111 protein-coding genes and 1 pseudogene (1 of these 112 running past the window's edge) are annotated in these 110,737 nt (G+C 64.7%); 53 read left to right on the forward strand and 59 right to left on the reverse strand.

Features of this window, described 5'->3' with window-relative positions; genetic code table 11:
• A protein-coding gene (locus ACFDR6_RS10295) for a GrlR family regulatory protein (RefSeq protein ID WP_212085985.1) crosses the window boundary here: on the forward strand, positions 1–277 show its 3' portion. The gene continues 71 nt to the left of window position 1, outside the view; 277 of the gene's 348 nt are visible here — the last part of the coding sequence; its start codon lies off the left edge, out of view; the stop codon is at positions 275–277.
• Here ACFDR6_RS10295 and ACFDR6_RS10300 read toward each other — a convergent pair whose 3' ends face one another.
• The 3 genes from ACFDR6_RS10300 to ACFDR6_RS10310 form a co-directional block, all read right to left on the reverse strand.
• On the reverse strand, positions 278–958 hold the full coding sequence (locus ACFDR6_RS10300; protein ID WP_375858194.1) for an SDR family oxidoreductase: 681 nt from the start codon (positions 956–958) through the stop codon (positions 278–280).
• A gap of 23 nt (positions 959–981) precedes the next feature.
• A complete protein-coding gene (locus ACFDR6_RS10305; RefSeq protein ID WP_375858558.1) occupies positions 982–1,725 on the reverse strand; it encodes a tyrosine-protein phosphatase in 744 nt (247 codons plus the stop codon).
• 275 nt (positions 1,726–2,000) lie between these two features.
• The gene (locus ACFDR6_RS10310; RefSeq protein WP_212085978.1) at positions 2,001–2,204 is read right to left on the reverse strand and encodes a DUF2735 domain-containing protein; all 204 of its coding nucleotides are present in this window, start codon (positions 2,202–2,204) and stop codon (positions 2,001–2,003) included.
• A gap of 540 nt (positions 2,205–2,744) precedes the next feature.
• Here ACFDR6_RS10310 and ACFDR6_RS10315 point away from each other — a divergent pair.
• The 4 genes from ACFDR6_RS10315 to ACFDR6_RS10330 all read left to right on the forward strand — a co-directional run bounded on the left by ACFDR6_RS10315 (position 2,745) and on the right by ACFDR6_RS10330 (position 6,234).
• Entirely contained in the window at positions 2,745–3,779 is a 1,035-nt protein-coding gene (locus tag ACFDR6_RS10315) for a glutamine synthetase beta-grasp domain-containing protein (RefSeq protein ID WP_212085976.1), read from the forward strand.
• 197 nt (positions 3,780–3,976) lie between these two features.
• Positions 3,977–4,678, forward strand: a complete 702-nt coding sequence (locus tag ACFDR6_RS10320) for a GrlR family regulatory protein (RefSeq protein WP_375858195.1) — start codon at positions 3,977–3,979, stop codon at positions 4,676–4,678.
• An 18-nt stretch (positions 4,679–4,696) separates the two neighbouring features.
• Complete coding sequence (locus ACFDR6_RS10325) at positions 4,697–5,380, forward strand: substrate-binding domain-containing protein (RefSeq protein WP_375858196.1); 684 nt, start codon at positions 4,697–4,699, stop codon at positions 5,378–5,380.
• A gap of 32 nt (positions 5,381–5,412) precedes the next feature.
• Entirely contained in the window at positions 5,413–6,234 is an 822-nt protein-coding gene (locus ACFDR6_RS10330; RefSeq protein ID WP_375858559.1) for a tetratricopeptide repeat protein, read from the forward strand.
• Here ACFDR6_RS10330 and ACFDR6_RS10335 read toward each other — a convergent pair whose 3' ends face one another.
• The gene (locus ACFDR6_RS10335; RefSeq protein WP_375858197.1) at positions 6,235–6,693 is read right to left on the reverse strand and encodes a hypothetical protein; all 459 of its coding nucleotides are present in this window, start codon (positions 6,691–6,693) and stop codon (positions 6,235–6,237) included.
• Between the two features lie 340 nt (positions 6,694–7,033).
• Between ACFDR6_RS10335 and ACFDR6_RS10340 the strand changes: the two genes are divergently transcribed.
• Positions 7,034–7,738, forward strand: a complete 705-nt coding sequence (locus ACFDR6_RS10340; RefSeq protein WP_212085951.1) for a hypothetical protein — start codon at positions 7,034–7,036, stop codon at positions 7,736–7,738.
• A 217-nt stretch (positions 7,739–7,955) separates the two neighbouring features.
• Here the strand turns inward: ACFDR6_RS10340 and ACFDR6_RS10345 are convergent, their stop codons facing one another.
• From ACFDR6_RS10345 to ACFDR6_RS10365, 5 genes are all read right to left on the reverse strand, one after another.
• Positions 7,956–8,126 (reverse strand): hypothetical protein, encoded by a 171-nt coding sequence (locus tag ACFDR6_RS10345; RefSeq protein ID WP_212085949.1) that lies wholly within the window; start codon positions 8,124–8,126, stop codon positions 7,956–7,958.
• Positions 8,123–9,523: an amidase gene (locus tag ACFDR6_RS10350; protein WP_375858198.1), complete on the reverse strand. Its 1,401-nt coding sequence runs from the start codon at positions 9,521–9,523 to the stop codon at positions 8,123–8,125. Before ACFDR6_RS10350 ends, ACFDR6_RS10345 begins: the two co-directional genes overlap by 4 nt.
• A gap of 31 nt (positions 9,524–9,554) precedes the next feature.
• Entirely contained in the window at positions 9,555–10,904 is a 1,350-nt protein-coding gene (locus ACFDR6_RS10355; protein WP_212085945.1) for a TRAP transporter large permease, read from the reverse strand.
• On the reverse strand, positions 10,901–11,503 hold the full coding sequence (locus ACFDR6_RS10360) for a TRAP transporter small permease subunit (RefSeq protein WP_212085943.1): 603 nt from the start codon (positions 11,501–11,503) through the stop codon (positions 10,901–10,903). Before ACFDR6_RS10360 ends, ACFDR6_RS10355 begins: the two co-directional genes overlap by 4 nt.
• Before the next feature lie 111 nt (positions 11,504–11,614).
• Positions 11,615–12,742, reverse strand: a complete 1,128-nt coding sequence (locus ACFDR6_RS10365; protein WP_212085939.1) for a TRAP transporter substrate-binding protein — start codon at positions 12,740–12,742, stop codon at positions 11,615–11,617.
• A gap of 323 nt (positions 12,743–13,065) precedes the next feature.
• Between ACFDR6_RS10365 and ACFDR6_RS10370 the strand changes: the two genes are divergently transcribed.
• Positions 13,066–14,688, forward strand: coding sequence for an ABC-F family ATP-binding cassette domain-containing protein (locus tag ACFDR6_RS10370; protein ID WP_375858199.1), 1,623 nt, complete (start codon positions 13,066–13,068; stop codon positions 14,686–14,688).
• On the opposite strand, the gene ACFDR6_RS10375 is transcribed toward ACFDR6_RS10370, so the two are convergent.
• On the reverse strand, positions 14,685–15,668 hold the full coding sequence (locus ACFDR6_RS10375; RefSeq protein ID WP_375858200.1) for a glycerophosphodiester phosphodiesterase family protein: 984 nt from the start codon (positions 15,666–15,668) through the stop codon (positions 14,685–14,687). The genes ACFDR6_RS10370 and ACFDR6_RS10375 overlap by 4 nt on opposite strands.
• Before the next feature lie 140 nt (positions 15,669–15,808).
• Here ACFDR6_RS10375 and ACFDR6_RS10380 point away from each other — a divergent pair, with 140 nt between their 5' ends.
• Positions 15,809–16,684, forward strand: coding sequence for an MBL fold metallo-hydrolase (locus ACFDR6_RS10380; protein WP_317239725.1), 876 nt, complete (start codon positions 15,809–15,811; stop codon positions 16,682–16,684).
• 76 nt (positions 16,685–16,760) lie between these two features.
• Here ACFDR6_RS10380 and ACFDR6_RS10385 read toward each other — a convergent pair whose 3' ends face one another.
• Positions 16,761–17,009, reverse strand: coding sequence for a hypothetical protein (locus ACFDR6_RS10385; RefSeq protein WP_212085930.1), 249 nt, complete (start codon positions 17,007–17,009; stop codon positions 16,761–16,763).
• 198 nt (positions 17,010–17,207) lie between these two features.
• Between ACFDR6_RS10385 and ACFDR6_RS10390 the strand changes: the two genes are divergently transcribed.
• Complete coding sequence (locus ACFDR6_RS10390; protein ID WP_212087294.1) at positions 17,208–17,672, forward strand: cupin domain-containing protein; 465 nt, start codon at positions 17,208–17,210, stop codon at positions 17,670–17,672.
• 4 nt (positions 17,673–17,676) lie between these two features.
• On the opposite strand, the gene ACFDR6_RS10395 is transcribed toward ACFDR6_RS10390, so the two are convergent.
• The gene (locus ACFDR6_RS10395) at positions 17,677–18,639 is read right to left on the reverse strand and encodes an alpha/beta hydrolase (RefSeq protein ID WP_375858201.1); all 963 of its coding nucleotides are present in this window, start codon (positions 18,637–18,639) and stop codon (positions 17,677–17,679) included.
• A 711-nt stretch (positions 18,640–19,350) separates the two neighbouring features.
• On the opposite strand from ACFDR6_RS10395, the gene ACFDR6_RS10400 reads away from it, so the two are divergent.
• Positions 19,351–19,941: an NADPH-dependent FMN reductase gene (locus ACFDR6_RS10400; RefSeq protein WP_375858202.1), complete on the forward strand. Its 591-nt coding sequence runs from the start codon at positions 19,351–19,353 to the stop codon at positions 19,939–19,941.
• Between the two features lie 6 nt (positions 19,942–19,947).
• Here the strand turns inward: ACFDR6_RS10400 and ACFDR6_RS10405 are convergent, their stop codons facing one another.
• The 3 genes from ACFDR6_RS10405 to ACFDR6_RS10415 form a co-directional block, all read right to left on the reverse strand.
• Positions 19,948–22,029: a methyl-accepting chemotaxis protein gene (locus ACFDR6_RS10405; RefSeq protein ID WP_375858203.1), complete on the reverse strand. Its 2,082-nt coding sequence runs from the start codon at positions 22,027–22,029 to the stop codon at positions 19,948–19,950.
• 93 nt (positions 22,030–22,122) lie between these two features.
• Entirely contained in the window at positions 22,123–22,908 is a 786-nt protein-coding gene (locus ACFDR6_RS10410) for a 2-keto-4-pentenoate hydratase (protein ID WP_375858204.1), read from the reverse strand.
• A gap of 14 nt (positions 22,909–22,922) precedes the next feature.
• The gene (locus tag ACFDR6_RS10415; protein WP_375858205.1) at positions 22,923–23,510 is read right to left on the reverse strand and encodes a TetR/AcrR family transcriptional regulator; all 588 of its coding nucleotides are present in this window, start codon (positions 23,508–23,510) and stop codon (positions 22,923–22,925) included.
• 123 nt (positions 23,511–23,633) lie between these two features.
• Here ACFDR6_RS10415 and ACFDR6_RS10420 point away from each other — a divergent pair, with 123 nt between their 5' ends.
• Positions 23,634–24,116: a tautomerase family protein gene (locus tag ACFDR6_RS10420; RefSeq protein WP_212085919.1), complete on the forward strand. Its 483-nt coding sequence runs from the start codon at positions 23,634–23,636 to the stop codon at positions 24,114–24,116.
• Between the two features lie 40 nt (positions 24,117–24,156).
• Positions 24,157–24,933: a crotonase/enoyl-CoA hydratase family protein gene (locus ACFDR6_RS10425; RefSeq protein WP_212085917.1), complete on the forward strand. Its 777-nt coding sequence runs from the start codon at positions 24,157–24,159 to the stop codon at positions 24,931–24,933.
• Between the two features lie 9 nt (positions 24,934–24,942).
• Here ACFDR6_RS10425 and ACFDR6_RS10430 read toward each other — a convergent pair whose 3' ends face one another.
• Positions 24,943–25,380 carry a DUF1810 domain-containing protein gene (locus ACFDR6_RS10430; protein ID WP_212085914.1) on the reverse strand — a complete coding sequence of 146 codons (438 nt, stop codon included), beginning with the start codon at positions 25,378–25,380 and terminating at the stop codon, positions 24,943–24,945.
• A 201-nt stretch (positions 25,381–25,581) separates the two neighbouring features.
• On the opposite strand from ACFDR6_RS10430, the gene ACFDR6_RS10435 reads away from it, so the two are divergent.
• The 3 genes from ACFDR6_RS10435 to ACFDR6_RS10445 all read left to right on the forward strand — a co-directional run bounded on the left by ACFDR6_RS10435 (position 25,582) and on the right by ACFDR6_RS10445 (position 28,092).
• Entirely contained in the window at positions 25,582–26,547 is a 966-nt protein-coding gene (locus tag ACFDR6_RS10435; RefSeq protein WP_249153320.1) for a DUF2778 domain-containing protein, read from the forward strand.
• A 66-nt stretch (positions 26,548–26,613) separates the two neighbouring features.
• Positions 26,614–26,871, forward strand: coding sequence for a hypothetical protein (locus ACFDR6_RS10440; protein ID WP_212085905.1), 258 nt, complete (start codon positions 26,614–26,616; stop codon positions 26,869–26,871).
• A 129-nt stretch (positions 26,872–27,000) separates the two neighbouring features.
• Complete coding sequence (locus ACFDR6_RS10445; protein WP_212085903.1) at positions 27,001–28,092, forward strand: TRAP transporter substrate-binding protein; 1,092 nt, start codon at positions 27,001–27,003, stop codon at positions 28,090–28,092.
• Positions 28,093–28,283: 191 nt separating this feature from the next.
• On the opposite strand, the gene ACFDR6_RS10450 is transcribed toward ACFDR6_RS10445, so the two are convergent.
• From ACFDR6_RS10450 to ACFDR6_RS10475, 6 genes are all read right to left on the reverse strand, one after another.
• Positions 28,284–29,066 carry an ABC transporter ATP-binding protein gene (locus tag ACFDR6_RS10450; protein ID WP_212085901.1) on the reverse strand — a complete coding sequence of 261 codons (783 nt, stop codon included), beginning with the start codon at positions 29,064–29,066 and terminating at the stop codon, positions 28,284–28,286.
• Positions 29,054–30,109 (reverse strand): dihydrodipicolinate synthase family protein, encoded by a 1,056-nt coding sequence (locus tag ACFDR6_RS10455; protein WP_212085899.1) that lies wholly within the window; start codon positions 30,107–30,109, stop codon positions 29,054–29,056. The genes ACFDR6_RS10450 and ACFDR6_RS10455 overlap by 13 nt, the downstream gene beginning before the upstream one ends.
• A gap of 6 nt (positions 30,110–30,115) precedes the next feature.
• Entirely contained in the window at positions 30,116–30,937 is an 822-nt protein-coding gene (locus tag ACFDR6_RS10460; RefSeq protein ID WP_375858206.1) for a GNAT family N-acetyltransferase, read from the reverse strand.
• Positions 30,924–31,961 (reverse strand): NAD-dependent epimerase/dehydratase family protein, encoded by a 1,038-nt coding sequence (locus ACFDR6_RS10465; protein WP_212085889.1) that lies wholly within the window; start codon positions 31,959–31,961, stop codon positions 30,924–30,926. The genes ACFDR6_RS10460 and ACFDR6_RS10465 overlap by 14 nt, the downstream gene beginning before the upstream one ends.
• A 32-nt stretch (positions 31,962–31,993) precedes the next feature.
• Positions 31,994–32,764 carry an ABC transporter permease gene (locus tag ACFDR6_RS10470; RefSeq protein ID WP_375858207.1) on the reverse strand — a complete coding sequence of 257 codons (771 nt, stop codon included), beginning with the start codon at positions 32,762–32,764 and terminating at the stop codon, positions 31,994–31,996.
• 100 nt (positions 32,765–32,864) lie between these two features.
• Positions 32,865–33,512, reverse strand: coding sequence for a TetR/AcrR family transcriptional regulator (locus ACFDR6_RS10475; RefSeq protein ID WP_212085879.1), 648 nt, complete (start codon positions 33,510–33,512; stop codon positions 32,865–32,867).
• Between the two features lie 100 nt (positions 33,513–33,612).
• Here ACFDR6_RS10475 and ACFDR6_RS10480 point away from each other — a divergent pair, with 100 nt between their 5' ends.
• The 5 genes from ACFDR6_RS10480 (at position 33,613) to ACFDR6_RS10500 (ending at position 37,112) form a co-directional block, all read left to right on the forward strand.
• Positions 33,613–34,629: an ABC transporter substrate-binding protein gene (locus tag ACFDR6_RS10480; protein WP_375858208.1), complete on the forward strand. Its 1,017-nt coding sequence runs from the start codon at positions 33,613–33,615 to the stop codon at positions 34,627–34,629.
• Positions 34,630–34,906: 277 nt separating this feature from the next.
• Positions 34,907–35,605, forward strand: coding sequence for a septum site-determining protein MinC (minC, locus tag ACFDR6_RS10485; RefSeq protein ID WP_375858209.1), 699 nt, complete (start codon positions 34,907–34,909; stop codon positions 35,603–35,605).
• A 19-nt stretch (positions 35,606–35,624) separates the two neighbouring features.
• Positions 35,625–36,440, forward strand: coding sequence for a septum site-determining protein MinD (gene minD, locus ACFDR6_RS10490; RefSeq protein WP_212085873.1), 816 nt, complete (start codon positions 35,625–35,627; stop codon positions 36,438–36,440).
• Entirely contained in the window at positions 36,437–36,718 is a 282-nt protein-coding gene (minE, locus tag ACFDR6_RS10495; RefSeq protein ID WP_212085871.1) for a cell division topological specificity factor MinE, read from the forward strand. The genes minD and minE overlap by 4 nt, the downstream gene beginning before the upstream one ends.
• A 208-nt stretch (positions 36,719–36,926) precedes the next feature.
• Positions 36,927–37,112 (forward strand): hypothetical protein, encoded by a 186-nt coding sequence (locus ACFDR6_RS10500; RefSeq protein ID WP_212085869.1) that lies wholly within the window; start codon positions 36,927–36,929, stop codon positions 37,110–37,112.
• Between the two features lie 22 nt (positions 37,113–37,134).
• Here ACFDR6_RS10500 and ACFDR6_RS10505 read toward each other — a convergent pair whose 3' ends face one another.
• Both ACFDR6_RS10505 and ACFDR6_RS10510 read right to left on the reverse strand, forming a co-directional pair.
• Positions 37,135–37,380 carry a hypothetical protein gene (locus tag ACFDR6_RS10505; RefSeq protein WP_212085867.1) on the reverse strand — a complete coding sequence of 82 codons (246 nt, stop codon included), beginning with the start codon at positions 37,378–37,380 and terminating at the stop codon, positions 37,135–37,137.
• A 110-nt stretch (positions 37,381–37,490) separates the two neighbouring features.
• Positions 37,491–37,880 carry a hypothetical protein gene (locus ACFDR6_RS10510; protein ID WP_212085865.1) on the reverse strand — a complete coding sequence of 130 codons (390 nt, stop codon included), beginning with the start codon at positions 37,878–37,880 and terminating at the stop codon, positions 37,491–37,493.
• Between the two features lie 131 nt (positions 37,881–38,011).
• On the opposite strand from ACFDR6_RS10510, the gene ACFDR6_RS10515 reads away from it, so the two are divergent.
• On the forward strand, positions 38,012–38,797 hold the full coding sequence (locus tag ACFDR6_RS10515) for an SDR family NAD(P)-dependent oxidoreductase (RefSeq protein ID WP_375858210.1): 786 nt from the start codon (positions 38,012–38,014) through the stop codon (positions 38,795–38,797).
• On the opposite strand, the gene ACFDR6_RS10520 is transcribed toward ACFDR6_RS10515, so the two are convergent.
• Both ACFDR6_RS10520 and ACFDR6_RS10525 read right to left on the reverse strand, forming a co-directional pair.
• A complete protein-coding gene (locus ACFDR6_RS10520) occupies positions 38,798–39,028 on the reverse strand; it encodes a DUF6894 family protein (RefSeq protein ID WP_200454753.1) in 231 nt (76 codons plus the stop codon).
• 377 nt (positions 39,029–39,405) lie between these two features.
• The gene (locus ACFDR6_RS10525) at positions 39,406–40,455 is read right to left on the reverse strand and encodes a hypothetical protein (RefSeq protein WP_375858211.1); all 1,050 of its coding nucleotides are present in this window, start codon (positions 40,453–40,455) and stop codon (positions 39,406–39,408) included.
• A gap of 307 nt (positions 40,456–40,762) precedes the next feature.
• On the opposite strand from ACFDR6_RS10525, the gene ACFDR6_RS10530 reads away from it, so the two are divergent.
• Positions 40,763–41,416 (forward strand): L,D-transpeptidase, encoded by a 654-nt coding sequence (locus tag ACFDR6_RS10530; RefSeq protein WP_375858212.1) that lies wholly within the window; start codon positions 40,763–40,765, stop codon positions 41,414–41,416.
• Between the two features lie 128 nt (positions 41,417–41,544).
• Here the strand turns inward: ACFDR6_RS10530 and ACFDR6_RS10535 are convergent, their stop codons facing one another.
• Positions 41,545–41,976 (reverse strand): COG4315 family predicted lipoprotein, encoded by a 432-nt coding sequence (locus tag ACFDR6_RS10535; RefSeq protein ID WP_375858213.1) that lies wholly within the window; start codon positions 41,974–41,976, stop codon positions 41,545–41,547.
• Between the two features lie 116 nt (positions 41,977–42,092).
• Positions 42,093–42,557, reverse strand: coding sequence for a MarR family winged helix-turn-helix transcriptional regulator (locus tag ACFDR6_RS10540; RefSeq protein WP_375858214.1), 465 nt, complete (start codon positions 42,555–42,557; stop codon positions 42,093–42,095).
• A gap of 102 nt (positions 42,558–42,659) precedes the next feature.
• Here ACFDR6_RS10540 and ACFDR6_RS10545 point away from each other — a divergent pair, with 102 nt between their 5' ends.
• The 4 genes from ACFDR6_RS10545 (at position 42,660) to ACFDR6_RS10560 (ending at position 46,604) form a co-directional block, all read left to right on the forward strand.
• Complete coding sequence (locus ACFDR6_RS10545) at positions 42,660–44,582, forward strand: FAD-binding monooxygenase (protein WP_375858215.1); 1,923 nt, start codon at positions 42,660–42,662, stop codon at positions 44,580–44,582.
• A gap of 157 nt (positions 44,583–44,739) precedes the next feature.
• Entirely contained in the window at positions 44,740–45,714 is a 975-nt protein-coding gene (locus tag ACFDR6_RS10550) for an SH3 domain-containing protein (protein WP_375858216.1), read from the forward strand.
• 160 nt (positions 45,715–45,874) lie between these two features.
• Positions 45,875–46,153, forward strand: coding sequence for a hypothetical protein (locus tag ACFDR6_RS10555; RefSeq protein ID WP_212085841.1), 279 nt, complete (start codon positions 45,875–45,877; stop codon positions 46,151–46,153).
• Between the two features lie 244 nt (positions 46,154–46,397).
• Complete coding sequence (locus ACFDR6_RS10560) at positions 46,398–46,604, forward strand: hypothetical protein (protein ID WP_375858217.1); 207 nt, start codon at positions 46,398–46,400, stop codon at positions 46,602–46,604.
• A gap of 73 nt (positions 46,605–46,677) precedes the next feature.
• Here ACFDR6_RS10560 and ACFDR6_RS10565 read toward each other — a convergent pair whose 3' ends face one another.
• Both ACFDR6_RS10565 and ACFDR6_RS10570 read right to left on the reverse strand, forming a co-directional pair.
• Positions 46,678–47,265, reverse strand: a complete 588-nt coding sequence (locus tag ACFDR6_RS10565) for a TetR/AcrR family transcriptional regulator (RefSeq protein ID WP_375858218.1) — start codon at positions 47,263–47,265, stop codon at positions 46,678–46,680.
• Positions 47,265–47,609 (reverse strand): DMT family transporter, encoded by a 345-nt coding sequence (locus ACFDR6_RS10570; protein WP_212085831.1) that lies wholly within the window; start codon positions 47,607–47,609, stop codon positions 47,265–47,267. The genes ACFDR6_RS10565 and ACFDR6_RS10570 overlap by 1 nt, the downstream gene beginning before the upstream one ends.
• 215 nt (positions 47,610–47,824) lie before the next feature.
• Here ACFDR6_RS10570 and pdxY point away from each other — a divergent pair, with 215 nt between their 5' ends.
• Complete coding sequence (gene pdxY, locus ACFDR6_RS10575) at positions 47,825–48,643, forward strand: pyridoxal kinase (RefSeq protein WP_375858219.1); 819 nt, start codon at positions 47,825–47,827, stop codon at positions 48,641–48,643.
• A gap of 3 nt (positions 48,644–48,646) precedes the next feature.
• Here pdxY and ACFDR6_RS10580 read toward each other — a convergent pair whose 3' ends face one another.
• Entirely contained in the window at positions 48,647–49,948 is a 1,302-nt protein-coding gene (locus ACFDR6_RS10580) for a hypothetical protein (protein WP_212085821.1), read from the reverse strand.
• 292 nt (positions 49,949–50,240) lie between these two features.
• Between ACFDR6_RS10580 and ACFDR6_RS10585 the strand changes: the two genes are divergently transcribed.
• From ACFDR6_RS10585 to ACFDR6_RS10595, 3 genes are all read left to right on the forward strand, one after another.
• Positions 50,241–50,420, forward strand: coding sequence for a hypothetical protein (locus ACFDR6_RS10585; RefSeq protein WP_317239702.1), 180 nt, complete (start codon positions 50,241–50,243; stop codon positions 50,418–50,420).
• A gap of 172 nt (positions 50,421–50,592) precedes the next feature.
• On the forward strand, positions 50,593–50,844 hold the full coding sequence (locus tag ACFDR6_RS10590; protein WP_375858220.1) for a hypothetical protein: 252 nt from the start codon (positions 50,593–50,595) through the stop codon (positions 50,842–50,844).
• Between the two features lie 288 nt (positions 50,845–51,132).
• Positions 51,133–52,053 (forward strand): DMT family transporter, encoded by a 921-nt coding sequence (locus ACFDR6_RS10595; protein WP_317239701.1) that lies wholly within the window; start codon positions 51,133–51,135, stop codon positions 52,051–52,053.
• A gap of 6 nt (positions 52,054–52,059) precedes the next feature.
• Here ACFDR6_RS10595 and ACFDR6_RS10600 read toward each other — a convergent pair whose 3' ends face one another.
• Positions 52,060–52,410: a zinc ribbon domain-containing protein YjdM gene (locus tag ACFDR6_RS10600; RefSeq protein WP_375858221.1), complete on the reverse strand. Its 351-nt coding sequence runs from the start codon at positions 52,408–52,410 to the stop codon at positions 52,060–52,062.
• 252 nt (positions 52,411–52,662) lie between these two features.
• Here ACFDR6_RS10600 and ACFDR6_RS10605 point away from each other — a divergent pair, with 252 nt between their 5' ends.
• The 5 genes from ACFDR6_RS10605 to ACFDR6_RS10625 all read left to right on the forward strand — a co-directional run bounded on the left by ACFDR6_RS10605 (position 52,663) and on the right by ACFDR6_RS10625 (position 55,550).
• Positions 52,663–53,022, forward strand: a complete 360-nt coding sequence (locus tag ACFDR6_RS10605) for a c-type cytochrome (protein WP_375858222.1) — start codon at positions 52,663–52,665, stop codon at positions 53,020–53,022.
• Between the two features lie 207 nt (positions 53,023–53,229).
• On the forward strand, positions 53,230–53,634 hold the full coding sequence (locus ACFDR6_RS10610; protein ID WP_212085802.1) for a VOC family protein: 405 nt from the start codon (positions 53,230–53,232) through the stop codon (positions 53,632–53,634).
• 35 nt (positions 53,635–53,669) lie between these two features.
• Positions 53,670–54,305, forward strand: coding sequence for a cell envelope biogenesis protein TolA (locus tag ACFDR6_RS10615; protein ID WP_375858223.1), 636 nt, complete (start codon positions 53,670–53,672; stop codon positions 54,303–54,305).
• 178 nt (positions 54,306–54,483) lie between these two features.
• Positions 54,484–55,020: a helix-turn-helix domain-containing protein gene (locus ACFDR6_RS10620; protein ID WP_375858224.1), complete on the forward strand. Its 537-nt coding sequence runs from the start codon at positions 54,484–54,486 to the stop codon at positions 55,018–55,020.
• Between the two features lie 248 nt (positions 55,021–55,268).
• Positions 55,269–55,550 carry a hypothetical protein gene (locus ACFDR6_RS10625; RefSeq protein WP_212085796.1) on the forward strand — a complete coding sequence of 94 codons (282 nt, stop codon included), beginning with the start codon at positions 55,269–55,271 and terminating at the stop codon, positions 55,548–55,550.
• Positions 55,551–55,728: 178 nt separating this feature from the next.
• Here ACFDR6_RS10625 and ACFDR6_RS10630 read toward each other — a convergent pair whose 3' ends face one another.
• Positions 55,729–56,511, reverse strand: coding sequence for a class I SAM-dependent methyltransferase (locus tag ACFDR6_RS10630; protein WP_375858225.1), 783 nt, complete (start codon positions 56,509–56,511; stop codon positions 55,729–55,731).
• Between the two features lie 109 nt (positions 56,512–56,620).
• Here ACFDR6_RS10630 and ACFDR6_RS10635 point away from each other — a divergent pair, with 109 nt between their 5' ends.
• Positions 56,621–56,887 carry a DUF2312 domain-containing protein gene (locus tag ACFDR6_RS10635; RefSeq protein WP_061848285.1) on the forward strand — a complete coding sequence of 89 codons (267 nt, stop codon included), beginning with the start codon at positions 56,621–56,623 and terminating at the stop codon, positions 56,885–56,887.
• A gap of 163 nt (positions 56,888–57,050) precedes the next feature.
• On the opposite strand, the gene ACFDR6_RS10640 is transcribed toward ACFDR6_RS10635, so the two are convergent.
• Positions 57,051–57,755: a DUF1236 domain-containing protein gene (locus ACFDR6_RS10640; protein WP_317239693.1), complete on the reverse strand. Its 705-nt coding sequence runs from the start codon at positions 57,753–57,755 to the stop codon at positions 57,051–57,053.
• A gap of 539 nt (positions 57,756–58,294) precedes the next feature.
• Between ACFDR6_RS10640 and ACFDR6_RS10645 the strand changes: the two genes are divergently transcribed.
• The 3 genes and pseudogenes from ACFDR6_RS10645 to ACFDR6_RS10655 form a co-directional block, all read left to right on the forward strand.
• Positions 58,295–58,600 (forward strand): GlsB/YeaQ/YmgE family stress response membrane protein, encoded by a 306-nt coding sequence (locus ACFDR6_RS10645; RefSeq protein WP_375858226.1) that lies wholly within the window; start codon positions 58,295–58,297, stop codon positions 58,598–58,600.
• 70 nt (positions 58,601–58,670) lie between these two features.
• Positions 58,671–58,907, forward strand: coding sequence for a hypothetical protein (locus ACFDR6_RS10650; protein ID WP_375858227.1), 237 nt, complete (start codon positions 58,671–58,673; stop codon positions 58,905–58,907).
• A gap of 34 nt (positions 58,908–58,941) precedes the next feature.
• Positions 58,942–59,085, forward strand: a pseudogene (locus ACFDR6_RS10655) (GapR family DNA-binding domain-containing protein); the annotation flags it as partial.
• Here the strand turns inward: ACFDR6_RS10655 and ACFDR6_RS10660 are convergent.
• The 4 genes from ACFDR6_RS10660 to ACFDR6_RS10675 form a co-directional block, all read right to left on the reverse strand.
• On the reverse strand, positions 59,060–59,557 hold the full coding sequence (locus ACFDR6_RS10660) for a DUF421 domain-containing protein (protein ID WP_375858228.1): 498 nt from the start codon (positions 59,555–59,557) through the stop codon (positions 59,060–59,062). The pseudogene ACFDR6_RS10655 and the gene ACFDR6_RS10660 sit on opposite strands and share 26 nt — an antisense overlap.
• 340 nt (positions 59,558–59,897) lie before the next feature.
• A complete protein-coding gene (locus ACFDR6_RS10665; RefSeq protein ID WP_375858229.1) occupies positions 59,898–60,410 on the reverse strand; it encodes a ParB N-terminal domain-containing protein in 513 nt (170 codons plus the stop codon).
• Positions 60,411–60,669: 259 nt separating this feature from the next.
• Positions 60,670–62,130, reverse strand: a complete 1,461-nt coding sequence (locus tag ACFDR6_RS10670) for a hypothetical protein (protein WP_375858230.1) — start codon at positions 62,128–62,130, stop codon at positions 60,670–60,672.
• Between the two features lie 22 nt (positions 62,131–62,152).
• Positions 62,153–65,923, reverse strand: coding sequence for a vitamin B12-dependent ribonucleotide reductase (locus ACFDR6_RS10675; protein WP_375858231.1), 3,771 nt, complete (start codon positions 65,921–65,923; stop codon positions 62,153–62,155).
• Positions 65,924–66,686: 763 nt separating this feature from the next.
• On the opposite strand from ACFDR6_RS10675, the gene ACFDR6_RS10680 reads away from it, so the two are divergent.
• Positions 66,687–67,583 (forward strand): DMT family transporter, encoded by an 897-nt coding sequence (locus ACFDR6_RS10680; protein ID WP_212085763.1) that lies wholly within the window; start codon positions 66,687–66,689, stop codon positions 67,581–67,583.
• Here the strand turns inward: ACFDR6_RS10680 and ACFDR6_RS10685 are convergent, their stop codons facing one another.
• The 3 genes from ACFDR6_RS10685 to ACFDR6_RS10695 form a co-directional block, all read right to left on the reverse strand.
• The gene (locus ACFDR6_RS10685) at positions 67,584–69,821 is read right to left on the reverse strand and encodes a CHASE3 domain-containing protein (protein WP_317239686.1); all 2,238 of its coding nucleotides are present in this window, start codon (positions 69,819–69,821) and stop codon (positions 67,584–67,586) included.
• Positions 69,818–70,234, reverse strand: a complete 417-nt coding sequence (locus tag ACFDR6_RS10690; protein WP_212085759.1) for a response regulator — start codon at positions 70,232–70,234, stop codon at positions 69,818–69,820. Before ACFDR6_RS10690 ends, ACFDR6_RS10685 begins: the two co-directional genes overlap by 4 nt.
• Before the next feature lie 380 nt (positions 70,235–70,614).
• The gene (locus tag ACFDR6_RS10695) at positions 70,615–73,458 is read right to left on the reverse strand and encodes an autotransporter outer membrane beta-barrel domain-containing protein (protein ID WP_317239685.1); all 2,844 of its coding nucleotides are present in this window, start codon (positions 73,456–73,458) and stop codon (positions 70,615–70,617) included.
• Positions 73,459–74,074: 616 nt separating this feature from the next.
• Between ACFDR6_RS10695 and ACFDR6_RS10700 the strand changes: the two genes are divergently transcribed.
• Both ACFDR6_RS10700 and ACFDR6_RS10705 read left to right on the forward strand, forming a co-directional pair.
• Entirely contained in the window at positions 74,075–75,217 is a 1,143-nt protein-coding gene (locus ACFDR6_RS10700) for a helix-turn-helix transcriptional regulator (RefSeq protein WP_317239684.1), read from the forward strand.
• Positions 75,217–75,450, forward strand: a complete 234-nt coding sequence (locus ACFDR6_RS10705; RefSeq protein WP_317239683.1) for a hypothetical protein — start codon at positions 75,217–75,219, stop codon at positions 75,448–75,450. The genes ACFDR6_RS10700 and ACFDR6_RS10705 overlap by 1 nt, the downstream gene beginning before the upstream one ends.
• A gap of 46 nt (positions 75,451–75,496) precedes the next feature.
• Here ACFDR6_RS10705 and ACFDR6_RS10710 read toward each other — a convergent pair whose 3' ends face one another.
• Positions 75,497–76,159: a BA14K family protein gene (locus tag ACFDR6_RS10710; protein WP_375858232.1), complete on the reverse strand. Its 663-nt coding sequence runs from the start codon at positions 76,157–76,159 to the stop codon at positions 75,497–75,499.
• 243 nt (positions 76,160–76,402) lie between these two features.
• Between ACFDR6_RS10710 and ACFDR6_RS10715 the strand changes: the two genes are divergently transcribed.
• Entirely contained in the window at positions 76,403–76,810 is a 408-nt protein-coding gene (locus ACFDR6_RS10715; protein WP_212085748.1) for an NADH:ubiquinone oxidoreductase subunit NDUFA12, read from the forward strand.
• A 402-nt stretch (positions 76,811–77,212) separates the two neighbouring features.
• Here ACFDR6_RS10715 and ACFDR6_RS10720 read toward each other — a convergent pair whose 3' ends face one another.
• Complete coding sequence (locus ACFDR6_RS10720) at positions 77,213–77,899, reverse strand: DJ-1/PfpI family protein (RefSeq protein WP_375858233.1); 687 nt, start codon at positions 77,897–77,899, stop codon at positions 77,213–77,215.
• 94 nt (positions 77,900–77,993) lie between these two features.
• Between ACFDR6_RS10720 and ACFDR6_RS10725 the strand changes: the two genes are divergently transcribed.
• On the forward strand, positions 77,994–78,932 hold the full coding sequence (locus ACFDR6_RS10725; RefSeq protein WP_375858234.1) for a GlxA family transcriptional regulator: 939 nt from the start codon (positions 77,994–77,996) through the stop codon (positions 78,930–78,932).
• A 73-nt stretch (positions 78,933–79,005) separates the two neighbouring features.
• Here ACFDR6_RS10725 and ACFDR6_RS10730 read toward each other — a convergent pair whose 3' ends face one another.
• The 3 genes from ACFDR6_RS10730 to lipP1 form a co-directional block, all read right to left on the reverse strand.
• The gene (locus ACFDR6_RS10730) at positions 79,006–79,260 is read right to left on the reverse strand and encodes a PepSY domain-containing protein (RefSeq protein WP_212085742.1); all 255 of its coding nucleotides are present in this window, start codon (positions 79,258–79,260) and stop codon (positions 79,006–79,008) included.
• 152 nt (positions 79,261–79,412) lie between these two features.
• Entirely contained in the window at positions 79,413–80,420 is a 1,008-nt protein-coding gene (locus ACFDR6_RS10735; protein WP_375858235.1) for a Na+-dependent transporter, read from the reverse strand.
• Between the two features lie 10 nt (positions 80,421–80,430).
• On the reverse strand, positions 80,431–81,378 hold the full coding sequence (gene lipP1 / locus ACFDR6_RS10740; protein WP_375858236.1) for a LipP1 family hormone-sensitive lipase: 948 nt from the start codon (positions 81,376–81,378) through the stop codon (positions 80,431–80,433).
• Positions 81,379–81,586: 208 nt separating this feature from the next.
• Here lipP1 and ACFDR6_RS10745 point away from each other — a divergent pair, with 208 nt between their 5' ends.
• Positions 81,587–82,615 (forward strand): DUF2155 domain-containing protein, encoded by a 1,029-nt coding sequence (locus ACFDR6_RS10745; RefSeq protein WP_375858237.1) that lies wholly within the window; start codon positions 81,587–81,589, stop codon positions 82,613–82,615.
• A gap of 39 nt (positions 82,616–82,654) precedes the next feature.
• Here the strand turns inward: ACFDR6_RS10745 and aat are convergent, their stop codons facing one another.
• The 10 genes from aat to ACFDR6_RS10795 form a co-directional block, all read right to left on the reverse strand.
• Positions 82,655–83,338, reverse strand: a complete 684-nt coding sequence (aat, locus tag ACFDR6_RS10750) for a leucyl/phenylalanyl-tRNA--protein transferase (RefSeq protein WP_212085733.1) — start codon at positions 83,336–83,338, stop codon at positions 82,655–82,657.
• A gap of 61 nt (positions 83,339–83,399) precedes the next feature.
• Positions 83,400–84,515, reverse strand: coding sequence for a sensor histidine kinase (locus tag ACFDR6_RS10755; RefSeq protein ID WP_375858238.1), 1,116 nt, complete (start codon positions 84,513–84,515; stop codon positions 83,400–83,402).
• Entirely contained in the window at positions 84,512–84,952 is a 441-nt protein-coding gene (locus tag ACFDR6_RS10760; RefSeq protein ID WP_212085729.1) for a response regulator, read from the reverse strand. The genes ACFDR6_RS10755 and ACFDR6_RS10760 overlap by 4 nt, the downstream gene beginning before the upstream one ends.
• Complete coding sequence (locus ACFDR6_RS10765; protein WP_375858239.1) at positions 84,949–86,475, reverse strand: sensor histidine kinase; 1,527 nt, start codon at positions 86,473–86,475, stop codon at positions 84,949–84,951. The genes ACFDR6_RS10760 and ACFDR6_RS10765 overlap by 4 nt, the downstream gene beginning before the upstream one ends.
• 107 nt (positions 86,476–86,582) lie before the next feature.
• The gene (accC, locus tag ACFDR6_RS10770) at positions 86,583–87,941 is read right to left on the reverse strand and encodes an acetyl-CoA carboxylase biotin carboxylase subunit (protein WP_212085725.1); all 1,359 of its coding nucleotides are present in this window, start codon (positions 87,939–87,941) and stop codon (positions 86,583–86,585) included.
• A gap of 80 nt (positions 87,942–88,021) precedes the next feature.
• A complete protein-coding gene (accB, locus tag ACFDR6_RS10775) occupies positions 88,022–88,510 on the reverse strand; it encodes an acetyl-CoA carboxylase biotin carboxyl carrier protein (protein WP_317239675.1) in 489 nt (162 codons plus the stop codon).
• 37 nt (positions 88,511–88,547) lie between these two features.
• Entirely contained in the window at positions 88,548–89,015 is a 468-nt protein-coding gene (aroQ, locus tag ACFDR6_RS10780) for a type II 3-dehydroquinate dehydratase (protein ID WP_247316808.1), read from the reverse strand.
• A 227-nt stretch (positions 89,016–89,242) separates the two neighbouring features.
• Positions 89,243–90,118: a DUF1236 domain-containing protein gene (locus tag ACFDR6_RS10785; protein WP_375858240.1), complete on the reverse strand. Its 876-nt coding sequence runs from the start codon at positions 90,116–90,118 to the stop codon at positions 89,243–89,245.
• A gap of 210 nt (positions 90,119–90,328) precedes the next feature.
• Positions 90,329–91,096: a DsbA family protein gene (locus tag ACFDR6_RS10790; protein WP_212085716.1), complete on the reverse strand. Its 768-nt coding sequence runs from the start codon at positions 91,094–91,096 to the stop codon at positions 90,329–90,331.
• 129 nt (positions 91,097–91,225) lie between these two features.
• A complete protein-coding gene (locus ACFDR6_RS10795) occupies positions 91,226–92,626 on the reverse strand; it encodes a M48 family metalloprotease (RefSeq protein ID WP_212085714.1) in 1,401 nt (466 codons plus the stop codon).
• 194 nt (positions 92,627–92,820) lie between these two features.
• Between ACFDR6_RS10795 and ACFDR6_RS10800 the strand changes: the two genes are divergently transcribed.
• From ACFDR6_RS10800 to ACFDR6_RS10810, 3 genes are all read left to right on the forward strand, one after another.
• Positions 92,821–94,008 (forward strand): pyridoxal phosphate-dependent aminotransferase, encoded by a 1,188-nt coding sequence (locus ACFDR6_RS10800; protein WP_317239671.1) that lies wholly within the window; start codon positions 92,821–92,823, stop codon positions 94,006–94,008.
• A gap of 89 nt (positions 94,009–94,097) precedes the next feature.
• On the forward strand, positions 94,098–94,655 hold the full coding sequence (locus ACFDR6_RS10805) for a biotin transporter BioY (RefSeq protein ID WP_317243941.1): 558 nt from the start codon (positions 94,098–94,100) through the stop codon (positions 94,653–94,655).
• An 83-nt stretch (positions 94,656–94,738) separates the two neighbouring features.
• The gene (locus tag ACFDR6_RS10810; protein ID WP_212085704.1) at positions 94,739–96,073 is read left to right on the forward strand and encodes a dicarboxylate/amino acid:cation symporter; all 1,335 of its coding nucleotides are present in this window, start codon (positions 94,739–94,741) and stop codon (positions 96,071–96,073) included.
• A gap of 72 nt (positions 96,074–96,145) precedes the next feature.
• On the opposite strand, the gene ACFDR6_RS10815 is transcribed toward ACFDR6_RS10810, so the two are convergent.
• From ACFDR6_RS10815 to ACFDR6_RS10825, 3 genes are all read right to left on the reverse strand, one after another.
• Positions 96,146–97,378 carry an NAD(P)/FAD-dependent oxidoreductase gene (locus tag ACFDR6_RS10815; protein WP_375858241.1) on the reverse strand — a complete coding sequence of 411 codons (1,233 nt, stop codon included), beginning with the start codon at positions 97,376–97,378 and terminating at the stop codon, positions 96,146–96,148.
• 20 nt (positions 97,379–97,398) lie between these two features.
• Positions 97,399–98,895, reverse strand: coding sequence for an amidase (locus ACFDR6_RS10820; protein WP_212085700.1), 1,497 nt, complete (start codon positions 98,893–98,895; stop codon positions 97,399–97,401).
• A 101-nt stretch (positions 98,896–98,996) separates the two neighbouring features.
• Entirely contained in the window at positions 98,997–102,074 is a 3,078-nt protein-coding gene (locus ACFDR6_RS10825; RefSeq protein WP_375858242.1) for an Rne/Rng family ribonuclease, read from the reverse strand.
• A gap of 704 nt (positions 102,075–102,778) precedes the next feature.
• On the opposite strand from ACFDR6_RS10825, the gene ACFDR6_RS10830 reads away from it, so the two are divergent.
• The 5 genes from ACFDR6_RS10830 to ACFDR6_RS10850 all read left to right on the forward strand — a co-directional run bounded on the left by ACFDR6_RS10830 (position 102,779) and on the right by ACFDR6_RS10850 (position 109,553).
• A complete protein-coding gene (locus tag ACFDR6_RS10830; RefSeq protein ID WP_212085696.1) occupies positions 102,779–104,074 on the forward strand; it encodes an N-acetylmuramoyl-L-alanine amidase in 1,296 nt (431 codons plus the stop codon).
• Positions 104,075–104,384: 310 nt separating this feature from the next.
• Complete coding sequence (locus ACFDR6_RS10835; protein WP_375858243.1) at positions 104,385–106,883, forward strand: penicillin-binding protein 1A; 2,499 nt, start codon at positions 104,385–104,387, stop codon at positions 106,881–106,883.
• Between the two features lie 187 nt (positions 106,884–107,070).
• Positions 107,071–108,202, forward strand: a protein-coding gene (gene prfB, locus ACFDR6_RS10840) for a peptide chain release factor 2 (RefSeq protein ID WP_212085679.1) whose coding sequence is annotated in 2 segments (ribosomal slippage) — positions 107,071–107,139 and positions 107,141–108,202 — 1,131 coding nt in all. Because the reading frame shifts where the segments join, the coding sequence is not laid out codon by codon here.
• A 2-nt stretch (positions 108,203–108,204) separates the two neighbouring features.
• On the forward strand, positions 108,205–109,086 hold the full coding sequence (locus ACFDR6_RS10845; protein WP_375858244.1) for an NAD(P)-dependent oxidoreductase: 882 nt from the start codon (positions 108,205–108,207) through the stop codon (positions 109,084–109,086).
• A gap of 200 nt (positions 109,087–109,286) precedes the next feature.
• Positions 109,287–109,553: a DUF3551 domain-containing protein gene (locus ACFDR6_RS10850; RefSeq protein ID WP_375847720.1), complete on the forward strand. Its 267-nt coding sequence runs from the start codon at positions 109,287–109,289 to the stop codon at positions 109,551–109,553.
• Positions 109,554–110,737: the final 1,184 nt, after the last annotated feature.

Below are 110,737 nucleotides of genomic sequence, written 5' to 3' on the forward strand. Positions count from 1 at the left end.
CGTCATGGTCCTGCGCGACGGTACGATGCGGGGTGGCGATTCATTCTTCTTTGCCTACGGCAGCTACACCTCGGCTGGCGGCAAGTGGAAGGGCGAACTGACCAATGAGGAGCACTCGCCCTCATTCGACGAACGTCCGGTGTGGGGCCGCAAGATCGTGACCATCGGCTTCAGCGGCACCTACACCGACGAGACCGCCTATGGCGAAGGCATCGCGCTCGCCGGCAAGCAGAGCATCCGCTTCAAAGGCCATCTGCGGCTGCTGGTGCCGGACTGATCACACCCGCCCGCCCACCGGGATCAGCGCGCCGGTGATGCCGCTCGCGGCGTCGCTGGCGAGGAACAGGATGACCTCGGCGAGTTCCTGCGGCGTCACCCATTTGGAGAAGTCAGCTTTCGGCATGTCGGTGCGGTTGGCCTTGGTGTCGATGATCGACGGCAGCACCGCGTTCACCGTGACCTTGCCCTTCCACTCGTTGGCCAGCGCCTCGGTGAGGCGATGCACGCCTGCCTTCGAGGCCGCATAAGGCCCCATGCCGCTACCGGCCTGGAGCGCGCCCACGGCGCCGATATTCACGATGCGGCCGGCTTTGGACGCGGCGAGGTGCGGCAGCGCCGCGCGTGACGCGTTGAGCGCGGTCAGGACATTGAGCGTGTACATGCGCTGCCAGGACTTGATGTCGCCGTCGCCGACGGTCTCGAACGCGAAGCCGCCGGCGATGTTGATCAGCGCATCGAGACGGCCGAAATGCTTTTCTGCCGCATCGACTGCTGCCTTCGCCTGGATTGCATCGGACAGGTCGACGCCTCCGATCTCGATGCTTTCCGGCGTCGCGGGCACTTGCGAAGGTGCGTGATCGATGCTGGCCACGCGCGCGCCGCGCGACTGCGCGACCTCCGCAACCACCTTGCCGAGCGCGCCGCGTGCCCCTGTCACGATCAGGACCTTGTCTTGCATCATCGTTCTCCCGGCGCGGCGGCCTATGATTGCAGATAGCGCGCCTTCAGCGCGGCTCGCTCCGCCGTGCCGAGCTTGAGCCCGTCGCGCAAATAGCTTTCGAGATCGCCGTACTCCTTGCCGACCGCTTCGAAAGCCGCGGCAAGGTAAGAGGCTTCGACGCTGCCGATGGCATTGCGCACGTCGTCCGGCAGGTCGATGGCCGCCGTCGCATCGCGCTTGTAGTGCTGGTTGGTGAGCAAATAGTCCTCGGCGATGATTTCATCGGGCACGCCGAGCACATGCAGGATCAGCGCGCTCGCAAAGCCGGTGCGGTCCTTGCCGGCGGTGCAGTGGATCACCAGCGGCGCACGGTCCTCCAGGAGATGGGCGAACAGGTTGCGAAAGCTGTGCGTGTGGTGGCGAACGTAGTTGCGATAGGATTCGCGCATGAGCTCGAGGGCGACCGGCCCCGTCAGCGTGCCCCTGACGAGTTCGGCGCGCAGCGCGGCGACCACGCTCGGCTCGATCGGCAGCGAATGCACCGTGATGTCGTCGACGACGCAGACGCCGGCCGCGCGCTCCTCAACCCCGCGAAAATCGAACGCGCTTCGCACGCCCAGCGCGCGGACGATCTCGACATCGGTGGCGGTGAGCTGGCCGAGATGGTTGGAGCGGAAGATGTGCCGCCAGCGCGTGGTGCGGCCATCGGACGTCGGATAGCCGCCGAGATCGCGAAAATTGCTGGCGCCTTGCAGGGCGAGGTGGCGGGCAGGGGAGTCTCTCAGAGAAGAGTCTTGCATGGGAGCGGCTTCGGTTATGGTTCCATTGGACGCACGAGGTGGCGTCCTTGAGGTCTAGTTGAGGCCTAATTTCAGGGGGCGATCAAGTCCGGGACCACCACGGTCGAGCATCTGAAGCGGCCGGCGACGGCCTGCGCGGTGATCTGAACGGCGTCGTTCACGCAAGAATCAAAAAGGGCCGAAACATCGTTGTTTCGACCCTTTTTGAACTGCCGCCGGAGGCTTCCGCCGGCGCGGCGGTTTCAGACCAAGCACGGGCATCAGCGATCCCATTTCGGCTTGGCTTCGTCGACCGCGTCCTGGTGGTACCAGCTGTCGCTGCAGATCGAGCCGTTCGCCGGAAGCGAGGCGTGATCGGCAGGAAGGCGAGTCTCGCCATAGCGGCGTCCGGCGAGAGCTGCGCGGCCCCCGACCGGGAATTGATAGATCGTTGCCGATCCGTGACTCAGACCATTGTTCATCATTGCGATTCTCCTTGGTCGAAGCGCCTCAGCCTCCATGGTGCGCCCGACTCGTTCGATTGTGGTTACCGGAATCCCCATATCGGCCGTGCCCCCCGGATTGGAAAGTGCTGAAAAGGAAATCAGTTGCCGCCCAATTTGAAGGCAGGTCTGGGTCTGCATCCCCTAAGGCACACTATCGGTGGCTAATGCCTAGGCCGTTGCAAAGGTTGCTAGGCAGGGGTGGTTCGCTTTGCGAAAATTGCTGGACGTTGATGCGCGTTTCATCGGCAACTTCCAGGACCGTGCCGTCTGCTGCAGAATCGGGCGATTTCGCCGGGATTTTCGCGTTGCAGCTATACGCGAAGGTGCGCGGCTATGACGCATATCGCGGGAGGTGGTCTGCTCGCCGCAAGGAGACGCCGGCGACGGTGGCAAACCTGCCGTACTGCGTCCTTTTGGCACGACAAATGCTTGTAAAGGGCCGGCCGATGGTGGCCGGGTACAAAACGTTCGGGGGCCCTCGGGCCCCCCGACCTTTCGCATCATCTACAGAGAGGCTCAATGACCAAGTATAAGCTCGAGTACATCTGGCTCGACGGATATACGCCGACCCCGAACTTGCGCGGCAAAACTCAGATCAAGGAATTTGCGTCGTTCCCGACGCTCGAGCAGCTTCCGCTCTGGGGCTTCGATGGCTCCTCCACCCAGCAGGCCGAAGGTCACAGCTCCGATTGCGTGCTGAAGCCTGTCGCCGTCTTCCCGGACGCCGCGCGCACCAACGGCGTGCTCGTGATGTGCGAAGTCATGATGCCGGACGGCAAGACCCCGCACCCCTCCAACAAGCGCGCCACCATTCTCGACGACGCGGGCGCCTGGTTCGGCTTCGAGCAGGAATACTTCTTCTACAAGGACGGCCGCCCGCTCGGCTTCCCGTCCTCCGGCTATCCGGCGCCGCAGGGCCCGTACTACACGGGCGTCGGCTACTCGAACGTCGGCGACGTCGCCCGCAAGATCGTCGAAGAGCATCTCGACCTCTGCCTGGCTGCCGGCATCAACCATGAAGGCATCAACGCGGAAGTCGCCAAGGGCCAGTGGGAATTCCAGATCTTCGGCAAGGGCTCCAAGAAGGCCGCCGACGAAATGTGGATGGCCCGCTACCTGATGCTGCGCCTCACCGAGAAGTACGGCATCGATATCGAGTTCCACTGCAAGCCGCTCGGCGACACCGACTGGAACGGCTCGGGCATGCACGCCAACTTCTCGACCGAGTACATGCGCACCGTCGGCGGCAAGGAATATTTCGAAGCCCTGATGGCCGCCTTCGACAAGAACCTGATGGACCACATCGCCGTCTACGGCCCGGACAACGACAAGCGTCTGACCGGCAAGCACGAGACCGCGCCGTGGAACAAGTTCAGCTACGGCGTTGCCGACCGCGGTGCCTCGATCCGCGTTCCGCACTCCTTCGTCAACAACGGCTACAAGGGCTATCTGGAAGACCGCCGTCCGAACTCGCAGGGCGACCCATACCAGATCGCTTCGCAGATCCTGAAGACGATCGCGTCCGTGCCGGCAGACAAGAAGGCCGCGGCCTAAGATCCTCCCGGCCCGGGCTGGGGGGCTGGCCCGGGTTGGTTTCAATCCGCCGGAGCCGCAAGGCTCCGGCGGATTTTTGCGTCTGGATGACAGCCGGTCCTGCGGCCCGCCGATCTCGGCCGGCGCGAAGCTTGTCCATCGCGTCTGAATGCGGGATAGAGTGGACTCGGATGCGCGCTGGGCCGGGGACACGGCTGGTGATTGAAGGTTTCTACAAGGTCAGATTTCAGCTCGGCGACACTGTCGGCCGGAGCGTGATGCATGCCGCCAACGGCAAGATGCTCGGCGGCAATTCGGCCTTCGCCCATATCGGCACCTACGACAAGACCGAAAGCGGCGTCGACGTCGTGATCAAGACCGTCCGCCACAACCCGGATCCGAACTACCGCGCCATGGCCGGCACCGACGATGCGACCTTGATCGCGAAGGGCTGGGCCGACGGCGATCTCTATCGCTTCAAGGGCGAGCTCAAGGAGGTGCCTGGCGTGCCCTTCCAGTCGCTGATGACGCCGATCACGGAAGACGAAGCGCCGATCGCCGGCGGCGTCGGCGAAGCCGGCATTGCCGATGGTCTCTACTCGATTCACCTGCGTATGCTCGACGGTCTCGACGGCGGGCTCACCGGCGTGATGCTGCTCAATCAGGGGCGCATCCTCGGCGGCGATGCCGCGTTCTACTATCTCGGCAGCTACACCGCCGCGAAGGGCCGCTGGAAGGGGCAGATCCTCAACCAGGAACACACGCCGGCCAAGGACGACCCGATCTTCGGCGGCCACGAGGTCGGCATCGGCTTCTCCGGCAGCTACGACGCGGAAGAGGCGGTGCTGGAGGCGACTGCGCTCGCCGGCAAGCGCAGCCTGCGCCTGACCGCGACGCTCAAGCTGATGCACCGCGCCTGATCGCGACGGAAATGGCTCATGGACAACGTTCGCATGCTCTCGACGCTCGGTCTGATGGGGGCGATGGGCAGCCTGTCCTCCGCCTTCGAGGCCGCCAGCGGCGTTCACGTTGACAGCGATTTCGCGCCGACCCTGGCGCTGCTCGAGCGGTTGCGCGGCGGCGAGGCGGCCGACCTCGTCATCCTCACGCGCGAGGGGCTCGACGAGATGATCGATGAAGGCCGCGTGGTCGCCGCGAGCGCGGTTGATCTCGCGCGCTCCTTCGTCGGCATCGCAGTGCGGGCAGGGCAGGCGCATCCGGACATCACAAGCGAAGCCGCGCTGCGCAAGACGCTGCTCGCTGCGCGGTCGGTTGCCTATTCGCGGCTCGGCGCAAGCGGCGTGTATTTCGCAAAGCTGATCGTGCGGATGGGGATCGCCGCCGAGATCAACGCCAAGGCCACCATCGTGGAGCAGGGCTTTACGGCGCTGCGCCTCGTCAGCGGCCAGGCCGATCTCGCCGTGCAGCAGATCAGCGAGCTGAAGCAGGTCGAAGGCATCGATGTGGTCGGACCGGTCCCGCATGACTTGCAGACACCGGCCGTGTTCTCCGCCGGCCGCATGGCGAACGCACTAAATGCCGCCGGCGCCGACCGCCTGCTGCGCTATTTGGCATCGCCGGAGGTCGTGCCCGTCCTGCGCCAATCGGGACTCGAGCCTTGAATTTTCCGGAGTGGAGACGCAACGTCATGTCCATGCGGACTTATCTGCTTGCCATCCTCTTTGTGCTCGCCGCGCCCCTGACGGCGCAGGCGCAATCGGCCGATCTCGTTCTGTGCGATCGCGTGGCGGCCGATCCCAGCGATCCCGACAAGCCGGCCGACGTGAGGGGCGTGAGCGAGATCGCATCCTCCGACGTCGCGACCGCGATCAAGTTCTGCAGACAGGCCGCGCCGTCATCGCGCCGAGCGATGTTCGCACTTGGCCGCGCCTATGCGGCCAACCGGCAGACGGCAGAGGCGATCGCCGCCTGGCGCAAGGCGGCCGACAAGGGATCGAGTGCGGCCATGGTCGAGCTCGGCGTTGCCTATGGCACGGGCTCCGGTATCGCCAAGGACGAGGCGCAAGCGCGGAAGCTGTTCGAGAAGGCCGCGCAATCAGGCAACCCCCGCGGCATCAGCAATCTCGCTGCGCTCGGCGGCGCAGGTGGCGCTGCGCCGGCCGATCCCGCCCAGGCGCGCGCGCTGCTCGGCAAGGCCGCCGAGACCAACGCGGAGGCGCAGTACCAGCTCGGCCTGATGCTCTCCGAAGGTGCAGGCGGCACGAAGGACGACGCCGCGGCGCGCGCGCTGTTCGAGAAGGCGGCCGCGCAGAACCACCCCGGTGCGCTGGAGCGGATGGGTGCCTTCGCCCAGGAAGGCCGCGGCGGACCGAAGGACAAGGATGCCGCGAAGGCCTATTACGAGCGGGCCGCGGCGCTCGGCGACGACGACGCCAAGAAAGCACTGGAGCGCATTCGCTGTCCCTATGCGATCAAGGACAAGCAGGGCAAGCTCGTCACCACGCTGTGCTTCTGATCACTTCATGTAATAGGCGAGATCGTTGCGGGCGTCGCGATAGGTGGTCTCGAGATAGTGCGGATATTCTCGCGCCGCCTGCGCCACCGCACGCACCACGCAATTCCCAAAATCGCCGTTCCAGTCGAAGTGCTTGTTGTAGGCATCTTCGAATTTGACGGCGGTGATGATGGCCTGCCTGATAGCCTGATCGTCGGCGCTGGGATGGGCGCGCTTCACATAGCGGAACATCGGTCCTTCATGGGCGTGCTCGCGCTTGTAACGGTACCGGACGCCGAACGGCTCCATCGCGAGGGTGCGGTTGACGCGGACCTCTTCGTCGGTGGGACGGTCTTCGATCGCCTCCAGGCGATTGCGCTGACGCCAGAGCTCGTAGGCGGCATCGAGCAGCGGCTGCTTCGCGGCCCTGGCGATGATTGCGCTGAGTTCGTCTTCGGCAGATGGCTGCGGCTCATTCATGCCGCTTGGTCGCGCCGCGGCCTCGGCGGGTTCGAGCGGACGCTGATGGTCAGCGTCCTTTCGGCCGAGCCGGACACAAAAAGTCGAAAAACAACCCCATGCACAGTAGCCAAGTGGTTGAAATTCCACGGGAGTAAAGCTGCCGACACGGCTGCCTGGACCTGCTCCGGGTTGCGGATTTGTCGAACTGTTCTTGACGCGCCGGGCAAAACAGGGACACGAGGCCTCGTGGCAGCAAGCATCCTGCGAGTGGTCCTGCGCGGAAAAGCAGGGTGGCTTCAGCGCGGTGTCGATGCTAGTTAGCCCCCCGATTGTTTTCCGATTTTGCGGGTTCAAGACGTTGCTGGACGGGCTCTATAAAGTTGAATACGGCGTCAACGATGCGTTCGGGCGCAGCATCATGTGCCTGCATGACGGCAAGATGCTCGGCGGCAATTCGGGCTTCGCGCATCTCGGCACCTATGCCGAGCAGGGCGGCGAGATCGTCGCCGAGGTCATCACCGAGCGGCACAACCTCGATCCCAACTACAAGCCGCTGATGGGAGCCGATGTCGCCACGATCGGCGCGCGGGGCCGGCTGATCGGCAACGAGATCCGTCTTCAGGGCGGTGCGAACACGATGCCGGGTGCCCCTTTCTGGGCCAATCTCACGCGGCTCGATGACGGGGCGCTGCCGCCGCGCGGCACGATCGGGCAGGGCGGCATCGCCAATGGACTCTATGGAATGGGCCTGCGCGCGCTCGATGGTGTCCAGGCCAGCCTCTCCGGCGTGATGCTGCTGATCGACGGCCGCATCCTCGGGGGCGATGCGTTCTTCTATTATCTCGGCTCCTATTCCTCGGCGGACGGCCGTTGGAAGGGCGAAATGCTGAACCAGGAGCACACGCCTGCGAAGGGCGAAAACCCCGTCTTTGGCGGCTTCGAGGTCGGGATCGGGTTCTCCGGGACCTGCACGGCCGACAGCGGCGAACTCGAAGGCATCGCGCTGGCCGGCAAGCGCAGCTTGCGGCTTGCGGCGTCGCTCAAGCTGATGCGAAGGGCGTAGGTTACTGCTAATTCCGTCGCGTCTGCTCTCGGAAGGCGACATTCAAGTCGACATCTGGATGTCCGACTTGGACCGAAAAGGCGACATTGTGGGTTGGGCCTCATATCGCAGAGGGCAGCCAACTACGGCGGCCATGGATTGATGTTAAGCTCCGCGAAGTGACGAGCGACTTTCTTCATGTCCCTGATTTTGTTGGCTGCTCCGGCCAAGCCGGCAGTCAGCGGAGCTCGCCGTTGGCCCGCAGCGATCGCACGAAATCGATCACTGCCAGAATCATGACGCCCACAACAATGATGATGAGCGGAATGGCCTTGATCCAAAACACCAGAATTCCAAGGAATGTCATCACAAGCGCGAGGCCGATGAGTCCGGTGATCACATTGGTCATCGCATGTTCCTTTGTTCCGCAGCGGCAGCCGATTTCGCTCCGGTGCCCGGTACCTTGCGCCGAGCGCCGCGACCGGTGCGTCCGATCGTTCTGACAAGCCAGTGCGCCGTGCGCAGGAGGCGGGCGTCGTTGCCGCGGCGGCCGACAAGCTGAACGCCCAGCGGAAGACCGGCTTCGGTGCTCATCAGCGGCAGGCTGATGGCGGGCACGCCGAGATAGGTCCAAAGCGTGCAGAAGCTCGGATTGCCGGTCGTCTCGATTGCCGGCGCCGCGCCAGGCGCAGCGGGCGTCAGGATGGCGTCGTATTCGTCAAAGATCTGGTCCAGCGCCTGGTTGAGCGGCGCAGTTCCCGACAGCGCGTTGCAATAATCCAGCGCGAGATGTGTGCGGCCGCGCTCGATCGCCTGGCGTAGACGCGTGCTGAGCTTGTCGCCGCCTCGCTGGTAGTCGCGCCGCAGATTGTGCGCCATATCGACTTCCATGACGATGCGGTGCATATCGATGGCCCCGTCGAAGCTCGGGCCAAGCTCGACCTCGCTGCAAGCCTCGCCCAAAGCCTCGACAAGTTCAGGGAAGGCCTCACGCGTCACCGGCTCGGCCTGATCCCAGACCGGAGATCGCACGAAGGCAAATCGCGGCGGTAACGGCGGCTCGCTCGCCGCAATGGCGGAGAATGGCGGGCTCGCGACAGGTCTTGTGTCCGGATCCTCCTCGTCGAAGCCGACCATGACCTCGGCGAGCAGGGCGACGTCCGCGACGCTGCGCCCAAACACGCCGACATGATCGAGCGTGCGCGACAATTCGAGCGCACCGCTGCGTGGAATGAGGCCATGCGTGGGCTTGAAGCCGACTACGCCGCAGAAGGCGGCAGGACGGATCACCGAACCGTTGGTCTGCGAGCCGATGGCGCCCGGCGCCATCAGCGCAGCGATGGCCGCGGCGGAGCCGGAGGACGATCCGCCGGGCGTGTGATCGGTGTTGTGGGGATTTCGGGTCTTGCCGGGATTGTAATACGCGTACTCGGTGGTCACCGTCTTGCCGAGGATCACGGCGCCTGCCGCCCGAAGACGCGCCACGGCCGCCGCATCGCGCCGCGGCGTGCGTCCGGCCCACAGATCCGATCCGAATTCCGTCGGCATGTCACCGGTGTCGAAGATGTCCTTGATGCCCACCGGCACGCCGTGCAGCGGGCCCACGGCCTTGCCCTGCTTGCGATGACCGTCGGCAGCCTCGGCCTGCCGCATCGCGTGGTCGCGATCGAGGAATGCCCACGCTCGGATATCGCCGTCGACCTCATCGATCCGCCTGAGGCAGTCGGCGACAAGCTCCACCGAGCTGAACCGGCCGTCGCGGATGCCGGCTGCAGCTTCGGTAAGTCCGAGCGTGTTGAGACTCATGCGCCGTCTTTCTGCGGTTTGCCGCGGCCGCTCATCGCGATCCATAGAGAGCATTAGGCAGCCACAATGCGATCCCCGGGAAGATGTAGACCAGTGCCATGGTGAGGAAGACCAGGCCGACAAAGGGAAGCGCGCCGGAGAAGATATCGGTCAGTTTCACCTGAGGCGGCGCCACGCCCTTTAGATAGAACGCGGCCATCGCGACCGGCGGCGTGTTGAACGCCGTCTGCGTGTTCAGCGCCACAAGAATGCCGAAGAAGATCGGATCGATGCCGTACTGGGGCAGCAGTGGCAGGAAGATCGGCACGAAGATGATGATGATCTCGGTCCATTCCAGCGGCCAGCCGAGCAGGAAGATGATCACCTGGGTCAGCAGCAGGAACTGGATCGGCGACAGGTTCATTGAGGCGAAAAACTGTTCGACCACCGACTGTCCGCCGAGGACGGCAAACACCGCGGAGAACGTCCACGATCCGATGAACAGGTAACAGACCATCGCGGTGGCACGCACCGTCAGATAGACCGATTCACGCATCATCGTGAAATTGAGCGAACGATAGGCGGCGGCCAGAACGATGCTCATGAGTGCGCCGACCGCGGCGGCCTCGGATGGCGTCGCCAGCCCGAGCAGGATCGCGCCGAGCACCGAAACGATCAGCACCGCCAGCGGAAGGAACGATGTGGCGAGTGCCCAGATCACCGTCCTGAGCGGCACATTGGTCTGCTCGGGCGGCAGCTTCGGCGCGAGCGCTGGATTGATCATCGCGCGCCCCATCGCATAGAGGACGTAGAGCCCGGCCAGCAGGAACCCCGGAAAGAAAGCAGCCGCATAAAGCTTGACCGCCGAAACACCGGCGGTGGCCGCATAGACGATCAGGAGGATGCTCGGCGGGATCAGAATGCCGAGGCAGCCGCCGGCACAGACCACGCCGGCCGACAGCTTGACGTCGTAACCTGCGCGCAGCATTGCCGGCAGGGCCAGCAGGCCCATCAGCGTGACGACCGCGCCGACAATGCCGGTGGCGGTGGCGAACATCGCGCAGGTGATCAGGGTGGCCACTGCGAGTGCGCCCGGCACGTTCTTCATCGACAATTGGAGCGAGTAGAACAGGCGGTCGAGTATGTTTGCGCGCTCGATCAAATAACCCATGAACAGGAACAGCGGAACCGCGACCAGCACATCGCTGGTTGTGACCTCGAATGTCTTCTGCACCAGAAGCGTGAAGATGCGGTTCTGGAAGAAGTCCTGACCGGGGGTGTAATAGGCGTAGTAGCCGAACGAGACGCCCATCGCCATCAGCGTGAACGCGATCGGGAAGCCGAGCATGATGATGAAGATGAACAGTCCCAACATCAGCATGCCGAGTTGTGGATCGGTCATGCGCCTGGCCCCTTATCGCTCTGCGGCTCAGCCGCATGCTGCTGATGTTCGCGGATGATGAGGCTCTCGGTCTCTTCCACGTCGTGCAGGCGCTGCGGCCATCGGCCGGTGCGTATGCACAGCACACAGCGAATGATTTCAGCGAACCCTTGCAGAAACAGAAGGAAACCGGTGAGAGGGATCAGCGCCTTCAGCGGAAACACCGGCACGCCAGCCGGGCTGAAGATGCTGACTTCGCGGAAGCGCACCGACATCTGGGCGTAGTTCCAGCCTGAATACATCAGCGCCGCGATCGCCGGCAGGAAGAACAGGATGTACAGGACGAGGTCCATCGTCGCCTGGGTGCGCGGTGACCAGAGGCGGTACACCACGTCTGCGCGCACATGGCCGTTGCGCGAGAGCGTATATGCGCCCGCCATCAGGAACATCGCGCCATAGGTGATGTAGCTGATGTCGAAGGCCCAGGTGGTCGGCGCACGCAGCACGTAGCGCACGAACACCTCGTAGCTGACAGCCAGCGTAAGGACGAGAATCAGCCATGCGAACGCCTTGCCGACCCACGTGCTGAGCTCGTCGATGAAGAACAGAAATTTCGTCATGCGAGCCGAGCTCGCTGCGAGCGACACATCCGGACGTCCCCCTCCATTCGTGGGCGGCGCTTCGACTACGCCGCCCGTCTGTACGGCCTCACGCGAATGAAGCGATAGCGCTCAGACCTTGAGTACCCCTGGGAAGTGATGCTCGAAGGCGCCGCGGTAGTCCGTCGCGTTGTTCATGTTGTAGTAAACCACGCGGCGCACCCAGTCCTTCTGCGAATCCATGACCTTCTTCATGAACGGATCCGAGCCGAGCTGGGCGATCAGACCGTCCCACGCCTTGATCTGCGCGTCGAACACCGACTTCGGTGTCCGCTGGACGTTGACCTTGTCCTTGTTGATCAGCTCCTGCAGGTCCTTCGAATAATAATCCATGGCCTTCCATTCGTTGGCGGAGGACACGGCTTCGGCTGCGTATTGCAGGATCGCCTGCTGTTCCTTCGGCAGCGCGTTGAATTTCGTCCGGTTGAACATGATCTCGAAATATTCCGTCGCCTGATGATGGCTGCCCATCATGTAGTTCTTGGCGACATCCTGCGCGCCGAAACGCCGGTCCGAGGTCGGATTGTTGAACTCGAACCCGTCGATCACGCCGCGCTCCATGGCGGGCACGATCTCGCCACCGGGTAGCTGGGCGACGGATGCGCCCATCGCCTGGAAGAGGTCGGCGGCCAGGCCCACCGTGCGATACTTCAAGCCCTTGAGATCGGCGTCGCTGGTGATCGGCTTCTTGAACCAGCCGAGCGGCTGGGTCGGCATCGGCATGGCGAAGAAGCTCTTGATGTTGACGTTCATGATCTTGGTCTGGAGCTCCTCGAACAGCTCCTTGCCGCCGCCGTTGTGGATCCAGCCGAGGCCTTCGTTGGCGTTGAAGCCGAACACCGGGCCGGTCCCGAACAGCGAGGCGGCCTTGTGCTTGCCGTACCAGTAGACCGTGACCGTGTGTGCAGCGTCGAGCTGGCCGCCATGAACGCCATCGAAGACCTGGAACGGGTGCACGACCGAACCGCCGACGAGATAGTCGATGCGCAACCGGCCTCCGGCCATCTCGTTGACGCGCTTCACATAATCTTCGGCCATCTCGTTGAAGACATCGGCCTTGCCCCATGAACCCTGCATCTTCAGGGTCGCCGTTTGCGCCCGGCTGACTTGCGGCATGGCGATGGTGGCAGCGCCGGCCGCGCCGGCGGTCAGCAGGAACTTCCGACGCGTAGTTCTGGTCTTGTCAGACTTTGCAGTCATGGACGTCCTCCCTGGCGGCGTTGTTGTTCGAACGCGCTTTGCCTGCGCTTTTCGTTGATCACCGCTGGAGGTATGCCGCATTCCAGCGACTTCGATCGGAGTTTGGACACATTGCCGCCATCCGGCAAGCGCCCCGGTGTCGCATTGTTGGTCTCAGGCGGTCCCGTTCGCGCTCGACATGGCCGGATACTCACGCGCCTGTCGCAGCGCAGTATGACCGACGCGGCCATCTGCCGAGCCGGAATCCGTGCCCCGCCGGGCTTCCCCTGGCGCCCGCCATGGCCTATGACGCTGCAACGCAAAAATCCCCCCATAAAGACCCCATGATCCGCCTCGACAACGTCAGCAAGCAAGCCGGCCACCAGATCCTGTTCATCGAAGCCTCCGCCGCCCTCAACAAGGGCGAGAAGATCGGCCTTGTCGGCCCGAACGGTGCGGGCAAGACCACATTGTTCCGGATGATCGCCGGCGAGGAATTGCCCGACGAGGGGCAGGTCTCGACCGATCGCGGCATCACCATCGGCTATTTCAACCAGGATGTCGGCGAGATGAGCGGCCGCAGCGCCGTCGCCGAGGTGATGGATGGCGCGGGTCCCGTCAGCGAGGTTGCGGCCGAGCTGCGCGAGCTCGAGGCTGCGATGGCCGACCCTGACAAGGCCGACCGGATGGAGGAGATCATCGCCCGCTATGGCGAGGTGCAGCATCGCTTCGAGGAGCTCGACGGCTATGCGCTCGACGGCCGCGCGCGCGAGGCGCTGTCCGGCCTGGGCTTCAGCCAGGAGATGATGGACGGTGACGTCGGCAAGCTCTCCGGCGGCTGGAAGATGCGCGTGGCGCTGGCGCGCATCCTTCTGATGCGTCCCGACGTGATGTTGCTCGACGAGCCGAGCAACCATCTCGATATCGAGAGCCTGATCTGGCTGGAAAAATTCCTGCACGATTACGAAGGCACGCTGCTGATGACCTCGCATGACCGCGAGTTCATCAACCGCGTGATCTCGAAGGTGATCGAGATCGATTCCGGATCGCTCACGACCTACACCGGCGATTACGAATTCTACGAGCAGCAGCGGGCGCAGAACGAGAAGCAGCAGCAGGCCCAGTTCGAGCGCCAGCAGGCGATGCTCGCCAAGGAGATCAAGTTCATCGAACGCTTCAAGGCGCGCGCCTCGCACGCCGCCCAGGTGCAAAGCCGGGTCAAGAAGCTCGACAAGATCGAGCGGGTGGAGCCGCCGCGCCGGCGCCAGAGCGTCGCATTCGACTTTCCGCCGGCGCCGCGCTCGGGCGAGGACGTCGTCGCGCTCAAGAACGTGCACAAGGGTTACGGATCGAAGCGCATCTATGACAGGCTCGATTTCATGATCCGCCGTCGGGAGCGCTGGTGCGTGATGGGCGTCAACGGGGCCGGCAAGTCGACGCTGCTCAAGCTCGTTGCGGGCGCGAGCGAGCCTGATGAGGGCACGGTGGCGGTCGGCGGCAGCGTCAAGATGGGCTATTTCGCCCAGCACGCGATGGATCTGCTCGACGGCGAGCAGACGGTGTTTCAGTCGCTCGAATACGCGTTTCCGACCGCGGGGCAGGGCTCCTTGCGCGCGCTCGCCGGCTGCTTCGGCTTCTCCGGCGACGACGTCGAGAAGCGCTGCCGGGTGCTGTCGGGCGGCGAGAAGGCGCGGCTGGTGATGGCCAAGATGCTGTTCGACCCACCGAACTTCCTGGTGCTGGACGAGCCGACCAACCATCTCGACCTCGCCACCAAGGAAATGCTGATCAACGCGCTGTCGGATTTCGAGGGCACCATGCTGTTCGTCTCGCATGACCGGCATTTCCTGGCGACGCTGTCGAACCGCGTGCTGGAGCTGACGCCGGAGGGTATCCACCAGTTCGGTGGCGGCTATACGGAATATGTCGCGCGGACCGGGCAGGAAGCGCCGGGGTTGCGGAGCTAATCTCGGCTCCCGCCTGCGAGCTTGGCGATTGCCTCGATCTCGTTGGTCCAGATGCCGCCGGAATAGCCTTGCGGCAACCGCGCGAATATTTCCGGCGTGTCAATGCCTGTAGAGAACTCGCCGCCGCTGTAGGGACCGAGCGCGAAGACCGCGCTGTTGACGCCGTTCATGCGTGCGAGGAAACGATCGGGCCAGCCCCATAGCCAGGGAGCGGCGTTGATCGGCACCAGCACCATCGCATTGCGGCAGGCTGCCGGGACCAAGCCGGTCCAGCCATAGCCGATATAGCGGGCCAGGCAGCTCTTGATTGCCCCGCGCGAGATCGTGCGGACATCGGGGGTAAGGCGACGGATCGCCTCGATCGGCTCGTTGCCGCCATAGACCATGATGGTCCGGCGCCGCTCGGCCGGCAGCGCATTCAGCACGGCGGCAAGTCTGTCGCCTTCGTCTGGGTCCCGGCTCTTCACGTTGATGAGCAGTTGCTTGCCGGGGAAGGCGGCGAACACCTCCGACAATGACGGCATCATGCCGACCCCCTTGCCGCGGAACGGGAAGGACTTGCCGCCGTCGGCAGTGTAGCCGTAGCCGATGTCGAGCGTCTTCAGCTTCGCCATGCTCTGCGCGCGTGTGACGCCGTTGCCGTCGGTCCGGCAGTCGAGCGTCCAGTCGTGGAAGACGGCGAACTCGCCGTCGGTGGTCGGGTGCACGTCGAGCTCGACGACATCCGCACCGGCCTCGAAGCTCGCGCGCATCGAGCGCAGCGTGTTCTCGAGGTAATCGTGCGCCGGCGGCAACATCCGCGCGGCCGTGCAGGTGTCGTTCTTCAGGTCCCGCTCGTCGAAACGCTGCGCGATGCCGCGATGGGCGAGCAGCACCGGCGTGCCGTCTGGATGCGGCGCCAGAAGGCTGGCGTTGTTGACGTAGATGCCAGCTGCGACGGCAACCATGATTGCCGCGGTTATTTTCAATTTCCTGCCCACCGGACATTCCTCATTCCACCGTCATTTTCTCCGCTATTTGAGGTTGATTTGCGGCACGCCCGCCGAAGCTCTTTGCGTTCGGCGCCTTGAATGCCCTGAGCCCGTTCGCTACGCTTTCACAAAAAAGGGAGCGAACACCCATGAAACAACTCCGAATCGGCGACATCACCATCGACGCGGTGATCGAGCGGGAAGGGCCATGGCGGCGGCCGCAGGATTTTTTCCCCGCCTATGACGAGGGCGTGTTCAAACGCCATCTGCCGACGATGGAGCCGGAGGTGTTCGACGCCGCGCGCGGCTTGATGGTGATCACCTATCAGACCTTCGTGGTGCGCACGCCGCGCTACACCATTCTGGTCGACACCTGCACCGGTGAGGACAAGGGCCATCCGCCGCCGTTCGACTTCCCCGGCAAGGAACGCTGGCGCAACGAGTTGTTCGCGCTCGGCATCGCCTTCGAGCAGATCGACTACGTGTTCTGCACGCATCTGCATATCGACCACACCGGCTGGAATACGACCTTGCGCGACGGCCGCTGGGTGCCGACGTTCCCGAACGCGAAATACGTCTTCCACAAGGGCGAGTATGCGGCCTGGGAGGCCGAGCATGCCAGGGGCAACAATCCGCCCGGCACCGTGTTTCGCGACAATTGCCTGCCGATCGTCGAAGCGGGGCAGGCGCTGCTGGTGGATGACGATTACGCGCTCGACGATACCGTGACGCTGACGCCGACGCCGGGGCATTCGCCCTGCCATTGCTGCGTGAACATTCTGTCGAAGGGCCAGCGCGCCGTGGTCGCCGGCGATCTGATGCACCACCAGATCCAGTGCCGCGAGCCGGATTGGTCGGCGAAGCCCGATTGGGATCCGAAGCAGTCGGCGGCCTCACGGCGAAAATTCTTCGCGTCCGTTGCGGACACCGACACGTTGATCCTGCCGGTGCATTTTCCGGCGCCGACGGCGGGATGGATCAAGCCGCTGGATGGGGCGTTCGACTATCGGTTCAGGCGGGACTAACTCCCTCCGTGATGCCCGGGGACAAGCCCGGGCATGACGAGTTCGTGGCGGTCTTGTTCGCTAAGGAAGGAGCGCCTTACGCGCTGACTTCGCACTTCTTCATGAAGCTGTTCTTGGCGGCGCCAGCGAGCGGCTTGCCGTCGGCGCTGACGGCCTTGGGCGTGCAGGCGTCGGCTTTGCACTTCTTCAGGAACGAAGTCTTGGCGGCGCCGGCCAGCGGCTTGCCGTCCTTGCCGACGGCCTTGCTCTCGCAGGTTTCTTGCGCGAAGGCCGAGCCTGCCGCGAAGGTGGCGACGACCGCAGCGAGGAAAATCCGTTTCATCATGAGTGTCTCCCAGAACCAGAAATGGCGGGGCGGATTGGAGCCGGGAATCGTGGCGCAATCAAGCAGGATGGCGCCCGGTCGTCCGGTTTGCCTGCCGATTTTCGCGCGATCGGCGTTCGTCCGGCGTGTTGCACCGCTCGCTGACCCAGCCGGACGATCCTGCTAGCTTCCGGCGGTCGAGATGGAAGGAGTATCGTGATGGACGCCGCGATCCCGAAGGACCAGGAAGCCACCGACCGGCATTCTCATCTGGTTCAGCCGCAAAACATGGACTGGCAGAAGACGCGCTTTCCCGGCTGCGAGGCCAAGACGCTGCTGTTCGACCGCGGCACGGGGCTGATGACCGCCTTGATGCGCTTTGCGCCGGGATCGGTGCTGCCCGACCACGAGCATGTCGGCATCGAGCAGAGTTACGTCATCGAAGGCGCGCTCGTCGACAAGGAGGGGCCCGCTCGGGGCATCGCCTGCAAAGCCGGCGAATTCATCTGGCGCGAGGCAGGCAGCCGGCATGCCGCCTGGTGTCCGGACGGGGCCCTGATCCTGGCAATCTTCCAGGTGCCGAACAAGTTCTTCGAAGCCGACGGCCGCGTCGTCGACGCCGCCGGCCAGGATTGGGACGAGACCTGGGGGCACACTGGCGCGCAGCGGACGCACCGGCCCTAGCAGATCAGACCCCCCGCGTGAGCAGCGCCTTGAAGTCGGCGCGTGCGCGTTGTGCCTCGGCGCGCGCGACATCCGAGGCATCGCCCATGCCGAAATAGCCGTGGATGAGGCCGGGACCTTCGTGGTGCTTGACGCGGACGCCGGCCGCCTCCAGTGCCCGCGCATAGGCCGCGCCCTCGTCGCGCAGGGGATCGAACCAGGCGGTGGTGACGATCGCAGGGGCGACACCGGCGAGGGATGCCGTCCGGAGCGGCGAGACGCGCCAGTCGCTGGCGTGAGCGGGATCGGCGAGATAGTGGCCGCAAAACCATTCCATCGTGGCGCGCGTCAGGAAGTAGCCCTCGGCATTCTCGGCGCGCGAGGGGTAGCGTGCGTTCTCGTGGGCATCGGCATAAGCGCCGACGACGTCGGTCACGGGATAGACCAGCAATTGCGCGGCGAGCTTGATGCCGGCGTCCCGGCAGGCGATCGCGGTAGTCGCCGCGAGGTTGCCGCCGGCGCTGTCGCCGGAAACGCCGAGGTGTTTTGCATCGCCACCAAATTCCGCAACACGGGTGAAGATGTCGCTTGCAGCAGCGAAGGCATCTTCGAACGCGCCCGGAAAGCGCGTCTCGGGCGGGCGTCGATAGTCAACGGAGACGACGACCGCGCCGGTCTCGATCGCAAGATTGCGCGCCTGCCGGTCGTGGGTTTCGAGATCGCCGGCAACCCACCCGCCGCCATGGAAGAACACCACGGTCGGCGCGGGCGTGGTGCCCACCCGGTAGACCCGTGCGTCGAGCGGACCGGCGCCGCCTTTCACCTTGATATCCTGCACGTGATCGACCGGCGGTGGCGGGATGGCGGCGCGCGAGGCAGCCAGTTGGCGCAAGGAATCACGGGCGCTCTGCGGTGTCATGACCGCGAGATCGCGCATCGGCATGAGCGGAATGATCTGGGCGATGACGGGGTCGAGTGGCGCGGCCATGGCGGCTCCTCCAGGGTTCTTGGTCTTGCTTGCGGGTTAGCATAGGTTTTGCCCGCCGCCTCGGCAACCGGTCGTGCGGTGATCGAGGTCATCATCGAGAGCGCCAAGCGCGCGCCGTCGTCGATGAAGATCGAGCCCTGGCATGTTCACGTCGTGTGCGAGGTCGCGGAGAATTCCGGAGGACGAAGTCATCGTGACCTGCGTCGCGATGGGCTAGCCCGACCACGGCTTCGCCGCGAACGCGGTGCGCTCGGACCGCGAGCACAATCAGGAGTTTGTACGCTACGTCGTTTTGCCGACGAGCACGACGAAGAGGAGATTATTCTCCGCGATTTTTTTTGGTGCGGAGTCCTCAGCGACCTCTTGCAATCTCAGAGGTGCGGGAGGAACAATGTGCAGACTGAGAGGTTTGTTGCTGGCGCGAGGGAATTGACATGCGGCGGCTGGCTAGCCTGGTTCGGCGGTTCTTCGGTCCACGAATGCGGCGCCCGATCGATGATGATCCAAGTCTTCCTTTCTCACCCGACGAGTTCGGGCGGCTGATTCGCAGCGGCCGGCATGAGGACATGAAGGTGCTGGCCGAAGGACTGGCATGCCGGTCCATACCGCGCCGCGCCAGCTATCGCGCGACGCACTGAACCGCCCACGCACGAAACGCCACGGCAAAGGAAATCGCTGCGCGCGCCGGTTTCGTGGTAGCATGCGACCATCATGAGCAATCGCATCCTCGTCCTCTACGGTTCGTACCGTTCCGATCGCATGGGCATCCGCCTTGCGAACTTCGTCATCGATCGTCTGCGCCGCCGCGGCGAGGACGTCGAGTTCATCGACGCAAAGGCGATCGGCCTGCCGATGCTCGATCGCATGTACAAGGAATATCCTGAGGGTTCGGCGCCCGAGGCGCTGGAAAAGCTCGCCGGACAGATCCGCGGCGCCGACGGCTTCGTCTTCGTCACCGGCGAATACAATTGGGGCATCCAGCCCGGCCTGAAGAATCTCACCGACCATTTCCTCGAAGAGTGGTTCTGGCGTCCGGCGGCGATCGTGAGCTATTCGGCCGGCCGCCTGTCCGGCGCACGCGCCGCTACCGCCTGGCACGGCACGCTCTCGGAGATGGGCATGGTGGTGGTGTCGAGCACCATCGGCGTCGGCCCGATCGCGCAGACCCTGTCCGCGGACGGCGAGCCGATCGGCGAGGGCGGCAAGGCACTGGAACGCTCGTTCCCGCGCTTTGCTGATGACCTGACGTGGTGGATCGAAGCGGCGAAAGCCCAGCGGGCGCGCAAGGCGCCGCCGTATTGAATCGCGCTACGCCGCCCTGACCTCGCCGAGGAAGCGGTCGAACTGTCCGGCGAGATCGCGCGACTGGGTCGAGAGCTGCTCGGCGGCGACCAGAACTTCCCTCGCGGCGGCGCCCGTATCGTCGGCCGCGCGTTGCACGCCTGATATGTTGGTGTTGACCTCCTGGGTGCCGCGGGCGGCCTCCTGGACGCTGCGGGCGATCTCCTTGGTGGCCGAGCCCTGTTCCTCGATCGCCGCCGCGATCGCGGTACCGATCTGGTCGATTTCGCCGATGACGTCGGCGACGTTGCGGATCGCGGCCACGGTTTCGTCGCTCGCGGTCTGGATCGCCGTGATCTGCTCGGAGATTTCGGTCGTCGCCTTTGCGGTCTGGCCCGCCAGCGACTTCACTTCGGAAGCAACCACCGCAAAGCCGCGGCCGGCATCGCCGGCACGGGCGGCCTCGATGGTCGCGTTCAGCGCGAGCAGGTTGGTCTGCTCGGCGATGCTCTGGATCAGCGTGACGACGTCGCCGATTTTCTGGGCGCCCTCCGCGAGCGTACGGGCGGTATCGCCGGTGCGGCGCGCGTTGTCGACCGCGCGGGCCGCAATCTCGGTGCTCTGTGCGACCTGACGGCCGATCTCGGAGATGGAGGAGGTCAGCTCTTCGGTGGCGCTGGCGACGGTCTGCACATTGGTCGAGGTCTGCTCGGAGGCGGCGGCGACGACCGCGGCCTGGCTGTTGGTCTGGGCCGCCGTCGAAGTCATCGATTGAGCGGTGCTTTCCATGGTCGAGGAGGCGCGAGACAGGCCGCCGACGAGCTCGGTGACCTTGACTTCGAATGCGCGGGTCAGCTCGTCGAGCGCCTGCGCGCGCCGCATCTTGCCGTCGCTCTCGGCCTGCTTCTCGGCCGCGAGCCGGTCGGCCCGGATCATGTTGTCCTTGAAGACCTGCACGGCCGCGGCCATTGCCCCGATCTCGTCGGAGCGCTCGGCGCCGGGGATGCTGTCCGCAACCTCGCCCTCCGCAAGCCGCGACATCCGCGTCGTCAGCTTGACGATCGGAGCGCAGACGCGGCGGCGAACCATCACGATGAGCCCGACGCTCGCGATCAACACGGCGGCAAGGCCTGCAAGCGCGACGGTGAAGCTGGTCCGCGCGGACGAAGAAGCACCGGAGAGGATCTGTTCGGCGTTGTCGTAGAAGGCGTCGCGAACCTCGATGATGGTGCTGAGCCCGCGCTGCGTGGCGGCATAATAGGTATCCATGTCGTGTTCGTACTTGCCGCTGATCGCCCCGTCCTTGACGAGCTTGAGCTCGCGGCCGAACTCCTCGACATAGATCGAGTTGAACTTCTCCAGCGCTGCGGCGACGTTGGCCGGAGTTGCCGGATTGCCTCGCAGTTCCAGCAGCGCCATCACCAGCTGGTCGTTGCGGCCCTGCGAGCGTCCGATGTCGGCCTTCTCGGCGTCGGTCGCCGGCTTCTTGCCGCCGACGAGATTCTTGTGCAGGCTGGAGTTGAAACCGCCGACGTCGCGCAACGTCATCGCGGTGTTGGCGTAGCTGGCCTGCCGGTAGGCGTCACCGTTCAGGATCGCCATGCGGCGGACCTGCTCGTTGAGCAGCGCGGTCACGCCACCGTTGAGCACCGCATTGTCGGCGACGATCTTCTTGGCAGCGTCCTTGCGCGCCTCGGCCGGCCCAGCCATCGCCTTGTTGATGGCCTCGCGCAACGCCGTGAACTTCGCATTGATGCCGTCGATGCTGTTGCCGATGGTGGTGCCGTCGTCAAACGGGCCGGGCAGCTCCTTGCGCAGTGCGTTCATCTTGTCGCGGGCGCCGTCGGTCTGCTTGCGCAGCTTGTCCTGCTCGACAAGCAGCGCAGGGTCGATGGCCGCGGGCCCAAAGAGGATGTTGGTGGAGAAGCCGCGCTCGGGATTGAGATAGCGCGGGATGTCGCTGACGGCGCGGGCGATCGCGAGCCGGCCTTGGGCTTCCGTGATCCGCTCCATCGTCTGGTACTTGGTCACGGCGACGTACACGGCGAGGCCGCCGCCCACGGTCGAGAGCGAGACGATGGCAGAGGTCAGCAGTGTACCGATTTTCATGATCTGTCCGGCAAATAACGGGGAATTATTTTGCCTGGACGATAGTTTGCCCGTGTTAATCTTGGGTTTACGCTCTCGGCCGATGGCGCCCTCTCAACTGTAGGTCGCCCTCACCGATCCCAGCGCACCGAAATCGGCAACGTAGGTTTCTCCGGCCTTCGGCCGCAGCATGCCGGTCAGCGTGCCCGTGCTGATCGTCTGGCCGGCCTTGAGACCGATGCCTGTCCGCGACAGCTCGTTGGCAAGCCAGGCCAGCGGCACCAGCGGGTGGTTAATCGCCTCCGCAGCGGAGCCGCGGCGCCTCTCGATGCCATTGCAATTGAGGACGACGTCCTGATTGGCGATGTCGCGGTTGCGCCAGTCGGCGATAGGCTCCCCGAGCACGATCGTTCCCGATCCAGAGCCGTCTGCCATGATCGCCGGCATTGGCGGAAATGCCGCATCGTGAACGAAGCGGCACTCCGCTAACTCGATGCCGGGATGCAACGAGGCGACGGCGTCGCCGACCTCATCCGCCGTATAGGGCTTCGCGCGCGGTGGCAGGTCGGCGCCGAGGCGCGCCTGGTACTCGACTTCCGGTATCGGGCTGCATTGCCTGGCGTGCTCGACGCTGGCGGGCGAGCTCTTGATCAGAGGCGCGAACACCCGCCCATAAATCGGCGAAGAGATGCGAAGCTGGCGCTGGAGTCCGGACTTCATGCCTGCGATCTTCCATCCGACGACAACCCAGCCCAACTCCTCTTCCACCATCCTGGCAACATGGTACGCCGTATCTGCATCCGGCGGGACCAGCCGTTCTTCGAGGCCGCTTTGTTGCCGGCCCTCGCGGCGCAATTTGGCGAGATGACGGGCGAGCTCGCGCTGTCGGGAAAGGTCCACGATGCGTCTCCAATCTATCTGCGGGTGGGGGCGAGGGCGGCGAACAGCACCGCCTCCAGCTCTTTTTGGACCTGATCGAGCGCGTCTGCGCTACGGTTTGCCCGGCACATCGCGACCGTGCCTTCGATCGAGGCGACGACGAGCGTTGCCAGCCGTTCCGCGCGTTCCGCAGCCAGCCCTTCGCGCAGCAGGGCCGCACGCATGATCCGCCGCCATTCGGCGAACACGCCGTCGGCGAGGTCGAGCAGGTGCTGCTGCGCCGCCTCATCGTCCTTGTCGGACGCCTCGCCGACATAGCGGTCGACGGCAACGGCGAGCACCGGACACCCGGCCTCGAAGCCGGTTGCCTCCAGCCGGCGGCGCCAGGACGCAACGAAGGCCCGCAAGCCGCCGATCGCGCCGCGGTCGCTCATGACCCTCTCCAGGGGAATGGACACCTCCTTGCCGGCGAAGGTCACGGCTTCGGCGATCAATTGCTGCTTGCCCTCCGGAAAGTGGTGACCGATCGAGCCGCGGGGCGTCGACGTGTGGCGAACGACGTCGCGCATGCTGGTGGCATTCAAGCCGCGGCGGCTCATCAGATCGGCGGCGCCGGCGATCATCTTGTCGCGCGTGCTGGAGGTCATCGGAAGTCCCATGGTTGGCGCCCCATCTAGACTATGACGCTTGACATAGGCAAGCCGTGCTGAAATATGACGAGTGTCATAGATTTTCCAGAGGCGCCCTTGACCATCATCACCGTGACCGCACCCCCGGGCCGGCTCAGCCTGACGCAGCGCCGCTGCCTCGCGGAAACCCTGACCGATGCCGTGCTCGAGCCCGAGATCGGCCAGCACGTGCCGGCTGCGCGGATGGGCTTCCAGGTCCATTTCCATGAACTTCCAGCCGACTGCATGGCGGTTGGCGGCCAGCTCCTGTCCGATCAGGACACCCCGCGCGACATCATCACCGTCAGGATCGCGGTGATGAACGCGGCCTGGCCGGCCGAGGTGCGCGCCGAGGTGATCCGCAACGTGCTCGCGCGGCTCGCGGAGGCCTGCGGAATGCAGAAACCGGCGCCGACCTGGTGGGTCAATTTCGAGATCATCGAGGAGGGAAGCTGGGGGTCGCGGGGCGGCGTGCTCTCGATCCTTCAGCTGCTCGAATCCGGCGTATTCACGCCGGAGCGAATCGAGGCAATCCGCGCGGCGGTTCAGCTGCCGGCCTGACGTGCACCAAAACCCAAATGACGATCACGGAGAGAAGCGCATGAGCGAAGGACAAATTCGTACCGAGCTGCACGGCCACGTTCTCAAGATCATCATCGACAATGCCGCGAAGAAGAACGCGTTCACGCCGGTGATGATGGAGCAATTGTCCGATGCGCTGACCGAGCTGCACGACAAGGAGGCCTACCGCGTCGGCGTGATCTGCGCCGAGGGCAGGGATTTCACCGCTGGTCTCGACATGCCGAAATTCTTCGGGCCTGCAGCGGAGAAGCGCAACGTCAGGGAAGGTAATGTCGATCCGTTCGGCCTTGCCAAGCGCTGCCGCAAGCCTGTTATCACCGCCGTGCAGGGCATCGTCTTCACCGTCGGCATCGAGCTGATGCTCGCCGGTGATATCGTGGTGGCCGCAGCGGATTCACGCTTCTGCCAGATGGAATCCAGGCGCGGCATTGCGCCACTCGGCGGCGCGCATTTCCGTTTCCTGTCGCGCGCCGGCTGGGGCGACGCGATGTATCATCTGTTCCTGTGCGACGAATTTTCGGCCGACCGCGCTCATGCGATCGGCCTCGTCCAGGAGATCGTGCCGCCGGGAGAGCAGATCGTGCGTGCGATGGCGCTCGCCGACATCATCGCGCGCAATGCGCCGCTCGGCATCCAGGTCACCAAGGAAGCGGCGGCCAAGTACGTCGAAGGCGGCGAGGCGGCGGCGATCGCCTACATCCCCGAGATGCGCGCCCGTGTGCTCGGCAGCGCGGACGCGAAGGAGGGAATTCAATCCTTCATCGAGCGTCGTGCGGCCGTCTTCCAGGGGCGTTGATCGCAGGCGCTAGGCATTCCGATCCAGCCTCGACAGGATCTCCAGCGTCGCGGTGTCGCGCTCGCCTGCGAAATAGCGGGCGAGCGCCTCGTCGAAAATGGGCTCATCGGACACCGCGCCGAACAACGTCATCGACGAGCGGAATTTGGCGTCGTCGGGCGCGCCGAGGATCGCGTTGATGCTCCGCCCCTGAACGGTGAGGACGAGGCGGGTGCATTGGATCAGCCGCGCGCCGAGCACGGGATGGGCGAGATAGGCCTTCGCCTCCTCGCGGGAGCCGATGGCGTAGCGCTGCGACATGGGGCTGAAGCCGAGGCCTGCGATTTGGGGGAAGACGAACCACATCCAGTGGCTCTGCTTCCGCCCTCGGATCAGCTCCCCCTGAACGTCCCGATAGACCGGGTCTTGGGCCCGGACAAACCGGTCTAGATCGAAAGGATCGGTCATTGGATACCTCGGAATGTCCACTCCGGACCCTTACCGGCCGCGATTATGCCTAACTTTTGGCTCCCAATGTGGTAGCTGGTATAGAGTCTCCGGGTGGGGGTTGGGTCCCCCGGGGGGTTATTTGGGGATCTGATGGTTTCCGACGCAGGACACGCCGAGAGGCTGCTGTCGCGCCGCCGAATCGGGCGGGCCGAGCGCGTTTTGCTGTCTCTTGCCGCCGTCGCGCTGGCACTGGGCGCCGCCGCCTGGGTCGTGGACATCGGGGATTCGAATCTGGGCTCTTCGAGCCCGCTGGTCTCCGCCGCGTTGCCGCCCGGCAATACGCCGTCTTTCGAAGATCGTTTCGCTTCGGCGTCCGGCAATCCGCCGGCTCGGGACCTCGGCCTCCGGACACTGGAGCGTTCCGCCCTGAATGCGGTCCAGCTCAAGCTTCGCGATGCCAAGGCGATGCTCGCGCAGAAGCTTCAGGGCGACGACTGGCGCTCGATGCTGACCGATGACGATCGGACCGCGGTCGACGAGAGGAGGCCCTCGCATCGCGCCGACGTCGTCCCGATGCCGCGCTCGAGGCCGGTCCAGGCGGACCTCGCCGCCCAGATCGCCTCCAGCCAAGCCTATGCCGATACCGGTCCCAGGGCCGATAATCGCAATTTCTTCGAAAAATTCACCGACAAGATCAAGCTGGCCTCGCTGACCCCCGGCGATGGCTTGCTCGGCAGGGCTCCGGATCTCGCCGCCCTCGGCTACGATTCGCGAACGGCGGTCTACGACATCAAGGCCAAGGCGCTTTACCTGCCGAGCGGCGTGGCGCTGGAAGCCCATTCAGGCTTGGGCGCGCTGATGGACGATCCCGACCATGTCGACCGGCGGATGGTGGGAGCGACCCCGCCCGCGATCTACGACCTGAAGCCGCGTGAAAAGCTTTTTCACGGCGTCCGTGCGCTGCGTATGACCCCGGTCGAAGGCACCAGCGCGCTTGGCCGTGTCGGTCTGCTCACGCACAACTACTTGCTGGGACCGCGCGGCGATTCCAACGGCTGCGTCTCGATCAAGGACTATGATCGTTTCCTCAAAGCTTACGACAATGGCGAGTTCAATCGCCTCGTCGTGGTGCCGAGCCTGAGCGGATCGGCGACCGCCTCGCAGCGCGCGAGCACCAACTCCTGATATTTGCCTGCTGCGGCGGGGCTGCCGTTTCCCGTTCGTTAAGCCGTCATCGTCCAGAAGCAGCCCATGAGTGATCCAACGAATTCCGAGACCCCGCTGCGTACGACGTTCAAGATCAAGTTGAACGGTGACACGCTGGCGATCGCGACCGTCGGCCAGGCCTATCAATTCCTCACCAACTTCAAGTCGGTCGAGTGGATGGAATTCCGTTCCCTGCATGAGGACGCTGTCGCGGCCCTTGAAGGCGCGGCCGGTAACGCGATGCTGGCGGTGCAGGCGACCAACGCCGTGCGCGCGCTGTTCGTGAGCGCGAAGCTGCTCTAGCGGCGCTCCATCGGAGCTATAGGCTAGGCTTTCACAACTTGAACTCCGTTCCAGGAACGGGCAAACGGTCGGCAAAGACCGTTGCCGCAAGCCCATATGTTTCAAACTTGCTTTCAGGGAGAACCCATCATGAAACGCCGTACATTTCTCACGGGCGGCGCGGCCGCCGGCGCGACGACGCTGGTTGCTGCACCTGCGATCGCGCAGAGCATGCCCGAGATCAAATGGCGCCTGACCTCGAGCTTCCCCAAATCGCTCGACACCATCTACGGCACGGCGCAGACCTTCGCGAAATATATCGCCGAGGCCACGGACAACAAATTTCAGATCCAGACCTTTGGCGCCGGCGAGATCGTTCCGGGCTTGCAGGCGCTCGATGCCGTCAGCACGTCCTCGGTGGAGATGGCGCAGACCCCGCTCTATTTCTACATCGGCAAGGAGCCTGCGCTGGCCTATGCCACCGGCGCGCCCTTCGGCATGAACCATCGCCATCAGGAATCGTGGTGGCACTTCGGCGGTGGCGCCGACCTCACCAATGAGGCGCTGAAACCGTTCAAGGCGCACGCGATTCTCTGCGGCAATTCCGGCACCCAGATGGGCGGCTGGTTCCGCAAGGAGATCAAGACCGTCGACGACCTGAAGGGTCTCAAATTCCGCATCGCCGGCATGGGCGGCCATGTGCTGGCAAAGCTCGGGGTCGTTCCGCAGCAGATCGCAGGCGGTGACATCTATCCGGCGCTGGAGAAGGGCACGATCGACGCGGTCGAGTTCGTCGGTCCCTATGACGACGAGAAGCTCGGATTCCAGAAGGTCGCCAAGTACTACTACTTCCCCGGCTGGTGGGAAGGCGGCGCCATGCTGCACATGATCGTCAACGACGAGAAATGGGCCTCGCTGCCCAAGCAGTACCAGGCGATCGTCAACCAGGCGGGCGCGGCGGCCGGCGCCTGGATGCTCGAGAAATACGACAGCGTGAATCCGGCGGCGCTGAAGCGGCTGCTCGCCAACGGCGCGGAGCTGAAAGCGTTCCCGCAACCGGTGCTGGAGGCCTGCTATAACGCGACCCAGGAGCATTTGAACGAGCTCGCCGCCAAGAGCGAGCTGTTCAAGCGGACCAAGGACAGCCACGACGCGTATATGAAGGAGCTGCTGTTCTATACGCAGATCGCGGAGAATTTTTACGACAATTACCTGCTCAGCAAGATGCGCAACAAGAGCTGAGCACAGGCACAGGGGCGCGGTGTTCTCGGGCGTGATCCAAAAGGACACTGTCATTCCGGGGCGCGCCGCTTGGCGCGAGCCCGGAATCCATTTCACCGCGCGTTGTGTTGCCCGGTGGATTCTCAGATGCGCAATTGCGCATCATAGCTCGCGACTTCGTCGCGCCCCGGAATGACGGCGGAGGGAGCAGCTTACACCGCTCCCAATCCAAGCTTCGCATAGATCCTTCGCGCATAGGCACCGAATGCGTCGGTGGTCTTGAGCGGCAGGTCGCGGGGGAAGGGCAGGTCGATCGGGAAATAGTCGGCCATCTTCGCAGGTCCTGCGGTCAGCACGGCGCAATGCGAGGACAGGAACACGGCCTCCTGGATCGAATGCGTGACGAAGATGATGGTCTTGCCGCTCTGGCGCCAGATCCGCAGCATTTCCAGATTCATCTGCTCTCGCGTCAGCGCATCCAGCGCGCCGAACGGCTCGTCCATCAGGATCAGCTTGGGATCGTGGACGAAGGCGCGCGCGATCGCGGTGCGCTGCTGCATGCCGCCGGAGAGCTGCTGCGGATATTTCTGCTCATAGCCAGCGAGCCCGACCAGGTTGAGCAGGTCGCGCGCCCGCTCGCGCGCGGCCTTCATGGGCAGGCCGACGATCTCGGCCGGCAATAGCACGTTGTCCAGAATGGTGCGCCACTTCAGGAGCAGCGCCTGCTGAAACACCATGCCGACGTCGCGGGTCGGGTCGAACGGGCTCTTCGCGTTGCCGATCGTCACGGTGCCGCCGTCGGCGTCGTGCAGGCCGGCCAGGATCTTCATCACCGTGGTCTTGCCGCAGCCGGACGGGCCGACCAGTGAGACCAGCTCACCCTCCTGCACGTCCATGGTGACGTCGGACACCGCGAGAAACTCGGCGCCGCCGCTGCGATAGACCTTGCGGACGCCTTGCAGGCTGATGAAGGGGGCCGAGCTCATGCCAGCCATTTATTCAGGTTGGCGGCGACGAAGGCATCGTCGCTGAGGTCGGCGTGCTCACGGGTGACGCGATCGATCTCCTCCTTCTGGCCGGGGCTGAGGCCTTCGTTCGGATCGAGGCACCACAGACCTTTCATCAGGCCCTGGCGCCTCAGAACTTCATGGCAGCCTGCGATGCAGCCGTGAAAATTATTGGCGACGTCGAAGAAAGCGCTGTTGCAGTCGGTGACGCGGGCATCAAGCGCGAGCAGGTCCGCGGGTACGCTGTCCTTGTGCCGCGTTGCCTTGCAACGCTCGAACTGCTTGATCGCGCTCGCGGTCCAAACCGACCAATGGCCGAGCAGGCCGCCTTTGAAATAGGTCCGCGTGGTGCTGCCGTTCTCGCGAAGGTCGAACGGCAGCATCAGGTCGAGCAGGATGTGATCGTCATTGCCGGTGTAGAGCGCGACGCGGTCGAGCGCGCCGGCCGCCGCGACGCCGCGCAGCACATCGAGGGTCCGGTAACGGTTGAAAGGCGCGATCTTGATGGCGATGACATTGTCGATCGAGGCGAAGCGCTGCCAGAAACGGCTCGACAGGACGACCCCGCCGACGGCCGGCTGAAGATAGAAGCCGATCAGCGGGATTTCGGCGGCGACCGCCGTGCAGTGGGCAATGATCTCGTCCTCGGAGGCGCTCTTCATCGCGGCGAGGCTGAGCAGGCCGGCGTGATAGCCGATGTCGCGCGCGGTGCGGGCTTCGGCGGTTGCCTGGCTGGTTGGGCCGGCAAGGCCTGCGACCATTGCCAGCGCACGCTTGGTCCAGTTGGCTGCGGTCTCGGCGGCAAGCTCGAGCACGGGGCGGTAGAGGCCGACGTCGCGGATCGCGAATTGGGTGGTGTGCACGCCGACCGCAAGGCCGCCTGAGCCCGCGTCGATGTAGTAGCGCGTCAGCGCGCGCTGATGCGTCTGGTCGAGCTGGCGCTCGGCGGTGAGGGCGAGGGGATGCGCCGGCATCACGGTGCCGTCGGCGATCAGCTTGCGGATGTCGCTGTGGATCTGGCTGTGATGCATGATGTCCTATCCGAATTCGGGGCCGGCGACGGCGAATGGCGTTTCTTCGGCGGCGATGGTGGCGGGGCCGAACCGCATGCGCTGGAACGGACGCTCGATGGTCCAGCCGGCAGCCAGCAATCCATCCAGGAGTGCGCCTTGCGCGGCGACGGCGTCGAGCAGCATCGGACTGGTCTCGGAGCGCACGATCGCGTCAACCAAGGCCAGAGCTGCCGCGGCGTCGTCCGCAAACAACGGGCCGATTTGGCGGGCGGTTCTGCCGTCGCGGACCAGCGCGATGGCGCCGTTCGCGGCGACGATGCGCGAGCCGGTGCGCTGTGCGAAGGCGGAGAGCAGGGCAGACCGGTCGAAACCTGTGGCCCGCCGGTCCCGCATACGAAGCGCATCGAGTGTTGCGGATGACGGGGGCGGCGCTTCGGCTCGCGCAGGTTTCATCAGCTTCAGCCGACGCAATTCGAGTGTCGGCGTGAACCCCAGCGGTCCGTACACCGCGGCGCCGTCGGGCGTGGCGTCGAGCCAGCTGGTCAGGCCGTTCTGGCGCGCGGTTTCCAGGCAGGCGTCGACGAGACGCGTGGCAAGGCCACGGCGGCGATGCGTGCCTGATACCAGCACCATGCTGATCCAGGCGTTGTTGCCGGAATAGGGCAGCAGGGCTGCGGTCGCGACCAGTCGCGCACCGTCACGAATGCCGAACACGACGCCTTCACGCAGGAAGATGCGCCAATCGTCCTCGATCTGGTTCCAGTGCGCCTCCGTCGATAGCGCGAGCCCTGCCAGCGCGTCGTCGACGCCAAGCTTGAGGATGGGCGGGGCGTCAGTAACGGCCATCGCGCACCTCGTATTTGGTGGGCTTGCCGAGGCTCGGCATGGCGCGCGAGACCCAATCCGCGGTCCAGGCGATCAGTTGCTCGGTGTCGACGACAGGCAGGCCGAACAGCTCGACAGCCCTTGACGTGTCGGTCAGCCACGCCGTCGGCTCCTCCTTGCCGGTCAGCACCGGTGCGCGGCCGAACCTTGCGCCGAATTTTTGGGCGAGATCGCGCACCGCCAAAATCTCGTGGCCGCTGACGTTGATCGGCGAGGTCGGCGTCGTGCAATGCGCGAGGCAGCGCAGTGCCTGCGCCGAGGCGTCGCCCTGCCAGATGAAATTGACATGGCCGAGGCTGACGTCGATCGGTGTACCCGCGAGCACTTTCGTCGCGATGTCGTGCAGGACGCCGTAGCGCATGTCGATTGCGTAATTGAGGCGGAACAGCCGTCCCGGCGTTGCGAACTTATGCGAGAAATACTCGAACATCCGCTCCCGGCCGACGCAGGATTGCGCGTATTCGCCGGGCGGGTTCGGCGCCATGTCCTCGGTCGAGCCTTTGCCGTCGACCGGCACGAACGGATAGATGCAGCCTGTCGAGAACGCGACGATGCGCGAGGACGGGAAGGCCTGCGCGACCAGCGCCGGCACGTGCGCGTTCATGGCCCAAGTCAGCGACAGATCGCCCTCGGCGCCGAATTTTCTACCGGCCATGAAAATGATGTTGGGTGTCTTCGGCAGCGCCTGGATCGCGCGCTCGTCCATCAGGTCGCAACTGATGGTCTCCACGCCGCGCGCCTGCAGCCACTCCTCAACACCGGCTTCGCTGAAGCGGGCGACGCCGATCACGCGGCGATCCGGGACGGCGGCTTTTGCGAGCCCCGCCAGCGTCGGCCCCATCTTGCCGCCGACGCCGAGGATCATGATGTCGCCCTCGACTTTCTTGAGGTCGTCGATCAGCGCCTGGCTCGGCCGGCACAGGAGATCGTCGAGGGCAGCGATATCGGGGATGGTCTTGGGCAGCGTCTGGCGTGTGAGCAGCATGGATCTGGTCCCCGGTCCTAGTTCTGTCGTTGTCAGGTCTGTCTTGCGTCGCCGACCACGAACATGCGTTCGAGGGCGAGCACCAGGCCGTAGAGCGCGACCCCGAGCAGTGTCAGCAGCACGACCGCCATCACCATCGCGGGCGTGTCGAGCGAGGACTGCACCTGGATCATGAGGTAGCCGAGCCCGCGCTCGGAGGCGATGAATTCCCCGACGATGGCGCCGGCGACCGCGAGGATGGCGCCGACCTTCATGCCGGAGAATATGTAAGGCAGCGATCCCGGCAGCTGGATCTTGCGGAACAGCGTCCAGCGCGAGCCGCGCAGCGATTTCACGAGGTCGAGCAGGTCCGGCTCGACCTCGCGCAGGCCCCGCGCGGTGGTGAGCAGGATCGGAAAGAAGCAGATGCTGAAGGCGATCAGGATGTTCGGCACGATGCCGTAGGAGAACCAGACGATGAAGAGCGGGCCGAGCGCGACCTTCGGGATCATGTTCAGTGTCACGAACAGCGGCAGCAGCACGAGGCTCAGCAGCGGCGCCCAACTGAAGATCACCGCGAGCGCGACGCCGACGAAGGCGCCGAGCGCGAAGCCGCCGAGGATCTCGATCGCCGTCACCAGCGTGTTGGCGCCCCAGGCATAGTTCGCGGTTCCCAGCGTCTGCACGGTCGCGAGCGGGGAGGGCAGGATGAATTTCGGCACGTGGAAGGCATCGACCGCGACCTGCCAGAGCACGAGCACGGCGAGGTGCACGATCAGGACGATCGCGAAGCTGCGCGAGGCGCGTGCGCTGTCTCCTGCCACCGGTTTGCTCCCTGTTGGCGCGGCGGCGATACCGCAAATCTTCAGCCTAAGCAGCTGCAAGCCTAACCGCCCTTGGGGAAAGTTTCAACCAGTTGGTTGATTATGGCCGGAGCGAGTGGAGCACGAGGTCGGCGACGTGCCTGCGACGGGCGCGGCGCTGGGCGCGGCTCGACAGGTCCTTGCCGAAAATCGCCGACAGCGTCGGCGTGTTGGAGAAGAAGAAATAGCTGAGGCCGGCAATGGAGATATAGAGTTGGACCGGATCGATCCCCTTGCGGAACACGCCCGCGCGCACGCCTTCGTTGAGGATGTGCGAGACGCTCTTGACCAGCGGGGAATGCATCGCCTCCAGCCGGGTCGAGCCGCGGACGTGGCGGGCGCCGCTGCGGTTCTCGTCGTTCAAAAGCACGATGAAATCGGGGTTTGCGGCCAGATGGTCGAACGAGGCTTCGATCAGCCTGCGGATCGCCTTCTCCGGCGGCAGGCCTTCGAGATTGAGCCGGCGCTCCTGCTCGCGGATGTCCTCATAGACCCATTCGAGTACGGCGAGGTAGAGCGCGTCCTTGTCGCCGAAGTAATGATAGACGAGCTGCTTGTTGACGCCGGCGCGCTCGGCGATCTCGTCGACGCGGGCCCCCGCAAGGCCATGCCGGGCGAATTCCAGGCGCGCCGCGGTGAGCAGTTTCTTGCGGGTGGCGACGGGGTCGCGCCGCTGCGGCACGGTGTCGCCAGATCGCTTTGCGGTCATTTCCAACCAAACAGTTGACAAGTTGAGGGCGGGCTTGTTGCATTGGTATCCTTCCATGGGGAGAGCGACAAGGCGGGTCGCGGCAATGAGGAGAGGTGCGATGAAGCATTTGCAAGCGGCGGGCTCTGCCCTGGTGTTGGCGCTGACGCTCGGTTTGACGGCGGCGCCGGCGAGCGCGGGCGAGGCTGTGAACCTGATCCTCAACTGGACGCCGACGGCCGACCACTCGCCGTATTATTACGCCAAGGCGCAGGGCTGGTACGAGAAGGCGGGCATCGACCTCTCCATCGAGGTCGGCAAGGGCTCCGGCGTCTCCGCCGCCAAGGTCGGCTCCGGCGGCTCGCCCTTCGGCGTCGCCGATCTCGCCACCATGCTGGTGGCCAAGAGCAAGGGCGCCGACACCGTTGCCGTGATGAGCGTCTACGCCAATACCGGCCAGACCTTCTACTGGCTGAAGAGCTACGGCGTGAACGGGGTGAAGGATTTTGCCGGCCACAAGATCGGCAATCCGCCCGGCGATGCCTCGCGCGTGATGTGGCCGGCCTTCGCCAAGGCCGCAGGCCTTGCACCCGATGCCGTCGGCTTCGTCAATGTCGGGCCGACCGCGAAGATCGCGGCGTTGAAGAGCCACACCGTCGACATCATCAGCGACTTCTACAACGAGCACGATCTGAAGGTGATCGAGTTCGGACAGGACCTCGGCTACGTCAACTGGAAGGACATCGGGCTCAATCCTTACGGCAACTCGCTGATCGTCAACGGCGCTTACCTGCAGAAGAATCCGAAGGTCGTCGAAGACTTCGTGCGTGTCACGCAGAAGGCCTTTGCCGCCTGCGTCGCCGACGCCACGCCGTGCCTGAAGGCGCTGCTCGACCAGGTCTCCGGTCTCGACAAGGAGAACCAGGAGCGCCAGTGGGAGCGCATCAAGTTCCTGATGACGGACGAGTTCACCACCACCAAGGGTCTCGGCTGGATCGACGGCGAGCGGATGAAGAAGGACTACGATCTGGTCCACACCTATCTCGGCATGGAGAAGCCATTCGACGTGACGACGGCGTTCACGACGAAGATGCTGGATCCGAGCATCAAGATGGACGCGAGCAAGGTGAAGAGGTAAGGGGCAGCCGTTGCCCCGTTCTCCGCACCTGCCCCGGACGTAGCGCAGCGTCCCTTAGACGGTGCGCTGCAGAGCCGGGGCCCATTTTACCGAGAGCATGATCCGGGAGGCGTGGGTCCCGGCTCTGCGCAGCAGCGTTGCACGCTGCAGCCCGTCCGGGACACGAAAGCGGCTCCAGCCTGCCCATCCCCCAGGTATTCCCACGGAGAATTAACCGGCCATTAACCATATCCGCCGCATCGTTAACCATTCAATAACAGGGAACGAGTCGGCCGCTATGGAGGCTGCAGTCAAACCTCAACGCCAAATGGTGCGCCTGCGCGGGCGCTCCTACGTGGCCTTCGTGTTCACGCCGACGGTTCCGGTTCTGGACTGGCTGCACGAGATCGACGCGACCATCGCCCGCTCGCCGGGCTTCTTTGCCGGCCGGCCCGTGGTGATCGACCTGTCCTCGGTCGACCTCAGCCAGTCCGGCATCGGCCATCTGCTCACCAGCCTGCAGGACCGCAACATCCGCGTGCTCGGGATCGAGGGTGTGGAGGAGGCCAGGTTGACCCCGATGATGCCGCCGCTGCTGTCGGGCGGACGCAGCTGCGTGGTCGAGCCAAACGCGCCCAAAAAGGCTGAGGCGAAGGCCGAGGCCAAGCCGACCTCACTGCTGCTCGAAAACCCGGTGCGATCGGGCCAGACCGTGATCTTCCCCGAAGGCGACGTCACCATCCTCGGCTCGGTCGGTTCCGGCGCGGAAGTCGTCGCCGGCGGCTCGATCCACGTCTACGGCGCCCTGCGCGGCCGCGCCATGGCGGGCGTGAACGGGCACACGAGTGCGCGCATCTATTGTCAGAAGATCGAGGCCGAACTGCTTGCAATCGATGGATTTTATCAGACCGCCGACGATATCGACGCCGCTCTTCGCGGGCGGCCGGCTCAAGCCTTCCTGCAAGGCAACACCATGCGAATTACCGCGCTGAACTGACCAGAAGGAGATTTTCGAGATGGCCAAGGTACTGGTCGTGACATCAGGCAAGGGCGGGGTCGGCAAGACCACGACCACCGCCGCGCTGGGGGCCGCGCTCGCGCAGCGCGGCGACAAGGTCGTCGTCGTCGATTTCGACGTCGGCCTGCGGAACCTCGACCTCGTGATGGGGGCCGAACGCCGCGTCGTGTTCGACCTCATCAACGTGGTGCAGGGCGTTGCCAAACTCCCGCAGGCGCTGATCAAGGACAAGCGTCTGGAGAATTTGTGGCTGCTGCCGGCCTCGCAGACCCGCGACAAGGACGCGCTGACGGAAGAGGGTGTCGGCAAGGTCATCGAGGATTTGCGCGGCCGCTTCGACTGGGTGATCTGCGACAGCCCGGCCGGCATCGAGCGCGGCGCCTCCATGGCGATGCGCTTCGCCGACGAGGCCGTGATCGTCACCAATCCGGAAGTGTCGTCGGTGCGCGATTCCGACCGCATCATCGGCATGCTCGATTCCAAGACCGTGCGAGCCGAGAAGGGCGAGCGGGTCGAGAAGCACATTCTCATCACCCGCTACGATCCCTCACGCGCCGCGCGCGGCGAGATGCTGACGATCGAGGACATCCTCGAGATCCTCGCGACACCCTTGCTCGGCATCATCCCCGAGAGCCAGGACGTGCTGCGCGCCTCCAACGTCGGCACGCCGGTCACGCTGTCGAACGCGGACGGCGCACCGGCGCGGGCCTATATCGACGCGGCGCGCCGGCTGTGCGGCGACACCGTTCCGATGCAGGTGCCGACCGAGCGCAAGGGCTTCATGGATCGTCTGCTGCGACGGAGGGCGGCATGAGCATGGGTCTGCTCCGACTTCTCCGCGGGAACAAGGCCTCTGCACCCGTCGCGCGCGAACGGCTGCAGATCCTGCTTGCCCATGAACGCGGAATGCGTGGCCAGCCCGATCTGCTCGGCGTGCTGCGTGAGGAAATTCTCGCTGTCGTCTCCAAGCATGTAACGCTGGATCCGACCAAGGTCATCGTGCGGCTCGAGCGCGGCGACGATGTGTCGACCCTGGAGGTCGATATCGAGGTGCCCAATGATTTCGAGCGCAAGAAAGCGGCGGTCGCGTAGGGGGCGCGACTGACGGCGACCCATTTGGGGTGGGTGAGAAGGCGGTCCGCCGGGCATGGCGGGCCGCCTTTGTCGTTCGCGTCGCTTACGTTCCCCGGCCTGCCGATGTGATCGACGGCGGGCGGAACGGGACCTGCGGCAAGATCATTATCTGAGACCGCGGGAGAGTCGAGCCAGACCCCGCGGCCTCATCAGACGGAGAGCGCCCATGATGTCCGAGGTCCAGGTCCATACCGTTGCGCGGCAGATGCTCGAACAGCACGGTTTTGCTGCGATCGCCAAGGCCGCCGAGCAGGCCCAGGCCTGCGAGGGCCGCGGGGAGGGCGAAGAGGCCAGAGAGTGGCGTCACATCGCCGATGCCATGAAGATCATACGCGGGCCTCACCAGAGCTGAACCACCTGCAGGGGCAGGCGCCTCAACGGCCGTCGTGCTCGGTTCCCTGCGATGAGGATCTGCGGGTTTGCGGCTGGCTGCGGTCCCCTGCCTCCTTGCAGGGAAGCTGCTCCCAAGTCCCGTCAGGCGCCTGCTGATAGGCGCTGCAGCTCGAGGAGGGCGAATTGCCCTCGGCTTTTTGGCTGTCTGAATTCTTCGCCAGCACAGGGCCCGTCAGCACCGTGGCGGCCGCGAGCGTGCCGGCGAAAACGACATGGATCATCCGCATGAGAGATTCCTGTTCGAATTCGAAGAGGCCCCGCATGCTTTCCAGAATTGTGACAATTTTTGGCCGGCAAAATCTCGCTGCGGCGTGCTTAACGCCGCGAAAGCTGCCTGCTAGCCGCCTTTGGCGCGGATCAGGCCGGCGAGGTTGCTCTTCTGAGTCTCGCACCAGTTGGGCATGCCGAGGCGGCGCTGGTTGAGATCGGTCGCCTGGGTCGCCACGGCGACCTCGGCCATCAAATCGTCATCCTGCTTCTCTCCCATCTTGCCGCCGGTGTGCATCCATGCAATCGCCTTGCGCACCTTCTCGGTGGTGCCTTGGGGCAGGTGCATCTGCTCCGCCTTCTGCACCAGGTCCTGGTAGGCCACGTCCGTGCCCGGGCATTCGACCTTGGCGGCGAAGGCCTGCAAGACCAGTGTGACATAGGTCGAGCGTGTGTGGTCATCGGCTTGGGCCGGAGCGGCGATCAGCAACAGGCCAGCGATCAGCAAACCGTAGCGCATCCTCAGGTATCTCCTCCGTTTTTTGAGAGGCTAGCGTCCGGCGGGCCGCTCGGCAATGGTGCCGGGGGCGAATTTGTCGCTTCCCCCTGCGGTGCGCTATCGTGGCCCGAAATCCGGCCGCGGAGAGTGACATGAGCCTGTTCAGCACCCCGTTCGATCCTGCCCGTGACACCGCACTCGTCACCGGCGCGGGCAACGGCATCGGCCGCGCGATCGCGCAGGCCTTGGTCGGCGAGGGCGTCCGGACCGTGTTCGCCGATGTGAACGCCGAGCGGGTGACGGCCGCGATCGGCGCCAGCCGGCGGCCTGAATTGGCGGTGCCCTGGGTCGGCGATCTCGCCGAGTTGGATGCGTGCGACGCGCTGCTTGCCGCCGCGAACGCAGCATTGGGCGAGATCACGCATTTGGTCCACAGCGCGTCGCCACCGCGGCGGGAGGCCGATCATGTGTTCGCGGTCGATCGCAGGATCTGGCAGCAGATGCATGCCGTCAATCTCGATGCCGGCTTTCACCTGGCGCGCGAACTCGCAAAGCGGCTGATCGCGACGAAGCGGCCGGGCTCGTTCCTGTTTCTCACCTCGCTGCATGCGGGCACGCCGCGCAACCTGCCGCACTATTCGACGGCGAAGGCGGGGCTGGCGATGCTGGTGAAGGAGCTGGCCAAATCGTTTGGCCGCTACGGTATCCGCGTCAACGCGCTGGTGCCCGGCGCGATCGCGGCCGGCGGGTTCGTTGCGGATCCCGCGCTGGCACGGCACATTCCGCTCGGGCGCCTCGGTGAGGCCAATGACCTCGCACCGATGGCGCTCGCGGTGCTGTCGAACAAGCTCTCCGGTTACGTCACCGGCGCGGCTTTCGTCGTCGACGGCGGATTGTCGCTGACGAACTGGTTCGAGCCGCCGTCCTTTGCTGAATAGTCAGCGTCGCCAGGCCGGCACCGGATCGAGCGGAGTCCGATAGAGCTCGTTGTGATCGCGATCGGTGACGCGCACCGCGCAGCCCTTCTGCTGCAGCTCCGGCTTCACCTGCGACAGCTCGGTCGCCAGTTGATCGGCTCGATCGGAGGCAACCTCGATGTCTTCGAGAATGATTCCGCCCTGGTTCCTGAACTCTTCACCAACCACAAGATCGAAGGAGTAGTAAGGCATCCGAATTCCCCCGGTGTGAGGAGCTGAGCTTCGGTGGAAGTCTCAACACATGTCGGATGGTACCACTGAGTCGATATCCAGCGGATGAACAGGCCGCGCAATCTCTGTGCTTATGGCGCAGAAATGATGTGCAGCATGTTGGTCCATTAAGAATTTATTAAATACGTGGCGTGATCATGAAGCATGGAATTGCAGCAGAACCGGGCTCCGGGAACCGGCAGCTGCAAGAGAAGGCCGCCGGCATAGCTCCCGACGGCCTTTTCTCTTGAGCGAAAGATGACCTGCGCGTCGCTTTCCGTAATTGCCCGGACTCAACGCACGACATCGACTCGGACAGCTTACGCGACGTCGTAGCGGCGCCGTGCTGTTGCGTGCCTCTAGCGCAACGGCATCGGCGGACGCACGATTGGTCCGTCGTCATCGGCAACGGCTTCAGTCGTGGTGACAGGTGCGGCCGATGGCGGCGGAATCGCGGCAGCTCGCGAGGGCGGCGGCGGAGGCGCGAGCGGCGCAGGCGAAGAGGCCGGCATGTAAGTGTGCGACACGACCGGTTTCGGTTTGCGAACCGGCGGCGGTGACGGCAGCGCAGCTGCGCGTGCGCGCGGATCGACAGGCTTGACCTCCGCTGTCGGCTTCGGCGCGGGCGGCTTTGCCATCTCGCGGGCCATCTGCTCCTGTCCGGCCTTCAACTCGGCGATGTTGGCCTTGAGCTGCTCGATCTGCTGCGCCATCGCGGCGAGGTCGCGCGTCATCGATTGCACCGACTGCGCGGCATCGGATGGTGTTGCCGCAGGCGCGGCGGCTGCAACCTGGGTCGCAGGCGGCGCTATGGGTTGAACGGCCGTTTGATCGACCGCCGCTTGTGCCGCAGGCGGGGCAGCTTGCTCCGCGGCCGGCGCGGCTTGGGCGGCGGCGACCGGCGCGGTCTGCGATGTGGCGGACTGCGATGTCAGAGGCAGCAGCGACGCCAAGACCGGGGTCCATTCGGCGAGCACTTGTTTGGCGGTATCGCCGTGCTTCTCCCACGCGATGGTGGCGGCTACGCTTCCTCCGGCAAACAGGAACGTGATGAATGCACCGCGCATCCACTTGCCTACGGCAGATCGCTTCCGCGGGCCATGACCGTCGTTCGCTGCGACGCGTACGGCAGTATCAACCGAGGGTGGGGGTGCCGCCGGCGGCTCCGAGACAGGACTGAACCGGGGCTCCAGAGAGATTTTGCGCTCAAGCGAGAACCTGGGCTCCGGCGCGAATTTCGGTTCCGGACGCGTCGTGACGTCAGCTGCCAGCGCGGGCGCAACGCTGATGGGACGCGAAGCCCGCACGATGTCGGGTGAAATCTGAATCGCGTCGTGCGGATCGTTGTCCTTGACCGTGTCCTTCACGATCTCATCGACGATTTGCTTGGGGTTCAGCGTCGCGAGCATCGCAGCTCCTTTGAAGCCCGGGTGCTTGAAGCCCGGGTGTTAAGTCCTGGTCGCATTGGCGCGAGCCGATCTGGTGCGGCGAGCCGGGCAAATCCGATCAGCCCGGCCCGATGACGCACGAGTCCAGCCGGGTTTGACCAAAGCAAGGCGAGGGGATGGAGATGATGCGACGCTCTTCCGCCGTTTGTGGTGATGGAACCCACTTTGTCGAACACGCGCATGTGTTCCGCGCCGCCTTGTTTTCAGCACGATTTTGTCAGCATCTGGGGAGGCTGGGGGCGTTGCTATCGCTATTCGGGGGCCGGGGGTGCCAAGATCCATACTCGCTTTGTTCGTTGTTGCCTTGCTGCCGCTGGGCGGCTGCATGCAGGCAACGCTTTCGCCATCGAGCGACGCGAGCATGACGCCGCGCGACCGGCAGTTGCTCGCGCATACGCCTTACGCGAAGGCGAACGTGCCCGAGCAATATCTCCGCCACGTCGTCGATTACCACCGCAAGGAGCAGCCGGGCACCATCCTCGTCGATACCGACGCGCGCTACCTCTATTACGTGCTGCCTGAAGGCAAGGCGATCCGCTACGGCGTTGCGGTCGGCGAGGAAGCCATGGCGTTCTCCGGCGTTGCGCGGGTCGGCCGTCTGGCGGAATGGCCCGACTGGGTTCCGACGGCAGACATCCAGGCGCGGCTCGGACCTTATCCGGCGCGCGTTCCCGGCGGTCCGGCCAATCCGCTGGGTGCGCGCGGCATCTATCTCTATACCGGCAACAAGGACACGCTCTACCGCATCCACGGCACCAATCAGCCGGAATATATCGGGCAGGCAATCTCGTCAGGCTGCATCCGGATGCGAAACGAGGACGTGATCGATCTGTACGATCGGGTGAAGCTCAATTCGATGGTCGTCGTGCTGCCCCCCGGGCAGAGCGCGCGGGCCGAGACCGGCGCGCGCTGGCGCGGCTGAGTCAACTTCGCTCGAGCTTGAATCGGCGTTGCATTGGTATCCGCAGGTCGACTATGCCTTGGCCGATTCCTCTGCATGCGCGAACATCCTGAGCACCTCTGGTGTTCACGCCCGCGGCTTGTCCCGCTCTAATTCTCAGGCCGAGCGACCCGCCATTGCAGCGTCATGGCGTTGCCGTTGGCATCGCCCGGCGCCTTGTCGGCCGGTGAAGTGTAGAGCGGACGGTAGCGGTACGCCCACATCCTGCTGCCGTCGTCGCGGCTGATCACGGTGAAGTCGCCGACGGCTTTGGCGTCGGCCGTAGCGGCGAGCGGCACCCAGCTCTCGGTGCACTTGCCGTTGCAGCTCGACGTCTTTCCGGTGGTGTCGCGCTCATAAGTATAGAGCGTCATTCCGTTGAGATTGACGAGCTTGGGACCCTGCTTGGTCAGGATGACTTTGGCTGGAGCCACCGGTGCCTCGACCTTCGGCGGAGGAGGGTCTCCGCCGCCATGGCCGCCCGCCACAGCATGACCGGCCGAGAGCGTCATGGCTGCGGCCATAACGAGGAACCTGAACATCCCGAACTCCGTCCCGCAAAAGTTAATCGCGCGTTAAGCGTGCAATGCGGTCGACGCTAGCAGCTGAAAGTTAGTTCCTGGTTTAGCCCGCCGCGACAATTGCGGACGGGTCTGAATCAGACGTGCACTTCGCGCAGCGGCGCGCGACTGAGCTCATTGCCGGCGGCAATCGCCTTGTGCAGCAGCCGCATCAATTCCTCGCCCTCCTTCGCGCTGAGGCCGCGCAGCATGATGCGCTGGGCCGATTCCACGGCCGGCGTTACCTTGCGCAGGGTGCGCCGACCCTCGTCGGTAATCCCGAGCTCGCGGGCGCGGCGGTCGCGGCTTGAGGCGCGGCGCTCGATCAGCCCCTTCTGCACCAGGCGATCAATCACGCCGGTGATGGTGGTGCGGTCGTAGGCGATCAATCCTGCGAGCGTCACCTGGTCGAGCCCCGGATTGGCCTTGATGGTCGCCAGGGCGGCGTATTGCACCGGCGTCAGGTCGAAGCCGGCATCCTCGACCTCGGCCAGAAACACGGCAACCGCGATCTGCTGGAACCGGCGCGCCAGATGCCCGGGCATGTCGTTGTTGTCTTTCACCGCATTCTCCTCAGACCGGTCGCGACGTGTACCATCGTTGACAAGTATACTGATCATCAGCATACTGATCAATATCAAGACAGAAGTTTGACGGGAGAGCTCATGCAATTCCATCTGAATGGATTTCAGCCGGGCGATCCTGAATTCGCCGATCCCGCCGAGCGCGTTCAGGCCTCGGGCGCCACGGGCGCCGTGCCCGACGAAGTCGATGTCCTCATCGTCGGCTGTGGCCCTGCGGGCCTCACACTCGCCGCCCAGCTTGCGCAGTTCCCCGACATCAAGACCTGCATCATCGAGCAGAAGCCCGATCGGCTGCTGGTCGGGCAGGCCGACGGCATCGCTTGCCGCACCATGGAAATGTTTCACGCCTACGGCTTCAGCGAGCGCGTGCTGAAGGAGGCCTATTGGGTCAACGAAACGACGTTCTGGAAGCCGGACGAACGTTCGCCCGAGACCGTCATCCGCAGCGGCCGTGTGCAGGACGTCGAGGACGGGCTATCCGAATTTCCGCACGTCATCCTCAACCAGGCGCGCATCCATGACGGCTTTCTCGACGTCATGCGCAAATCGCCGGCCAAGCTGGAGCCCTTTTACAGCCGCCGCCTCATCAACCTCGAGGTCGATCAGTTGGCGGCTGTCGACGATCATGCCGTGACCGTGCGGCTCGAGCGCATCGATGCCGCGCATGAAGGAGAGATCGAGACGATCAGAGCGCGCTATGTCGTCGGCTGCGATGGCGCCCGCAGCACCGTGCGCAGGTCGATCGGCCGCGAGCTGCACGGCGATTCCGCCAACCACGCCTGGGGCGTGATGGACGTGCTGGCCGTGACCGATTTTCCGGACATCCGCTTCAAGTCGCTCGTCCAGTCGGCAAAGGATGGCAGCCTGCTGATCATCCCGCGGGAAGGCGGCTACATGGTCCGCATCTATGTCGAGCTCGCCAAGCTCGAGGCCGGTGAACGCGTCGCCAACCGCAATATCACGGCCGATGACGTGATCGCCAAGGCGCAGCGGATCCTGAAGCCGCATACGCTCGAGGTGAAGGAGATCGCCTGGTGGTCGGTCTACGAGATCGGCCAGCGCCTGACCGACAAGTTCGACGACGTGCCGGAGGCCGCGATCGATACGCGCCTACCGCGCATCTTCATCGCCGGCGATGCCTGCCATACCCACAGTCCGAAGGCGGGGCAGGGCATGAACGTCTCGATGCAGGATGCCTTCAATCTCGGCTGGAAGCTCGCTGCGGTCATGCGGAAGCAGTGCGCGCCACACCTGATGCATTCCTATTCGGAGGAGCGCCAGGCGGTTGCCAAGGAGCTGATCGACTTCGACCGCGAGTGGGCAGGAATTCTCGCCTCCGCCGCCAGGGCCGGCGGCGCCGATGCCGCCAGGACGCAGGACTATTTCGTCAGGCACGGCCGCTACACCGCCGGCACGGCCACGCATTACAAGCCGTCGCTTCTCACCGGCGCCGGGTCGCACCAGCACCTCGCGCAAGGCTTCGTGATCGGCAAGCGCTTCCATTCCGCCCCGGTGATCCGGTTTGCCGATGCAAAGCCGGTCCATCTCGGTCACGCCGCGCACGCCGACGGCCGCTTCCGCATCTACGCGTTCTCGCCCGCCCAAGATCCTGCCGCCGCAGGCTCGGCCATTCGCGCGCTGTGCAATTTCCTTGCGGAGTCCCCGAAGTCGCCGGTCCGGCGATATACGCCTGGCGGCGCCGACATCGACAGCGTGATCGATCTGCGCGCGGTATTCCAGCAGGGCCATCGCGAACTCGCCATCGAGGCGATGCCGCCATTGCTGCTCCCGCGCAAGGGGCGCTATGGTTTGCGCGACTACGAGAAAATGTTCTGTCCGGACCTCAAGAGCGGCCACGACGTTTTCGCAATGCGGGGCATCGATCGGACAGCCGGCTGCATGATCGTGGTGCGGCCCGACCAGTATGTTGCGACCGTGCTGCCGCTCGATGATTTTGCCGGGCTTGCATCGTATTTCGACGGGTTCATGCTGCAAGTGAGCTGACGATCCGGCAGCACCATTGCCGGCGCCGGGCCGATGAACGGCGGATGAATATTGAACCGCGCGGAGCCTGTGCTCGCGTCTTTCGGCGGATGAGACCTTCCGGCACGGAACGCCCGTTCCGGTTGCGCGTTCCGATTCAAAAGAGGAGGAACACGCCATGAAATTCAAGAGTGTTTTAATTGCCGCATTGCTGCTCGCGCCAACAGCCGCACTGGCCGCGCCGGGCATCGTCACCGTCTCGACCGGCTTGAGGGCCGGGCCGGGCACGGGCTTTCCGCTGGTCGATCGCATCCCCGGCGGCGCCCGCGTCAACATCCATGGCTGCCTGCGCGGCAATGCCTGGTGCGACGTCAGCTTCTCAGACGATCGCGGCTGGGTGTCGTCGCAATATCTCGAATATCTCTATCGCAACCATTACGTCTATCTCCCCGACTATGTCGATGTGATCGACGTTCCTGTCGTCCCCTTCGTGCTGACGTCGTACTGGTCGAGCCACTATGGCGGACGTCCCTGGTATCGCCGCCACGCTTATTGGAATAATTACTGGAGCTCGCATCGGAGCGTCGCGACGCGGATGACGATCGATCCGCGCGCGGCTCGCATCGGTCGCGCGGCAACGCGCGACGCGGCGATAGCGCTCGAACGCAGCGGCGTGCGCGGCAAGGCCGGGGCGGCGATCTCCGGACGTGATGCCGCGACGGCGCGGCCGGATGCTGCCATCTCCAAGCGCGATGCTGCGGTGACGGTCGACCGGACTCGCGCCGGACGCAGCGAGCGTATCGTGAACGAGCGCACTGCCGTGCAGACCCGCGGTCCACGTGAGGCGCAGGGGCGCATGATGCACGACCATGCTGCAGGCCGCACCGCCGTGCGCACGCAGCCGATGACGCGTGGGCATGAGGCACCGCGCGTCTCGGCCACGCCTGCGGCTCGGCCTGCGACGCCCCGCGTCGCCCAGCCGAGTGTCAGCCACGGTTCGCCGATGAATGCCCGTGCGCAGATGCCGGCGCCGCGCGCGGCGGCACCTGCAATGCCGCATGGCGGCGGCGGCGGTGCTGCCCACATCAATGCCGCCCCCCGTGGCGGCGGTGCACCGGCCGGCGGCCCCGGCGGTGGCCATCAGAAGCACTAGCGTCGCCAAGGAAAGCCCGGCCACCGCGCCGGGCTTTTCTTCGCCAAGTCGAGGTCGCGACAATTTAAGTCGGTTTTTCGCGGGCAGATTTCATCGATCGTAACATGTCTATCCAAAGCTGTAAGTATCCACTCGGGGCAGCGGGGCACGGGAGGATGACATGAGACAGAGCCAGGCGGACTCGCGCCGCCAAAATGTCGCGAAGCGTTCGATGACGAAAGAGGCCAAGCAGCTGACCGGCCTGATTGCCGGATTGCGCGAGTCCCTCGAAGGGATTCAAAAGGAGCGGACGAGCATGAAGCTCACCGGCGCCGAGATGGGCATGCTCGACGAGCGCCGCAACAATCTGCTGCTCACCATCGCAGCCCTCGACGATCGCCTCTCGGCGGTGCAGGGGCTGATCGATCTGGGCCGCCCCCACATCATCCGCGTGCACTAGCGGAGTTCGGGCATGGGACGATCGGTTTCATTGCTGATGTGACGGGACGGACCGCCCGGCAGCCGATCGAGCATGACATCAAGACGGCCCCGTGCCGTCGCAGGCGGGGCAAGCCTGCGAGGGATGGAATCGGATTCCTGCGGGGCACGCTTTGCCGGCCGCCACCGCCATGCTGTGCGGATGGCACCAAATTGCCACGCTCCCGGCGAATTGCCGCCAAAGCCCGCTGCCACGAGGAGGCTGGGTGCAGGGCAACGCAAGGGGACGCGAATTGGCCTACAAGATGATCGCAGAACGCGACAACGAAAAGTACAGTTTCGCCCGCGAGAGCCGGCTGCTCATCGTGGCGAAGGCGAAAGTGTGGGCCAGCGAGGGGTGGCGGGTCGTTATCACCGATCAGGACGGCAAGGCCTACGCTCCGCCCGAGTTCGATCAGCTGTCGGCGGCCTGACCGCGGGCTGGGCGAGCGCACGACATTTGAGATCGCTATTTCGACCGCGTCCGCCCAAGCCGGAGCAGGGCTGCTAGGCTGCCGGGCCCCACTGTCCGCGTCGATAGGTCTGCGCAAGCAGACTTGCGTGCACGGCGCGAAGCTCGGCGCTCATGCGCGTTTGTCCCGTCGTGACATAGGAGAGCCAGGCGCCGTCGGCGGCCAGGCGCACGATGTGCAGATCGGGCGCGCCGTCGGTCGTGCGATGACGCTTCAGGCGCGCCTTGATCCAGTCGTTCCAGAGCCGGCGCAGCGGCGGATCGGTGACGACGACCATGCTCAATGCCGCCCACGGGGTCGCGAATCCGAACGCCTTGCCGGTGAACACCGCATTCACATAGGCCCGCGTGAAGCTGCCGCGTGGCTTCGGATCGGATCCGACTGCGGCGTCAATCTCGGCATCGACGCGAGCGAGGAGGTCGGCAAACAGGCCCTCGATCAGCGCCTGCTTGCTGCCAAAATGGTGAAACAGGCCGCCCTTGGTGACGCCGGCCGCCGCTGCGACCGCCTGCACCGTGACACCGGCGACGCCATGGTCCATGGCGATCGCCGCGGCGTGGTCGAGCAGGGCGCGCCGGACCTGCTCGGGCTGCTTGGCGCGGGTGTAGCGGTTTTCCGGCATCAATGCGCCGTGGTCTGCGAGAACAGGTTGATGATCACGACCCCTGACACGATCAGCGCGATGCCGACGAAGGCCGCAGCGTCCAGCATCTGGCGGAACAGCACGAAGGACACGGTGGCGGTCAGGATGATGCCGACCCCGCCCCAGATTGCATAGGCGATGCTCAAGGGGATGACGCGGATCGCGACCGACAGCGCGTAGAAGGAGGCGACATAGAACAGCACCATGGCCAGTGTCGGCCACGGCCGGGTGAACTGCGCGGATTGCTGCAGGAAGGCCGATGCCGTGACCTCGAAAACGATGGCGAGGGCGAGCGCTGCGTAGGCATTGAAGGCGGAGGTCATGGTCGGCCTAGTGCGAAAGAAAGATACCGCACGGTATGTTTAGCATGCGGCGCTCGGCTTTGGCCGGCAGCAGGTATCACATGTGAGTGACGGGCCTGCGACGTTGGCGGAAACGCGGCATCACGCCGCCGCGCGATTCTCGGATTACGCTGCGCGCCATACGGGCTACGATGCGTGCTTGTGTCGCTCGACAACAGACCCTACGGACCTCCTTCATGCTCGTCATCTCGATTCAAAGCCAGGTGGTTCACGGCCATGTCGGCAACAGCGCGGCCGCCTATGCCATGCAGGCGGAGGGCGTGAACGTTGCGGCGGTGCCGACGACGCTGCTGTCTAACCACCCACGCTACCCGAGCCTGCGCGGACGGGTGCTGGAGACCGAGCTCGTCGCCGATCTCCTGAAGGGCGTGGAAGAGCGCGGGCTCGTCGACGAGGCCGCCGTGCTGGTGACCGGCTATCTCGGCTCGCCCGGCAATGCCGCCGTGATCGCCGATTTCGTCGAGCGGGCGCTCACGCGGAATGCGAAGCTCGTCTATCTCTGCGATCCCGTGATTGGCGATGACGGCCGCGTCTATGTCGCCGACGGCATTTTGGACGTGGTCCGCCACCGGCTGCTGCCGGCAGCAAACCTGACGACGCCGAACCAGTTCGAGCTCGAGCTGCTCTCGGGCCTCACGATTGCGGATGCGCAGGGCTTGCGGGCCGCGTGTGCGGCACTGGCGGCGACCGGCCGGATCGACGTCGTCGCCACCGGCTGTACGCTCAACGACACGGCGGCGGGACAGTTGGAGACGATCCTGTGCGCCGACGGCCGGTTGTCGCGCTTCGCGACGCCGCGCCTGCCGATCCGACCCTACGGCACCGGCGATCTCCTCACCGGTCTGATCGCGGCCCGTCTGGCCAGGGGCCAAGCGATCGAGGCCGCGGTGCGGCTTGCGGTCGACACGGTTTTTGCGGTGCTGGTGCGTACGCAGGAGGCCGGCACGGCGGAGATGCGGCTCGTGCCGCTGCCAACGCCGGGCCGCGCGCCGTAAGTCTCAGGTCGCGCGCTTGCCGGTCGATTGTGCCGATTTCTGCGGCTTCGCGGCACCCTTCTGCTCGTGCACGGCCTGGGCCTTCGGCGGTTTCGCATGGGCCGCGGCGCGCACCACCTTCCTGGACTTCGCGCTCGCGATCTGCTTCCCGTCGCCCGTGCCACGGCGCGAGATGTACTCCTGGCCGTCGATGGGGCCGACATGCGGCGGATCACGGCCGAGATAGGGCCGGCCGATGCCGTACGTCTTGCCGTTGGCGTCGACCCACTTCCACAGGATTTCGGTCGAGACCCAGCGCTGCGCGCGGTTGTTCCCCTGGGTGCTGACGATGTCGGCCGCCATGCCGTGGCCGTAGCCGCCGCGCGTGCTGCCGCCATGATAGGAGCGGTCGGAGGCGGCCTTCAGGCCGCTCGCGATCGACTGGCGATAGTCGTCGCGGAACGCGCTGGTGATGCCGGGTGAGAGGCCGGCGGCTTCCGCGGCGAGCAGCGTGCGAAACAGCTTTCGCTTGAAGCTCCTGTCCATGCCGCCGATGACATAATCCATCATCGACATGCCGGCGCGCTCGGCCGCCTTTGGATCCTTCCAGCCGAAATCCTGATCGACCAGCTTCGTGAAGCTGCGCATCACCGTGACCGTCTTGCCCTTGCGCTTGACGGTGACGGCGCGGAGCTCCTGGACCTTGAGCGAGTCTTCCTTTGCGGTGCGCTGATAGAGCTCCCAGAGATAGCGATCGATGCAGGCATCCATGACGAAGCATTCGTCGAGCACGGCGACGGTATCGGCTGGAGGTGATGCCTTGCTAGCAGCCGTGACCGGGCCGCTCGCGATCGCGGCGGAGGACAGCGCGTCCGTCGTCACGATTTCGGTGGGGTCGGCAGATGCCAGTTTGACCGGCTCCGGCGCGGCCGGCGTATCCTCGCTGACGACGGGCTCCGGTTCAGGCGACATCTGCGGCGCGGGCGGTGCCTCGGTCGGCAGTATCAGCGTCGGATCGGCCGCAGCGAGCTTGACGGCGGGGGCGCGCGTCTCAGGTGCGGTCTCAGTGATCGTCGGGGCCGGCGCCGCTGCGACGGCTGCCGCGATCTCGGCAGTCAAGGCGATGCCGTCCTCGATCATGGCAGCGCGCGGCACGTCGGCGACGTCGAGCCGGCTGAGATCCTTCGCGCGCGAGACGGCAGCCGCGTTGGCGCTGCTGTTCTCGATCAGGGCAGGAGCATAGGCGGAGAGGGAAAGTGCCAGCCAGCCGGCGAGCACGGCCGAAGGGCACGCGACCGCCACCAGAAGAGACCGCCGATCGTTCATGATCCCTGCCTCCAAACGGTTCTGCCCGAACCCGACTTGCCCGGACAGTGATGATGCAAACAGTCTGACGAAACAGTCTTGCATGGAAAGGCACGCAGCGCCTTGATTGTTCGGAGCATGGTGTGGCGGCGCAATGGCGTAAATCGGCGAAAACGGGCTTTTCGAAGAGGTGTTGCACAGCTGCCACGAAGGTTCCAGTTTGTTCCCAAGTGGGTTTTTGCTTGTGCGTTGCGCGCAACTTTGGTGCGGCTGGGGCGTTTGGTGGCCCATGACGCATCCCTCGCTTCGTCCCATGGACGCCTTCGACCCTACCGAACCCGCTATCCTGCACGATCGCCTCACGGACACGATCATCACCTGGACCGCCGATCAGGCGGACGACTACAGGCGGGCCAGCCGCCCCAGTGGCGATGGAACCGTGGCTTGGAAGACCTATCTCTTCGATGGCTGGGGCAACGTGCTCGGCGGCTGAGCACTGTCCATAAGACCGTCATGTCGCCGCAGATCACGATTCGGCCAACGCCTTGTACGCATTAAACATATCGCCATGCACCGCGCGCGCTGTTGCAATGCAACAAAGCATGTCGCAACGCAGCAAATCGCACCTAAATATGCTCCGACTCTTCCACTCAGGAGCACTACCAATGAACAAGAAAACTCTGTTGATCGCCGCCGCCATCCTGACGATCGCGGGCAGCACCGCGGCTTTCGCCGCCGAGTTGCCGACTTACGAGGCCAACGGATTTGCAGTCTCGCCCTTGCAGGTTCGCGTGCTCGGCGCCGCGCATGTCGAGCAGACTGCTGCGCCGACCACGGTCGCCTCGGTCCACCAGGCGAAGGTCCTCAGCCCGCGCAAGGTGAAGACCGCCGACGTCACCACGGGCGCTACCCGCTGATCTGACGTCGCGTGACGGCAGGTGGGTTCCGCGGAGAGCGGGACCCACTGCCTCGCCCGACGTCTTCTACATCGGCGCTGCTCGCGGATCGCGGGTGCAGGATCGTGCTCAATATCCCGGCGCGGTGATTGACACCGATACCCGATCTGAGACTCGCAGCCCGGGATCTTTCCAAGCTCTCCGCGCGCGCAGCCGGACTGCAGAAGCCTTGTATTTCTATTTCGTCGCGTGCCAGCCCTGCAGCCGCGAGGGTTGAGCCGGCCGGCGCGCCGGCATAACGCTTGATCCATGGATCAGCGGACGAGCGGCGCTGGCGCTCTTTCTCGGAACGACGATGCAGTGCCGGCCCTGCTCGGCGTAACTTGCGGCCTTGCCGCAGCGCTGTTCTGGGCGCTCGGCTTTGCCGGCACGCGGCATGGGCTCAAGGTCGGCTTCACGCCGGTCGATCTGCTGGTGCATCGCTATGTCTGGTCGGGAATCGCGTTCCTGCCGCTGGTGCTGCGCGCCGGCCTCAGTGATCTCTGTGGCATCGGCTGGAGCAGGGGCCTCGTGCTGATGGTGCTCGGCGGCCCCGTGATGTCGCTGATCTCCTACACCGGCTTCCTGTTCGTGCCGCTCGGCCATGGCAGCGTGATCCAGCCCTCTTGCGCAACGCTCGGCGGCCTGCTGCTCGCAGCACTGCTGCTGAAGGAGCATATCTCCGTCTCGCGCCTTGCCGGCGCGATCGTCATCGTCGGCGGCCTCGGTGTGATCGGCGCGGAATCGATCGGCCATATCGGTGCCGACGGCGTGCTGGGCGATCTGATCTTCGTGCTGACGGGACTGATGTTCGCCGGCTTCGGCGCATCGCTGCGGCACTGGCGCGTCTCCGCCGTGTCGGCTGCGCTGGTCATCAACGTGCTGTCGCTGCTGCTGCTGCCGGTCTACATCGCGACCGTCGGCCTTGCCCATGTCGCGGCGATCGGCCTTACCGAGAACGCCATCCAGGCGCTGGCGCAGGGCGTGCTCGCGGGCCCCGCTGCGCTGTATCTCTACGCCGTCTCGGTCCAGCGCCTCGGCGTGGCCCGCGCCGCGGTGTTTCCGGCCTGCGTGCCGGCGCTGACGCTGCTCACCGGCTGGCTGCTGCTCGGCGAGCCGCCGACGCTCTTGCAGACCGCGGGCCTCGTGACCGTGCTGTGCGGATTTTACCTGGCGCAGCGGCAAAGCTAGCGCGGGCTACGCCTTCCGCACGAACTCAGACTTCAGGTTCATCGCGCCGATGCCGTCGATCTTGCAGGCGATATCGTGTCCGTCGCTGGCGTCCTGCAGGCGGATGTTGCGCACCTTGGTGCCGCCCTTCACGACCGAGGAGGAGCCCTTGATCTTGAGATCCTTGATCACGATGACGCTGTCGCCGTCGGCGAGCACATTGCCGTTGGCATCGCGCACGCCGGCGTCCTGCGACGCATCCGCGGCCGTCTCCGCCGCCCCGCTCCATTCATGGCCGCATTCCGGACAGACCCAGAGATCGCGGTCCTGGTAGGCGTGCTCGGAGTTGCAGGCGGGGCATTTCATCGTGTCGGTCATGGCAGGTCTCGTCTCACCCTTATCTCGTCTCGGCGCCTCGTTCGTGGCGCGACCGTAGGGGCCGAGAACAGGAAAGCAAGGGAAAGCTGCCGGCACATCGCGCCGCCATCGTCTGCCGGTGCGATGTCACCGAAACAGTGCGACGAAGATCACGTAGAGCCAGCCCAGGCTGCCATGCTTGACGCAGATCAACCTGGCCTTGCGCTGCAAATCTAGGCTGGCGCGATGAGTCAATCGCGGTGAGGTCTGGCGATGTCGCACAGTGTTCGAATCTCCATCGGCATCGTCATCCTGATCATCCTGTCGGCGCTGTTTCTCTTCAGCGTCGTCCACACCGCCGCGGGGGCGCCGAGGCCTGCCTCGCGCACGACCGCCGAAGGACAGCGCCTGGCGCAGGCGTGGTGCCAGTCGTGTCACGCGGTCGAGCGGAGCATCACCGACTTCTTCGACGAGGCCCCGAGCTTCCAGGCCATCGCCGACCGCAGCGGCACCACCGCGCTGTCGCTCAAGGTGTTCTGGCGCACCAGCCACCGGAACATGCCGAATCTGGTGATCTCGCCGGAGCAGGCCGATGCGCTTTCGGCCTATATCCTGAGCCTGAAGAGCAGATGAGGGGCCCGCCAAACCAAATTTCGCGAAAACAACCCCATGCACAGTAGGTATCCAATTGAAATTGCAAGAGATTTTATTTTGATTCGGCGATACCGAAGTCTTTTTGCGCCGTCGGGCAAATCAGGCGCATGATGCCACGGTGAAAGCCCTCTCGACGTCCAGGCGCTCGATGCGTAGCCTCCGCCCGTAACGTGTGACGAGCCCGCCATGACCTTCCTTCTCAACATCGACGTCCCCGACGTTGCGAAAGCCACCAGCTTCTACACCGAAGCCTTCGGCCTCACGGTCGGCCGCCGCTTCGGCGCTGACTTCGTCGAGCTGCTCGGCTGGCCCGCGCCTGTCTATCTCCTGACCAAGCGGATCGGAACGGTCGGTGCGGGCGGCGACCTCCGCCGCTACGAGCGGCATTGGACGCCGGTGCATATCGACGTTGTCGTCGACGATGTCGATGCTGCCGTCGAACGCGCGGTGCGCGCCGGCGCGATCCTGGAAGTGCCGGCGATCGATGCGCCCTATGGACGGATCGCGATGCTGGGGGACCCGTTCGGGCACGGATTTTGTCTGCTGGCGTTCAGCGAGAAAGGGTATGACGCGTTGTTGGGAAGTTCGTAGTTCGGGCTACGATCGACGCGCGCTGACGGGACGACATGCCAAGGAAACTGAAGACCTACCAGACCTCGCTCGGGTTCTTCGACCAGGCGATCGCCGCGCCCTCGATGAAGGCGGCGCTCGAGGCCTGGGGCGCCAGCTCCAATCTGTTCCATCAGGGCGCAGCGACGGAGACTGACGATCCCGGCATCGTCGCGGCGACCATGGCGAAGCCGGGCGTCGTGCTCAGGCGTCCGGTCGGCTCGAATGGCCCGTTCACGGAGAGCGCCGATCTGCCGACTGATCTCGCCGATGACGACGCCAAGCCGAAACGTAAGGCCAAAGGCAAGTCGGCATCGAAGCAGCGTCCGGCCAAGACGGCGAAGAAGCCGTCGCGCAAGATCGACGATCGCGCCGCGCGCAAGGCCGCCGCCGCGTTCGAGAAGGAGGAGCGGCGGCGCGAGGCCGAGCGTCGCAGGGAGGAGGCGGCCCGCGCCAAGGCGCGCGCGCACCGGGACAAGTCAGTCGCCGCCGCCGAGGTGGCGCTGGACAAAGCGAGGCGGGAGCACGAGGCGAAGGCGGAGAAGATCGAAGCCGAGCGCGCCGCGCTCGACGAACGCGCGGAGGCCGAGCAGGCCCGTTGGGACAAGCAGCGGATGAAGCTGCAGCAGGCACTGCGCCGCGCGCGGGAGTGATCGGCAGACAGGAACGCACAAGGCGCCGCCCGGGAGGAATTCCTTTACCATGGCCTCCGGTCGCGACCAAACTGCAGCAAGCTTGGGAGCTGCGGAAAAAATTCTGCGATAGTCTCGCCCCGATTGCGGCTGCGCCGGATGCGCCATGCGACGCCGCCGCGGGCATTGGGGAGCTGTCATGAGAGATTATCGCGCCGCCGCCAGGCATCACACGCTACGGACCGGCATCGTCGAATTCAACAACGGCAGCGGCAGCATCGTCAGCGTGCCCTGCACGATCCGCGATGTTTCCGGCAGCGGCGCGCGCCTTCAGCTCAACAGCTCGGCATGGGTCGCCGACGAGTTCACGCTTGTTTTCACGAGCGGCCTGCGCAAGGCCTGCCGCGTTGCCTGGCGCAAGGAAAGGCTGATCGGCAGCGCGTTCGCGGACGGCTATGCCAGCGTGGACGAGCATGCCGCCATGATGACCGCGGACGAGCAGGCCCGGCATCGCCTCGGCATCGGCGCACGCGTCAAAGCCGCACGCGAGACCCGCGGCTACACGCAAGCCCAGCTCGCCGAGCGCCTCAGCGTCACGCCAGCCTTCGTGGCGCTGGCCGAGCAGGGCGAGGCGGACATTCCGTTGTACCAGTTGATGCACATTGCGGATCTGCTGATGGTCGGTCTCGACGGGCTCGTGGCGGGGCCCGTGCCGGAGGAGGTTGACGCGGCGTAAGCGGGCTACGCTCGCCCAAGCGTCGGAGCGCGCGCCTCGTCCTTCGAGACGACCGCTTCGCGGTCTCCTCAGGATGAGGCTAAGCAGCCATCGCGGCTGTCGAAGCTGTTGCCGCGCACTCCGCCCTCATCCTGAGGAGCCCGCTCAAAGCGGGCGTCTCGAAGGATGGCCGCGGAAAAAGTCTCACACGAAATTCGCTTGCCTTGCCCGGCGTCCTTTTGCACTCTCGCTACGAAGGAGACCAATGCATGACAAAAATGACCGCCGCCTGCGCGCTCGGAACCGCCCTGGTGCTGGGCAGCCTTGCAACATCGGGCGCCGAAGCGCAGACGCGCAAGGCCGTCGTCGTCCGCGCGCCGCAAGAGCGCCTCATCGTCACCGCGCCCGTGCTGCGGCCGACGCCGTGGGACTACAATGTCGTTCCGCGGTATCGCTATCGCCCCGAACACGACAAGGTCGATCCCTACGGCCCGCCGCTGGTGCCGTCCTATGTCCGCTACGAGGGCTGGCGCTGGCCGTATTGGTGGTAGGAATCAACAGCGCGTAGGTGGGCAAAGCGACTTGTCCGCCGTAGCTCGAAGAGCGAAGGCGGAAGCGTGCCCACGTGTCTTTTCCGATCCGGAGAGATCGTGGGCACGGCGCAAGCGCGCCTTTGCCCACCCTACGACACCGCGCAAGCAGGTCGAGCATCGTAACCCTCTGCTGATATCACCCCGGCTTGCGTCCCCTAATCGCGTGCGCGCGGGCGCTGGTGGTGATGCGGCCGTCCGCGTCAGCGGGAAGACGCGCCTTCACGCGCCGCATGAGCTCGGCGACATCGGCCGCCGGCATCGCCGCGATGACAGGCGCGGTGGTGGGCGACTTTGTCTGCACGGCCCAGAACTCGTCGAAATCGGCAAAATTCCGCTGCACGGTGATCTCGCGGGTTTCGAGCTCCAGCAGCCCGGCCGCGCGCCAGAGGTCCTGCAGCGCCGCAAGGGTCGACACTTCCATATGCGGCGGACGCGTCGGCGACAGCCCCATCGCGCGCATCTCGTCGAGGATCGGATCGAGCGGAGATTCGCCGCCCAGCATATTCCACATGTAGGTCGCGACGAGCCCGCCGGGACGAACGACCCGCGCCAGTTCAGCCACACCTTTCGCGGGGTCCGGCACGAAGACGAGAACCAGGGCCATCACCGCGGCATCGAAGCTTGCCGCCTCAAATGGCAGTGCCATGGCATCGCCTGTCTGAAACACGGCGCCGCGCGCGCCGGGCCGCGTGCGGGCAAAGGCGAGCTGTCCCTCGGAAGGGTCGATGCCCTGCACGTCGCTGGGGGCGCAGCGCGCAACGATGAGCTCGGTGAAGGCGCCGCTGCCGCAGCCGACATCGATCCAGCGCAGCCCCTGTGCCGGCTTCAGCCAGTTGAGAAAGATCTCGCCGACCGACCGGCTCCAGACGCCCATCATCCGCTCATAGGCGGCACCGTCATCGAAGCGAAGCTCGGCCATGGAACGGCTCCCTCGGCTTTTCCACAGGACTATGCGGAGGAGGCTGAGGTTAACACATTGGTTATTTCTTTGCGGGCATTTTCGCGACCTCAGTCAGCGAGGAGGCACCATGTCCGACATCACCATTCCCGGCGGCAAGATCCGTTCCTTCGTCGAGCGGATCGAGAACCTCGACACGGAGATGCAGGAGTTGAGCGAGCAGAAGAAGGAAGTCTTCGCGGAAGCCAAGGGCGAGGGTTTCGACGTGAAAATCCTCAAGGAGATCATCAAGCTGCGCAAGGAAGACAAGAACGAGCGCGACGAGCGCGAAAGCCTGCTCGACCTCTACATGCGCGCGATGGAGACGGCTTCGCCGGAGCAGGCGAAAGCGGCGTGAGACGATCGGGTTGATCGGCGAGGAGAGGTCGCCGCGATCGGTGGCTTGCGGCTATCGCTTCGCGGCGTGGCAAGAGCTGCCTGGTGGATCGCCTCGGGCGGAACGACGAAAGGGCGGCCATGGGCCGCCCTCTCGATCTTGTGCGTGATCCGTCGGACTGCGCTTAGCCCTCGATGATATAGACGATCTCGTGGGTGTGTGGACGAAGGATGACGTACCTGCCCTGCACCAGGATGAACTCGTATCCGCGCCACGCCGGATAGATTTCGACGATACGGCTCGGCAACGGGTGATAACGGACGCTTGTCGGGACGACGGTGCCGATAGACAGGTTGAAGTTCACGTTGGTGACTTCCTCGACCTTCTCCTGCTTGATGGCCGAAGTGATCTGGGTGCGCTTTTCGGCGGGAGGCGCGGCGACCGCCGTGGTCGCGGCATTGCCGGTCGTCTTGCCGTCCGGTGCGGCAGGCTTGCCCTCCGCAGTTGGCGTCTTCAGGTCCTTGGACGTGGTGGCGGAATCAGTCGCCTTTGCCTTCCCATCGGCCTTCCCATCGGCCTTCATCTCGCCGGTCATCTTGCTGTCGGCGGTCGGCTTGGTTTCGGAAGCCGAATTCTTCACGTCCTTCGACGTGGTCGCCGGAGCCATTCCTTCCGCGGCCTTCGGCTTGCCATCGACCTTTGCGTCGCCGAGCTGCTTTGCATCGGGCGCGCCCTTTGCTGCGGGCGCATTCATCGGTGCCGCGCTGTCGGCTTTCGGCGCAACGGCAGCGGGAGACTCAGGAGCCTTTGCTCCGCCTTGAGCCATCGCAAGACCGGTCGCTGCAAACAAGGCCGCAACGGCGACAGAAGCCATCAAAGTATGTTTCATCTGATTTTCCAATTCGATTAAGTATGATGCCGACGAGAGTCAGCCATGGAGGGCAAACGGGCCGGCCCGGTCGAAGTTCCGTTTCTATTTGTGGTTTAATGACGATTGATGCGGCCTTATCGGGAATGCCTGCAAAAATCGAAGAATAGTGGCGTTCGCGGTATCATTCCCGGGCGAGGGCTTTAGCGCCATCAGAATATTCAAATATAAGTTGTGCCGAGCGGAACCGTCGGCCCTTGCGCATGTTGATTTAGCAATATGTACGCAAGCGGGATCGAACGTCGATCCTGACTCCCTGCAGCGACACAAGGATCGCACTCGCTTGCCAGGTCTGGCACGGCGCCTGAATCCTCCGTCCGCGCCAACCGGAAACTGTCCGAACAGCCCGGCAATGCCGTTCAGATCAACCGTGGCTTCAGCCTGGTGATCTGCAAGGAAAGCTCGGCTGGACACGACCAATGGCCCCAAGGTCCGACGACCCTGGTCGCCCAGCTTTGCGCAGCTCAACTGTCATTCGACCGAACCATTGAGGAATCAAAATGCATATGTCGAGCGAAAGCCTTTTGGTCATCCTGTTCGTAGGTCTGGTCGCCGGCTGGCTGGCGGGCCAGATCGTGCGTGGCACCGGCTTTGGGATCGTCGGTGATATCGTTGTCGGAATCCTCGGCGCGTTTTTCGGCAGCTGGCTGTTGCCTCAGCTCGGCGTTCATCTTGGCAGCGGCATCATCAGCGCCATCGTCAACGCCACCATAGGCGCGGTCCTGCTGCTCCTCGTCGTCCGCCTGCTCCGCGGTGGCGGTGGATGGGGAAGCAGCTGGCGCGGGAGTTGGGGGCGACGCTGGTGAGCCATGTTGAAGCAGCGACGTCGCGCGCCGGCAAGACGCAGGCGCGCGCGGTGACCTCCGGACCGACACCATGCTAGACTTCTCGAATGCATCCTTTTCGCCTGAAACGATCGAGGTGATGAACGCGGCGCTGGACGCGGCGGTTGCGTCACTCCCTGCACCGGTCGGCTCCGCGCACGTTCAGGCGATCGCGGAATCGATACTCCGCACCGCGAAGGAGGGCGAGCGAGACCCGATCGTCCTGCAGCGCATGGCGCTGATGGAGCTTCAGATATCGACGCGTTGCGATGCCGGGACCCGAATTTGAGCGCTGGCGCCAAGGGCAGCTGACGTGAAATCCCAAGCAGATCATCAAGCTGCGCAAGGACGACAAGAACGAGCGCGACGAGCGCGAAACCCTGCTCGATCGCTACATGCGCGCGATGGAGACGGCCTCGCCGGCCGCCGCGACGTCGCGCGTCACTTTTCCTTCTTTTTCACGCTGATGTTGCCGTCGCCTTCGATATAGGCCTCGATCACGTCCGCAGGGCTATCGACGCCTTCTTCGCGGAGCTTGCTCAGCAACTCGTCCATCGTCACCAGCTCCTGTCGCAAATGGCGGCGAAGGACCTGGCCGTTCTTGATCAGAAGGAGCGGCGGGGGCCGAACAAGCCGCTCCAGGAAGGGCACGTGATAGCCGAGCCAATCGATGGCAAGGTTCCAGAAGATGATGGTGCCAACGAGCACCAGACCTTCCGTGATCGATCGGTATTCACCTGCCATGCCGTTCTGTGCGGCGTCGGCCAGAAGGACGACGAGGAGCACATCCGGGATGCTGATCCCGCCGGTTTGTCGCTTCAGGATGAGGCGCATCAACACGAAGATGCCGAAATACATGATGGTGCCCCGCACGAGCATTTCCAGGAGCGAATGCGTCGGGGCAAAGATCTCGTGCCATGGCAGCTGGAAGTTCAACATGGGACCTCGCATCTAAACAGGAGCTTTCCTGCTAGCATGTTTAGATGACCTGATGGACCAACGCCGTGCGCTTGCAGGAACCCACTCAGAGACGGTGCAGTGCAGCTGGATCAGCGATTTCGGCCTGCGTGGGCACGAGAATGCCGGTTGATCGGTGAGGGAGAGGTGGCCGCGATTGAAGGATTGCGGCCGTCATGCGGTGGCAACCACGCAAGAACTCACCGTCATTCCGGGGCGCGCGAAGCGCGAGCCCGGAATCCATTGCGCCACTCGTCGTGCCATCAGATGGATTCCGGGCTCGCGCCCAAGCGGGCGCGCCCCGGAATGACGGCGTCCATCATCAATAGCGGTCGCCGCTGCTCTTTTGCTGCGTGATCCAGGCCGACAATGACTTCGGTGCCGATTTCACGATCCGGACAGGTGCTGTCTTCGGATTGCCACGCAGGCCCTTCGTCGAACCTGCGCGCGGCGCTTGGGTTGCGTTGCCTCTCGGGGCCGCCGTCGATGCTTCCGCGGCTTCCTTCTCCAGGCGCAATTGCTTCAATCGCGCCATCTTGATGCGCTCGGCCTCGACTTCGGGTCGCTCGGCGAGAAGCGGCTTATGTTGAGCAGTCTCCGCTGGAACCAGGACGCCGAGAATGGTCGTCTCGCCGAGCGCCTTGCAGGCCTCTAACCGATGCAGTCCCTCGACCAGAACGAGGCGGTCTCCGTCGCGCCGAACGGAAATGGGGGTCCGTTGCCCGATGTCCAGCATGCTTTCCGCGATCTCCGCGACGACCTCGGGCTTGATGGCCTTCTTCTGCTTCGTGGGAACGAAGATTGTCTCGATCGGGAAGCTTTCCGGTTTGGGCATAGTCTAACTCCGCGTCTCCGGGCCCGTCGGAACCCATGCCGGTGAAAGGGGGAGTTTAGGAGGGCAGAGGGCGACAGCAAGGGCAAATATCGGCCCCGGGGTATTGATGATCACCGAAGCTGGCCTCGATTGCCGTGAAAGTGCGATCGATCGACGTCGAACGAGACGCGAGTCGCACATGATAGGACGGAGAGCGTGTCAATTTGGCATTGTCGCCGTAGCTAAAGTTGAGAGTTTGGTGGGCTGTCGCTGTAATTGCTTAACTTGCAACCGGTTTCTGATCTGGGTCAGAACTTGTGGGGAGAATATCTTTGCTCTGTCGTGGTTTGAACTTTGGCCACGAAGGCGGTCGTAGCGCCTTCGATGGATGAAGTGTCGTAGCGTCTGCCTTTGTGTTTCTTAACGTGCCCGGGGCGATGTTGCTTACGCCGCTCAGGTCCATGTCGTCAAAAGTTATCGTTGGCGAAGTCGCGAAATAGAGATTGGACTCCGGTAGCAATTTCATTCGGCGCATCGAAGACCCGACGACGATTGAGTCAAATAGGTCGATCTTTGCGCTCCGTAAAGATCTGTCGCTATCAAACGAAGCAACGATCGTGACCTTATACAAGGTGGAATCGTTGAGTTCGAGCTGAGGCAAGTTGACGAGGCGAAGGGAATAAAGACCGCAACTGTTGAGGGCTGAGCTAGAGTTGTGATTTCCGTAAAGGTTGGTATTCGACAATCGCGAGGAGAGAATTGAAATGTTCGAGTTGCTACAGTGAAAAGTCGAGTCCATGACATCGCAGTCAAAGAGCTCGAATCTGGTGTCGCGAGCGTCGAATGTGCATTTTGAGAACGTACATCGGCGAAAGTCGACAGCAGCCAAGGCTGTTGTGCCGAAGCGGCGTCCCACAAACAGGCATTCATAAAAGAATGGCTTAGTGTCCGACGGCAAACCAATTGGCAAGCTTGCGAGCGCATCAACGGCTTCGTTAACGTCTACTCGAGTTTCTGGCGTGCGACCCATCCATTCGTGAGCACGAGAGAGAAGTCCCTTCGTTTCTTCAATCCATTCCATTCGTCTAGATTCAGCGTCGGCGTCTGAGCTATCAGATTCGAGTTCGTAAGCCCAATCTGTCGAACGAGCTTTCGGCCACTCAAACTTGTCGACTATGTCCCCGGCGCGATCCGACCAAGAATTTTCGCGGACGTATGACCTGAGGATGTTTTTGATCTTTTCTCTGTCTCGGAGGCTCTCTTCCCCAAGCCGAGCTAACGAGTGAATTCCGCCCAACCGAACTTCGATGTTCGGAGCAGTTTTTGTGGTGTCTACCCCGTCGACTGTTCGTTTTATTTCGCGAGTTTCCCCGAGCTGCTCGATCGCTCGCGAGAAAATGCTCGTGTAGTGAGTTTCGCGATCAATCTCAGTCTTTTGTTCACTGATACGAGTTTGGCGGTCGAGAATGCGTAGCCGCCAAACAATAAGTGGGAGACTGATAGCTCCGGCGAGAATCGGAAGTGCGGTTTTGGTTGCCTCTGCAGCACGTTTCTGATCGCCACTGACGAGATCAATGAGGAGCCAGGCAAGAGCAATTACAGCAATAGCTGAGGCGGCAACGAATATTGAGATGACAATTACACTTACCGGTAGCGAGAACGCTACCGGTGGGTTTTCAAGAAAGGCTAATTTTAAGGGCCAACCTCGCTGGGTGGTCGATGTTTCTTGTTGCTCCATCATCAACCACCCGAGCGCTACCGCCTCACGAACACCCCGTCGTGCTTCCGCAAGTATCACACTTCATGCACGTGCCATTCCGCACCAGCGTGAAGTTGCCGCACTCGGAGCACATCTCGCCCTCGTAGCCCTTGGCCTTCGCCTCGGCGCGGCGCTCGGCCTTGCTGGGGACGGCGGTCGCGGCGGTGCCGGCCTTGCTCCACTGCAGGGCTTCCAGCTTCTCCGTGGGGGAGAGGTCGTGCTGGACTTCCTGCTTCAGGGCGACGGCGCCTTCGAGGGTGTCACTGAGGCGGGCGCTCGCGCCATGCGAGGCCATCGCCGTGACCTTGCTGCCGCCTGAGGGAGCGCTGTCGTTGCCCTGGGTGACCGCAGTGCTGCCGCCGCGCATCACCACGAGGTTGTCGGTCCGCGAGCGGGTGAGGCCGCGCGAGACCAGGCGGGTGGCGTGGTGGCCGCCGTCCTCGTTCGGGTCCTTGCCTTCATCGACGCCCTTGCCGAGCGCGTCGAAGCCGGTCTCGTTGGGATCGACATGGGCGAGGTCGAAGCGTGACATGTAGCTCACCGCGAGCTCGCGGAAGACATAGTCGAGGATCGAGGTCGCGTACTTGATGCTGTCGTTGCCCTGCACGGGGCCCGCCGGCTCGAAGCGGGTGAAGGTGAAGGCGTCGACATATTCGTCCAGCGGCACGCCGTATTGCAGGCCGAGCGACACCGCGATGGCGAAGTTGTTGATGAAGGAGCGGAGCGCCGCGCCTTCCTTGTGCATGTCGATGAAGATCTCGCCGAGGCGGCCGTCATCATATTCGCCGGTCCGGAGATAGACCTTGTGGCCGCCGACGACCGCCTTCTGGGTGTAGCCCTTGCGGCGATCCGGCATCTTCTCGCGCTCGCGCATCACGATGATACGCTCGACCAGCTTCTCGACGATCTTCTCCGAGACCTGCGTGGCACGCGCCGCCATCGGCTTCTCGTAGAGGCTCTCGACCGCATCGTCCTCGTCCTCATCATCGCTGATGAGCTGCGAGTTGAGCGGCTGGCTGAGCTTCGAGCCGTCGCGATAGAGCGCGTTGGCCTTCAATGCGAGCTTCCACGACAGCATGTAGGCGGACTTGCAGTCCTCCACCGTGGCGTCGTTCGGCATGTTGATGGTCTTGGAGATCGCACCGGAGATGAAGGGCTGGCTAGCTGCCATCATGCGGATGTGGCTCTCGACCGACAGGTAGCGCTTGCCGATCTTGCCGCAGGGGTTGGCGCAGTCGAACACCGGATAGTGCTCGGCCTTCAGGTGCGGAGCACCTTCCACCGTCATCGCGCCGCAGATGTGGACGTTGGCCGCCTCGATCTCGCGCTTGGTGAAGCCGACGGCCTGGAGCAGGTCGAAGCCGGGGGCCGCGATGGCTTCCGCGCCGATGCCGAGCTGGTCGCGGATGAAGTCTTCGCCAAAGGTCCACTTGTTGAAGGCGAACTTGATGTCGAAGGCGGTCGGCAGCGCCTTTTCGACCTTGGCGATGGCTTCATCGGTGAAGCCTTTTGCCTTGAGGGTCGAGGCGTTGATGCCGGGGGCGTTGGAGAGCGAGCCGTGGCCGACGGCGTAGGCTTCGATCTCCGCGATCTCGCTCTCGCGATAGCCGAGCGCGCGCAGCGCCGCGGGGACCGCGCGGTTGATGATCTTGAAGTAGCCGCCGCCGGCGAGCTTCTTGAACTTCACCAGCGCGAAGTCGGGCTCGATGCCGGTGGTGTCGCAATCCATCACGAGGCCGATCGTGCCGGTCGGCGCGATCACCGTGGTCTGGGCGTTGCGATAGCCGTGCTTCTCGCCGAGCTCGAGCGCCGCATCCCACGCCGCCTGGGCGTGGCCGACGAGATCTCCTTGCGGGCAGGAGACGAGGTCGAGCGGCACCGGGTTGACGCTGAGCGCCTCGTAGCCGTTGGACTGGCCAAGGGCGGCGCGGCGGTGATTGCGGATGACGCGCAGCATGTGCGCGGCGTTCTTCTTGTAGCCGGGGAAGGTGCCGAGCTCGGCCGCCATCTCCGCCGAGGTCTTGTAGGTGATGCCGGTCATCACGGCGGTCAGCGCGCCGGCGATCGCGCGGCCTTCCTTGCTGTCATAGGGCAGGCCCATGGTCATCAGCAGGCCGCCGATATTGGCGTAGCCGAGGCCGAGCGTGCGGAACTCGTAGGAGAGCTCGGCGATCGCCTTCGACGGGAACTGCGCCATCATCACGGAGATTTCGAGCACGACGGTCCAGAGCCGGCAGAGATGCTCATAGCTCTCGACGTCGAAGCGCTTGGTCTCGGTGTTGTAGAAGGTCAGCAGGTTCGCCGAGGCGAGGTTGCACGCCGTGTCGTCCAGGAACATGTATTCCGAGCACGGATTGGACGCGCGGATGTCGCCGGACGCCTTGCAGGTGTGCCAGTCGTTCATGGTGGTGTTGAAGTGCAGGCCCGGATCGGCCGAGGCCCAGGCGGCGTAGCCGATTTTCTCCCAGAGGTCGCGCGCCTTCAGGGTCTTGGTGATCTTCTTCGTCGTGCGTCCGACGAGATTCCAGTCGCCGTCGGTCTCGACGGCGCGGAGGAAATCGTCCTTCAGCGACACCGAATTGTTGGAGTTCTGGCCGGAGACCGTGAGATAGGCTTCGCTGTCCCAGTCGGTGTCGTAGGTCTCGAACTGGATGTCCTTGTAGCCTTGCTTCGCAAACTGGATGACGCGCTTGATGTAATTGTCGGGCACGAGGCTGCGGCGCGCGAGCTTGATCTCGCGGCGGAGGGCAGGGTTCTTCTCGGGATCGAAGCAATCATCGCCCGAGCCTTCGCAGTTGACGCAGGCCTTCAGCACCAGCTTGAGGTGCTTCTGGTTGATCTTGGAGCCGGTGACGAGGGCGGCGACCTTCTGCTCCTCCTTCACCTTCCAGTCGATATAGGTCTCGATGTCGGGGTGATCGACGTCGACGACGACCATCTTGGCCGCGCGGCGCGTGGTGCCGCCGCTCTTGATGGCGCCGGCGGCGCGGTCGCCGATCTTGAGGAAGCTCATCAGGCCGGACGAGCGGCCGCCGCCGGAGAGCTTTTCGCCTTCGCCGCGCAGGCGCGAGAAGTTGGAGCCGGTGCCGGATCCGTATTTGAACAGGCGGGCCTCGCGGACCCAGAGGTCCATGATGCCGCCCTCGTTGACGAGGTCGTCGCCGACGCCCTGGATGAAGCAGGCGTGCGGCTGCGGATGCTCATAGGCCGACTTGGACTTGGTCAGCTTAGCCGTGAAGGGGTCGACGTAATAATGGCCCTGGCCGGGGCCGTCGATGCCATAGGCCCAGTGCAGACCGGTGTTGAACCATTGCGGCGAGTTCGGCGCGACCATCTGCATGGCGAGCATGTAGCGGAGCTCGTCGTAGAAGGCCTGCGCGTCCTCGTCGGTCGAGAAATACTTGCCCTTCCAGCCCCAATAGGTCCAGCAGCCGGCGAGGCGGTCGAACACCTGCTTGGCGCTGAGCTCGCTGACATAGCGCTCCTTCTCAGGCAGCGCGGCAAGAGCCTCGGTATCGGGCACGGAGCGCCACAGGAAGGAGGGGACGGATTCCTCCTCGACCTTCTTCAGGCGCGCGGCAACGCCGGCTTTGCGGAAATATTTCTGGGCGAGCACGTCGGAGGCGACCTGCGACCATTCGGTCGGGACCTCGACATTCTCCAGCTTGAACACGACCGAGCCGTCGGGATTGCGAATCTCCGACGTGGTCAGGCGGAAATCGATTCCCGCGTAAGGTGACTGTCCCGAGTTGGTGTGGCGCCGCTCAATCCGCATGGTCTTGCCCCGTCCTTATTTCTGGACCGGTCCCGCCCCTCGTTGAGGGCGTGCCGGGTCGACATTTCGTTTCGCGAATTCCTTCGGCCATTCGGCCTCGGGCATCGCAGTTCAGCCGGTGGACCCGGCCCTTGTTCTCCCGACGCGATTCTTCGATGCGTGCATCGATCATCCGCCGGCATGTCCAGGCACATCCGCCCCCAAGGGGATGGGCCCGACATGCGTTCAACGCCCCACAGTCACTTCAACAATTGCCATGCGAGCCTGTTGCCGGCCCGTTCTGGCGCCCGAAAAGCCCCGCTATCCGAGGGCAGACAAGCCCTCATCCGCTGCCTTTGGCTGGCGGGCGGAGTGTCGATTTGCGAGACCCTTTGGGGGAGTGCCGGCGGGACGCAAACTCACTCGCGCCGAACGGACCGAAAGCTAGGACTCTCCGCTGCGCCCGTCAAGAACTAGTGCGAGTTCCTGAATCAAATACTAAATATGGTGGATTGTGGGGGATAACAGGGGGCTAGCCCGCGCCTGTTCTGGAGCCAAGTATCAGTGAGTCCTCAGGGATTCCCAACTGAAAAAATTTGCATCCCGTGGTGATGCGGAGCCTTCATCCCGCTGTTCACAGGGCAGGTATATTTTTAGGCGATGGGGTTGCCACAGCAGGACTCACGTAGCCCTACGGAAGGCGAGGGCAGGCATGTCCGGCAGGGTGGTGGTTTGCCCGGCGAATCCGCGCCAAGCTGACGTTCCATTTTGCCGGACTGCCCTCATGCTTGATTCGACCCGCCGGGATGCGCGAGCGCGCATCGCCCCGGCCGGCCTGATGTTCCTCGCGATCACCTCGATCGGCTGGGGCTTCAACTGGCCGGTGACCAAATTCCTGCTCTCCGAGCTGCCGCCGCTGACGCTCCGTGGCGTCACCGGGGTGCTGGGCGCGGTGCTGCTGGCACTGCTCGCGGTCATGCGCCGGCAGAGCCTGAAGGTCGACCCGGCGATCTGGCCGCGCCTCATCACCGCCGCCGCGCTCAACGTCACCGGCTGGATGGTGCTGATGGGCCTGGCGCTGCTCTGGCTGCCGGCGAGCGAGGCGGCGCTGATCGCCTACACCATGCCCGTCTGGGCCTCGATCATCGCCTGGCCGGTGCTGGGCGAGCGGCCGACGCTGATCCGCACGCTCGGGCTCGTCATGGCCTTTGTCGGGCTCGCCTCGATCATGGGCGGCAACGGCATCACCGCCAGCGTCGAGAAGCTGCCTGGAATCATCATGGCGCTCGCCGGCGCGTTCGGCTTTGCCGTCGGCACGGTGTTCTCCAAGAAGTACCCGATCCATCTGCCGCCGATCACCGCCGCGGCCTGGCAGATCGGGATCGGCTGCCTGCCGATCTCGATCATCGGCCTCTTGGTCGAGACCACGCATCTGTCGAACGTGACGCCGCTCGGCTGGTGGCTGCTGGTCTATTCGACGGTGGTGCAGTTCTGCATCGCCTATGTGAGCTGGTTCGCCGCGCTGGCGCGGCTGCCGGCCTCGGTGGCCGCGATCGGGACGATGGCGGTGCCGGTCATCGGCGTCGTCGCCTCGGCCATCGCGCTGCACGAGCCGCTCGGGCCGGGACAGATCGCGGCGCTGATCTTCACGCTGGCGGCGGTGGTGCTGGCGACGCGGTAGCTAGCCCAGCGCCTTCCGGATCATCTCGGCGAGCTGGTTTCTCCGGTAGGGTTTCGTCAGCAGCAGCACGCCGTCATCCAGCTTGCCGTGGTGGACGATGGCGTTGTCCGTGTAGCCGGAGGTGTAGAGCACCTTCACGCCGGGCCGGCGCCTGGCCACCTCTTCGGCGAGCACGCGCCCGCTCATTCCGCCGGGGATGACGACGTCGGTGAACAGCAGGTCGAACGGCTCGCCGGCATCGATCAATTCCAGCGCGCTTGGGCCATCGGACGCCGCCACCGTTTTGTAGCCCAGGCTCTGGAGCTGCGCGGTGACGAAGTTGCGCACGAGATTGTCGTCCTCGACGACGAAGATGGTCTCGGCGCCGCCTTCGGCCTGCGGCGCGACGGCCGCTGCCACGTCCGTCGTACCTTCGCCCGGCGGCAGATAGAGCTTGATCGTGGTGCCGTGGCCTTCCTCGCTGTAGATCTTGATGTGACCGCCGGACTGCTTGACGAAGCCGTAGACCATGGAGAGCCCGAGGCCCGAGCCCTTGCCGACCTCCTTTGTGGTGAAGAACGGCTCGAACGCCTTTTGCTGGGTTTCTACCGACATGCCGGTGCCGGTGTCGCTGACCGCGAGCATCACGTAAGGCCCGGCTGTCACGTCGGCATTGGCCTGTGCATAGGCCTCGTCCAGCACGACGCGGTGGGTTTCCAGCAGCAGCTTGCCGCCGTTCGGCATGGCGTCGCGCGCGTTGATGGCCATGTTGAGCACGGCATTGGTGAGCCGGGACGGATCGATGTGGGCGGTCATCCGGCCCGGTTCGAGCACGGTCTCGATCTGGATCTGCTCGCCGAGGGTCGGGCGCAGGAGCTTTGCGATGTCCGCCACCGCGGCGTTGATCTCGACGTTGCGCGGCTCGAGCGGCTGACGGCGTGCAAAGGCGAGCAGATGCTGGATCAGCTCGGCGCAGCGCTCGGCGGCGTCGTCGATCAGGCGCGCCGTGCGCTGGAGCTCGGGCTGGCCCTTCAGGCTCTCCACCAGCGTCTCCGTGTTGCCGGAGATGACGGTCAGCATGTTGTTGAAGTCGTGCGCGACCCCGCCGGTCAGCTTGCCGATGGCGTCCAGCTTCTGCGACTGGTAAAGCTGCCGCTCGGTCTCCCGCGAGGCTGTTGCGTCGTGATAGACCAGAACCGCGCCGGAGATGTTGCCGTGCCCATCTCGCATCGGCCGGCCGCTGATCATGAGATGGCGGGCAAGATCGCCGCTGTGCGGGCGGACGATCATCTCGAGGTCTTCGAATTGCTCGCCGCGCAGCACGCGCACCGAGGGCAGCTCGTCCGATTTCAGCGGCGTGACGCCGTCGCCGTGATAGACGTCGGACAGCGCGCGCAAATTGCGCAAATTCATCCCGGTGCGATGCAGCAGCATGCGCTCGGCGGCCGGGTTGGATAGCAGGACATTGCCGTCGGTATCGATCACCAGCACCGCCTCCGCCATGCTGTGAAACGTGCTTTGCAACACGTTGACCGACAAACGCAACTCGTCATGCGCGGTGACCAGATGCTCCGTGCGCTCGGCTACCGCGGCGGCGAGGGCTTCCTTGGCGGCCGTGGTCTCGGTCAGCGTGCTCTGGAGCTCCCCCGTCGCGCGCTGGCTCTCGCGCATGACCAGCGCGACGAGGAGCAGGATCAGCACAGCGCCCGCAACGTCGATGCCGAGCAGCACGATGCCGGTGCGGCGCGAATCCTGGGAGCGCGCCTTGAGCAGGCGTTCTTCCCCCGCGCTCAACTGGTCGAGATTGCGCATCACCGTGTCCATGAGGCCGCGGCCCTCGGCCCTGCCCTGGAGCGCGGCGATGCCGGCCAGGTCGTTCTCGGCGCGCATCCGCATCGCGTCGGCGGCAATCTCGATCCGGCGCAGCGCCAGCGGCTCGGTGGCCTCCAACAGCGCGACCTGATCGGGAGCGTCGCGCACGCCGCGCTTGAGATCGGCCAGCGCCGGCGTGATTTCGGCACGCACCGCCTGGAACTCGTCGTTGAAGCCCTGGCTTCGGTAGAGCTCGTAGCCACGCGCGGCACTCTCGGAGCGGCGCAGCAGCACACGCAGGTCGGAGATCTTCTTCTGCACCTGGACGGTCTGATTGATCCACGCCGCATCGGACCGCGACTTGACGTCGAGGGCGATCGAGGCTGCCGTGATGATCAGGAGGATGGCAAGTCCGGCACCGAGAATGACGCGCTGCGTTGGAATCAAGGGGCTTCTTTCTTGTCCTTCGGTTGCGCGCTCTCGCCCGTAAGGCATTCCCGGATGGCGGTCAGCAACGCGTCGGGCGTGAACGGCTTGCGCAGGCAGCGTGTTGCGCCGAGCTCCAGCGCCATGCGGAGGAAATCGGGAGAGGGCGAGGCGGATGACGCGAAGGCGTAACCGGACATCGCGATCAGCGGAGTAGCCGGCGCGCGCTCATGGAAGATGCGGATGGACTCGAAGCCGCGCATATGCGGCATGAAGATGTCAACCAGCATCACCTCAAAGGCCTGCGTTTCCAGCGCAGCCAGTCCTGTTTCACCGCCATCGGCCAGCGTGACGTCGAAGCCCTGACGTTGGAGGAGGACCTCGATGGTCGCGCCGACCATCGGATCGTCATCAACCACGAGAACACGCGGCATGACACTTCCCAGCAATCGAAGTCCCCACGACGGTGATACAGGTGAATCGCGCATCGGGTCAATTTTGGATTGGATAAGGTTAGATATGCACGGCGCAGTGCATAGGGGTCCGGAGTTCCGCCTGGCGAAAGTCGCGTCGGTCGCGGCAGCGGCGCGGATGCCCCCTTAAGGCCAGTCCTCTTCGATGAAAGATTGCAGCAAAATGGAGCGAAGGCCGGCCGGACCCGGATGATGTGACGGGTAGGTGGGGCGGCGCACCAGCATGACGAGCAGGGACGCCGCGGTCCTGCCGCAAGGCTGCGCGGATGTTTCGTTCTATGACGTGCAGATGTCGGAGCCGCAACGGCCAGCGGAAGCGGCCAATGTCGCGGACGGTGGGCCTACCAAGAGTAGCGGACCACGCCCTTGCCAGCATAGCTGCGCATTGCATCCGCGAATTCGCCTTCGAACGTTGCGGCGGCGGACCAGCCGTTCGTCCACCGTACCTCGGCCGATGCACTGGTCAGCGCGGAATCCCGCGGCTGGGCGGCGCCGTTGACGACGAAGCTCGCACCCGGCAAGGCTTGAAATGTCGCGGTGGCCGCGCGGTCGGTGTTGAAATCATGCGCCCAGGCTAGCCGGCCGCGCAGCGTCAGCATCGCACCAGCCAGGGCATACGATTTGTCGCTGCGAAACCCGAGCTCGCTGCGGCTGTCGGTGACGCTCTTCGAGCCATAGGCGAGCGCAAACACCGGCGTGCCCGCCAGCGCCGACTCTACGTAGGCAGGCAGATCGAACGTGGTGAACTGGGCCGCAGCGTAGGGCGCCAGGCCAAGGCCGCCCAGCCAGGGCGTCGCAAAGCGATAGCCGCCCTCGAAACGGCCTGAATAGGCATTCGCATTGAACTCGGCGTGCAGCCGGTCAAGGCCCGCGATCGTCACGATGCGGTCCGTGGTGATGGCCTGAAAGCCGTAGGCAAGCGCCGCCGAGACGTAGGCTGCACCGGATCTGTGGCGCACGAACGCGCCGGCCTGAAACAGATCGGATCGACCGTAGCCGCTGTTCTCGACGGAGAAGCTCGTGCCGCCGCCTGCGAGCGCGAAACCGGCGACCGTGTCCGCAGAAAAGCGGTAGTCGGCGCCGACGGCGACCCCCGCAAGGCGGCTGGTCGATGTGTTGCTGCCGAGCGCCGCATGTCCATCGGTCGTCTGCGCGCCGCCGAAGCCGGCCGCCCACACGCGCCAGCGGGGATCATGGACCTGCGCGACAGGCGCCTTCGCGAACATCACGGCATAGGCATCGCGTTCGGGCCGGGATGCCCCACGGCGCGCATCGCTGGCCGCGAAGGACGACGTCGCCGAGGACGTCGCCGTCTCGCCCCGTCCGGTGATGAACGGATCGGTGAGGACGCCCATGAACTGGTTCATCGCGTTGAACGTCGCCTGCTGGCTGCCGGTGGCGGCCTCGCCCGAAGCCTGGGTCAAGCCGGCCGGAGTCAGCATGCTGTAGACCGCAGGAATGCCGCCATTGGCATTGAAGAAGCTCGTCAGCGCGTTGCCGACGTTGTGCTGGTTGGCATTGAGACCACCCGGAATGGCGAAGTTGAGAACCAGGTCGAGATAGACGTCGTTGGCATCGTAGCTCAGGCTCGTGCTGAAGTTGGGCGACAGGTTGGTGGTGAGAGCGCCGAATGTCCCGCTGACGCCACCTGCGGCGGTGAGGATCGTGTATTGCCTCGAGACGTAGCTTCCTGCCGCGAACGATGCCTGCACTGCCGCCCCGCCGAGCGTTGCGCCGCCGGTGGCATTGATGCGGTCTGAAGAAGACGGGGAAACGTCGATGAGATAAGTCGATGCCGCGGTGAGAGAAAGGCTGCCGGCAACCGTCAGCGTTCCAATCGAAGTGCCGGGCGCGAGCGTACCGCCGTTGACGATGACGTTGGCGACGGTGCCGGTGCCGCCGAGTGTACCGCCCGAGTTCACCGCGACGCCGCTCGCGGACGAAATGTCGCCGTTGACCAGCAATGTGCCGCTGTCCACGTTGACCGGACCGGCAAAGCTGCTGGTGCCAGTCAAGCTCCAGGTGGAGTCGCCGACCTTGTTGAAGGTGCCGAAGCCGCGATACTGCCCGGTTGAATTGATCTGCGAGACGTCGAAAGTCGCCGCGCCGCTGCCGCCGAGCTCGAGGGTGTCGGCTCCGGTACCGATTGCCGCGCCCGAGATGTTCGATCCGGGCGCCAGCGTCAGGGTATTGCCGGTTCCAGTGAAGAGAATGGCGTTGATGGCCTGTGTGTTGCCATCGAATACGACGGCGCTGAGACTGCCCGCGTTGTGCATCGAGACGCCTCCGCCGAGAGCCTGAACACCGTAGACGAAGCCGGCGATCGTCCCGGTGTTGTAGATCACGCTACCGGAACCGACCGTGACTGCTGCCTGGCTTCCGCTGGAGATGGTGGCGCCGGCGAAATTGTTGATGGTCGAATTAGAGCCTACGCCGACGCCGGCCTGAGGGGCTGCCACGGCGGATCCGACGGCGGCGATCGTGCCATAGTTGGTGACAAGGCCGGCCTGGTTGACCCGTACTCCATAGGCTCCTCCGGTAATGCTACCACCCGCAGAATTCGTGATCGTGCTGCCGAAGAATCCGGCGGCGCCACTCGCGTCGGTGCCGGTGATGGTCCCCTGGTTCGTGAGGTTCAGCGTCGTGCCGGAAACCCCGTACGCCGTCCCGGTGATCGTCGCGCCAGCGTTGTTGGTGACTGTGGTCTGTCCCAGTCCGTCGATACCAAAACCAGAGCCCTGAATGGTGCCCGAATTGGTGACCGTAAGCGGATTGCTGCCGGTCGTGGCGATTCCGGATCGATCGCCTGCGATGGTCGCACTGCTATTGTTGATGACGGTTCCCTGGCCGAGATAGATACCTCGCGCATTGGCGGCCGTTCCGGAAACCAAGGCGCCGCTTGCGACCGTGACGGTCGCGTTCTCTGCACCGGTGCCGTAGCCATTGGCGCCGGCGCTTGTTCCCGGCGCGCCACCGCCCTGATTGAGGGTCGTTCCGGTGCAGGTTGCGACGAGGTTCGATTGGCCTGCCGCCTGCGGCGTGCAATCCGCCTGTGCCGACTGGCCTGCCAGCAGTGCTGCCGAAAGGACCAATGAACCTGCGAAATACCGCGTAAGGAGGCGCTCCCGGCGGGTGCCGCAATGGCCCATCGCGGGCTTCGAGATCTCGCGGCGTGCCTGTGCCATTGCCAATTCCCAGTCTTCTTCCAAACCTGTGCGGGTGTCCCGACTCGCCCGAGCGCAACCGTCGACGATGTGGATAGCGAGCGGTGACGGGTCGTCGCGTCGCCCAACGGGGTGAGGGGCGAAAGATGAGTGGTGACCGTGGCGCGCAGAACACAGTGTGTGGGAATTCCACGATGACCAAGCTCGCGATGCGAGGCACGCTTTCATTGACGAGCACGCCGCACGAACGGAACAAGATCGTCAAAGCTGTCCTCGACGGTGGGCGCGCGGGCGTCCTTTGCCGTCGAGTTCGTCATCAGCGCAGCGTTGCAGACGAGCTTCTCACTCTACGGTTGGCAAACGTCGCGGCGGGCTTGCATCGACATGCGGAGCATGCCGGTAGGCTCGCAAGATACGAGCGTCAGCCGCTGGCACAACGACTTTGGATGCGCACTTCTACGCAGTCTGCCACGATCCCGCAGTGGTCCTGAGGAGAACACAAGACCGGATCATGACCGACATTGGCAGTCTCTCTCACCCCACCGGGTGAGGCATTGCACCGCCAAATGCGGTATCATCATAATACCTCTTAAGGTTGTATAGGCAACCATTGGTTGTCGATGACTCGGGCGGCAAAATGGTGAACTTCTCCAACGACGGGATCGAAAAGCTCCTCGACCTGATCTACGACGCCGCGGCCGAAAACGATCTGTGGCCCCATGCGCTCACGGCCATCGCCGATCTCACGCATAGCGAGGGCGGCATCCTGTTCGGTCAGTCGGTCACCGCGCAGCGCGTTTATTTCGATTTCAACGGCCGCCTGAATGAGGCGTGCAATCGCGCCTATCAGGACCGGCACATGAATAATCCATGGTCGCAATATATGGAGACGCAGCCGGTAGGGCGGCTGGTGCAGTCCGATCAAGCGATCCCGCTCTCAAAGCTTCAGGCGACCGCATTCTACGACGAAGTGCTGCGGCCTCAGGAGATCGGGTATAACGGAATGATTGCGCTGGCGGCGCGCGACGATTTTCGTGCCGCCTTCAACATGTGTCGAAGCGAGCGGCGCGGGCCGCTCGATCCCGATGAGGTGCGGCTGCTGGAGCGGCTGTCGCCGCATCTGCGCCGGTCGGTGACGCTCGGATTTCGGATCGACGGCTATCTGGCCATGCAGCATGCAGCATTCGATGTCCTCGACCGGCTTGCCGACGGTGTCGTGGTGCTGGACCACAAGGCACGCGTGTTGTTCTCCAATGCCTCTGCAAGACGGATGTCGGAGGAAGGGTCGTTGCGACTGCATCAGTCGATCGCGACCCGTTGGCCTGTGCATTCGCAGCGGCTCAACGAATTGGTGCGCGCGGCGCTGCGGGGGGCCGCCGGCGGCACGATGAGCCTGCCACGCAACCAGGACGGCCGGCTCCTGACCGTCCTGGTCACCGCGATCCGCGGCAAGGATCTTGGACGACTATCCGATGCGGGCGTGAAGGACGCGGCGGTGCTGTTGTTCGTCGTCGATGCTGCCAACCGACGATCGATCCCGCTCGGACGGATCATGGACGCATATGGTCTGACCCACGCCGAGGCGCGAGTCGCGCTCGCGTCGTCGTCCGGCAGCACCACCATCGAGACCGCACGCGCGCTCGGGCTGTCGCAAAATACCATCAAGACGCATCTGCGCCGAGTTTTCGCCAAGACCACGACCAGACGCCAAGCCCAGCTCGCCAGCCTGATGGCATCGATCGGCAGCGTACGGATCGGGGATGTCGATTGGGAACAGTGATGCGTCACCCCTGCCGTGGCTCGAATGTGTTTGCCGCCTTACGGCCGACGGTGGGCGAACTTGCGGAGTTCGAAAGGCGCGAGGCCATCGCACCTCTCGACGAGGAGGGGTGTCCGGCGTGGTCGTTCGACGGCGAGCCGCTGACCGCGCGCGAGCGGCGCTGGCTGGAGCTCTATCGCAAGCTGGAGAATTCAGGCGGCTCGCCAAGACGCATGGACGGCGCCGACCAGTGACCGGCGCCGCCCATCGTGTCTTGCTGCAACTATCGTTCAGGTCGTCTTACGGACAGGGATGCCGCCGTCCGTCGTAACCGAGATAGGTCCCTGAAGCCGGGTCATAGGATTTATAGCGCTGGGCGCAATAAGCTGCATCGTCGCCACCACCCGGGACCACCGCCACGGTCGGCTCGTCATAGTAGCCGCCATAGTAGTAGGGGTCATCGTAATAGCTGCTGCCGTAATAGGCGTACGAGCCGAGGCCGCCGATCGCGGCGCCCGCCGCGAAGCCGGGCCAGAAGCCGCCACGACGATAATGGTGATGATGATGCCTGCCTCCGCCGCTCCAATTGCCGCTGCCTTGCCAGGTGCCGCTGTTGGCTGCTGCAAAGTTACGGCTGACACCGCCGGTGAAGGACGTGCCGCCGCTCGGGCGTGCCGGGCCGGCCGCGAAGTTGCCGCCACCTCCGTGGATCGCGGGGCCGCCGCCCATCCGTGCGCCACCGCCACTGAAGGCAGCGCCGCCGCCCATGCGCCCGCCACCGCCGCCGATGGCACCGCCGCCACCGCCGCCGCCAATGGCAGCGCCACCGCCGATGGCCGCGCCACCGCCACCGCCTCCGCCTCCACGGCCGCCGCCGCCGGGTCCCTGTGCAAAGCTCGGCGAGGTCATGGGCAGAACGAGCGCTAGCGCTGCTACGGCACTCAAAACTTTCAGACTGTTCATGGTCAAACTCCTTTTCCCGGAAGCAAACCCTATGAAAGGGCTAGGGTTCCTGGGATCACGCCGGTTTGCGCGCGACCAGAAGCCTCATGCGCCCCCTGTACCCGGCATGAACGGATCGCGTCCGATTTGCGGCAGCCTTTATGTCGCGGCCGCGCATTTGCGGAAGGGCCCCACCGTTCCGCCGAACTGGACATTTTGCCGTCCGGATGGCATCAGGGCCCCACGAAGCAGGGCCCTTGCCGCATGAAACAATTCTTCCTCAAGTTCTTCACCTGGTGGAATGGCCAGACTTTTGGCACCCAACTCTGGACCAAGCGGTACGGAGAACTGGTCGGCCAGGACGAGCAGGGCAATCTCTACTATCGCACCCGCGGCGGGGCGGTCGATCCGACCCTCGGCTTCGAGCGGCGCTGGGTGGTCTATAACGGCTATGCCGAAGCGAGCCGGATCCCGCCGTCCTGGCACGGCTGGATGCATCATGTCGTCGATGTGCCGCCGACCGAGGCCAACTATCAGCCGCGCGAGTGGGAAAAGCCGCACCAGCCCAATCTCACCGGCACGGCAAGGGCCTATCGTCCCTCGGGATCGACCCTTGCCAGCGGCAAGCGGCCGAAGGCGACCGGCGACTATCAGCCCTGGACGCCTGGCTAGGTTTTCAGCCTCCGCGATCTTCATCGTCGAACTGGATGCATACGCATCCGCCGCACCTTGCTGTGAACAACGGGAACAGCGGGGACGGCGGTTGCGCGGCCGTTGCGCCAATGCGTGCGATGCGGCTCAATGGTCTCATCTTACGGAGATGGGAGACCATCGCGTTCGGTTCGGGCAACAGTTCGCGACTGTCCCGAAATGCAGCGGCCGCCGACCAGGACTCGATCGGGAGATAGGCCCCCGGTCTGGAAGCTCTGAAATCGCCCGATGAAATGTGCAGCCGCCGTAGGACAGGAAAGGCCGCTTGGGAAACCGAGCGGCCTTTTTCTGTTGCTATCGTCCTGACGTGTCCCGGCTCTGCGGAGCGTCGCTGCGTACCGCACCGCGTCCGGGACACGATAGCTACATCACGCGCTCAGCCGCACGCTTCACGGCGTCGAGCCGCCGCGCCTGGTTTTGCGCGCCGCGCTCCTTCAGCAATGCCAGGACCTCCGCCGGCGCGGTGTCGGGCGATCCCGAATTGAACGGCGGGGCCGGATTGTATTCCATCTGAAGCTGGATCGCTTCCGCCATGGTCCGATCGATCATGATGGACACCAGCGTCAGCGCGAAATCGATCCCAGCGGTGACGCCGCCACCGGTGATGCGATTGCGGTCGACGCAGACACGCGTCCTGGTCGGCGTGGCACCGAACTGGCCGAGCATCTCCATCGCGCTCCAATGGGTCGCGGCGCGGTAGCCCTTCAATAGTCCGGCAGCGCCGAGCGCCAGCGATCCCGTGCAGACGGAGGTGACGTATTTCGCGCCCTCTGCCTGCTTGCGCAGGAAGGCGAGCACCTCCTCGTCGTTGAGCAGGTCGTTGGTGCCGCCGCCGCCGGGCACACAGATCACATCAAGTTGCGGGCAATCCGCAAACGTCGTGGTCGGCGTCAGCATGAGCACGGAATCGCTCGGCACAGGCTCGATCCGCTTCCAGATCAGGTGCAGCGTTGCCCCGGGCACCATGGAGAACACCTGCAAGGGACCGGTGAAGTCGAGCTGGGTGACGCGCGGAAACACCAAAATTCCGATCTGGAGCGGTGACGACATCGGCGGATCCTCCAAAGATGAGCTTGACGCGCGAAGACTGGCATGGTGCCTTTGCGTCTGAAATGGCATAATTCCCTCTATTTCGGACATGGCTATGATCGGCATCCTGATCTTCCCGGATTTCCAGCTGCTCGACGCGGCCGGCCCGATCTCGGCGTTCGAGGTCGCGGCACGCTGCGCCGGCAAGCCGCTGGCGCTCCGCGTGCTGGCTCTGAATGCCGGGCCGGTCCGCAGCTCGTCGGGCGTCGAGATGATGGCCCGCGATTTCAGGTCGGCGAATGCGATCACGACGCTGGTCATCGCCGGCGGCGCAGGTGTCGCGGATGCCGCGCGCTGCGGGGCCACGCGCGCCTTCGTGCAGCGGCTGGCGCGGCGCGGCGTGCGCGTCGCCAGCGTCTGCTCGGGCGCCTATGTGCTCGCCGAGGCGGGGCTGCTCGATGGCCGCCGCGCCACCACGCATTGGGGCCGGACGCGCGATTTCGTCGCGCGCTATCCGAAGGTGAAGTTCGAGCCCGACCAGATCTTCACCCGCGATGGCAATGTCTGGACGTCTGCCGGGATCACCGCGGGCATCGATCTGGCGCTCGCGATGGTCACCGAGGATCACGGCGAGGAGATCGCGCGGGCAGCCGCGCGGCACCTCGTGCTCTACCATCGCCGCAGCGGCGGCCAGTCGCAGTTTTCCTCGCTGCTGGAACTGAAGGCGCCGAACAGCCGCTTCGGCGCGCTGTTGTCGTGGGCGCGCGAAAACCTCGATGCGCCGCTGACGGTGGAGGATCTCGCCGATCGCGCCGGCATGAGCGCGCGGCATTTCGCCCGTGCCTTCGCCGCCGAGACCGGCACGACGCCCTCCAAGGCGATCGAGCGGCTCCGGCTGGAAGTCGCGCGCGAGCGTGTGCAATCCTCGCGCGAGGGGATCGAGCTGGTTGCGGAAGCCACGGGCTTCCGTGATCCCGAGCGCATGCGCCGGGCCTTCATCCGCGCCTTCGGCCAGCCGCCGCAGGCGCTGCGGCGCGCTGCGCGGGCGGGATAGTCATGTACGTTTGAACGGGGGGACGTGCGGAATGGCGACGTCCGCGCCGTTCAAAATCGGACGTCGCCGATGCTCACTTGTCCTGCTTTTCGCGTACGATCGCCCCGGTTTTGGGATCGGCATGGAACTCCATCTTCTGTCCGTTCTTGATGCCTTCGCCCTCCCACCGGCCATCATCGGCTTCAAGCTTGGTCACCTGCGAATAGCCCGACTCCATGACCTTGGCCTTCACCTGCTCCATCGGCATCCAGTCCGGCCCAGGTTGATCTGCTCTCGCTGCTGAGCCCATGGCAAGCGAACCGAGAACCAGAATTGCAGCAAACCTCATCGCCAATCTCCCTTTCGAAGAAAGGCTTTAACGGGATCTTTGAATTGATGTTCCTTCGTCGGTGCGAGATCAACCAGTGAGCGACATGCCGTGACTGGAACCACTTGTTCGGCTAGCTTCCGGACGGACATCCCGATGTTGTGAGGACATGCCTAGGCAGCGTTGTCTGCCGCGGCTCCGCGGGACGCATTCGCGCGCCCGGTCAGCCGCCGCGCGATCGGCATCAGCATGTATGGTGCGAGGTGAATCGGAAACTGCGTCATTGCGAAATAGAGCCAGGTGGTGGGCGGCAATGCGCCGGCCGTTGCCGCCAGCATCAGGCCGAGATTGCGCTGTGACACCATCAGCCCGAGCGCCAGTGCGCGGTCGGTGCCAATGCGGCGGAACAGCAGCGTGGTGATCGCGAGCAGCGTGAAGTAGATCGCGAAGGACAGAGCTGCGAGGCCGATGGTGAGGATCGGCCGGGTCAAGAGTTCGCCGGCGACATCGCCCATGACCGCGCAGGCGAACACGAGCAGGATGATGATGTTGAATCCATCGATCGGCTGCTTCGCGCGCTGAATTGCCTCCGCGCCGAAGATCCAGCGGATGACGGTCGCCGTCAGCAACGATGCGGCGAGAATGCCGAGCAGCTTCAGGCCGAGTGCCAGGGCCGAGATGCTGAGCATCCCGTCGAGGAACAGCCCCGCGAACAGCGATGCCGTGAAGGGCACCAGCGCGGTCGAGGTCACCAGCGTGACCAGCACGAGGGTCGCATCGAGGCCCATCAGCGCGGCAAGTGCCGGCGAGGCCATCATCGGAGAAGCCATGCTCTGGAGCATGAGCGCAAGGGCAAGGCCGGGCGCGCGGCTCGTGAGCCCTGTTGCATAGGCGATCAATCCGACGATCAGCGGGACGCCGATCGTGGTCCAGGCGGTGGCGGTCGCAACGAGCGCCGGCCGGCGCAGATGGCTGGAGAGCACGGCCAGATCGACCCGCATGAAGGAAATGCAGAGCAGGACGAAGATCGCCTCGGTGACGTAGGGCCGCAGCAGCGCGCCGAGCGGCGGCACCGCGACCGCGATGAAAACCACGGCCGCCACCGCGCGGGTCCCTTGGCTGCCGAGCCAGGTCAGGACGCGCAACGGGAGGGCGAAGATGGTTCGACGAGCAGAAGCCATGCAGGCGCCGTCAGCCCAATCCCTTCAACCACGCGCCGATCTCGCTCACGGCAGCGGTCGCCTCTCGCAACAACTTTCCCATCGTGAAGAAGCCGTGGAACTGACCGGGATAGTGCTTGGTGGTCACGGGCACGCCGGCCTGCCTGAGGCGTTCGGCATATTCGTCGCCTTCGTCGCGCAGGGGATCGGCGCCGGCTGTCAGCACATAGGCCGGCGGCAGGCCGGCGAGGTCTTGCGCGCGCGCCGGCGAAGCGCGCCAGTCGTGGATGTCGGCGGCGCCGTTCAGATAATGGTCGCGGAACCAGCGGATCACCGAATGCGTCAGCAATACGCTGGTCTCGGGCTCGCTGTGGGAGCCATGGGTCATGGCGAAATCGGTCGCTGGATAGATCAGCACCTGGCCCGCGATCGCAGGACCGTTGCCGTCGCGCGCGGCGAGCGCCACGACGGCGGTGAGATTGCCGCCGGCGCTGTCGCCGCCGATCGACAGGCGTGAGGCGTCGATGCCGAGCTCGCGTGCGTTTGCGGCAACCCATGTGGTCGCGGCGATGGCGTCCTCGATGGCGGCGGGAAATTTGTGCTCGGGTGCGAGGCGATAGTCGACCGAGATCACGATCAGCGTGCCTTCGACTGCGAGCTGACGGCAGACGACGTCGTGAGAGTCGAGATCGCCGACCACCCAGCCGCCGCCATGGAAGAACACCAGCGCCGGCGACAGGCCGTCGTGCCGGCGCGGCTCCTTCGGGACGTAGAGGCGGGCAGGGATGGCGCCGTGTGGGGCTGGGATCGCGAGCGCTTCGACGCGGGCGAGCTCCGGCGGCTCCGGGTTGGTGGCAAAGCGCGCCTGCGCGTAATAGGCGCGGGCCTCCGCTGCGGTCAGGGTCTCGTAGGCAGGGCGGCCGGCTTCCTGGAAGGCCCTGTAGACGGCGGCGGCGTCGGGATCGAGCACAACGGGCATTAAAGGCGGCCTCTGGGTTTTCCAGTCATGGTTGGAGCCCCGTTTTCGGCGGACGGTGCCCGCCTCGGGTTCGGGAAGGAGCCTCCGACTATCCCATCCGGAAGCCGGTCTGGCCAGACGGGGCCGGGAAGGGCAGGGATGCCGCCCTTCCCCCGCCGTATTCGCCGTGTTAACCGGAGGGCCTGCGAGCGGCGGTAACCCCTGTAGAATGTCCAACAAGCCCGATTCGCTGTTGAAGCCGCGCGAGATGTTTCGAACCATTACCCTGACAGGTCTTGCGGCGCTTTTGGCCGCCACCGCACTGACGGTTGCGACGCCGGCTCAGGCGCAGATCGGCACGATCTTTTCCGATCCGCCGCCGCTGCGGCCGCCCGGCAACATTCCACGCGGCCAGCAGCAGCCGCAGCAGATCCCCGACGACGACGAAGAGGTGCCGGAGCTGCCGCCGCAGGGCCGTGTGCTGCCGTCGCGCCCGATGCCGCCGCCTCCGGGCCGACAGGGGAACGTGATGCCCGGCCCGGTCGAGACCCAGCCGCTGGCGCCGCCCCCGGGCTCCACCGTCGCGCCGCCGAACCAGCCGCCCTCCGCGGCGATTGCGCCGCCCGGTCCGCAAGCCCCGGGTGCGCCCGGTCAGCGCCAGCCGCAGCAGAAGGGCGCTCCGGGCGCCGTGCCGCAGACGCCGGCCAGCCTGCAGCCGGGCGACGAGGTCGTCACCGAGCCGCCGGCCCAGAAGATCGTGAACAAGAAGGCGACCTTCTCCGGTCTCGACAAGATCACCGGACGCATCATCAATTTCGACGAGGAGATCGGCGAGACGGTCCAGTTCGGCGCACTGCGCGTCAAGACCGACGCCTGCTACACGCGGCCGGCGACGGAGGCCACCAACACCGACGCCTTCGTCGAGGTCGACGAGATCACCTTGCAGGGCGAGGTGAAGCGCATCTTTTCGGGCTGGATGTACGCCGCAAGTCCCGGCCTGCACGGTGTCGAGCACCCGATCTACGACATCTGGCTCACCGACTGCAAAGAGCCGCAGCAGACCATCGCGACTGCGGCACCGGATCCCGCGACCAAGCCCGCGCCACCGCCGCCCGCGCAGAAGAAGGCCGCGCCCAAGCAGGTCCAGCAGCGTCCGCCGCAGCCCTTGCCGCCCATTCAGCAGCAGCAACCGGCACCGCCGCCTCCGCCGCCCGAGCAGCGGCCAGGCCTGTTCGGTATTCCCGGGTTTGGCCGGTAGGCCAAATCCCCTGGGTTCGGCCGCTGACCCAGCTGTCCATCATTCTTGTCGCGAGGCGATGATCTCGAGCGCGCGTGCGCCCGGGACGGCGTCACCGGCCGAGAGCCTGAGGAAATCGCCGGGCTCGCCGGCGAGCGCCTTGTCGAGCAGTGCGGTATAGCGCCGCCGCGAGATCTCGGCTGCGCCGAAGCTCTTCAAATGCTCCGTGACATATTGGGTGTCGAGCAGCTCGAAACCGCCATGGATGAGCCGCGCCACCAGATGCACCAGCGCGACCTTCGAGGCATCGCGTGCGGTGTGGAACATGCTCTCCCCGAAGAAGGCGCGCCCCAGGCTGACGCCGTACAGGCCGCCGACGAGATCCTCGCCCTGCCAGGCTTCGACGCTGTGGCAATGGCCGAGTTCGTACAGGCCGCCATAGAGGTCACGGATGCGCTTGTTGATCCAGGTGTCCTCGCGTCCGGCCTGGGGGGCGGCACAGCCGGCGATGGTTGCCTTGAACGCGGTGTTGACGGTCACGCGAAATACATCCGACCGCACGGTGCGCGCGAGCCGCGAGGCGACGCGAAATCCATCGAGGGGAATGACGCCGCGCAACTCCGGCTCGACCCAGAACAGAGTCGGATCGTCGGCGCTTTCCGCCATCGGGAAGATGCCGCAGGCATAGGCGCGCAGCAGCACGGCCGGTGTGATTTCAGACGGGGCGGAGTCGCGCGAAGTCATGGTTCGCAATCATAGCAGGATCGCGATGCGGTTGCGATGGGGTGCGCAGGAGGGCGCGAGGTCAACCCGCGGCGGCGGTGTTGGCCTTGCCGTGGTTTGCCGGCACGCGACTGAACTTCAGAATGACCCGGGTTCCGGAATGCGCGGGATCGCGCTCGACCGAGGCGTCGAGCTTGGATGCCATGGCCGCGACGATGCGCTGGCCCATGCCGGTGGAGCGCGGATCGGCCTTGACGTTGTCGCCGACGCCGTTGTCGGTGATCGACAGCAGGAGATCGTCGCCCTTCGAGTTCAGCTCGACATGGATGGGGCCGGCGCCGTCAGGATAGGCGTATTTCACCGCGTTCATCACCAGCTCGTTGACGATGATGCCGACGGCGACCGCGCGGTCAGGATCGATCTCGATCGGCTCGGCTTTCAGTGTGAGGCGCGACATCCGGTTGCCTTCGGCAGAGCGGCGGAGATCCTCGAGCAGCGAATCGAGATACTGGTTCAGGACCACGCTCTTCAGATCCTGCGAGGTGTAGAGGCGCCGATGCACCTGCGCGACCGCGGCGACGCGGCCCATCGCATTGGTCAGTGCCGCCTTGACCTCGTCGTGCGCAGCGGAGCTTGCCTGAAGGTGCAGCAGCGAAGCGATGATCTGCAGCGAGTTGCCGACGCGGTGATTGACCTCGCGCAGAAGCAGCTCGCGTTCGGCGGCAAGCGCCGCATAGCGGTCACGCGAGGCATGAATCTCGGCTTCGGCTTCCTCGCGCGCCTTCTGCAGTTCGGCCTGGCGCAGCGCGCCCTCGGCTGCGACGTGGAGCAGGGGAATGAAATCGCCCGTGACGTCCTTGACGAGATAGTCGGCCGCGCCGGCCTTCAGCGCGGTGACCGCGATGTTGGAGTCCTGCGAGGCCGTGACGAACACCACCGGCGGCGCCCCCGGGATCGCCATGATCTGCTCCAGCGTCTCCAACCCATCGAGGCCGGGCATGTACTGGTCGAGCGCAACCACGTCGATGCCGCCGTCGATAGTGCCCTGGGCACTCGCGCGGCGGATGTGCTCCAGACCTTCCTCGCCGCTCGCGGCATGGACGACCCTGTAGCCGCGCCGCGTCAGGCCGCGATCGACCAGGCGCGCCAGCGCACCGTCGTCATCGATGTAGAGCAGGGTGGGTGTGCGCTGGTTCATGGGGCGGCGGGCGGGACCTGGATGACCGAGAAGAACAGGCCGAGCTGCCGGATGGCATTGGCGAAATTCTCGTAGTTGACGGGCTTGGTGATGTAGACGTTGCAGCCTAGCTCGTAGCAGCGCTTGATTTCCTGGGAATCGTCGGTGGTGGTCAGCACCACGACGGGCGAAGCCTTCAGATATGTGTTTTCCTTGATCTGCCTCAGGATGTCGATCCCGGTCATGTCGGGCAAATTGAGGTCGAGCAGGATCAAGAGCGCATTGCCCTTCTGCACGAGCCCGCTGCCGTCGGCGCCGAACAGGTGCTGCATCGCGTCCGTGCCGTTCTTGAAGGAGACGATCTCGTTGTTGACGCCGGATCGGCGGATATTGCGCTCAATCAGCCGGGCGTGGCCCTCGTCGTCCTCGATCATGATGATGGTGACAGGCTGGGTCATCGATCTCTGTTCCGGTTGCTAACGTTCCAGGCGATCGGCAGCGTGATCGTGAAGGTGCTGCCCGCGTTCAGTTCCGATGATACCGACATGGTGCCGCCGAGGCGACGCACAAGTGCACGCACATGCGCAAGACCGATGCCCTGGCCGGGCTTGTCCTGGGTTCCCGCGCGGCGGAACAGGTCGAAGATCCGCTGGTGATCCTTCGGATCGATTCCGCGGCCATTGTCGCTGATCTCGAAGATCGCATAGCCGAGCTTGGTCCGCCCGCGGATTCTGATCTCTCCGGGCACTCCGCGCTTCAGATATTTGATCGCATTGTCGATCAGGTTGGAGAAGATCTGCTCGAGCGCGAGCCGGTCGCTCACGATATCGGGCAGGGCCTCGAGGTGGATCTCGGCCTGCGCCTCGGCGGCCTGGTGCGCCAGCGTCGACACGATCGCCTCGATCAGCTCGCTGGTGTCGATCTTCACGGGCTGGAATTCGCGCCGGCCTTCGCGGGTGAGGTTGAGGATCGCCGAGATCAGCCGGTCCATCTTGGCGATCGACGACTTGATGAAGCCGAGCGCTTCGGAAAAATCCTCCGAGAGCTGCTTGTCGGCGCCCTCGAGCGCGATCTCGCCGGGCCCTGCGGGCGCGAGCGGCGGTCCGTCCGCAGGGACTTGGGCGAGGCTGCCGATGCGGCGAAAGATGTCGTTGCCGAGCTCATCGAGCTCGCTGGTGAAACCCATGATGTTGACGAGCGGCGATCGCAGATCGTGGCTGACGATATAGGCAAAGCGCTGGATCTCGTCGTTGGCCTCGCGCAGGTCCGCCGTGCGTTCCTCCACGACCGATTCGAGGTTGGCGAAGGCCTCGCGCAGGCGATTCTCGGCCTCGTCGCGGGCGACTGCCGAGCGTCGCACCAGCCAGATCGAGATCAGCGCCAGAACCACGACCAGGCCTGAGCCGATGCCCGTCATCGAGGCGGCGGTGGTCTGACTGTGGTCGGAGTTGGCGGTGCGCAGGTGGAACAGGCGCTCCTCCTCCCGAAGCATTCCCGTCGCGACTTCGCTGATCGTGGCCGTGGTATCGGCAGAGGCGAGTTCGCGCACCAATGCAGCGGCTTTTTCCGGCTGATCCAGGCGGATAAAATCCATCTCCTGCGCAAATTGACCGAGTCGGGTCTCGATCGCCGAGCTCAGCTTTTCAATGCTTTTGCGCTGCTCCGGATTGTCGCCGATCAGGCGTGTGAGCCTATCGAGCGCGGGGACGATCGCCGCCACGGCTTTGTCATGGTCTACCTTGAAATCCGACCGTCGCGTCAGCAAGTAGCCGCGGGCGGTGCTCTCGGCACGCCGGATTTCCAGCAGAAGAGCGTTAATCTGGTTCTCGGCCTCGATCGTATGAACCACCCATTTGCTATCCTCCCGTGCCTTGTTGACGAGATAGACGGAGCCGGCGCTGATCACGGTCAGCACCACAAGGCCCGCCGAGAACAGCAGGATCTGCCAGAACGCGCGCCGTCGCTGGGCGTCAGCCATCACGGCGGTTCACCGGTCTATATTCAGTGGAATTCAATACGCCCCCTTGGAACTGGCCCCAACCGTCCAGAACGCGAAAGGGGCCAAAGGGTTCCACGAAGGAAGGCAGATTATTTCGGCGCGGGTTCCGCCTTCCCGGCCAAATATTGTTCCAGCCAGTGGATGTGGTAGTCGCCATTGATGATGTCGTCTTCGCGCACCAGCGCCCGGAACAGCGGCAGCGTGGTCTCGATGCCTTCGACCACCATCTCGTCGAGCGCCCGGCGCAGCCGCATCAGGCATTCGGCGCGGGTCTTGCCGTGGACGATCAGCTTGCCGACCAGGGAGTCGTAATAGGGGGGGATCGTGTAGCCTTGGTAGACGGCGGAATCGATCCGGACGCCCAGCCCGCCGGGCGGATGGTATTGAAGGATCCGGCCGGGCGAGGGGCGGAAGGTCTGGGGATTTTCGGCGTTGATACGGCATTCGATCGCATGGCCGATGACCTGGACCTCGTCCTGCTTTGCCGGCAGGTCGCCGCCGGCGGCGATGCGGATCTGCTCCAGCACGAGGTCGATGTCGGTGATGCTCTCGGTAACGGGATGCTCGACCTGGATGCGCGTGTTCATCTCGATGAAATAGAACTCGCCGTCCTCGAACAGGAACTCGATGGTGCCGACGCCGAGATATTTCATCTCGCGCATCGCTTTGGCGCAGGTTTCGCCGATCTTGGCGCGCGCGGCGGCGGAGAGAACGGGCGAGGGGCCCTCTTCCCAAACCTTCTGGTGCCGGCGTTGCAGCGAACAATCGCGTTCGCCGAGATGGATCGCGCCGCCGCGGCCGTCACCGAGGATCTGGATCTCGATATGGCGCGGCTTCTGGAGGTACTTTTCCAGGTAGACGGAGGCATCGCCGAAGGCGGATTTGGCCTCGTTGGCCGCCGTCGACAGGGCCATCTGGAGGTCGGCCTCGCTGTGCGCGACCTTCATGCCACGACCTCCGCCTCCGGCCGCCGCTTTCACCAGGACCGGGAAGCCGATTTGCTTCGCGATGCCGATCGCGTCGTCATCGGGACCGACCGCGCCGTCGGAGCCGGGCACCACGGGGATGCCCAGGCGCTTGGCGGTCTTCTTGGCCTCGATCTTGTCGCCCATCAGGCGGATGTGCTCGGCCTTGGGACCGATGAAATGCAGGTTGTGCTCGGACAGGATTTCCGCGAAACGGGCGTTCTCTGACAGGAAGCCGTAGCCGGGATGCACGGCATCGGCACCGGTGATCTCGCAGGCCGCGAGCAATGCAGGCACGTTGAGATAGCTGTCCTTGGATGCCGGCGGCCCGATACAGACGCTCTCGTCCGACAGGCGCACATGCATGGCGTCGGCATCGGCGGTGGAGTGCACGGCGACGGTCGCGATGCCCAGCTCCTTGCAGGCCCTGAGGATGCGAAGGGCGATCTCGCCGCGATTTGCTATGAGGATCTTGTCGAACATGGTGCCTCGGGGGCGAATGGGGAATAGCGAATGGCGAATGGGGAGGAGTAACTATTCGCTACTCGCTATTCGTCACTCCCTCACTCAATGATGACCAGCGGCTCGCCGTATTCGACCGGCTGGCCGTCCTCGACCAGGATCTGCGTCACCGTGCCGGCGCGCGGCGAGGGGATCTGGTTCATGGTCTTCATGGCTTCGATGATCAGCAGGGTCTGTCCGACCGCGACCTTGCTGCCGACCTCGATGAACGGCTTGGCGCCCGGCTCCGGCGCCCAATAGGCGGTGCCGACCATCGGGGAGCTGACGGCGCCGGGATGCTTCGACAAATCGGGCCCGGCGGCGGGAGCCGCGGCGGAGGCTACCGGCAGCGCTGCGGCAGCAGCTGCCATCGGCATAGGCATGGTCGCGGCAACGCTGATGTTGCGGGCGACGCGCAGGCGAAGGCCCGCGCGTTCGATCTCGATCTCGGTGAGACTGGTCTCATCGAGCAGCAAAGCGAGCTCGCGGACGAGCGCGGAATCCTCGCTGGAAAACTTTGCTGCTGCTTTGTCGTCTGGCTGGCGCGCCATGTTCTTTGATCCGAATGTTCTGTTTGATGAGGGAGCTTCAGGCTTTGGGCTTGATGGCAAGCTTGGCGGCAAGGCCCTGGATGGCGAGGCGGTAGCCCTCGATGCCGAAACCGCAAAGCGAGGCGAAGGCCGCGCGCGCGGTGTAGGAATGGTGACGAAAGCTCTCGCGGGCGTGGATGTTGGTTACATGCACTTCGACCGTCGGGATCTGCACCGCAAGCAGCGCGTCGTGCAGCGCGATCGAGGTGTGCGAATAGCCGCCGGCATTGATGATGATGCCCTTCATCTTGCGCGCATGCGCCTCGTGGATGAAGTCGATCAGCTCGCCCTCGCGGTTGGACTGGCGGCAATCGGCCTTGAGACCGAAGGCTGCCGCCGTCTCTCGGCACAGCGCTTCGACGTCGGCCAGCGTCGCGTGGCCATACTTTTCCGGCTCGCGCGTCCCCAACATGTTGAGGTTCGGCCCGTTCAGGACAAGGATCGTGTCGGTTGCAGGTTCAGCCATTCCAATTCCGGAAAAGGTGCTCGGCGTGGCGGGGGTTATAGGTAACAATGCGCGTGAGGGGAAGCCTTGACGCCCTCCCGGAGGGGTTCAAGTACCTCATCCAGTGCGCAAAAACCTGTGTGGAAACCACGGAAATCGCTTGTTAACCAGTCCGGCGCATGGCTGCCGGCCAACCGCAAAGGGGGCGGGCATTGCTGCCCGCCCCCTGAGGTTAACCGCGACCGGCCTTAAACGTCGAGGACGGCGACGATCTCGTAGGTGTCCGGATCGATGATCACGATCTGCTCGCGGACCATAATGTACTTATAAGCCCGCCACTCCGGATAGATGGTCACGACCCGGGACGGCAGGGCGTGCAGCGAAATGCCTTCGCGCGGCACGCGGGTACCGATCGAGACCGAGAAGTTCACGTTGGTCACCGGGGCGACGCGTTGCTCGCGGATCACCGACGTGATCTGGGTCCGCTGCTCGGTCGAGAGCTTCGCACCAGCGCCGGCCTGGCCAACCGTGGTCGACGTAGGGCTCTGGCCCTGGGCGTTCTGGTTGGTGCTGGTCCCCGTCTGGCCCTGAGCGTTCTGGTTGGTGCTCGTGGTGCCCTTCTGGCTTTCGGCGTTGTTGGTCGGGGCGCCGCTCTTGCTGCCCTCAGCCTTCATGTCCTTCTGGTCCTTGCCGGACTTCGTGGTGTCCTTGCTGGTGTCCTGGCTCATGCTCTTGGACTTGTCCTGCTGGGACTTGTCCTGGGCGCGTTCGTCGGTGCGCTGGCCCTTGGTCGCGCCAGCCTTGTCCTCGGCCGCGTTCTTGTTCATCGCGCCGCCGGGGGACCGTTCGTCCTTCATGGCACCGGGCTTGTCGTCCGAAGCACGATTGGACTTCATCTCGCTGGAGCCACCGGCCTGGCCGACGGTGCCCTTGTCACGGCTCATGGAATCGCGACCCGTCGAGCCACCACGTTCGGCGGCACCACCCGAAGGCTGTGATTGCTGCATCTGCGCGCCGCCCGCGCCACCGCCGCCGTCGCGGCCCATGTTACCCTGTGCGTTTGCCAGCCCCGTGCCGGCGACGAGCGCGGCTGCGGCAACCGAAATCATAAAGCGGTTCAACATCGAAAATTCTCCTCACGTGGTCTTTGCGTCATTGCCCGCGCCGACAACGAAAGGAGATTTCAGTTGTTCCGGAACTTCGCCTGTTCCGCGGCATTTGTTTGTTGAATGCCAGATGAACGACTTTGCACGAAGACGCCAACGTTCGGCGGCAAGAACAAAGGCCGGCTCTTCAGCCGGCCTTTCGTGTTTTCAGTATCGTAGAACGTGGGATTAGCAGGTTGCCTTGCCGCAGCGGGCGATGCCGATCTTCTCCCTGAGGCTTTCCACGCCGACGGCGCCGATCACGATCTGCTTGCCGATGACGTAGCTCGGCGTGCCGTTCATGCCCATCGCTTCGGCCAGCTTGAAGTTCTCCTCGATGGTGGCGCGCACCTCGGGACTGCCGATGTCCTTTTCGATTTTCGCCGTGTCGAGGCCGGCTTCCTTGGCCGCCTGAATCGCGCGCGCCTTGTCGGCGGCGCCGCGGCCGGTGAGCAGCTTCTGGTGGAAGTCGAGATATTTCTTGCCTGAGGGGTCCTGCATGCGCACGGCGACGGCGACCTGGGCCGCTTCGACCGAGCCCTGGCTCAGCACCGGAAACTCCTTCAGCACGACCTTCAGCTTCGGATCGCTCTTCATGAGCGTAAGCATGTCGTCCATCGCGCGTTTGCAGTAGCCGCAATTGTAGTCGAAGAATTCGACGAAGGTGACATCGCCGTCCTTGTTGCCGAGCACGACCTGGCGCGGCGAGTTGAAGATCGCCTCGGCATTCTGCGCGACGCTGGCCTCGTGCTTCTGCGTTTCGGCCGCTGCCTGGCGCTTGCTCAGCTCGGCCATCGCTTCCTCGAGCACCTCGGGGTGGCTGACGAGGTAGTTCTTGATGATGGTCTCGATCTCGGTGCGCTGGCTAGCGGAGAAACTGTCGGCCGACGCGGGCGCCGATGCGCCGAACAGGGCGAGCGCAAACAACGCAGGAGCAAGCAGGCGCAGCGAAGGCATGGGCAAATCCTCTTATCCAATGCAGGTTTCGGTAAAACGTCCCGGCGGAGTTGAGCTCGATGTCGTGACGTCGTGGTGCCGGGCGTCGTTCGGTTGTTTCACTGCATGGCGGCTTGGCCGCCACGATGTTCAATTGCGCGGCGGCTTGGCCGCCACGATGTCGTCGGCCTTGACCCATCCGGGCGTGCCGACGGCGAAACGGGTTTTCGCGCGCGTGGCAAGCTCGCGGGCGGTCTTGTTGTCGCCGCGCAAATACGCGGCCTGCGCCGACGCGAGATCCGCCTCGGCATAGTCTCCCTTCCGGCCATAGGCCATCGCGAGCTGGGTATAGCCGAGCGCGGCCTCGGGCTCTCGTGCCACCGCGGCGCGGAGAATCCGAACGGCGTCGTCCGTGTAGGCCTTATTATCGGTTCCAACCAGAGCCTGCCCAAGTAACATCTCGATGAGCGGCGCGTTGTTCGAGAGCTGCGCCGCCTTGCGCAGGGGAGCGATGGCATCGGCCGGTTTGCCGCTCTCCAGCAAGGCCTGGCCGCGCACCTCGTAGAAGTACGGGTTGTTCGGCTGGACCTGGATCAGCGCGTCGATCTGGGCGAGCGCGCTGCGCAAATCCCCATGCAGATAGGTGCTGATGGCGCGGGCATAGCGCGCCGGCATGCTGTCGTTGGTCTGGGGATAGCGGCGGTACACCGTCTCCGGCCGCTCCATGAACGCGGAGATCTTCGCCCGCACCATGTCGTGGCGGAGCTGGAGCGCGGGGTCGTCCTTCTTGTTCCAGTAGGGACTGGAGCTTGCGAACTCCTGGAGCGAGGCGACGCGCTCGGCCGGCATCGGATGCGACTGGAGATAGGGATCGGCGCCGCGCGCGGCGAACAGGCTCTCGCTGGTGAAGCGCTTGAAGGTCTCGTACATGCCCTTGGGCGATTGCTGGGTCGCCGTCAGAAACTTTACGCCGGCGCGGTCGGCGTTCTCCTCCTGCTGGCGCTGGTAGGACAGCAGCGAACGGCGGATCATCTCCTGCGGCGCCGCGAGCGCGGCCGCCCCCACATTGGCAAGGCCGTTGCTGCCCGCGCTGCCGCGCTGGGTGCCGCCGGCGGCGATCGCTCCGGCGCCGAGCAGCATCGCGATGATCATCTGGGTCTGGGCCGTGGCGAGCTGCTCGCGCAGCTTCGAGAGATGGCCGCCCGCCAGATGCCCGGTCTCGTGCGCGAGCACGCCGATGATCTGGTTCGGCGTTTCCGACTGGAGTATCGCGCCCCAATTGACGAAGATGCGGCGGCCGTCCGCGACGAACGCGTTGAACGAGCCGTCGTTGATGATCACCATCTGGATGTTGTGCTTCTCCAGACCGGCAACGCGCAGGATCGGGCGGGTATATTCACGCAGCAGCTGCTCGGTTTCGGTGTCGCGCAGCACCGGCGGCCCCTTGGCCTGCGCGCGCGCGGCCGAGAACGGCGTCAGCGCGATCGCCGCGGCCGTGACCAGGGCGGTGAGGGTGGAGGCCTTCTTGCGCAATGCGATCTGGAGCAACATCAGGCGGTCTGGGTCAAACGGTCTTGATCAAAGCAGTTTCGTGATTGGTTTTGGCGATTGGCGGCGGACCGGATACGCGATATGCCCTTGTGAGCCGTTCCCCTTATGAGCCGTACAATGCGGCCAGTCTGGGGCGCAAGCGCCCCGTTTTTCGGACCGGTCGCGCCGGTCCGCCAGCGAAATAGCAGAAATCGATGCACGATGCGACCTTGAGGAACCGGTTGGGGCAGTGGCTCGAGCCCTCCCGCCGGAGCGATGTTCCCCCGTTCATGGTGATGGACGTCATGGCCGCGGCGGCCCGAATCGAGGCCGCTGGCGGCCATGTCATCCACATGGAGGTCGGCCAGCCCGCGGCCGGCGCCCCCAAAACCGCGATTGCGGCCGCCCATGCGGCGCTGGAGGCCGGACGGATCGATTATACCTCCGCGCTTGGCATCCCCAGCCTGCGCGAGCGCATCGCGCGCCATTATCGCGATGCCTATGGCTGTGACGTCAGCCCCGAGCGGATCGTGGTGACCACCGGCTCCTCCGGTGGGTTCATCCTGGCTTTCCTGTCGATGTTCGAGCCGGGCGACCGCGTTGCCGTGACGGTGCCGGGTTATCCGCCTTACCGTCATATCCTCACCGCGCTCGGTTGCGAGCCGGTGCTGATCGAGACCACGAACGAGACGCGCCACGCGCTCACCGGCGAGGCATTGCTCGCGGCGCATCGCAAGGCGCCATTGAAGGGCGTGCTGGTCGGCAGTCCCGCCAATCCGACCGGCACGATGATGTCCCGCGATGCGCTCGCCGGCCTGATTGCGGCCGCCGAAGACGCGGGCATCCGCTTCATCTCGGACGAGATCTATCACGGGCTCGATTATGCGTTTCCGGCCGTCACCGCCGCCGCGCTCTCCGAGCACGCGCTCGTGATCAATTCGTTCTCGAAGTATTTCTGCATGACCGGCTGGCGCGTCGGCTGGATGGTCGTACCGGAAATCCTGGTGCGGCCGATCGAGCGGCTGCAGCAGAACCTGTCGATCTCGGTGCCGTCACTGTCGCAGATCGCAGCGGAGGCCGCCTTCGACGGTGCGGCCGAGATGGAGGCGATCAAGCACGGCTATCAGGAAAACCGGCGGATCCTGATCGAGGGATTGCCGAAAGCCGGCCTCGCCAAGTTCCTGCCGGCCGACGGTGCATTCTATCTCTATACCGACGTCTCGGACTTCACCTCCGACAGTTTCGAGTTTGCCAAGCAGATGCTCGAGCAGGCGCGCGTTGCGGCAACGCCCGGCCTCGATTTCGATCCCGTTCACGGCCGCGCGTTCATTCGTCTTTCCTATGCGCGCTCGCCCGGGGAGATGCGCGAGGCAGTTGACCGGATCGCTCACTGGCTTAAATAGCCGCCAGTTGTCGACGACTTCCGGAGTTCATCTTGTCTGACCGATCTGTCTTGCCTGCTGCTGCTACGCATTCACCTCTCGCCGCATTGATGTGGCCGACCCGGCCCGGCGAAACCGTCGGCACAGTGCGCGCGATCGTGCTGGTTGCGCTCGGTACGGCGCTGATGGCGCTGTCGGCCAAGATCAACCTGCCGCTACCCTACGTGCCCATGACGTTGCAGACGCTGGTGGTGCTGATGATCGGCGCTGCCTATGGCTGGCGCCTTGGCAGCGCAACCATGATCGCCTATCTCGCCGAAGGCGCGCTCGGGCTCCCTGTGTTTGCCGGACCGGTGGGTGGAATTGCGCCGCTGGTTGGGCCGACCGCAGGCTATCTGTTCGGCTTCGTTGCGGCCGCTTTCGCGACCGGTTGGCTCGCCGAGCGCGGCTGGGATCGCAGCGTGGTGCTGCTGTTTGCGGCGATGGCCGTTGGCCATGTCGTCATTCTCGCCGCCGGGTTCGGCTGGTTGGCGTTCGGACTCGGTCTGGGCGCTGCGAAGGCCTGGCAGGTCGGCATCTTGCCGTTCATTGCGGCTTCGCTGGTCAAGAACGCGCTGGGCGCGGCGTTGATGCCGGCAGCGCGCCGGATCGTCGATCGCCGCAGGTAAGACGCGCTACAACCAGCAGTGTGAATTGACAGGGCCGGCCAAGTTGATCTTGGCTGGCCCGAGTGTTTGAGGGGAGTGAAACGATGACGACGACAACGATGGCGGATGCGCCGGTCGCGCCGCCCGCAGCAAAGCCTTGGTACAAGGTTCTCTACGTCCAGGTGCTGATCGCCATCGTGCTTGGTGCCATCGTCGGCTGGCTGTGGCCGTCGTTCGCGACCAACGATTGGATCAAGGCGATGGGCGATGGCTTCATCAAGCTGATCAAGATGGTGATCGCCCCGATCATCTTCTGCACCGTGGTCTCGGGCATCGCCCACATCCAGGACGCCAAGAAGGTCGGCCGCATCGGCGTCAAGGCGCTGGTCTATTTCGAGGTCGTCTCGACCTTCGCACTGGTGATCGGCCTCGTCATCGGCAATCTGGTGAAGCCGGGCGCAGGCTTCGGCGGTGGCGCGGCAAACGAGGCGGCCGTCGCCAATTACGCCAAGCAGGCCGCCGGTCAGAAGTCCGTTGACTTCGTGCTGCACATCATTCCGGACACGGTGGTCGGTGCCTTCGCGCAAGGCGAGATCTTGCAAGTGCTGCTGTTCTCGGTGCTGTTCGGCTTTGCCTTGATGAGCCTCGGCGACCGCGGTCACACCATTCGCAGCTTCATCGACGATGCTGCCCACGCCGTGTTCGGTGTCATCTCCATCGTGATGCGCGCCGCGCCGATCGGCGCGTTCGGTGCGATGGCCTACACGATCGGCAAGTTCGGCACCGGCGCGATCCTCAACCTGATCGGCCTGATCGCCACGTTCTACGTCACCGCGGCGCTGTTCGTGTTCGTCGTGCTCGGCCTCATCGCGCGCATGGCCGGGTTCTCGATCTTCAAGTTCCTCGCCTACATCAAGGACGAGCTGCTGATCGTGCTCGGCACCTCGTCCTCGGAAAGCGCACTGCCATCGCTGATGGAGAAGCTGGAGCGGCTCGGCTGCTCCAAGTCGGTGGTCGGCCTCGTGGTGCCGACGGGTTACTCGTTCAACCTCGATGGCACCAACATCTACATGACGCTGGCGACGCTCTTCATCGCGCAGGCGCTCGGTTTCGATCTCTCCTTCAGCCAGCAGGCCACGATCCTGGTCGTGGCCATGCTGACATCGAAGGGCGCCTCCGGCATCACCGGTGCGGGCTTCATCACGCTGGCGGCAACGCTCGCCGTGGTCGATCCGCGCCTCGTGCCGGGCATGGCCATCGTGCTTGGCATCGACAAGTTCATGAGCGAGTGCCGTGCGCTGACCAATCTGTGCGGCAACGGCGTCGCCTGCGTGGTCGTCGCCTGGTGGGAAGGCGAGCTCGACCGCGACAAGCTCAACGCCAACCTCGCCAAGGAGATCGATCCGACCGACATGGAGACGGCGATCACGACGGACTGACCTGCATACTGCATCGTCAGGCTTCGAGAGTGGAGGGCTGATCGAGATTCGATCAGCCCTTTCTTTTCGGGACTAGAACCGCTCCGGCCGATAAGGCGCCGGATCGATCGCCGGGGTCTCGCCGCTCATGATCTCGGCGAGCAGGCGCCCCGTCGCCGGTCCCAGGGTAAAGCCCTGGTGGCCGTGGCCGAAATTCATCCAGAGGCCCGGATGGCGCGGTGCTTGCCCGAGCACCGGGAGCATGTCGGGCGTGCAGGGGCGGGTGCCGAACCACGGATCGGGCTCGACGCGCTTGCCGAGGTCGATCAGCTCGCGTGCGGAGCCTTCCGCGCTGGCGAGCTGCACGGGCGTTGCGAGCGCGTCGGGACTCGTTAGCTCGGCTCCTGTGGTGATGCGGATGCCTTTGGCCATGGGTCCCATCGCATAGCCGCCGCCCTTGTCGACGAGAGGCAAATCGAGCGAGGCGCCGCCGCTGTAATGCATGTGGTAGCCGCGCTTGCGCACCAGCGGAATGCGATAGCCGAACTTGTGCAGCAGATCGGGCGACCACGGCCCGAGCGTCACGACGGCATGGGCGGCATCGAGGCGCCCCTGGTCGGTATCGACGGACCAGCCCGTCCCGGTCTGCCGCAGGCTCTGGGCGTCACCGAGAACGATGCTGCCGCCGAGGCGCTCGAACAGCTCGGCATACGCCGTGACGAGCGCTCCTGGATCGGACACGGTCCAGGTGTCGAGCCAATGGATCGCGCCGGGGAGATCGTCGCGCAGGATCGGCTCGGCCTTGGCAAGCTCGCTGCCGGAGAGCACGCGAAAACTCACGCCGAATTCGCGTTGATCTTCCTCCGCCGTCTTGACCGCGAGATCGAATGAAGCGGCATCGCGGTGGAGCATGCGATAGCCGGCGCGGCGGATCAGATTGTCGGCATGGGCTTGCCGGATGAGGATGTCGTGCTCTGCGGTCGCGTAGGCGATCAGCCGTGCCCAGGCCTCGATCGCCTCGCGATGCCGCTTCGGCGCCGAGTGCCACCAATAGCGGAGCAGGGGCTCGACATGGCGGTGAAGCGACGACAGGCTGTAGCGAACGTCGTTGGTACGGCCGGTCGCGATCTTGAGGAGCGTCGCAAGATCGCGCGGCATCGGATAGGGGCGGACCGCTTCGGCCTGGATCATTCCGGCATTGCCATAACTGGTCTCGCGGCCGGGCTCCCTGCGATCGACGAGCGTGACGGTCCAGCCGCGCTGCTGCAGGTGCAGCGCCGCACTCACGCCGATCATGCCGCCGCCGAGAACGATTGCGCTTTGCATCGGATGAATTCTCCTGTCGGTTATTCCCAAGTGAGGAAGCCGGGAGCAGACGATAGAGCCGGTGCTGCGGCGAGCCGTGCCAGGTCAGGCACCGGCCGGCACATCTGCGCATCGCCTGCGAAGGCTGCCTCAATGCTCGCGGCAACAGACAGCACGATGGCGTCGCCGCCGCGCGGACCGACGATCTGGAGGCCGAACGGCAGGCCGGCTTCATCGACGCCGAGCGGAATGCTGATGGCGGGATGGCCGGGAAGCGTGACGGCGTAGGCCAGCGCGAGCCAGTGGAAGTAGGATTTGGTCGGCGCGCCGTCGATCTCCGCCGGATAAGGCTCGGACCACGGCCGCGGGCTCAGCGTGATGGTCGGGCTGATCAGCACGTCGCAGGTTTCGAAGAAGCTCTGATAGGCGCGATAGATCCGCGTCTGCGTCGTCGTGGCCCGCGCATGATCTTCGAGCGCGTAGCCGAGCCCTTCCTCGACATTGGCGCGGACATTGGGGCCGAGCATCTCGGGACGTTCCTTGTAGTTCTTGCCGTGCATCGCCAGGAACATGCCCGCGCGCAGCACCGCAAAAGCGTCGTCGGCGCCGGAGCAATCCGGCGTCGCCTCGCGGCATTCGGCGAAGAGAGACGCAAGTTTCTTCACGCGCGTGCGAAACACGCGGCGGATCGCCTGCTCGGTCGGAGCGAAGCCGAAATCCTCGGTGAAGGCGAGGCGCAGCCTGCCGAGCTCTGCGGGGCGCGGGGCGGCCCAGCGCTCGGCGCGCGCGCGCAGGGGCTCGCCGGGCAGCGTATAGGCGAGCGGATCACGGGCATCATCGCTCGCCATCACCGACAGCATCAGCGCGGTGTCGGCGACGTTGCGTGCCATCGGCCCGTCGGTCGACAAATTGGACCAGCCGAACGCACGTTTTTCGCTGGCGACGAGTCCGTAGGATGGACGCATGCCGACAATGCCGGCGAAGCCGGCCGGATTGCGCAAGGAGCCGCCGGTGTCGGAGCCCGAGGCGAGCGGGGCCATGCCGCATGCGAGCGCCACTGCCGAGCCGCCGGAGGAGCCGGCCGCCGAGCGCATGGGATCGAAGGGGTTGCCGGTCGCGCCGAACACGGGATTGCGGGTGTTGCCGCCGGCCGCCCATTCCGGGGTGTTGGTCTTGCCGAAGATGACGGCGCCGGCGGCGCGCAGCCGCGCGACCGAGCCCTGGTCGGCGGCTGGGACGTTGTCCTTCAGCAGCGGGCTGCCATAGGTGGACCGCATCCCGGCGGTGTCCTGGGTGTCCTTGATGAGAACGGGAAGGCCGTGCAGGGCGCCACGATCTTCGCCGCGCAGGATAGCGGCTTCGGCCGCCTTGGCAGCGGCACGCGCGCCCGGCTCGTCCAGCGTCACGACCGCGTTGACGGCGGGATTGACGGTGGCGATCCGCGACAGGCAGGACTCCAGCAGCTCGACGGGCGAGATCGCCCGCGCAGCCAAGAGGCGGCGCAGCTCGACGGCGCCGGAATCGCAAAGTTCGGACAATGCCGGTCCCTTTCTGATTGCGAAAACGGCTTAGCACATCGGAACAACGGCGAAACAAAAACGCCCGGCGGTGCCGGGCGTTTTGCAGGGGCTGTTCGGCTTTATTCGCCGCCGCCGAAGCGGCGGGACCACCAGCCGGCGCGGCGCGGCGCGGCCGGCGTTTCGCTTGCAGCTTCCGGCGCCGGTTCAACGGTCGGCGTCGGCGGGGCGACCGGCTCGGCGGCTTGCGCAACCGGCGTCGCCGGCTCGCTGGGGCTGCTCGACAGGAAGCTCACCTTTTCGCGGACCGTGGAGCGGCGCCGTGCGGCCTTGTCGTCGGCGGGCTCTTCCTCCGCGGCAACGGGTTCTGGCCGGGCCGGCGCCTCGGTCTGCACCTCGTCGCGCGGCTCGGGCTGTGAGGCTGGTGGCTCAGCGCTGTGCTCGGCTTGTGCAATCGAGGGCGCAGCCTCGCTGCTGAAGCCGTCGAAATCGGCAACCGCCTCGGTAGCTTCCGATGGCTGATTGGTGCCGAGTTCGTCGCCGATGGAGCCGGCAAGTCCTTCCTCGCCGGCACCGCGACGGCGGCGACCGCCACGGCGACCACGCCGGCGGCGGCGATCGCCGCTGCCCTGCTGCTCACCACGGGCCGCTTGTTCCTCGCCTTCCTCGCCGTCCTGCTCGGCCTCGGCATCATCCTCGCCTTCGCCGGCGGCCACGGCCGCCTCGGGAAGGGTGGGGGCGCCATCCTCGCGCAACTCGCCGTCGCGCGGGCCACCGCGGCCGCGGCGACGACGGCGGCGCTTGCGGCGCTGGCCGTCCTGATCGGAGGCGGCGTCGCCTGCGGCCTGCTCCTCGGCGAGGCCTTCGGTTTCCTCGGTCTCGACCTCGGATTCGGTTTCCGGATCGAACTCCTCGTCGTCGTAAGCTTCTTCGGCCAGGGGCGGCGGGCTCGCGGCGGCCTGCGCCACGAGCAGCGCCTTGGCGGCCTCCAGCGTATGCACCTGTTCGCCGCGGTCGATGAGGTAGGCCTGCGGCCCGCTCACGCTGGTATCCGCGATAACCGAGAGGGTGACCTTGAAGCCGTTCTCGAGATCACGCAGATGGCCGCGCTTGTGGTTGAGCACATAGAGCGCGACGTCGGTGCGGGTGCGGACCACGAGATTGTGGGTCGCGCCCTTCATCAGGATCTCTTCGAGGCCGCGCAGCAGCTGGAGCGCCACGGAAGACACCGAGCGGACATGGCCGGTGCCGCCGCAATGCGGGCACGGATCGGTCGAGCTTTCGAGCACGCTGGCGCGGATGCGCTGGCGCGACATCTCGAGCAGGCCGAAATGGGAGATACGGCCGACCTGGATGCGCGCGCGATCCTGCCTGAGGCAATCGGACAGCTTGCGCTCGACCGCGCGGTTGTTGCGCTTCTCGTCCATGTCGATGAAGTCGATGACGATCAGGCCGGCGAGGTCGCGCAAGCGAAGCTGGCGGGCGACCTCTTCGGCCGCCTCCAGATTGGTCTTGAGCGCGGTGTCCTCGATATGATGCTCACGCGTCGATCGTCCGGAGTTGACGTCGATCGAGACCAGCGCCTCGGTCTGGTTGATCACGATGTAGCCGCCGGAACGCAGCTGCACGGTCGGCGAGAACATCGCGTCGAGCTGGCTCTCGACGCCCATGCGCGAGAACAGCGGCTGGCCGTCGCGATACTGCTTCACCGCGCTGACATTGGCGGGCATCAGCATCTTCATGAAGTCGCGCGCTTCACGGTAGCCGGATTCACCCGCCACCTGGATCTCGTCGATCTCCTTGTTGTAGAGGTCGCGCAGCGAGCGCTTGATCAGCGAGCCTTCCTCGTAGACGAGGGTCGGGGCCTGCGAGTTCAGCGTCAGGTCGCGCACCGTCTCCCACATCCGGATCAAATATTCGAAGTCGCGCTTGATCTCCGGCTTGGTGCGGGCGGCGCCGGCGGTGCGCAGGATGATGCCCATGCCCTCGGGCACGTCGAGATCCTGCACCACTTCCTTCAGGCGCGAGCGGTCCTGGGCGCTGGTGATCTTGCGGCTGATGCCGCCGCCGCGTGCGGTATTCGGCATCAACACGGCATAGCGGCCGGCGAGCGACAGGTAGGTCGTCAGCGCCGCGCCCTTGTTGCCGCGCTCTTCCTTGACGACCTGCACCAGCATCACCTGGCGGCGCTTGATGACTTCCTGGATCTTGTACTGGCGGCGCGGACGGAAGGTGCGCTCCGGCACTTCCTCCAGCACGTCGTCTCCGCCGACGGATTCGACGACTTCGTCTTCGGCTTCCTCGTCGTCTTCGTCGTCCTCGGCCTCGTCGTCTCCTGCAGCCGCTTCGGATTCGTGATGCGGAGCCCCGGCACTCTCGCCGGCGGCGTACACGGCATCGGCCGGCTCGGCTGCCGATGTCACGGCCTCGGCGAGATCCTCGGCATGTGCGTCGGAGGCAACCTCTTGCGGCTCGGCAACAACCCCGGTGGCGACCACGGGCTCGGCGCCGATGGCGGCGACAGGCGCAGGCGTCTCGTCGGCATGATCATGGTCGCGGTGATCGTCACCATGGGCGTGATGGTCGTCGTGCCCATGTCCTGACTGATCATGTCCTTGCTGATCATGTCCTTGCTGATCGTGTCCCTGGTGATCATGTCCTTCGTGGTCGTGATCGTGATGATCGTGGCCTTCATGCTCGCCGTGATGCTCCGCGTCGGCGTGCAGGTGCTCGCCTTCGTGCGAAGCGCCTTCGGGCAGGGCCTCGCCCTGGACCGGCTGGGCCGCGGGATCGGCGCCTTCCACGATGTCGCTGCGGACGCGTTCGCCATGGCTACGGCGGCGTGAGTTGCGGTGGCGCGAACGCCGGCGCCCGTGGGAGCGATTCTCACTCTCCTCCTCGGCCTCGCGGTGGGCCTGCTCCTCGGCCTCGATCAGCACCTGCCGGTCGGCGACGGGGATCTGGTAGTAGTCGGGGTGGATTTCGCTGAAGGCGAGAAAGCCGTGGCGGTTGCCGCCGTACTCGACGAACGCGGCCTGGAGCGAGGGTTCGACCCTCGTGACCTTGGCGAGGTAGATATTCCCGCGCAGTTGCTTGCGTTGCGCGGTCTCGAAATCAAACTCTTCGACGCGATTGCCGCGGACCACGACGACCCGGGTCTCTTCCGGGTGGGTGGCATCGATCAACATCTTGTTGGGCATGTCTTAACTCTTGGCGGCGGCGGGCGCGATTCACCGTGGGCGCGTATCGCGCCGCCGGGTGACGCGACGGTCCACCTGATTCGGGGGTGAGGGGAAGGCCGAAACGCCGTCTCTCGCGCCTTGCCGGACCGGAAGCTTCAGGACCATGGCGGCGCGCGGGATTTTGACTCCGCAGCGTCGCGAATGGTCCTTTAGAATTCGTCGGCACAGTCTGGCGCATCAAGCGTCGGCCCGTATGAAACGTTGGGCGGCGAGGCCGCCCTTCAATCAGTTGCTGCTGGCCAGGCATGGCGCGAGCGCGCTCGCCCTGGGGATCACGAACCGCCCCCTTGGGATCAAGGGACCGGGTAATGGGTTAGGTCGCTGTCAGAACCGTCCCGGTAACGCGAGTGGTAACCCAGGACCGTCCGCCGCCGACGCTTGACCCGCTCCACTCGCTGCCGCGCACCGCGCTGGTCTTAGAGGGAAACGGAAAACGCTGGAATTCTCAAACCTTGAGAGTTCCGGCGATGCACCGGGAGGCTGAATGCGACACAACCGGAAATATCGGCCGTCAGCATTCCGTACATACGAGGAATGAGCCATACGTGCAAGGGAGCGTCGCACGGCGGTCACAGTCAGCGAGTTTCGCGTTTCTGTCATTAAGGATCGATTAACCCTGTGGTTCTATTGCGTTAAAAGGGCTGCTCGGAGGCACGGAATCGGTGGCGAGCCGCACAATTCAACGGGTTCTGCTGGGATGCGCGCTGCTGTGCGCAGCGGCATTGCCATATGCTGATTCTTCGCGCCTGAGCGCAGCGGAGAGCCAGCCGCAACCCGCTGTTGCGGTAGCGAATTTCCCGATTGCCTCGGCTGCCCGACTGGCCGGCGACGGCAAGCAGACCCGCTTCATTCTCGACGTGGACCGGGCCATCACCTTCCGCGCCGTCACGCTGGCCGACCCCTACCGGGTGGTCATTGACGTGCCGCAGGTCAATTTTCAGCTGCCGGCGGGCACCGGAGCCGGAGGGCGTGGACTGGTCAAGGCTTTCCGCTACGGGCTGGTCATGCCCGGCGGCTCGCGGATTGTGTTCGACCTGACGGGACCGGCCAGGATCGCCAATTCCTACGCGGTGGAGGCGGCCAACGGCCAGCCCGCCCGGCTCGTGCTGGAACTGGAGGAGGTCGACCGCGCCACCTTCGTGCAGTCGCTCGCGCCCGAAAATCGTCCCGAGCTCCGGCCCACCATCGCCGAGGCGAAGCCTGCGACGGCTCCGGCGACGACGGCCCCGGAAACGGCGCCGCAGAAGGCCGATGGCCGTCCGGTGGTCGTGATCGATCCCGGCCATGGCGGCATCGACAACGGGACGCAGTCGAGCGGCGAGAGCGAAAAGAACCTGGTGCTGGCCTTTGGGCTGGCGCTGCGCGACAGGCTGGAGAAGGCCGGCAAATACCGCGTGGTCATGACGCGGGACGACGACACCTTCGTTCCCCTCAATGACCGGACCAAGATCGCCCGCAATCTCAAGGCCGCCTTGTTCGTCTCGATTCATGCCGATGCGCTGCCTCGTGCCGAGGGCGATGCGCAGGGCGCGACCATCTATACGTTGTCCGACAAGGCGTCCGACGCCGAGGCCCAGCGGCTGGCGGATGCGGAAAACCGGGCAGATGCGATCGCCGGTTTCAATCTGACGGAGGAGCCGACCGACGTGGCCGACATCCTGATCGACCTTACGCAGCGAGAAACCCGCACCTTTTCAAATCGTTTCGCCCGCCTTTTGATGGGTGAAATGAAGACCACGGTGCGGATGCACAAGCATCCCCTGAAGTCGGCCGGCTTCCGGGTCCTGAAGGCGCCCGATGTGCCCTCGGTGCTGGTCGAGATCGGCTATGTCTCCAACAAGGCCGACCTCGAGCATCTGGTCTCGGAGGGCTGGCGGTCCAAGGCCGTCGGCTCGATGGCGCAGGCAATCGACGGGTTTTTGACCAAACGGATGGCCACCGCGGGATCGTCGAATTGACGACCCGGGGATCGTCGAATTGACGACCTCGGGATCGCCCAATTGGGCGCCCCTGAAGGTTGTCAATCTGAAAGGGATTTTTCGTCCCGCCGGAAAAGCCCTAGTTTGGCCACAGCGGGCGCTTTATAAAAATGCCGCAGGGGGTTCCGGAATCGGCGAGAATCCCGTTCGGCAAGCGTCTTAAGTCCGGCACTGATGTATTGCGTGAGCCGGTGAATTCGCGACGTGAAGTTGGCGCCTGTTTGGGTGCCAAGGGACCGATACTGGGCTGATACTGGGCTGATCCAGAGTTTGAACGGATAAACAGATAATGCGCTTGCTGGTGCGGTTCATGGGCTTCCTGTTCGCCGCGGGAACGGTGGTGTTCCTTGTCGGTGTAGGGGCCGCGGCAGGCCTGATCTGGCATTTCTCCAAGGACTTGCCCGACTACTCTCAGCTTCAGGATTACGAGCCGCCGGTGATGACGCGCGTGCATGCGGTCGATGGCTCGCTGGTCGGCGAATACGCCAAGGAGCGGCGGCTCTATCTGCCGATCCAGGCCGTGCCCAAGCTCGTGATCAACGCGTTTCTCGCGGCCGAGGACAAGAATTTCTACGAGCATGGCGGCATCGACTACACCGGCATGGCCCGCGCGGGTCTCGTCTATATCCAGAACTATGGCTCGAATCGGCGCCCGCAGGGCGCCTCCACCATCACCCAGCAGGTCGCCAAGAACTTCCTTTTGACCAACGAGGTCTCCTTCGCCCGCAAGATCAAGGAAGCCTTGCTGGCGATGCGGATCGAGAAGACCTACTCGAAGGACAAGATTCTCGAGCTGTATCTGAACGAGATCTATCTCGGCCTCGGCGCCTACGGCATCGCGGCCGCCTCGCTGGTCTATTTCGACAAGTCAGTGAACGAGCTCACCGTGGCGGAGGCGTCCTATCTGGCCGCGCTGCCGAAGATGCCGGCGACGCTGCATCCGGTCCGCAACCGCGACCGCGCCGTCGAGCGCCGCAATTACGTCATCGACCGTCTCGTGGAGAACGGCTGGGTCAAGCAGGCCGACGCCGATAAGGCGCGCAAGGAGCCGCTCGCCGTCACCAGCCGCTCCAATGGCGCCCACACCTTCGCCGGCGAGTATTTCGCCGAGGAAGTCCGCCGCGACATCTTCGAACGCTATGGTGAGAAGAAGCTGTACGAGGGCGGTCTCTCCGTCCGCACCACCCTCGATCCGAAGATCCAGGTCATGGCGCGCAAGGCCATGGTCACCGGCCTCGTGAACTATGACGAGCAGCAGGGCTATCGCGGCGCCATGAGCAAGCTCGATGTTTCGGGCGATTGGGGCGTGAAGCTCGCCGAGATCAAATCGCTCTCCGACATTTCGCCCTGGCGCATGGCGGTCGTGCTGGAGACCAGCGACCAGTCGGCCCGCATCGGCTTCCAGCCGAGCCGCGAGCTTGGCGGCGCCGTGAGCAAGCAGCGCGAGACCGGCATCGTCACTGTTGACGGCGTGCGCTGGGCGCGGGCCGTGCAGGGCGGAACCAAAGGCAAGACGCCGACGGCGGTGTCGCAGGTGCTGCAGCCCGGTGACGTGATCTATGCCGATCCGCTCTACAAGGACGGCCAGCCGGTCGAGGGCCAGTACCGGCTGCGCCAGATCCCCGAAGTGTCTGGCGCCATGGTGGCGATGGATCCCTGGACCGGGCGCGTGCTCGCCATGGTCGGCGGCTTCTCGTTCGACCAGAGCCAGTTCAATCGCGCCACGCAAGCCTACCGGCAGCCCGGTTCGTCGTTCAAGCCGATCGTCTATTCGGCTGCGCTCGACAACGGCTATACCCCTTCGACGGTCGTGCTCGATGCTCCCATCGAAATCGACCAGGGGCAGGGCGCAGGCGTATGGCGGCCTGAAAACTTCTCGTCGGGCAAGTTCCAGGGGCCGGTGACACTGCGCAACGCACTGCGGCAGTCGCTGAACACCGTAACGGTGCGCCTCGCGCAGGACATCGGCATGCCGCTGATCGGCGAATATGCCCGCCGTTTCGGTGTGTATGACGAACTGCCGAACTATCTCTCCTACGCGCTGGGCGCCGGCGAGACGACGGCGATGCGCATGGTCACGGCGTACTCGATGCTCGCCAATGGCGGCCGCCGGGTGAAGCCGACGCTGATCGACCGTATTCAGGACCGCTACGGCCACACCATCTTCAAGCACGACCAGCGCGAATGCCGCGGCTGTGACGCGCCGGGCGGCTGGAAGAACCAGCCCGAGCCACAGCTGATCGACCGCCGCGAACAGGTGCTCGACTCCATGACCGCCTATCAGATCACCGAGCTGATGGAAGGCGTGGTGCAGTCCGGTACGGCCACGGTTATCAAGGCGGTCGGCAAACCCGTCGCCGGCAAGACCGGGACCACCAACGAGGCCAAGGACGCCTGGTTCGTCGGCTTCTCGCCCGACATCGCCGTCGCCATCTATATGGGCTACGATAAGCCGCGTCCGCTCGGCAAAGGTAACGCCGCAACCGGCGGCCATCTGGCAGCCCCTATCGCGCGCGACTTCCTCCAGCTCGCGCTTGCCGACAAGCCCGCCGTCCCGTTCAAGGTGCCGGCCGGCATCAAGCTCGTGCGCGTCGCCGCAAAGACCGGCATGCGTGCAGGCCCGGGCGAAACCGGCGGAACCATCCTCGAGGCCTTCAAGCCGGGCACGGCGCCGCCCGACAATTACTCCGTCATCGGCGTTGCCGACGCCGACGGACGCATGCCGGCCTCGCAGCAGCAACCGGATTCCGGCTTCTTCATGCGGCCCGGCACCGGTGGCCTCTACTGAGGCCGGACAACACGGACGATTGCGGTTCCGGGCGGTTGCGCTTTGCGGCCGCCGCCGCTACATCCCCATCTGCGCGATCAGTCATCGCGCTTTATTTCTTGTTTGCGCATGATCATTTCGGGAAGCCGCTGCACACTTTCCCGGACCATGTGCTTGCACGCGGGATTCCGCGAGATCAGAGAACGACATGCGCGCCGAAATCGAACGGTTGGTAGAAGAGATCAAGCAGTCAGTCGGGCTGCTGAGGAGGCATCTTTGACGTCGAGAAATCGACGGCGCGCCTCGCTGAGCTGAACAAGCTCGCAGAAGATCCCAACCTCTGGAACGATCCCCAGAAGGCCCAGAAGCTGATGCAGGAGCGCACCTCGCTTGAGGACTCGCTTGGCGGCATCGGCAAGGTCGAGCAGGAACTCGAAGACGATATCGGCATGATCGAGCTCGGCGAGGCCGAGGGCGATGCCGGCGTCGTCGCTGAAGCCGAAGCCGCGCTGAAGAACCTGAAGAAGGAAGTCGCGCGGCGCGAGCTCGAGGCGCTGCTGTCGGGCGAGGCCGATCGTTTCGATTCCTATCTCGAAGTCCATGCCGGTGCCGGCGGCACAGAGAGCCAGGACTGGGCGCAGATGCTGCTGCGCATGTACACGCGCTGGGCTGAAACCCATGGCTTCAAGGTCGAATTCCTGGAAGAGTCCGAGGGCGAAGAGGCGGGCATCAAGTCCGCGACGATCCAGGTCTCCGGCCACAACGCCTATGGCTGGCTGAAGACCGAAGCTGGCGTGCACCGCCTGGTGCGCATCTCGCCGTTCGATTCCAACGCGCGTCGGCACACCTCGTTCTCGAGCGTGCAGGTGTTTCCCGTCATCGACGACAGCATCAAGATCGACATCAAGGAATCCGACGTCCGCGTCGACACCATGCGTTCGGGCGGTGCCGGCGGCCAGCACGTCAACAAGACCGAATCCGCGGTGCGCCTGACGCATATTCCGACCGGCGTCGCGGTGGTCTGCCAGGCCGGCCGCTCCCAGCACAAGAACCGGGCGCAGGCCTGGGACATGCTGCGCGCGCGCCTCTACGAGATCGAGCTGAAGAAGCGCGAGGAGAAGGCTGCCGCCGACCAGGCCGCCAAGACCGATATCGGCTGGGGCCACCAGATCCGCTCCTATGTGCTCCAGCCCTACCAGATGGTGAAAGACCTGCGCACGGGCGTGCAGACCTCCGACACGTCGGGCGTTCTCAATGGTGAGCTCGACGACTTCATGGCCGCGACCTTGGCACAACGGGCCTTCGGGACCACGGGCGCGGATATCGAGGACGTGGACTGATCATGCCCCGGGTCGCCTTCATCGGGCTTGGGCGGATGGGCCACGGTATGGCCGGCCGCTATCTCGACGCCGGCTTCACCGTGACGCTGTGGAATCGCAGCAAGGCCAAGGCTGCTGACCTGATCGCGCGCGGCGCGCACTGGGCGACCTCGCCTGAGGACGCTGCGATCGACGCCGACGCCGTCGTGACCATGGTGGCCGATGACGAAGCCTCCCGCGCGGTCTGGCTCGGGCCGAACGGCGCAGCCAAGACCGCGAAATCAGGCACCATCGCGGTAGAATGCTCGACTGTCTCTTATGACCACGCCCGCGAGATGGGCCGCGAGCTGAACGCGCGCGGGCTGATCTACATCGACTGCCCGGTGACGGGGCTGCCCGACGCGGCCGCCAGCGGAAAGCTGACGCTGCTGGTCGGCGCCGATCCGGCCGATCTCGAACGCGCGCGGCCTTATCTCGAACCGATCGGCTCGACCATCCGCCATTTCGGCGCGGTCGGCTCCGGCACGGTCTACAAGCTCATCAACAACCTGATGGGCGCGATCCAGATCGCTGGGCTTGCCGAGGGCCTTGCGATCGCCGAGCAGGCCGGGCTCGACATGAACCTGGTGCTGGAATCGATCCAGGCGGGCGTTGCCGCAAGCCCGCAGGTCGCGCGCCATTCCAAGCGCATGGTTGCCCGCGACTTCAGCGGCGCGACCTTCACATCGGCGCTGCGGCACAAAGATGCCGCCTATGCGGTGAGGCTCGCGGAGAGCCTGCTGGCGGACAAGCCGCTGGTCTCGCGCGCCGCGGTCGAGTCTTACGCGCAGGCGAAGGCTGCGATGCCGGACGATGATGAAGGCAGGATGATCGAGCTGGTCTCGCGGCCGAAGAAGCCGTCCTAGGGCGGGTGCTCATAAGAGCGAAGTCGGCTCTGGCGGCATCGTATCCCGGAGTTCATCAGCCCAAGGAGTCGACGTCCAAAGCGACGGGCTGCACTGCAATATATCCTCGGTGATGGCTGCGGCCCCAGGATTTACTTTTGAGGCTCCTCTCGCTTCCAGCATGTTCTATAATCCGTCCGCTTGACATGATGGAGGGTCGAATGCGCCTCGCTTTGCTCATTGGGTTTCTGCTGATGGGACTTTCTTCAGCAGCACAGGCCGGCCGCGACTATCCCTGGTGCGTCTTCGGTGGCCATGCTGGCCCTCCCGGCGAGTGCATGTACGAGACGAGAGAGCAGTGCCTGGCGTCGGCATCCGGGCGGTGGACCAGCTATTGCGATCTCAATCCGCTCGTGAGATTCCAGCAGCAGGCGCCGCGCCCGCCAGCGTGTGATTCCCGTGGACGCCGATGCCCCCCGAAATCGTGAGGCGTTCAGCGTAAGGCTTCGCTCGGTCATTGGACGTAGAGTGATGGGGCGCCGATGATCTGACTGGAACGCGTTTCTCTACGTCCCTCGGACGGAGGCATGTCGCCTGTCGGCCCTTAGCAGACCTCGCAAGTATTGCGCGTGGAGGACTGCTTGTGACCCGAAGCGGTCCTGAAGAAATAACTTTCGTTTCGAGCCTTCCGTCTCTTAAGGCGGGCCAAGGAGGGAGCGGTGGCAAAAAGTCAACGTTCTATCAGCAGGTAGCTCGCAGCAATCGTTGCCGCAGACGTGGCGGTTACTCGCGTCTAATGAGCGTGGATGAAAGCGGCGCTGTCCAGGCACTCTCTGATGCTCGTGCCATTTTCGATCAGCTCATAACCGAGTACGGCGGACGAATAGCCAACACGGCCGGAAACAGCGTCTTGGCAGAGTTCGCGAGCGCCTTGGAGGCCGGTGAGTGCTGCATCGTAATGCAGCGAAATCGAAGACCGTGCGGCCGATCTCCGTGACGATATCGCTCTCAGATTTCGCATAGGGATTCATCTGGGCGATGTTGTCGTGCAGGGCTCCGACTTGGCTACGCCTTTCGGCCGCAGTGGCCTGCAAAGCCAGACGGTCACAGGCTGCGTGACCTGTTGCACATAAGATCCTGCGCCTTCGATCTATCTTGGTGTGACGGTGGTTAGCGATCCACCGCAAAAGGGACACATCCTATGAAGGAGGCACTTATGAGTGCAAAGGTCAAACTACTTGCTGGTTCGGTCCTGGCGGCAATGCTCCTGACGGTCTCGATTCCGGCGGACGCTGAAGTTCGTGATCACCGGTCGAACGCGGGCGGCACTTACAGCACAAATGCATCACCGCCGCCGTCCGTCAACCGCCCTGGCCAGGCCACGACAGACAACGCAACGAACAATGGTGGCGTGACTGTTACATCCAGGCCGCGCCCGAAGAAGGAAGTAAAGGTGTGCATCATGGGTACAGGCTCATATGGGTGCACTTCAAACAAGGTCGCGGTGACAGCCGCGAAGGTTGTAAGGGGAGACCCCATCAGGTGAACGGTGAAGAGTTGAAAAGCAGGACAATTCCGCTCTGCCCCGAGTGGACTTGACGAGCCCTGGGCTCACACCGTCTTCCAGCTTACGCGCTTCGTATCCCGGCGGTTCTAATGGGCAGGCACACCG

The sequence above is a fragment of the Bradyrhizobium tunisiense genome (genome assembly GCF_042263385.1).
Taxonomy (GTDB): Bacteria; Pseudomonadota; Alphaproteobacteria; order Rhizobiales; family Xanthobacteraceae; genus Bradyrhizobium; species Bradyrhizobium tunisiense.

Excerpts from the sequence above, each read along its gene's own strand:
- ACFDR6_RS10300 (WP_375858194.1), bottom strand. The coding sequence starts at position 958 with ATGCAAGACAAGGTCCTGATCGTGACAGGGGCACGCGGCGCGCTCGGC.
- ACFDR6_RS10310 (WP_212085978.1), bottom strand. The coding sequence starts at position 2,204 with ATGATGAACAATGGTCTGAGTCACGGATCGGCAACGATCTATCAATTC.
- ACFDR6_RS10315 (WP_212085976.1), top strand. The coding sequence starts at position 2,745 with ATGACCAAGTATAAGCTCGAGTACATCTGGCTCGACGGATATACGCCG.
- ACFDR6_RS10325 (WP_375858196.1), top strand. The coding sequence starts at position 4,697 with ATGGACAACGTTCGCATGCTCTCGACGCTCGGTCTGATGGGGGCGATG.
- ACFDR6_RS10330 (WP_375858559.1), top strand. The coding sequence starts at position 5,413 with ATGCGGACTTATCTGCTTGCCATCCTCTTTGTGCTCGCCGCGCCCCTG.
- ACFDR6_RS10335 (WP_375858197.1), bottom strand. The coding sequence starts at position 6,693 with ATGAATGAGCCGCAGCCATCTGCCGAAGACGAACTCAGCGCAATCATC.
- ACFDR6_RS10345 (WP_212085949.1), bottom strand. The coding sequence starts at position 8,126 with ATGACCAATGTGATCACCGGACTCATCGGCCTCGCGCTTGTGATGACA.
- ACFDR6_RS10350 (WP_375858198.1), bottom strand. The coding sequence starts at position 9,523 with ATGAGTCTCAACACGCTCGGACTTACCGAAGCTGCAGCCGGCATCCGC.
- ACFDR6_RS10355 (WP_212085945.1), bottom strand. The coding sequence starts at position 10,904 with ATGACCGATCCACAACTCGGCATGCTGATGTTGGGACTGTTCATCTTC.
- ACFDR6_RS10360 (WP_212085943.1), bottom strand. The coding sequence starts at position 11,503 with ATGACGAAATTTCTGTTCTTCATCGACGAGCTCAGCACGTGGGTCGGC.
- ACFDR6_RS10365 (WP_212085939.1), bottom strand. The coding sequence starts at position 12,742 with ATGACTGCAAAGTCTGACAAGACCAGAACTACGCGTCGGAAGTTCCTG.
- ACFDR6_RS10370 (WP_375858199.1), top strand. The coding sequence starts at position 13,066 with ATGATCCGCCTCGACAACGTCAGCAAGCAAGCCGGCCACCAGATCCTG.
- ACFDR6_RS10380 (WP_317239725.1), top strand. The coding sequence starts at position 15,809 with ATGAAACAACTCCGAATCGGCGACATCACCATCGACGCGGTGATCGAG.
- ACFDR6_RS10385 (WP_212085930.1), bottom strand. The coding sequence starts at position 17,009 with ATGATGAAACGGATTTTCCTCGCTGCGGTCGTCGCCACCTTCGCGGCA.
- ACFDR6_RS10390 (WP_212087294.1), top strand. The coding sequence starts at position 17,208 with ATGGACGCCGCGATCCCGAAGGACCAGGAAGCCACCGACCGGCATTCT.
- ACFDR6_RS10395 (WP_375858201.1), bottom strand. The coding sequence starts at position 18,639 with ATGGCCGCGCCACTCGACCCCGTCATCGCCCAGATCATTCCGCTCATG.
- ACFDR6_RS10400 (WP_375858202.1), top strand. The coding sequence starts at position 19,351 with ATGAGCAATCGCATCCTCGTCCTCTACGGTTCGTACCGTTCCGATCGC.
- ACFDR6_RS10405 (WP_375858203.1), bottom strand. The coding sequence starts at position 22,029 with ATGAAAATCGGTACACTGCTGACCTCTGCCATCGTCTCGCTCTCGACC.
- ACFDR6_RS10415 (WP_375858205.1), bottom strand. The coding sequence starts at position 23,510 with ATGATCGCCGGCGCCGCCGATCTGATGAGCCGCCGCGGCTTGAATGCC.
- ACFDR6_RS10425 (WP_212085917.1), top strand. The coding sequence starts at position 24,157 with ATGAGCGAAGGACAAATTCGTACCGAGCTGCACGGCCACGTTCTCAAG.
- ACFDR6_RS10430 (WP_212085914.1), bottom strand. The coding sequence starts at position 25,380 with ATGACCGATCCTTTCGATCTAGACCGGTTTGTCCGGGCCCAAGACCCG.
- ACFDR6_RS10440 (WP_212085905.1), top strand. The coding sequence starts at position 26,614 with ATGAGTGATCCAACGAATTCCGAGACCCCGCTGCGTACGACGTTCAAG.
- ACFDR6_RS10445 (WP_212085903.1), top strand. The coding sequence starts at position 27,001 with ATGAAACGCCGTACATTTCTCACGGGCGGCGCGGCCGCCGGCGCGACG.
- ACFDR6_RS10450 (WP_212085901.1), bottom strand. The coding sequence starts at position 29,066 with ATGGCTGGCATGAGCTCGGCCCCCTTCATCAGCCTGCAAGGCGTCCGC.
- ACFDR6_RS10455 (WP_212085899.1), bottom strand. The coding sequence starts at position 30,109 with ATGCATCACAGCCAGATCCACAGCGACATCCGCAAGCTGATCGCCGAC.
- ACFDR6_RS10460 (WP_375858206.1), bottom strand. The coding sequence starts at position 30,937 with ATGGCCGTTACTGACGCCCCGCCCATCCTCAAGCTTGGCGTCGACGAC.
- ACFDR6_RS10465 (WP_212085889.1), bottom strand. The coding sequence starts at position 31,961 with ATGCTGCTCACACGCCAGACGCTGCCCAAGACCATCCCCGATATCGCT.
- ACFDR6_RS10475 (WP_212085879.1), bottom strand. The coding sequence starts at position 33,512 with ATGACCGCAAAGCGATCTGGCGACACCGTGCCGCAGCGGCGCGACCCC.
- ACFDR6_RS10480 (WP_375858208.1), top strand. The coding sequence starts at position 33,613 with ATGAAGCATTTGCAAGCGGCGGGCTCTGCCCTGGTGTTGGCGCTGACG.
- minC (WP_375858209.1), top strand. The coding sequence starts at position 34,907 with ATGGAGGCTGCAGTCAAACCTCAACGCCAAATGGTGCGCCTGCGCGGG.
- minD (WP_212085873.1), top strand. The coding sequence starts at position 35,625 with ATGGCCAAGGTACTGGTCGTGACATCAGGCAAGGGCGGGGTCGGCAAG.
- minE (WP_212085871.1), top strand. The coding sequence starts at position 36,437 with ATGAGCATGGGTCTGCTCCGACTTCTCCGCGGGAACAAGGCCTCTGCA.
- ACFDR6_RS10500 (WP_212085869.1), top strand. The coding sequence starts at position 36,927 with ATGATGTCCGAGGTCCAGGTCCATACCGTTGCGCGGCAGATGCTCGAA.
- ACFDR6_RS10505 (WP_212085867.1), bottom strand. The coding sequence starts at position 37,380 with ATGCGGATGATCCATGTCGTTTTCGCCGGCACGCTCGCGGCCGCCACG.
- ACFDR6_RS10510 (WP_212085865.1), bottom strand. The coding sequence starts at position 37,880 with ATGCGCTACGGTTTGCTGATCGCTGGCCTGTTGCTGATCGCCGCTCCG.
- ACFDR6_RS10515 (WP_375858210.1), top strand. The coding sequence starts at position 38,012 with ATGAGCCTGTTCAGCACCCCGTTCGATCCTGCCCGTGACACCGCACTC.
- ACFDR6_RS10520 (WP_200454753.1), bottom strand. The coding sequence starts at position 39,028 with ATGCCTTACTACTCCTTCGATCTTGTGGTTGGTGAAGAGTTCAGGAAC.
- ACFDR6_RS10525 (WP_375858211.1), bottom strand. The coding sequence starts at position 40,455 with ATGCTCGCGACGCTGAACCCCAAGCAAATCGTCGATGAGATCGTGAAG.
- ACFDR6_RS10535 (WP_375858213.1), bottom strand. The coding sequence starts at position 41,976 with ATGTTCAGGTTCCTCGTTATGGCCGCAGCCATGACGCTCTCGGCCGGT.
- ACFDR6_RS10545 (WP_375858215.1), top strand. The coding sequence starts at position 42,660 with ATGCAATTCCATCTGAATGGATTTCAGCCGGGCGATCCTGAATTCGCC.
- ACFDR6_RS10550 (WP_375858216.1), top strand. The coding sequence starts at position 44,740 with ATGAAATTCAAGAGTGTTTTAATTGCCGCATTGCTGCTCGCGCCAACA.
- ACFDR6_RS10555 (WP_212085841.1), top strand. The coding sequence starts at position 45,875 with ATGAGACAGAGCCAGGCGGACTCGCGCCGCCAAAATGTCGCGAAGCGT.
- ACFDR6_RS10565 (WP_375858218.1), bottom strand. The coding sequence starts at position 47,265 with ATGCCGGAAAACCGCTACACCCGCGCCAAGCAGCCCGAGCAGGTCCGG.
- ACFDR6_RS10570 (WP_212085831.1), bottom strand. The coding sequence starts at position 47,609 with ATGACCTCCGCCTTCAATGCCTACGCAGCGCTCGCCCTCGCCATCGTT.
- pdxY (WP_375858219.1), top strand. The coding sequence starts at position 47,825 with ATGCTCGTCATCTCGATTCAAAGCCAGGTGGTTCACGGCCATGTCGGC.
- ACFDR6_RS10580 (WP_212085821.1), bottom strand. The coding sequence starts at position 49,948 with ATGAACGATCGGCGGTCTCTTCTGGTGGCGGTCGCGTGCCCTTCGGCC.
- ACFDR6_RS10585 (WP_317239702.1), top strand. The coding sequence starts at position 50,241 with ATGGACGCCTTCGACCCTACCGAACCCGCTATCCTGCACGATCGCCTC.
- ACFDR6_RS10590 (WP_375858220.1), top strand. The coding sequence starts at position 50,593 with ATGAACAAGAAAACTCTGTTGATCGCCGCCGCCATCCTGACGATCGCG.
- ACFDR6_RS10595 (WP_317239701.1), top strand. The coding sequence starts at position 51,133 with ATGGATCAGCGGACGAGCGGCGCTGGCGCTCTTTCTCGGAACGACGAT.
- ACFDR6_RS10600 (WP_375858221.1), bottom strand. The coding sequence starts at position 52,410 with ATGACCGACACGATGAAATGCCCCGCCTGCAACTCCGAGCACGCCTAC.
- ACFDR6_RS10605 (WP_375858222.1), top strand. The coding sequence starts at position 52,663 with ATGTCGCACAGTGTTCGAATCTCCATCGGCATCGTCATCCTGATCATC.
- ACFDR6_RS10610 (WP_212085802.1), top strand. The coding sequence starts at position 53,230 with ATGACCTTCCTTCTCAACATCGACGTCCCCGACGTTGCGAAAGCCACC.
- ACFDR6_RS10615 (WP_375858223.1), top strand. The coding sequence starts at position 53,670 with ATGCCAAGGAAACTGAAGACCTACCAGACCTCGCTCGGGTTCTTCGAC.
- ACFDR6_RS10620 (WP_375858224.1), top strand. The coding sequence starts at position 54,484 with ATGAGAGATTATCGCGCCGCCGCCAGGCATCACACGCTACGGACCGGC.
- ACFDR6_RS10625 (WP_212085796.1), top strand. The coding sequence starts at position 55,269 with ATGACAAAAATGACCGCCGCCTGCGCGCTCGGAACCGCCCTGGTGCTG.
- ACFDR6_RS10630 (WP_375858225.1), bottom strand. The coding sequence starts at position 56,511 with ATGGCCGAGCTTCGCTTCGATGACGGTGCCGCCTATGAGCGGATGATG.
- ACFDR6_RS10635 (WP_061848285.1), top strand. The coding sequence starts at position 56,621 with ATGTCCGACATCACCATTCCCGGCGGCAAGATCCGTTCCTTCGTCGAG.
- ACFDR6_RS10640 (WP_317239693.1), bottom strand. The coding sequence starts at position 57,755 with ATGAAACATACTTTGATGGCTTCTGTCGCCGTTGCGGCCTTGTTTGCA.
- ACFDR6_RS10645 (WP_375858226.1), top strand. The coding sequence starts at position 58,295 with ATGCATATGTCGAGCGAAAGCCTTTTGGTCATCCTGTTCGTAGGTCTG.
- ACFDR6_RS10650 (WP_375858227.1), top strand. The coding sequence starts at position 58,671 with ATGCTAGACTTCTCGAATGCATCCTTTTCGCCTGAAACGATCGAGGTG.
- ACFDR6_RS10660 (WP_375858228.1), bottom strand. The coding sequence starts at position 59,557 with ATGTTGAACTTCCAGCTGCCATGGCACGAGATCTTTGCCCCGACGCAT.
- ACFDR6_RS10665 (WP_375858229.1), bottom strand. The coding sequence starts at position 60,410 with ATGCCCAAACCGGAAAGCTTCCCGATCGAGACAATCTTCGTTCCCACG.
- ACFDR6_RS10670 (WP_375858230.1), bottom strand. The coding sequence starts at position 62,130 with ATGATGGAGCAACAAGAAACATCGACCACCCAGCGAGGTTGGCCCTTA.
- ACFDR6_RS10675 (WP_375858231.1), bottom strand. The coding sequence starts at position 65,923 with ATGCGGATTGAGCGGCGCCACACCAACTCGGGACAGTCACCTTACGCG.
- ACFDR6_RS10680 (WP_212085763.1), top strand. The coding sequence starts at position 66,687 with ATGCTTGATTCGACCCGCCGGGATGCGCGAGCGCGCATCGCCCCGGCC.
- ACFDR6_RS10690 (WP_212085759.1), bottom strand. The coding sequence starts at position 70,234 with ATGCCGCGTGTTCTCGTGGTTGATGACGATCCGATGGTCGGCGCGACC.
- ACFDR6_RS10695 (WP_317239685.1), bottom strand. The coding sequence starts at position 73,458 with ATGGCACAGGCACGCCGCGAGATCTCGAAGCCCGCGATGGGCCATTGC.
- ACFDR6_RS10700 (WP_317239684.1), top strand. The coding sequence starts at position 74,075 with ATGGTGAACTTCTCCAACGACGGGATCGAAAAGCTCCTCGACCTGATC.
- ACFDR6_RS10705 (WP_317239683.1), top strand. The coding sequence starts at position 75,217 with ATGCGTCACCCCTGCCGTGGCTCGAATGTGTTTGCCGCCTTACGGCCG.
- ACFDR6_RS10710 (WP_375858232.1), bottom strand. The coding sequence starts at position 76,159 with ATGAACAGTCTGAAAGTTTTGAGTGCCGTAGCAGCGCTAGCGCTCGTT.
- ACFDR6_RS10715 (WP_212085748.1), top strand. The coding sequence starts at position 76,403 with ATGAAACAATTCTTCCTCAAGTTCTTCACCTGGTGGAATGGCCAGACT.
- ACFDR6_RS10720 (WP_375858233.1), bottom strand. The coding sequence starts at position 77,899 with ATGTCGTCACCGCTCCAGATCGGAATTTTGGTGTTTCCGCGCGTCACC.
- ACFDR6_RS10725 (WP_375858234.1), top strand. The coding sequence starts at position 77,994 with ATGATCGGCATCCTGATCTTCCCGGATTTCCAGCTGCTCGACGCGGCC.
- ACFDR6_RS10730 (WP_212085742.1), bottom strand. The coding sequence starts at position 79,260 with ATGAGGTTTGCTGCAATTCTGGTTCTCGGTTCGCTTGCCATGGGCTCA.
- ACFDR6_RS10735 (WP_375858235.1), bottom strand. The coding sequence starts at position 80,420 with ATGGCTTCTGCTCGTCGAACCATCTTCGCCCTCCCGTTGCGCGTCCTG.
- lipP1 (WP_375858236.1), bottom strand. The coding sequence starts at position 81,378 with ATGCCCGTTGTGCTCGATCCCGACGCCGCCGCCGTCTACAGGGCCTTC.
- ACFDR6_RS10745 (WP_375858237.1), top strand. The coding sequence starts at position 81,587 with ATGTCCAACAAGCCCGATTCGCTGTTGAAGCCGCGCGAGATGTTTCGA.
- aat (WP_212085733.1), bottom strand. The coding sequence starts at position 83,338 with ATGACTTCGCGCGACTCCGCCCCGTCTGAAATCACACCGGCCGTGCTG.
- ACFDR6_RS10755 (WP_375858238.1), bottom strand. The coding sequence starts at position 84,515 with ATGAACCAGCGCACACCCACCCTGCTCTACATCGATGACGACGGTGCG.
- ACFDR6_RS10760 (WP_212085729.1), bottom strand. The coding sequence starts at position 84,952 with ATGACCCAGCCTGTCACCATCATCATGATCGAGGACGACGAGGGCCAC.
- accC (WP_212085725.1), bottom strand. The coding sequence starts at position 87,941 with ATGTTCGACAAGATCCTCATAGCAAATCGCGGCGAGATCGCCCTTCGC.
- accB (WP_317239675.1), bottom strand. The coding sequence starts at position 88,510 with ATGGCGCGCCAGCCAGACGACAAAGCAGCAGCAAAGTTTTCCAGCGAG.
- aroQ (WP_247316808.1), bottom strand. The coding sequence starts at position 89,015 with ATGGCTGAACCTGCAACCGACACGATCCTTGTCCTGAACGGGCCGAAC.
- ACFDR6_RS10785 (WP_375858240.1), bottom strand. The coding sequence starts at position 90,118 with ATGTTGAACCGCTTTATGATTTCGGTTGCCGCAGCCGCGCTCGTCGCC.
- ACFDR6_RS10790 (WP_212085716.1), bottom strand. The coding sequence starts at position 91,096 with ATGCCTTCGCTGCGCCTGCTTGCTCCTGCGTTGTTTGCGCTCGCCCTG.
- ACFDR6_RS10795 (WP_212085714.1), bottom strand. The coding sequence starts at position 92,626 with ATGTTGCTCCAGATCGCATTGCGCAAGAAGGCCTCCACCCTCACCGCC.
- ACFDR6_RS10800 (WP_317239671.1), top strand. The coding sequence starts at position 92,821 with ATGCACGATGCGACCTTGAGGAACCGGTTGGGGCAGTGGCTCGAGCCC.
- ACFDR6_RS10805 (WP_317243941.1), top strand. The coding sequence starts at position 94,098 with ATGTGGCCGACCCGGCCCGGCGAAACCGTCGGCACAGTGCGCGCGATC.
- ACFDR6_RS10810 (WP_212085704.1), top strand. The coding sequence starts at position 94,739 with ATGACGACGACAACGATGGCGGATGCGCCGGTCGCGCCGCCCGCAGCA.
- ACFDR6_RS10815 (WP_375858241.1), bottom strand. The coding sequence starts at position 97,378 with ATGCAAAGCGCAATCGTTCTCGGCGGCGGCATGATCGGCGTGAGTGCG.
- ACFDR6_RS10825 (WP_375858242.1), bottom strand. The coding sequence starts at position 102,074 with ATGCCCAACAAGATGTTGATCGATGCCACCCACCCGGAAGAGACCCGG.
- ACFDR6_RS10835 (WP_375858243.1), top strand. The coding sequence starts at position 104,385 with ATGCGCTTGCTGGTGCGGTTCATGGGCTTCCTGTTCGCCGCGGGAACG.
- ACFDR6_RS10845 (WP_375858244.1), top strand. The coding sequence starts at position 108,205 with ATGCCCCGGGTCGCCTTCATCGGGCTTGGGCGGATGGGCCACGGTATG.
- ACFDR6_RS10850 (WP_375847720.1), top strand. The coding sequence starts at position 109,287 with ATGCGCCTCGCTTTGCTCATTGGGTTTCTGCTGATGGGACTTTCTTCA.